Genomic DNA, 114,411 nt, shown 5'->3' on the forward strand with positions numbered 1-114,411 from the left:
GTCGTTGGCGACGACCATGACGTGCCGCCCGGCGACGAGCCCGATCCCCGCGACGACCCCGGCGGCGGGCGCGTCGTCGTCGTAGACCCCGTGCGCGGCGAGCGGCGCGACCTCGAGGAACGGGCTGCCCTCGTCGAGCAGGACGTCGATCCGCTCGCGCGTGAGGAGCTTGCCGCGCGCGACGTGCCGCTCCCGCGCGGCGGGGGGTCCGCCGAGCGCCGCGGTGGCGAGCCGGTCGCGCAGGTCGTCGACGAGCGCGCGCTGCGCGGCGGCGTTGGCCGCGTGGTCGGGAGCGCTCGGGTCGGCCGCCGTCCGGAGGGTCTCCATCGACGCTCCTTGAGTTAACGATCGCTAACTGAAATGACGCTAGTGTGCGACCAGCGACTTGTCCACGACAGGAGGCCCGATGCCCGAGGGAGCCGTCGACGTCGACGTCCCCACCACCGCGCGGGGGCGGGCGAAGGCCGAGCGGCGGGACGCGCTCCTCGCCGCAGCGGCGCGGCTGTTCGCGCGGCACGGGTTCGACGGGGTGTCGCTCGACGACCTCGGTGCCGCCGTCGGCGTCCGGGGCCCGGCGGTCTACCGGCACTTCCCCAGCAAGCAGGCCGTCCTCCTCGCGCTGCTCGCGGGCACGAGCGAGCGCCTGCTCGACGGCGGCCGTGACGTCGTCGCGCGGACCCCCGACCCGCGTGACGCGCTGCGCGCGCTCGTGCGGTTCCACGCCGACTTCGCACTCACCGAGCCCGACGTCATCCGCGTCCAGGACCGCGACCTGGCCGCGCTCGCCGCACCCGACCAGGAGGCCGTCCGGGTGGTCCAGCGCCGGTACGTCGACGCGTGGGTCGACGTGCTCGCACGCCTCTCCCCGACCGCCGACCGGCCCGAGCTGCGGCTGCGCGCGCAGGCGACGTTCGGCCTGCTCAACTCGACCCCGCACAGTGCGCGCGGCCTCTCGCCGGCCCGCACCCGGACGCTCCTGGAGGGCATGGCCCTCGCCGCGCTCGGTCACCCCGAGGACCACCCGTCCGGCTGACCGGCGGCACGCGCGCCGAGCGCGGGTGATAGGCGAAAGGTCCCTTGCGGATCTAGCCTGGCGGGACATCAGGCAATGGGGCCACCGCTTCACAAGAGCACGGCTCCGCCGACGACGGAGCGGAACATGTTGCGTTCAGATGTGTCAGCCGGGCATGCCCGGGAGGGTGCGGAGCAGCGGACGACGGGGTCCTCGAACGACCCCGCACGGGTCGGGAGCAGCGACGGCAGCGACGCCGACGACGGTCTCGTCCGGCTCGTCACGACCACCGGCGAACGGGTCGAGGACCCGGAGCACGACCCCTGGGTCGCCGACGTGGACGACGACGCGCTCGTCGCGCTGTACGAGGACATGGTCGTCGTGCGGCGGTTCGACGTGGAGGCGACCGCCCTGCAGCGGCAGGGGCAGCTCGGGCTGTGGCCGCCGCTCATCGGGCAGGAGGCCGCGCAGGTCGGCTCGGCTCGCGCGATGCGCCCCGACGACTTCGTGTTCAGCTCGTACCGCGAGAACGGCGTCGCGTACTGCCGCGGCGCCGACCCGACCGACCTGGTGCGCGTCTGGCGCGGCACCGCGCTCTCGGGCTGGGACCCGTGGTCGCTGCACATGGCGACGCCCCAGATCGTGGTCGCGTCGCAGGCCGTGCACGCGACGGGCTACGCGCTCGGCTGCCGCATGGACGGCTCCGACACCGCCGCGATCGCCTACTTCGGCGACGGCGCGACGAGCAAGGGCGACGTGCACGAGGCGATGGTGTTCGCCGCGAGCGGCGACGCGCCCGTCGTCTTCTTCTGCCAGAACAACCAGTTCGCGATCTCCGAGCCCGTGGACCTCGTGGCCCGCCGGCCGCTCGCCGACCGCGCCCCCGGGTACGGCATCCCGAGCGTGCGCGTCGACGGCAACGACGTGCTCGCGGTCCTCGCCGTCACGCGCGCGGCGCTCGACCGCGCCCGCCGCGGCGACGGCCCGACGTTCGTCGAGGCGGTCACCTACCGCCAGGGCCCGCACACGACGTCGGACGACCCGACGCGGTACGTCGACACGGCCGTGCACGCCCGGTGGGCCGAGCGGGACCCGATCCTGCGCGTCGAGCGCCTCCTGCACCAGCGCGGCGCGCTGACCGAGGAGCGCACGCACGAGGTCAAGGAGAAGGCGGAGGAGTTCGCGCACCGGATGCGCGAGGGCTGCCTGGGGCTCGAGGTGCCACCGCCGCTGAGCCTGTTCGACCACGTGCTCGTCGAGCCCACCGCGACCCTGCGCCGGCAGCGCGACGAGTACGCCGCGTACCTCGGGATGTTCGACGACGAGGCGGTCCGATGAGCACCCTGACGCTGGCCGGGGCGCTCAACGCGGGGCTGCGCCGGGCGCTCGCCGACGACGACCGCGTCGTCGTGCTGGGCGAGGACGTCGGGCGCCTCGGCGGCGTCTTCCGCGTGACCGACGGGCTGCAGCGCGACTTCGGCGTCGACCGCGTGCGCGACACCCCGCTCGCCGAGTCCGGGATCCTCGGCGTCGCCGTCGGGCTCGCGTACCGCGGCTACCGGCCGGTCGTCGAGATCCAGTTCGACGGGTTCATGTACCCCGCGTTCGACCAGGTCGTCACGCAGGTCGCACGCCTCCACTACCGGACCGGCGGCGCCGTGCGCATGCCGATCACCGTGCGCATCCCGTACGGCGGCGGCATCGGCGCGGTCGAGCACCACTCCGAGTCGCCCGAGGCGTACTTCGCGCACACCCCGGGCCTGCGCGTCGTCTCGCCCGGCGGCCCGCAGGACGCGTACGCGATGGTCCGGCAGGCGGTCGCGTGCGACGACCCCGTCGTGCTGCTCGAGCCCAAGCGCCGGTACTGGGTCAAGGGCGACGTCGACGAGCAGCTCGACGACGCGCTGCCGCTCGACCGCGCGCGCGTGGTCCTGTCGGGCGACGACGTGACCGTCGCCGCGTACGGCCCGCTCGTCCTCACGGCCCGCGACGCCGCGCTCGCCGCGCGCGACGACGGCCTGTCGGTCGAGGTCGTCGACCTGCGGTCGCTCTCGCCGCTCGACCTCGACACCCTGGAGGCGTCGGTCCGGCACACCCGGCGGCTCGTCGTCGCGCACGAGGCGCAGCGCAGCGGCGGGCTCGGCGCGGAGATCGCCGCGTCGGTCACCGAGCGCTGCTTCGACGTGCTCACCGCGCCCGTCGCGCGCGTCACCGGGTTCGACGTCCCCTACCCGCCCGCCAAGGTCGAGGAGCACTTCCTGCCCGACCTCGACCGGATCCTCGACGCCGTCGACCGCGTCCTGGGCCGGCCGCACTCGCTGAGCGGCTTCACGCCCACCGTGCACGCGGTCGACGACCCACCGGGCGCCGCGGTCGACGGCGCCGCCGAGCACGCCCGTGCCGCGACCGTCGGGAGCGCGTCGTGAGCGCCGACGTGACGGTCCGGACCGTCACGCTGCCGGACCTCGGCGAGGGCCTGACGGAGTCCGACCTGGTCGAGTGGCTCGTCGCCGTCGGCGACACCGTCACGCTCAACCAGGTCGTCGCCGAGGTCGAGACCGCGAAGGCGCTCGTGCAGCTGCCCTCCCCGTGGGCGGGCGTCGTCGAGGCGCTGCTCGTCGAGCCGGGCACGACCGTCCCCGTCGGCGGCCCGCTCCTGACGATCGCCGTGCCTGACACCGCCGGGACCGCCGGCCGGTCGCCGTCGGCCGCCCCGGCCGAGGCGGCACCCGACCTCGCCCCCGTGCCCGATGCGCGCGTGCCCGATGCGCGCGTGCCCGAGGCCGCGGCCGACGTCGTGCCCGCCGGGCCGACCGCACCACGCGCCTCGGTCACGGCTGCGCGCGTCGAGGCGCCCGCGACGGAGTCCGCGGAGGTCGTCGAGCCCGCCGCGCAGGCCGTCCCCGAGCGGACGTCGGTGCTCGTCGGGTACGGCCCGCTCGTCGAGGCGTCGGCCCGGCCGCACCGCCGGCCGCGCTCGGCGGCCTGGCTCGCGGCGCACCCGACGGCGAACGGCCACGGACCCGGTCACGGCCGGTCGCACGCCCACCCCGCGGACGACGTCGGCGCCGGCGAGCCCGGCGGCACCGTCGCCGCTCCCCCGCGACCGACCCCGCCCGTCCGCAAGCTCGCGCACGACCTCGGCGTGCACCTCGAGCGCGTCCAGGGGACGGGCCCGTCGGGTCAGATCACGCGCGACGACGTGCTCCACGCGCTCGCGCCGACCGGCACCACGCCTCCCCGCGGGACACCCGCGGTGTCGACAGCACCGCCCTCCGCCACGACGACGTCCGCGGCTGCACCGCCGACGACGAGTCCGTCGGCGGCCCCGGCGACACCCGCACCCCGGACCGCGAGCACGACGGCGTCGCGCGACGACGTCCGCATCCCCGTCTCGGGGGTCCGACGGCAGACCGCGGCCGCGATGGTCGCGAGCGCGTTCACCGCCCCGCACGCGTCGGTCTTCCTCAAGGTCGACGTCACGCCGACGACCGCGCTGCTCGCCGACCTGCGCGCGGACCGGTCGATGGACGGCCACCGGCTCACGCTCCTCGCGCTCGTCGCGAAGGCCGTGACGCTCTCCGTCCGGGACCACCCGGACCTCAACGCGCGCTGGGACGAGCCCGCGGGCGAGATCGTGCGGCACGCCCACGTCGGCCTCGGCATCGCCGCCGCGACGCCGCGCGGGCTGCTCGTCCCGGTCGTGCACGACGCCGACACGCTGCGTCTGCCGCAGCTCGCCGACGCGCTGCGCGATCTCACCGACGCTGCGCGCACCGGCACGACGACACCCGCGGACCTGTCGGGCGGCACGCTCACGATCACGAACGTCGGCGTCTTCGGCGTCGACGGCGGCACGCCGATCCTCGTGCCGGGGCAGTCGGCGATCGTGGCCGTGGGCGCGGCACGCCGGCAGCCGTGGGAGCACGACGGCGCGGTCGCGCTGCGCGACGTCCTCACGCTCACCGTCTCGTTCGACCACCGCGTGGTCGACGGCGAGCAGGCGTCGCGCTTCCTCGCGGACGTGGGTCGCGTCCTCGCCCGGCCCGCCTCGGTGCTCGCGATGGTCTGACCGCACGGGCAGCACGGACCTCGGGAAGGAAGGGGCACGATGGACAAGGTCGTCCGCTCGGCGGCCGACGCGGTCGCCGACATCCCCGACGGCGCGACGCTGGCCGTCGGCGGGTTCGGGCTGTGCGGCATCCCGAGCGTGCTGATCCGGGCGCTGCTCGACGCCGGCACGCAGGACCTGGAGGTCGTGAGCAACAACTGCGGCGTCGACGACTGGGGCCTGGGGCTGCTGCTCCAGGAGCGCCGGCTCCGCCGGGTCGTCGCGTCGTACGTCGGCGAGAACAAGGAGTTCGCGCGGCAGTACCTCGCGGGCGAGCTCGAGGTCGAGCTCACGCCGCAGGGCACGCTCGCCGAGCGGCTGCGCGCGGGCGGCAGCGGGATCGCCGCGTTCTACACGCGCACCGGCGTCGGCACGCAGGTCGCGGAGGGCGGTCTGCCGTGGCGGTACGACGCCGACGGCGCGGTCGCGGTCGCTTCACCCCCGAAGCCGGTCGAGACGTTCACGGTGCGCGGCGAGGCGCACGAGTACGTGCGCGAGGAGGCGATCACCGCGGACTTCGCGCTGGTCCGGGCGGCCGTCGGCGACGCGGCGGGCAACCTCGTCTTCCACCGGTCGGCCCGCAACTTCAACCCGCTGTGCGCGGCGGCGGGACGGGTCACGATCGCCGAGGTCGAGCACCTGGTGCCCGTGGGCGCGCTCGACCCCGACGCGATCCACCTGCCCGGCATCTTCGTCGACCGCGTCGTCCCCCTCACGCAGGCGGAGGCCGCGGACAAGCGCATCGAGCGGCGCACGCTGCGGGACGGGGGCGCGTCGTGACCCTGACCCGCGAGCAGATGGCGACCCGGGCCGCGCGCGAGCTCCCCGACGGCGCCTACGTCAACCTCGGCATCGGCCTGCCCACGCTCGTCCCGAACCACCTGCCACCCGGCGTCGAGGTCGTGCTGCAGTCCGAGAACGGCGTGCTCGGCGTCGGCCCGTACCCGACCGAGGACGGGGTCGACCCCGATCTCATCAACGCCGGCAAGGAGACCATCACGCTGTCGCGCGGGGCGTCGTTCTTCGACTCCGCGACGTCGTTCGGGATGATCCGCGGCGGCAAGGTCGACGTCGCGGTCCTCGGCGCGATGCAGGTGTCGGCCGCCGGCGACATCGCCAACTGGATGATCCCCGGGAAGATGGTCAAGGGCATGGGCGGCGCGATGGACCTCGTGCACGGCGCCCGCCGGATCGTCGTCCTCATGGAGCACGTCGCACGCGACGGCTCCGCGAAGATCCTGCCGTCGTGCACCCTGCCGCTCACGGGCGTGGGGGTCGTCGACCGGATCATCACCGACCTCGCCGTCCTCGACGTGACCCCGGACGGCCTGGTGCTGCGCGAGTGCGCGCCCGGCGTCAGCGTGTCCGACGTCGTGGCAGCGACCTCCGCGGTCCCCTTGCTGACGAGCGACGACGTGCGGGAGATGGTGCTGGTATGACCGGTCGCGACGCGGTGCTCGTGTCGTTCGCGCGCACCCCGATGACACGCCTGGGCGGGGCGCAGTCCACCCTGACGGCCGCGACGCTCGGCGCCGCCGCGATCCGCGGTGCCGTCGAGCGGGCCGGGATCCGCCCCACCGCCGTCGACGCGGTGATCATGGGCCAGGTCGTGCTGGCCGGAGCCGGGCAGAACCCCGCCCGGCAGGCCGCGCACCTCGCCGGCCTGCCGTGGACCGTGCCCGCGACGACGGTCGACAAGGTCTGCCTGTCGGGCCTCACCGCGATCATCGACGCCGCCCGGCTCGTCGCGTGCGACGAGGCCGACGTCGTCGTCGCCGGCGGCCAGGAGTCCATGAGCCTCGCGCCGCACCTGCTCCCCGGCTCGCGTCGCGGCTGGACCTACGGTGACGTCACCGCCGTCGACTCCCTCGCCTGGGACGGGCTCACCGACGCGTTCGACCACGAGTCGATGGGCGCGTCCACCGAGCGGGGCAACACCGCCCTCGGGATCACGCGCGCCGCGCAGGACGAGGTGGCCCTCGCGAGCCACCTGCGCGCCGCCGCTGCGGTCGCTTCGGGGGTGTTCGCCGAGGAGATCGTCCCCGTCCAGGTCCCGCAGCGCCGCGGCGACCCCGTCATCGTCGACGCCGACGAGGGCATCCGGCCGACCACCACGCTGGAGTCGCTCGGCGCGCTCCGCCCCGCCTTCGCGCCCGACGGCACCATCACCGCCGGCAACGCGTCGCCGCTGACCGACGGCGCGGCGGCCGTCGTCGTCGCCGCCGGGGACGTCGCCCGGTCCCGCGGCTGGCCGGTCCTGTGCACGGTCGGTGCGTGGGGCCAGGTCGCCGGACCCGACACGTCCCTGCACTCCCAGCCCGCGCGCGCGATCGAGTCGGCCGTCAAGCGCGCCGGCTGGGACGTCGGCCACCTCGACTTCGTCGAGATCAACGAGGCGTTCGGATCCGTCGTCGCGCAGTCCCTCCGGGACCTGGACTACCCGCTCGAACGCACCAACCTGCACGGCGGCGCCATCGCCCTCGGCCACCCCATCGGCGCGTCCGGCGCCCGGCTCGCGGGCCACGCGGCCCTCGAGCTCGCCCGCCGCGGCGGCGGCCGTGCCGCCGTCGCGCTGTGCGGGGGCGGCGGACAGGGCGAGGCGCTCCTGCTGTCCCGCGACCGCGACTGACGCGACCCCATCCGGTCCCCGGCTGGACGGTCGCCTCCCCCAGCGGCCGTCCAGCCCGGCCGTCGGGCCCGGTTGCGACGCGTCCCGGACGGCAGTCCAATGCCAGGACGGGTATCCGTTCGAGGAGGAACTGCCATGGACACCACCGGCTGGATCATCGTCGCCGTCGTCGTCGTGCTCCTCGTCGTCGTCCTGGCCGTCGTGCTGGGCCGCCGCCGTGGTGCGCACCGGGTCGAGGCCGACCGCGCCCGCGCCCAGCAGATCCGCGAGGAGGCCGCCGCGCACGAGGTCGAGGTGCAGCGCCGGCAGGCCGAGGCGGCCCGCCTCGACGCCCAGGCCCGGCTCGCGCAGGCCGAGGCTGACGCGCGTGCCGCCGACGCCGCCGCGATGCAGAACGAGGCGCGCGCCCGCGCGAGCGAGGCGACGGAGGCCCGCACCGAGCTCGACGAGCGTCTGGGCACCGCGGACCGCATCGACCCGGACGTCCGGACGGACCCGAGCACCCGCCGCACCGACCCGGCCTGACGCGCGGGACGCTCAGCGTGCCGCCGGCCCGCCCGGAGCGGGCGTCTGCCGTCGTCGCGCACTGGTCAGCCCACCTTTCACCCGACCGCCGCTGACGGTCAGGCCCGGCCTGCGCTAGACAGGCGACATGGCCCGCACGTTCCCGGCCGAACCACCCGTCCGCGACGACGGCGTCGCCGAGCGGACGGTCTGGGAGTCGCTCGTGCGGCAGCTCCCGGACGACGCCGTCGTGTTCGCGGGCGTCGGGCTCCAGGACGGCGCGACGGAGCGCGAGATCGACCTGCTCGTCGCGTGGCCGCACGTCGGGCTCGCCGCGATCGAGGTCAAGGGCGGCCACGTGACGCGCCGCGACGGCCGGTGGTGGCAGGGCTCGGGCGACCACCGCCACCCCATCGACCCGGTGCACCAGGTCCAGCACGCGCGGCACGTGCTGTCGGGACTCCTGCGCGACCGCGGCGAGCCGGCACAGCACGCCCGGATCACCCACCTCGTCGCGCTCCCGCACACACCGGTGCCCCGCGACCTGGACGCTCCGGACCTGCCACGGACGATGCTGGTCGACCGCGACGACCTGCCGCACGTCGCCTCGATCGTCAAGCGCGCCATCGACGAGCACGGCACGGGGCGGGCGGGGCTCGAGCCTGAGGCGCTCGACCGTCTGGTCGACTACCTCACGGGCGCCTTCCCGTCGCAGGTGGACGCGCTGGGCCGCGCCGCGGAGCAGGAGGACCGTCTGGACCAGCTGACCCGGGACCAGGCGCACCTGCTGGACGCGCTGCGGAGCTTCACCCGCCTGCAGGTCGTCGGCGGCGCCGGGACCGGCAAGACGTGGCTCGCGCTCGAGCAGGCCCGGCGGCGCGCGAAGGACGGCGACCGCGTGGCGCTGCTCTGCTACTCGCGCGGCCTGGCCCGGTACCTCACCCGCGTGACGCAGACCTGGCGCCCGGCGGAGCGACCCGCGTTCGTCGGGCTCTTCCACGACCTGCCGGTGCGGTGGGGGGCGCCGGCGGGCTCGGACGACGACAGCGCGTACTGGGAGTCCGAGCTGCCCGCGCACCTCGGACGCCTTGCCGCCGGACGGTCGCCCGACGAGCTGTTCGACACGGTCGTCGTGGACGAGGCCCAGGACTTCGGGGTCGCCTGGTGGCCGCCGCTGCTCCAGTGCCTGCGCGACCCGCTCCGTGGCCGGCTGTACGTCTTCCTGGACGAGGCGCAGCGGGTGTTCGCCCGGGACGGCGTGGCGCCCCTCGACGTCGCCCCCGTGGTGCTCGACGAGAACCTGCGCTCGACGAAGCAGATCGCCCAGCTGTGCGGCTCGCTGCGCGACGGCGTGACGCGCCCGCGGGGCTCGGACGGTGCTCCCGTCCGGGTCGTCGACGTCCCCGCGGACGCCGCGATCGGGGCGGCGGACGACATGGTCGACACGCTCCTGGCGGAGGGCTGGCCCGCGGGGTCGGTCGCGCTCCTGGCCACGGGCCGTCGGCACCCGCTGCAGATCGAGCTCACCGGCTCGGGGCACGACGCGTACTGGGACGCGTTCTTCGCGGGGGACGACGTGTTCTACGGGCACGTGCTGGGCTTCAAGGGCCTGGAGCGGAGCGCGGTCGTGCTCGCGGTCAACGGCTTCCGCGACCCGGCCCGGGCGAGGTCCCTGCTGTACACGGGCATGTCGCGGGCGCGGTCGCTGCTCGTCGTCGTCGGCCCCCGCGCGGAGGTCGAGCGGCTGGGCGGCGAGCCGACGCGGCGCCGGCTGGCGACCGCGGAACCCTGGACGACCGGCTGAGCCCCTCACGCACGCCCGCGCCGTCACCCGCGGCGCGGCCACCCGGGTGACAGTTCCGGGGAAACGGGTGACGCGCGCGCGAACCACCCGGAACCGGACAGATCGGTCGTTAGCGTCGCGGCTGCTCCTCCCCCGGCGAAAGGCCCCCCATGCGTCCGCGACGCCCCCTCCTCCACCGCGCCACGGCCGCGGCCACCCTGGCCGCGGTCGCGGCCTCCCTCCTGGTCGCCGTCGGGCTCGCACCCGCGCAGGCGGCGCCGCCGTCGGGCGACGCGATCAAGGTGGTGCAGATCGGCGACTCCTACTCGGCGGGCAACGGCGCAGGCGCCTACTACGGGCCGGCGGACTGCTATCGGTCGCACGACAGCTGGGCGGCGGAGTTCAGCGAGTGGCTCGCGGACGAGGGCAACCACGTCACCTTCGTGACCCGCGCGTGCTCGGGGGCCGTGTCGCAGAACGTCCTGACCGACCGGAAGATGGACTCGCGTCTGGCGTACGTGCCGGGCGGGACGATCGGCCGGACGCAGGAGGAGGGGCTCGCCGCGGCGAAGGCCGCGAAGGTGTGCTCGACGAAGTACGTCGACGAGGAGTACTTCGAGTACTCGGTCGCGATCTGGGACACGGTCCGCGGCACCTTCGCGGTGGACTGCCAGCGGTACCTGCGCGCGCAGATCGAGGCGGTCGGGCGTGACACCGACGTCGTGGTCTTCACGATGGGTGGCAACGACCTCGGGTTCGCGGACATCGTCAAGCAGTGCTTCGCGGTCGGCTTCCGCGACCCGGGCGACTGCCGCGAGAAGGTCACGGACGCGCGCGCCGGGATCGGCCAGCTCGAGGACGACCTCACGGACCTGCTGGGTCGCCTGCGCGCGCGCATGCGTCCCGACGCGAAGGTCGTGCTGCTGTCGTACCCGTACCTGTCGAACACGGACTCGTTCGTGCTGCGCAGCCTCAAGGACCGCCTCCCGTTCGTGTCGGGCGACACCTACGACATCGGTCACGAGGTGCGGGCGCTGGGCGACGAGGGCGACGCGGCGCAGCGCGCCGCGGTGGCGCGCGCGAACGCGGCCGCGGGCACGTCGTTCGTCTCGTACGTCGACACGGTCAAGGAGCACTTCGCGGGGCACGAGCCCGACCCGTCGGCGACGAACCGCAACGACGACCGGTGGATCCACGAGTTCGACTCGTTCACGATGGCCGAGTGGTACCACCCGACGACGAAGGGCCACTACGAGGAGTCGACGCTGCTGCGGTCGTCGAGCATCCCCGGACGGGTGCCGTCGGCGTCGGCCGGGAGCATCGACCTGGTCTTCGCGATCGACACGACGGGGTCGATGGACTGGGTGCTGCAGTCCGTGAAGGACACCGCGACACGCATGGTCGACCACCTCGCGGCGAGCTCCGGCTCGTACCGGTTCGCGCTCGTCACGTTCCGCGACGACCCGGTCTACACGGGCTGGGACGGCGACTACGCGGCGCGCGTCGACCTGCCGTTCACCTCGGACGCCGACGCGATCCGCACGGCCCTGGCCGGCATGCAGGCCGACGGCGGCGGCGACTGGCCCGAGACGGCGCTGTCGGGCATGCAGGCCGCGATCGACCTGCCGTGGCGGCCGGGCGTCAAGAAGGTGCTCATCCCGATCAGCGACGCGCCCGCGCACGACCCGGAGCCGTTCAGCGGCCTCACGTCGGCCACGGTGATCGCGAACGCGCTGGCGGTCGACCCGGTCGAGGTGTTCCCGATCGACGTGGGTGGGGGCTCGTTCGCGTCGACCGTCGAGGGCGTCGCGGCCGGGACCGGCGGGTCGGGGACGACGTCGCTCGACGTCGCGGAGACCCTGCTCGACACGATCTCGGGGGCGATGGACAAGCCGTACGCGTGGGTCCAGGGCCCGTACGTGGCCCGCGTCGGCGACACGCTGCACCTGGACGCGCGCGGCTCGTACGCGACCACCGGTGACCTCGTGTCGTTCGAGTGGGACCTCGACGGCGACGGCACGTACGACATGACGACGTCGACCCCGACGCTGGAGCACACGTTCGGCACGCTCGTCGACGCGTACCTCGCGGTGCGCGTCACGGACTCCGCGGGGCGTGCGAGCATCGCGACGACCCCGCTCGCGATCACCGACGACGGCGACGAGACGCCCGCGGACGTGGACGTGTGCCCGACGGTCGCGGACCCGGGCCAGGAGGACCACGACGCCGACGGTGTCGGGGACGCGTGCGACCCCACGCCGTACGCGCTCGAGACCGACCCGGACGTCGTGGTGTTCGAGGCGGACGCCCCCGGCGTGGTCGCGTCCTCGACGGTCTCGGGCGTGGTGTTCGAGGACGCCGACGCGGACGGCGCCCCGGAGGCGGGCGACGCACCGGTGGCCGGCGTCACCGTCACGCTGACGGGCACCGACGCGGGGGGTCTGCCCGTGACCGCGAGCGCGGTGAGCGCGGCGGACGGCTCGTGGTCGGTCACGGGACTCCTGCCCGGCACGTATTCGCTGCACGCGGCCGGTGCCGTCGCCGCCCGGCCGGGCACGGCCGTCGCGGGGTCGGGCGCCGGCACCGCGGGGGGCACGGTCGTCGGGACGTCGGTCGAGTCGGTCGTGCTGTCCGGCGTGGGTGCGGGCGTCACCGGCCTGGGCTTCGGGGTGCGACCGGCCGCCGGCCCGGGGACCCCGACGGGTCAGCCCACGACGGGTGCGACCACCGCGCCGTCGGGCCCCACCGCGGGCGGCGAGCCGGACTCGCAGGTGCTGTCCGCTGGACCGTCCGGGTCGTCCCCGCTCGCCACGACGGGTTCCGACACCGGTGCGGTCCTCCGCTGGGCCATGCTGGCGGTGGTCGTGGGTGCTCTGACCGTGCTCGGGGCGGCCGTCGCGACCCGCCGGACCCGTCGTCAGGAGGACTGAGTGCACGCCACGTGGCGCCGCGTCACCGCGACGGTCGTCGCCGTCCTCGCGCTCGCGGCGCTCGTGGCGTGCTCGTCCGGCGACGGGACGTTGTCCCGGCTCCAGGCGGAACCGGTGTGGACGCTCGAGGTGCCGGGCACGACCGTCGAGGACGTCGTGACGCGCGACGGCGGGTCGTCGCTGGGCCAGCGCGTCGTGGCGAAGGCCGCGAAGACGGTGGTCCCGGCGGACGGCACGACCACGGCCGAGGTGGTCGCCGCGCTGACGGCGGCCGCGCAGGACTCCGGCTGGGAGGACCCGAGCGCGACGGACGGGTCGGTGACGTGGACGAAGGTCGTCGATGGCGTGACGTGGACGCTGTACGTCGCCGAGGAGGACGACGGGGTCCGCGTCTCGCTCGACGCGAGCTGACGGCCCGCCGCTCCCGCTAGATGTACTGACCACGACCGTTGTTGACGTAGCGAGAGACCTCCGGGTCGAGGGGGAACTGCTCAAGGAACCCGCTTCGACCAACGGAGGTCTCTCGTGTCTCACGCTCATGCCCGGCTGACCCCGGCCGGCAGGTTCGTGATGGTGCAGCGCATCGCGGCCGGGCGCCCGGTCGCTCATGTCGCCCGGAGATGGGCGTCTCACGCACCACAGCGTGGCGGTGGTGGCGCCGGTTCCAGGACGAAGGCCGGGCGGGATTGGTCGACCGCTCGAGCGTGGCCCGCACCCACCCGCGGCGCACCTCGCCCTGCGTCGAGACGCGGGTGCGGATCGCGCGGATGCTCGCACGGCGCGGTCCGGTCTGGATCGGGCACAACCTGGGCTTGCCGGCCTCGACCGTGGGGCGGGTCCTGGCCCGCCACCGCACCGCGCTGCTGCGCGAGTGCGACCCGTTGACCGGCGCGCTGATCCGCGCGACGCGACGCTCGGCGAACCGTTACGAGCACCCGCACCCGGGCTCGTTGGGCATATCGACGTCAAGAAGCTCGGCCGTATCCCCGACGGCGGTGGCTAGCGCGTGCACGGGCGAGCCGAGCGCGCCCCAACGACAAGCGCGGGCTGGGCGACGACTTCGTGCACACCGCGATCGACGACCACTCCCGGCTGGCCTACGCCGAGATCCACGACGACGAGAAGGGCACCACCTGCGCCGGCTTCCTGGCCCGGGCAGCCGCGTTCTATGCCGCCCATGGCATCCGCGTCGGACGCGTGATCAGCGACAACGCGAAGAACTACCGGCTCTCACGGGTGTTTCACGACGCCGCAGACCAGCTCGGCATCACCTTGAAGCTCATCCGACCGCACTGCCCCTGGACCAACGGGAAAGCCGAACGCCTCAACCGCACCCTCGCCACCGAGTGGGGCCTACTCACGCGTCTTCGACACCAACGCCGAACGCGCCGCCCTCCTGCCCGCCTGGCTCGAGCACGACAACCTGGACCGACCCCACCTCCGCATCGGCGGCCAACGACCCATCGACCGCGTCAACAACGCTGCGGGTCAGTACACCTAGCTCCGGCGATCAAGTGACGACTATGGCGCGAAGACGTGCTCTCGGTGCCAGTCGATGAATCGGCGCGCACGGGGTCCGCGAGTGCCGTTCGCAAAGTCGACGCATCCGAGCAGCTTTCCGAGGTCATCGACGTCTGGCAGTAGCCCGCAAGCCCACGAGTGCGACGACAGCGGTGCCGCCACTTCGACTTGTGGCGGCACCGCTGTCGACGTGCGTTCGCGGCGCTTATGCGCGAACCGCGAGATGCCGTCGGCGGTATGCCACGCCAGCGGCTGCGGCGTAGCCAAGGACGCCTCCCACCGCGAAACTGCCGGAGAGGCTGCCGGGGACGTCAGGGTGCAGCAGACCGACCACAACGAGCGCGGCCCATGCGAGCATCAGCGCGATGCTTGCGAGCTGTCGCCCGGTCCATGCGGCGGTAAAGCCGATACCGGCACCCAGGACTAGCCCGACGGCGACAAGGAGCAGGTCCATCGTCTGATTCCTCTCAGCCTCAGCGGCAGTTGCCAACCCCGGAGCTCAGGTACAGCGGCGCGAGCCGGCCCCAGGTGGTCACGATAGTGCGGCTCGAGCACGACAACCTCGACCGACCCCACCTCCGCATCGGCGGCCAACGACCCATCGACCGCGTCAACAACGCTGCGGGTCAGTACACCTAGAGCGCCGCCGCGTCCAGGACGGGCGTGAGGTCGACGACGCGCGCCCCGAGCCGGACGGCGTCGGCGAGGTCGTGCGTGATGAGCACGACGGTGCGGCCGTGGCACGCGGCCGCGACCCACGCGAGGACCTCGGGGCGGCCCTCGGCGTCGATGCCGGTGAACGGCTCGTCGAGCACGACGAGCGTGGCCTCGGCGAGCAGCGCACGCGCGATCGCGACGCGGCGTCGCTGCCCCCCGGACAGCTCGCGGACAGGCCGGTGGAGGGCGTCGTCGGGCAGCCCGAGGGCGCGCAGCTCGGCGGCGACGCGGCACGCGGGGACGTCGCGTCGCAGTACGAGCCGGACGTTGGCGACGGCGTCGAGGTGCTCGCACAGCCGGTCCTCCTGGAACACGGCGGCGCACCGGCGGTCGGCGCGGTCGACGGTGCCGGCGGTCGGCTCGAGCAGCCCGAGCAGGGCGCGACCCAGCGTCGTCTTGCCGCTGCCGTTGGGGCCCATGACGGCGACGACGCCGTCGTCGGGCAGGTCGAGGTCGAGGTCGTCGAGGACGGTGCGTCCCCCGAGCTCGACGTGCAGGTCGCGGACGGCGATCACGGTGCCACCTCCGGGTGGTCGGGCTGTGCGGACGGGAGCCGCCGCAGCGTCGCGGCGACGAGGCGTTCGGCGGCGAGGCTCAGGGCGACGACGACGGCGGTCCAGACGAAGACGTCGGCGATGAGCAGGAGCAGCTTCGCGTCGTAGAGGCGTTCGCCGACGGTCCCGGCGGGCAGCCCGATGACCTCGGCGGCGATGCCGCTCTTCCAGGCGAGGCCGACGCCGACGCGGCAGGCGGCGGCGAAGAACGGCAGGACGGCGGGGACGTCGATCGCGAGCAGCCGTCGGCGACGCGGGACCCGGAAGACGACGGCGACCTCGAGCATCGCGGGGTCGCGCTGCCCGATCCCCTCGAGCACGGCCGCGTAGGTGACGGGCAGGACCATCAGGGCGCTGACGACGACCGCGAGGCGGTCGGTGTCGACCCAGACCAGCACGAGGATGATGAAGCTGACGACGGGCGCGGCCCGCACGGCCCCGACGACGGGTGACGCGAGCGTGCGGACGGTCCGCCAGGTGGCTGCCGCGACGGCCAGCAGGGTCCCGAGCAGCGTCCCGGCGACGAACCCCGCAGCGACCCGGACGAGCGAGCGCGCGACGGTCGTCCAGAACGACGGCTCGACGACGAGCTCGACGAACCGCCCCCCGACCTCGGCGGGTGCGGGCAGCAGCAGCCGCTGCCCGACGGCGAGCGCCGCGACCTGCCAGACGGCCAGCCAGAACGCGACGACGAGCACGGGCCGCGCGGCGCGACGCCACGCCCGGCGGGTGTCGGCACCGGCCCGTCGGCGGCGCGCTGCGAGGGACCGGCCGGTGCGGGTGCCGGTCGTCCGTCGTCCGGAGCGGTCAGTCGTCCGCGCCGTAGTAGAAGTCGTCATCGGGCAGTGCCCCTCCCACGGCGGCCGGGTCCGCGTCGCGCAGCACGCCGTAGTACCCGGCGAGCGCGGTCCGCATCGCGGGGCCGTCGACGTAGGTGACGTGCGACCCGGGGATGGCGGCGGTCGCGACGGCCGCGGCGGGCACGATGCCGGCCGCGGCGACGAGCTCGCCCGCGTCGTCGGGGTGCTCGTTGGTGAACGCGGTGGAGTCGGCGTAGTCGGCGAGGAACTCGTCGAACGCGGCCGCGTGGTCCTCGGCGAACTGCGTGCGCACGACGACGACGCCGGTGACGAGCTGCGACGACGGCTCGGCGTCGGCCCACACGTCGGTGAGGTCGAGCGCGGCGCGCGCACCGGGGACCTGCGACGTGACGACGGTGACGTACGGCTGGGGCAGCACGGCGACGGCCCCGGGCTCGGCGGCGAGGCGTGCCGCGACCTCGGTCGGCTCGCTGAGGTACTGGACGGTGAGGTCGGTGGTGGGGTCGAGGCCGTGCGCGGCGAGCAGGTGCTCGAGCACCCATTGGGGCGTGGTGCCCTTGCCGGTGCTGTAGACCGTGCGTCCGCGCAGGTCGGCGAGCGTGCTCACGGTGTCCCCGACCTCGACCACGTGCAGCACACCGAGCGTGTTGATCGCGGCGACCTGCACGGCGGCGGGCGTGCCGACGGTCCGCGCGCGCAGCACGGCGGCGAGGTTCGCGGGCAGCAGCGCGACGTCGACCTGCCCCTGGAGGATCTGCGGCAGCACCTCGTCGGCGGTGCCGTGCACGGTGACCTGGTAGTCGTGCCGGGCGCGGCCGTGCGCGGCGTCGTCCATGAGCCCGACGAGGCCCATCGTGGTCGGCCCCCGCAGCGAGGCGATGCGGATCGTCGTGCGCTCCGCGGCGACGGGCTGCGGGTCGGCGGCCGGGGTCGCGGTGGTCGGGGACGCCGCGGGCTCCGCGGCCGGGCCGCACCCGGTGAGCAGCCCGGTGAGCGCTCCGGCGAGCAGCCCGACGACCGCGGCGACCGCGGTCCGGCGGGGCGCGCGCCGGGTCACGAGACGCCTTCCGGTCCGGCGTGCGCCGGGGCCGGCGCGTCCGTCGCTGCGCGGGACGGCCGGAACGGCGCGTACGACGTGTGGAGGAGCTCGTGCGCGAGCTCCGACCCGGGCGAGCCGTAGCACTCGTCGTAGAGCCGCAGCACGTCGGGGTTGGCCTGCGAGCGCCGCAGCGGCGACGTGCGGTCGATGTCGACGAGCACCTGCTGCCGGGAGCGCGTCTCGGCGGCGTCGCGCGGCGCGGGGTGACCGGCGCCGTTGACGCACCCGCCGGGGCAGGCCATGACCTCGATCAGGTCGTACCCGACGTCCTCGCCGTCGCGGATGCGCCGCGCGAGCGCGTCGACGTTCCCCAGACCGCTGATGACGGCGACGCGCACGGCGGTGCCGGCGGCGTCGACGGTGACCTCCTTGATCCCGTCGAGGCCGCGGACCTCGTGCACGTCGAGGTCGGCGAGCGGAGCGCCGGTCAGCTTCTCGACGGCCATCCGGAGCGCGGCCTCGGCCACGCCGCCCGACGCGCCGAACAGGACGCCGGCCCCGGACACGCGCGCGTAGGGCTCGTCGAAGTCGGACGGCTCGACGTCGTCCGGCCCGAGGCGCAGCATCTCGACCATCTCGAGCAGCTCGGTCGTCGTGAGCACGGCGTCGACGTCCCGCACACCGTCGTGGGCGAACTCGGGCCGCGCGGCCTCGTACTTCTTGGCGAGGCACGGCACGACGGACACCGTGTAGAGGCGCTCGACGGGGATGCCGGTGCGCTGCGCGAAGTGGTGCTTCACGGTCGCGCCCATCATCTGCTGCGGCGACCGGCACGAGGACAGGTGAGGGATCAGCTCGGGGAAGCGCCGTTCGACGAGGTTGACCCACCCCGGGCAGCAGGACGTGAGCTGCGGCAGCCGGTCGCCGCTGCCGACGCGCTCGAGGAACTCGGTGGTCTCCTCGAGGATCGTGAGGTCGGCCGCGAACGCGAAGTCGAACACCTTGTCGAACCCGACGCGACGCATGAGCCCCGCCAGGAACGGCGACGCCTCCTCGGCCGTGAGGCCGTAGTGCGCGGCGACCGCGCTGCGCACCGCGGGGGCGACGAAACCGACGACGACCTTGTCGGGGTCGTGCATCGCGGAGAACACGCCGCCGCGCTCACGCACGTAGTCGAGCGCACCGCACGGGCACGCCCGCACGCACTGGCCGCACGACACGCAGTCGGTGAGCCCGAGCGGCTGGTCGTCGCGCGTCCCGACGGTGAGACGGCCGGCGTCGAACTGGAACGCGAGCACGTCGACACCCTCGACCTGCGCGCACGCGGCGACGCACAGCCCGCACGAGATGCACTTGTTGTGGTCGCGCACGATGAACGGGTGGTCCTGCACGACGGGCGTGTACGGCCGCACGTGCAGCGGCGTCGCGAACTCGACGTGGTGCGCGGTCGCCGCGTCGCGGAGGTCGCACCGGTTCTGCTTGGAGCAGCCGCACTCGAGGCACCGCGCCGCCTCGGCCCGCGCCTGCGCCTCGGTCAGCCCGAGCTCGACCTCGACGAAGCTGCCGGTGCGCTCGGCGGGCGGCAGCTCGGGCATCTCGACCCGGCGGGCGCGGGGCACGACCTCGAACTCGTCGCGCGGCAGGTCCTCCAGGGTGCCGCGGGAGCACGTGAAGTCCTCCTGCGACGGCCGGACGAACCCCTCGCGGAGCAGCCCGTCCATCGCCTGCGCGGCCCGTCGGCCCGCGGCGACCGCCTGGATCACCGTCGCGGGGCCGGTGACGCAGTCGCCGCCCGCGAAGACGTTCCGCTCGGAGCTCTGCAACGTGCGGCCGTCGACGTCGACGTCGCCCCACTCGTTGAGCCGCACCGGCAGGTCGTCCCACAGGAAGCCGGTGTCCGTGGTCTGGCCGATGGCGCCGATCACGGTGTCCGCGTCGACGACGAAGTCCGACCCCTCGACGCGCACCGGGCGGCGGCGACCCGAGCGGTCCGGCTCCCCCAGCTCCATCCGGACGAGACCGACGCGCAGCCGCCCGTCGACGGACGTGATGCCGGTCGGCGCGGCGAGGAACACCATCTCGACGCCCTCGCGCAGCGCCTCCTCGACCTCGAACGGCTCGGCGGGCATCTCGTCACGCGTGCGCCGGTACACGAGCTTGACGTCGCGCGCGCCCTTGCGCAGCGCCGTCCGGACGCAGTCGATCGCCGTGTTGCCGCCGCCGATGACGACGACCGTCTCGCCGACCGGGTCGTCCACGCCCTGCACGACGCCGCGCAACCAGTCGATCCCCAGGTGCACGCCCGGCAGGTGCTCGCCGTCGAGCTGCAACGGCGTCGCGCGCCACGACCCGACCGCCAGGTAGACGGCGTCGTGGTCGCGCCGCAGGTCGTCGAGCCGCACGTGCGTGCCGAGCGCCGTCCCGGTGACGATCTCGACGCCGATCGCCTGCATGAAGGCGATCTCCTCGTCGAGCGTCGCCTTCGGCAGCCGGTACTCCGGGATGCCGTAGCGCATCATCCCCCCGGGCCGGTCCTGCTTCTCGTACACCGTGACCCGGTGCCCGGCGATCGCCGCGTAGTACGCCGCCGACAGCCCCGACGGACCCGCACCGACGACCGCGATCCGCTTGCCGCTCGGCTCCGCGAGCCGCGGCGTCCACGGCTCCTCCCGGTTGCGGTCCCAGTCCGCGACGAAGCGCTTGACGTGGTTGATCGCGACGGGCTCGTCGACGAGGTTGCGCCGGCACTCCGCCTCGCACGGGTGCGGGCACACCCGGCCGCACGCCGACGGGAACGGGTTGCGGTCCTTGATGACCTTGATCGCGGCCTCGAAGTTCCCCGTCGCGACGTGGTGCAGGTACGTCTGGATGTCGATGTTCGCCGGGCACGTCTGCACGCACGGCGCGACGCAGTCGGCGTTGTGGTCGCACAGCAGCTGTTCCAGGCGCACCGCCCGGTACTCGCGCAGCCGTGGGTTCACCGTCGTGACGACCATGCCCTCGACGACCGGCGTGATGCACGCCTTCACGTCGCGAGCCCCGTGCCCGGCGGCGTCCGCGCCGACCTCGACGACGCACAGCCCGCAGCTGCCGTTCGCCCGTTCCAGGCGCCCGTCGTGGCAGAGCGACGGGACGTCGATCCCCTCCGCCTGCAACGCGCGCAGGAGTGTCGTCCCCGCGCGCAGCCGCACCTGCCGCCCGTCCACCGTGACGGTGACGCGCCCCGACTCGCCGACCTCGTGCACACGACCTCCCGCGGTCCGTGGCCAGGCTGCGCGCGGGCGGCCCGGACGGGACGCTGCGCGAAGACAGCCGCCGTTGGCTCTCGACGCCGACGCTAGGGGGCGTGACGCGGGTCACCTAGGGACCTCCGGCCCAGGCCCGCAGGTCAGGACGCCGGGGCGCCGACCCGTGGTCTCAGACCTGTCGCGGGACCCGCCGCGTCAGGGTCATCAGCCGGCACATCACGCGGTGCGCGCGGTCCGACGCCTGCCCGTACATCAGCGGGCACCCGCCGTCGATCACGGTCAGCCCGTGCTCGCGCCCGAGCCGCGTCGCCTCGTCGTCGACGCTCCCCCGGTCCACCGAGCGGTGCATCCACACCTGGTGCACCCCGAGGTCGACCGCCTCCTGCACCGTCGCCCGCGCGTGGTCCGGCCGGGTCGCGACGACGACCGCGTCCACCCCGCCCGGGATCGCGGCGAGGTCCCGGTACGCCCGGTCGCCCTCGACCGTGTCCGCGTGCGGGTTGACCGCGAACACCTCGTACCCCACCTCGCGCAGCCGCCGGTAGACGACGTTCGCGCCGTGGCTCTCCGGTGTCCGCGAGACGCCCGTGACGGCGATCCGCCGGGACTCCAGGAACGTGTCCGCTGCTTCCTTGATGCTGGTCATGGCCACTCCACCCCGAGTCGTCCTCTCGACGCTAGTGACGACGGGGGTGCCGCGGTCGGGACCATCGACCCGACCTCGCGACGGGCCGCCGATCGGCTTCGCGACGCCCCGGTCACTCCTCGCCGGCCGACTTGACCGACATCGGCGACCACGTCGTCGAGCGACGCGCCACGCCGTAGATCTCCTCGACGTCGCCGAGCCGGAGCGTCACCGCGCCCCCGGACAGGCGACGTCGCACCTGGCTGTGCGGGACGACGACGACGTCGCGAGGCTGCGCCTTGAGCGTCAGGCGCCCGGGCCGCACGACGACGATGACAGCAGTGACGTCAACACGTCTGCCGCATGCGGTGGACAGCAGGCGCGCGGCCCGCTGCGCCTCGTGTCGTGAGTTGCGCACGTACGGATGACGCGTGCCGTTGACGAGAAAGGCGTCGTGCGCCACGAACACGTTGGCGCCCCGGTGATGCTTCGTGTTGAGCGTGTAGACCCCGGTCGGCCCGATCAGCACGTGATCGATGTCAGAGCCGAGGGTGCCGACGGGGACACCATGAAGGACGTGCCATCGCGGGTCGTCCCGAACCAGCTCGTCGAGCACGCGCCCGACAAGGATCTCGCCCTCGAGACCGACCGCCCAGGACTCCCTCTCGGACCACAGCCCGCACAACTGCCCATCGGCCACCGCGCGCGTCATGTTCAGTTCGGCCCTGGTCGCCCGGAGCCTCTCCCGAAGCGCGCGTCGCTCGACAGTCCGCCGTCCGAACAGTGTCAGAAGCAGGTGCTTGACGGGCGCCTCCGCACGGATGCGCCGGTCCTCCGCACGTAGCGCCTGCTCGATCTCGATCAGTCGATGTTCCGGGGCGCGTGCTGCCGCGATCGCCTCCTCGAACTCGGCTACCTTCGCGCGCGGCCCGCTTCCCGGCGGTCGCCCTTCCAGGTCGACGGCGGCGGGCTCGGCGGGCCGCGGCGCTTCGGTCGGGTCGACGGTGGCTCCGGCAGCAGTGGCGTGCGACATCCCGTTCGTCGTCCGCCAGGTCGCCACGGCGCGCGCGAGTTCGTCCGCTCGCTCGGGGCGGTCGCAGTGCGTGGCGCCGGACACGAGGTCGTGCCACCCCAGCTGCACGCCGTCACGAGCGGTGACGTAGAGCCGGTCCTTCCCGTACCGCTGCCAGCGGTTCACGGCTACCTCGATCACCCCAGAGCCTTCGGCACCGGCGATCGTGATCTGAAGGCGTCATCCGCGTCGGGGCGACCGACCTGCACCGAGGTGTAGAGCGGCGGCGCGCGAGGCGTCAGTCCTCGATCGCCTCGACGCCCTGCCGGGCGAGCTCGTCGAGGTGCGCGCGCATCGTCGCGAGCTGCTCCGGCGGGTGACCGACCCAGTCGGTGATCTCGCCGACGACGCGCACCGGCTCGCGCGTCCGGTATGAGCGCGTCGGGTTCCCGGGGAAGCGCTGGTCGGTGACGTTCGGGTCGTCCTCGAGGGTGCCCGTCGGCTCGACGACGTAGATCCGCCCGCGCCCCTCGCCCGCGGCGAGCTCGGCGCCCCACGTCGCGGCGTCGAGGGTCTGCGTGACGTAGACGAAGCCGGCGGCGCGGCCGGCGCCGTAGTTCGACCGTCGACCGGCCTCGATCAGCGACCCGACCGCCAGGTCGGCTTTCGTGCCGTGCAGGTAGGCCCCGGACTCGTGGACCTGGAACGGGACGGGTGCGTCTGCCATCGGGCCTCCTCGTCGACGTCGCACTCTCTGCACCTTGCCACTCGTCGCAGCGAGCGCGCCCGCCGCCGGCACGGCACGACGCGTCCTGGCCACCTGTGGCGCTCGCCACGTCACCGCGCACCGGGCGTCACGACGTGCCTATAGTGGACAGCGTGTCCAGTAATACGACGCCTCCCCGAGCGGGCCGTCCCCGCTCGGAGCGCACCCGCCACGCGATCCTCGACGCCGCCACGGACCTCGCGCTCGCAGGCGGCCGGGTGCCGACGATCGACGCCGTCGCGTCGCGCGCCGGCGTCTCCCGGACGACGATCTACAAGTGGTGGCCGTCACCGGCCGCGGTGCTCGCCGAGGGACTGCTCGACCGGTTCCACGAGAGCATCGAGTTCGACGACACGCTGCCCGTCCGCGAGGCGCTGACGCTCCAGGTCGACGCCCTCGTCACGCTGCTGCGGGACACCCCCGCCGGGCAGCTCGTCCGTCAGCTCCTCGCGGCGGCCGCGAGCGACCGCGCGGTCGGCGTCGCGATGCTCGAACGCTGGCTCGAACCGCGTCGCGCGACCGCGGCCCACCACCTGGAGCGCGGCGTCCAGCAGGGGCGCGTCCGCCCCGACGTCGACACCACCCTCGTGGTCGACGTCCTCTTCGCCCCCGTCTACCACCGGCTCGTCTGGGGCCACGCCCCGCTCGACGACGACCTCGCCCGCCAGGTCTGCGACCTCGTCTGGCCCGCCGTCGCCCCACCGACCACCGCACCCCCCGCCGCGTCCTGACTTCGCGACGACACCACCACCCGAGAGAAGGACCATGACCACCGTCGCCAAGACCATCGTCGACACCCTCGTCGCCACCGGCGTGAAGCGCGTCTACGGCATCCCCGGGGACTCGCTCAACGGCTTCACCGACGCGCTGCGCGGCTCGGGCATCGACTGGGTGCACGTCCGCCACGAGGAGGCCGCCGCGTTCGCCGCGGGCGCCGAGGCCGCCCTGACCGGCGAGCTCGCCGTCGCCGTCGGCAGCGCCGGACCGGGCAACCTGCACCTCATCAACGGCCTCTACGACGCGCAGCGCTCACGCGTGCCCGTCCTCGCGATCGCCGCGCACATCCCCACCGAGGAGATCGGCAGCGGCTACTTCCAGGAGACGCACCCGCAGGAGCTGTTCCGCGAGGCGTCCGTCTACTCCGAGTACGTCTCGTCGCCGACCCAGATGCCGCGCATCCTGCGCACCGCGATCCAGACCGCGCTCGAGAAGCGCGGCGTCGCCGTCGTCGTCATCCCCGGCGACATCGCCCTCGCCGAGGCGCTCGACACCACCGCCACCCCGGTCCGCGCGACGCGTCCGCGCGTGCTGCCGTCATCGTCCGAGCTCGACGAGGCGGCCGCGCTCCTGAGCGACGCCAAGCGCGTGACGATCCTCGCGGGAGCCGGGGCCGAGCACGCCCACGACCAGGTCGTCGCGCTCGCCGGGAAGCTCGCCGCGCCCGTCGTCCACACGCTGCGGTCCAAGCAGTTCGTCGAGCACGACAACCCCTACGACGTCGGCATGACCGGCCTGCTCGGCTTCGCGTCCGGCTACAAGGCGATGGAGGCCGCCGACACCCTGATCATGCTCGGCACCGACTTCCCCTACCGCGCCTTCATCCCCGAGAAGGCGAAGGTCGTCCAGATCGACCTGCGCGGCGAGCACCTCGGCCGCCGCACCCCGCTCGCGCTCGGCCTCGTCGGCGACGTCGCCGAGACCGTCGACGCCCTGCTCCCGCTCCTCCCGCAGCAGGCCGACCGCGAGCACCTCGACGAGGCCCTCGGCCACTACGCCAAGACGCGCACCAAGCTCGACGACCTCGCCACCCCGCGCAAGGGCACCCAGCCGCTGCACCCGCAGTACGTCGCTCGCGTGATCGACGAGCTCGCCGCCGACGACGCCGTCTTCATCCCCGACGTCGGCTCTCCCGTCATCTGGGCCGCCCGCTACCTGCGCATGAACGGCCGCCGCTCGCTCATCGGCTCGTTCATCCACGGCTCGATGGCGAACGCGCTCCCCCAGGCCGTCGGCGCCGCCGCCGCGACCGGCCGCCAGGTCGTCGCGCTGTCCGGCGACGGCGGCGTCGCGATGCTCCTCGGCGAGCTCCTGACCCTCACCCAGAACCGCCTGCCCGTGAAGGTCGTCGTGTTCAACAACGCGTCGCTCAACTTCGTCGAGCTCGAGATGAAGGCCGCGGGCTTCGTCACCAACGCCACCGGCCTGGAGAACCCGAGCTTCGCCGCCATCGCCGAGGCCGCCGGGCTGAAGGCGTTCCGCGTCGACGCGTCCGCCGACCTGCACGGTGCGCTGGCCGAGGCATTCGCCTACGACGGCCCCGCGCTCATCGACGTCGTCACCGAGCGTCAGGAGCTCACCATCCCGCCGTCGGTCAAGCTCGACCAGGCCAAGGGCTTCGCGCTCTACGCCCTGCGCACGCTGCTGTCCGGCCGCGGCGACGAGCTCCTCGACCTCACCCGCGCCAACCTCCGCCAGGTGTTCTGACCGACGCCGGACTCGGGGTCACGACGTCGCGGCGTCCAGCCAGGCCGCCGCGCGTCGGGCGGCCTCACGGAACCGCTCAGGGAGGGTCACGAGCCGCGTCGTGACGACGGCGCGATCGACGAGGCCCGCCTCCAGCAGGGCGTCGACGAAGTTCCGGTCCTTCTCCCGGAAAGCGACGAGCTTCGCGACGCAGAGGTCCTCCTTGTCGAGACACCAGCCGGTGAACCTCGGCTCACCGCTCGGAGCCGCCGTGTTGGCGTTCTGCACCTTCACGAGACGTCCGCGCCAGCCCTCCGGCAGGACCGTGGTCTCCAGATCGACGCCGTCGATGCTGAATCCGTGCAGCTGCTCGAAGGGCGAGAACTCGCCCGCGACCCCTTCGATGAGGTCGGCGAGGCGTGCCGTCTCGTCGTTGCCGTCGGCGATCGGGAGGATGTCGACCTCGACCGACATCGTCGCCCCTGCCGGGAGAGCGTCGTCTCGGAAGGTCCCCAGGATCGACTGCGATCCCACCACGATGACCTCCGGCCGGCCGATGATCTGGCACGAGGCGCGGATGGCGTGCTCGAGCTGGTCGCGGCGCATCAGGCGGCACCGGCGAGGGCCGCCCGACGTGCCGCGTCCGAGAGCAGCCCGCTGAGCGGCGACACCTCCCGCATCTCGATGGAGAGTCGATCCAGCCCAGTCATCACGCGATGCAGCCCGTTCACGTCGTGCTCGCGCACGAGTTCCGACCACCGCGTCAGGTTCCGCTCGTGCGGCTCGCCTGTCACGCTCTGACGAAGGCGCCGCAGGTTCCCCTCGATCGTCGGAGTCCACTCGCCCAGGCTTTGGGACGTCAGCTCTCCGGAGAGGGTGCGGTGCAGCAGCCAGGAGCGCCGCTCTGAGCGCGTGAGCACGGGCGGTACCGGTCGGCGGACGACCTCGAGCCGATACCCCATGCACGACAGCAGCCGATCGAGCATCTCGTCGCTGAGCTCGATCTTGCCGGAGACGAAGTTGCTGATGCTCGGCTGACGCACACCGCTGACCCGAGACAGCTCCGACTGAGTCGTCCCGGACCCGACCATGACGTCCCGCAACAGGTTCCCGCGCTCGCCCATGCGGTCGAGTATAGCACTGGGGGCTATAGTCTCCAGGTGATACGCAGGTTCTACTGTCGACTTGCCGGTGGGGCCGTCAACCGTCCCCTTCCCGCCGACTCGGACATCCCGCTCGCCGAGCTGCCGCCCACGCGACATGCCGCGCCGGTCAGTCCAGGTACCCGGTCTCGGGGTCGACCTCCGCGAGGAACCCGGCGATCGCCGTCCGCATGGCGGCCTCGTCGAACGCGGTGCCGTTCGACGAGCCCATCGAGAACCCGTAGCCGTCTGGCCCGGTGAGCCAGTCGAAGTCGTAGGCACCGGGAGCGCCCGAGCGGTCCCGGACGAGCCACTCGTGCCCGTCGACCGACAGCCGCCACGTCGTCATCGGCCCACAGTCACACACGAACGCCGAGGTCGGGCGCGAGGAGGTGGAAGTACGGCGTGCGGGTGGTCGGCCGGAACCCCACCGAGCAGGCCAGACGGTACGAGCCGACATTGCCGTCCCGGCACGACCACACCGGCGTCACCCCGTCGGCCAGCGTCGACCCGATCATCGCTGCCGCGGCAGCCACCGCCAGACCCCGGCGCCGCCACGGGTCCGCCGTCTCGATCCCGATCTCCAGCCGGTCACCGCGGCGGTACGACGCGAACGCCATCGCCCCGATGCCGTCCCCACTCTCGAGCACGACCCCTCCGCCGGCGGCGAGGAAGGTGGTCGCGTCCGGCCAGAACAGGCTCGGCACGACCGAGCCCGGCCACCCGAAGTCCGCCGCCGTCGCACGTCGCGCCTCCCAGCCCTCCGGCGACACGAGCACGTCTCGACGGGCCGCGAACGCGCCGGCGTCGAACACGAAGCCCACCCGCGCGTGCCGCGCCACGGTGACTGTTCGCGCCGGTCCCGCATCGCCGCAGCCCGCTTGCGCGCCCACCGCGCCCTCCCAGTCGAGCCCCGACCAGCGCGGCTCGACCTGCAACCACTCCTCACCCGAGCGCCGAGCCGCGAGGTGGGCCACGACGAGCGAGAACGCGTCGCCGACCGCCGGGCCCCAGACGAACGACATCCCGTAGCGGTGCACGACGTGGAACGCTTGCGCGCCGACCGCCCGGTCCGCCCAGAGCGGCGCACCGGCGTCGAGCGCCGCCGCCGCGAACATCGTGTTGAGCGGGACCGTGTCGAGCGCGTCGAGCGCCTCGTCACGCAGCGCGTCCATAGCGTGAGCCTCCGGGAGCGGGCGTCGGTCAGGGGCGAGCGCCGGTGCGCCGCACCGCTCCACCACCGCCGCGTCGACGCTACTGACCGGCACCGCCTCGCGAGCCGGGACGAAAGGCCGGACCTCGCGATCACCGGCGCCCCGTCTGCGGGCCCCCGGAACGCACGAAGGCAGCCGTCGCGATCGACGGCTGCCTTCGTGGGAGACCTGCGTGCGCAGGTCCCGAGAGTGGAGGTGGCGGGAATCGAACCCGCGTCCGATGACGTGGAACCAGGGATTCTCCGGGTGCAGTCCGTGATGGATTTTCTCGGCCTCCACCACTCCCACGGACGAGAAGGTGGACAGGCCCAGTCAGCTAGAAGTCCCGATCCTCACACTGACGATGAGGATCAGCAGTGGCTCTCTAGATGACGCCGGGAACTAAGTCGAGAGCGTACTTAGGCCGACGGACTTCGAGGCTCGCTCAGGCGGCGAGGGCGAAGTCGGTGCGCTTGTTATCGGCACCTATGATTTGCACGGAGCGTTGACGAGATAACCGTGCGTCCTCGACCCGCTTCTCCTGGCTCGACGATCACCGTCGAAACCGATCACCCCCATGTTCAGTTTTCAAGCTGCCGACCCGAGGCTCACCTGCGGAGCGGCACGGTCCAGCCTACTGCCCCAACACCGCCCTCGTCGCACTGATTCCCGTCCCCAGCCCCGCCGACGACACTGCGGCGCGATGATGCCCGGGCTGTGGATGACGACGACGCCGGTATGTCCGATTCGACTACGTTCGGCCCCATGTCGAACCGCGCAAGGGGGCACGGCCGCACCAGCACGGCCGTCTGGGCCGCGATCGCCTTACTCGCCACCCTCGGCCTGGCCGGCTGCACGCCTGGGGCTGCGCAAGCCGACCCGTCCGGCAGTCCGAGCCCGTCGACGACGCCGACCGACACGCCGGCGCCCACCACCCCCACCCCGTCTCCGGCAAGGCCGAGCACGATCCCCGCACTCGCGGACGGCGTGAAGCCCGATCGCCCGGCCGCACTCGACGGCTCGCCGAGTGTCGAGTCGGCGCAAGCGGTCTTGACGTACTGGCTGCAGCTGCTCCCCTATTCGCAGCAGGCTGGCGACGTCTCCGAGGCGAAGGCGATGAGCCACCCGGAGTGCGTGTTCTGCGAGAGCATGACTTCCGGAATCGAAGAGCTCACGTCCAGGGGCGACCGGTCGGTCGGTGGGGGATACACGATTTCCGACCAGTCCGGGTCCGAGGTCGTCGTGGGCAACTGGTACGCGCTGCGTCTCACGCTGGTCGAGGCACCGTCGTCCGAGGTCGACAAGTTTGGCGTCACCCTCAAGACCTACCCCGGTCACACCTACACGATCGACGCCGTGGTCCTTCACGAAGGCGGAGCCTGGACGGTTCGTGAGGTGTCGTACGAGGTCATCGCGTGACTCGTACCGCAGCCGCTTCAGTGGCGGTGGCCGCGATCCTGGTCGTCGCGTCGTGTCCTTCGGCGGGCGCCCTCGAGATCGACGACCGCGCCGAAGGCTCGAGCCTCATCATGAATGCGTTCGAGGCCGCACAAGAGATGCAGCGCGCTCGTTCCGGCAACCCTGCCGTGGCGACCACAAGATATGTGCGCGCACCGATGTGCAACATGGCGACGGGCGGCGACCTGGAAATGGGCGACGCCGACGACGTGTTCGGAGAAGGCGACACTGATGGCGACGGCAGAGTCGCTTGCGGGCCGTCGAACACAACGGTTCCGATCCCGGCATGCGTCGACGGGCCGCCGGTGCTACCCCTCTGGCGTCAGACTCGGCAGGAGCCCACGGACCCGTGGCCAGCCGCGTGGACCTTCGCGTACGGGTATTCGTGTCCTGAGGATGCCGTGCCGACGATGACGGCGGCGGACTTCCGGCGGTTGCCGTTGGCGGCGCCGGTGCTGCGGTTGCAGCCAGATCGGGGGTGGGTGCTGGTCAACAAGGAGACGATCGTCATGACCGATCCCGCGGAGCAGACGTTGCGCACCGACCTGCTCGGGTACGGGGTCGACGTCATCGCGAGCCCGGCGACCTACCGGTACGACTTCGGCGACGGATCGACGGACCTCGTCACCACCAGTCCCGGGCACGAGTGGCCGAACCACGACACCTACCACTTCTACGAGCGGCTCGGCACGGTCCAGGTCACGCTGACCACGACGTGGAAGGGCCGCTACCGGGTCGACGGAACGACGGTGTGGCGCGACGTCAACGGCACGGCGACGACCTCGACCACGAGCGCCCCGTTCACCGTCGAGGAGCGCCGGTCCCGACTGGTCGACGACCTGTGCACCGACATCCCCAAACCCGACGACTGCTGACGCGCGACCCCGGCCGGCGTCGGACATGCGAGCCCGGCGGTCAGACGAGGTCGGCGAGGAGGTCGGCGGCGCGGGCGGCGCCGTCGGTCTCGACCGGGCGGTAGGCCACCTCGCGACGGGCTTCCTTGGCGATCGCCTCGGCGAGCCCGTCAGGGTCGACGGCCTCCGCGTAGGGCAGGTGGCGGCCGGCCTCGTAGCGGTCGAGTCGCGCGCGGACGTGGAAGGTCTGCTCGAAGTGGTGGCGGAGCGGGACGTAGACGAAGGGCTTGCGCAGCGCGGTGAGCTCCATGCAGGTCGTGAGCCCGCCCTGCACGACGGCGACGTCGCACGCGGCGGACAGCCGGTACAGGTCGGGGACGTACCCGAGGACGGTCGCTCCGGACGGCACGGGCAACGACGACGGGTCGATCCGCGGTCCGGCGACCACCACGAAGCGCAGGTCGGGGGCGAGCGACCGGGCGGCAGGGACTGCGTCGAGCACACGCTGCAGCATCGGCCCGCCGACGCCCGAGCCGCCGACGGTGACGACGCACAGCCGCTCGTCGGGGGCGACACCGAGCGACGCGCGTACGGCGGGCGCCTCGGCAGCGGCCGCGACCGGGTCGAAGCCCGTCACGTAGCCCGCGAAGGAGAAGTTGTCGGCGGTCCAGGAGCGGATCGACGGGAGGTCCGGGCCGAAGGGCTGGTCGACGACGTCGTCGAGCGAGCCGACGAACACCGACCTGTCACGTACCCGCCTGAAGCGAGCACGTTGCTCGATCATCTCGGCGTTGTAGTCGGCGGTGAGCGCGGCCTCGTGGGCTCCCCCGTCGGGCATCGGCAGCCAGCCGACGAAGTCGGTCATCCACGCGAACGCGAAGCGCTTGAGCTCCGGGTTCTCGTGGAGGAAGTAGTCGACGTCCCACGCCTCGTCGCCCACGACGAGGTCGTAGTCGCCGGACTCGACGACGTCGGAGAACACCATGAAGTTGTGCACGAGGATCTCGTCCATGCGGCGGATCGCCTGGAAGGCGTGCAGGTCGTGCTCGCCGGCCTCGTGCTCGACGTGCCCGGACTCGTTGCGCAGCCACGCGGATGCGGGGTGCACACGCTCGCCGTGCTGCTGGAGGACCCGGGTGACGGGGTGCTGCGCGAGCCAGTCGACCTGGAGGTCGGGCCGTCGTTCGCGCAGGGCGGCGGCGATCGCGACGTCGCGCTGCGCGTGCCCGAGGCCGATGGGCGACGACAGGTAGAGCGCACGCTTCGGACGGTTGCGCGCACGCGTCCAGGTGCGGCGCGACACGGTGCCGGCCGCGGGCAGCGGCGTGGGCCCGTCGACGGGCGGCGCACCGGACGGGCCCGCCACGCGCTCGACGAACGAGCGGATCAGGTGGTTGGTCCGGACGGGGTCGCGCGCGGGAGGCCCGTGACCGGCACCGTCGAGGACGACGAGCGAACCGCGGGTCAGCTCGGCGAGCCGCTCGCCGAACGCGAGCGGCCGGATCCGGTCGTCGGACCCGTGCACGACGAGCACCGGGCAGGTCACGGCGGCCGTGAGCGGCACGAGCGACTCGCACACGGCACCGTCGCAACCGAGCCGCCCGGCGGTGGTGTCGGCGAGCACCTGCGGCGTGATCTCGTGCGCCCACCCGACGCAGTCCTCGATCTGCTTCGTCGAGTGGGGCTCGGGGAACATGCGGCGGAAGAAGAAGTCGACGAAGTCGTCGTACCCGCCGCCGAGCCAGTAGTGCTTGTTGTACTTCGCCCAGCCGTCCGTCGTGTCGAGCGGCTCGTGCCACGGCACGTGGTCGCGGTCGGGAGTGCGGACGTCGAGCCCGCACGACGGGGCGATCGCGACGATGCCACTGACCCGCGACGGGTGCCGGGCGGCGTGGTGGACGGCCCACGCGGCGCCGCACGACAAGGTCACCAGCACGGGCGCGGACGTCGAGGTCGCGTCGAGGACGGCGAGCAGGTCGGCGGCGTACTCGGCGTCGGTGTAGGCGGCGGCGCCGACGGGTCGCGAGGACGCGCCGCTCCCTCGCCCGTCGAAGGTGACGACGCGGAAGTGCCGGGCGAGGTAGCCGACCTGCAGCTTCCAGAACCGCGACGGCACGATCGACCACGTCGGCACGAGCACCACGGTCGGGACGGACGCGTCGTGGTGGTCGCCGTACACGGCCCACGAGATCCGCACGTCGCCGCGCGTCGCGACGCCCTCGACGTCCGGGTCGGCCGACCGGCTCGGGTGGTGAACCCGCGGCAGGGTCGCATCGCCGGGCGCAGGACGCGACGCCGACGACGAGGGCTCGGGCGTGGCCCGGGAGCCGTGGCTCACAGACGCAGTCTGCGCCGCCACGGCCCCCAGGTCACCCCCTCGCCCCGGACCGACCGCACCCGCGGCCCGGGGCGCACGCGACGCGCGCGAGGCTCGCGGACTGCTCACGGCCGGATCTCGAACACGTTGTTGAACGGCGTCGCGGCCGCGGTCCGGAACGAGCCGCTGAACCCGCCCGCGGTCGCGACGTCGCGGATCTTCGCGGGACCCGCCTGCGTGCCGAGCGCGAGGCCGACGTCCTGCGACAGCGACGCGGGCGTGCACAGCAGCGTCGAGAAGCCGTAGTAGGTGCGCCCGACGGGGTTGAGGTTGTCCTCGACGCGGTCGCCGGCCTTGGGCTCGACGACCATCCAGGTGCCGTCGTCGGCGAGCGCCTGGCGGACGTAGCGCGCGGCGCCGACGGGGTCGCCCATGTCGTGCAGGCAGTCGAACATCGCCACGAGGTCGAACCCCTGCCCGGTGAACTCGGTCGCCGACGCGACCTCGAACGTCACGCGGTCAGCCACCCCGGCCTCCTCGGCCCGCGCCCGCGCGACGGCGATGGACGCCGCGTGGTAGTCCGACCCGACGAACGTCGAGCGCGGGAACGCCAGCGCCATGAGGATCGTCGAGGCGCCGTGCCCGCAGCCGACGTCCGCGACGCGCGCCCCCGCCGTCAGCTTCTCGACGACGCCGTCGAGCGCGGGCAGCCACTCGTTCAGCAGGTGCCCGTTGTACATCGTCCGGAAGAACCGCTCGCACCCGTGGTGCACGTCGCCGTTGTGCGCGTGCCACCCGAGCCCGTCGCCGTCGGTCGCGGCGGTGAGGATGTCGGGCGCGTCGCGGACGGTGCCTGCGGCGAGCTGGAAGAACCCGGGCAGGTACGCGGGGCTCGTCGGGTCGGCGAGCGCGGCGGCGTGCTCGGCGGGCAGGGTGTAGCGGCGCGTCGCCGGGTCGTACTCGACGTAGCCGCCGGCGGCCTGCGCGGACAGCCACTCCCGCGCGTACGGCTCGGCTGTCGCGGTGCGCTCGGCGAGCGACGCCGGGGTGATCGGCTCGCCGTCGGCCATCGTGCGGTAGTAGCCGAGCTTGTCGCCCATGACGACGAGCGCGGTGTTGAGGGTCGCACCGACCTCGTCGACGGCACGGAACACGAAGGACATGAGCTTGTCGGGGTCGAGGGTGCGCTGCGGCGCATCGGCCTGGAGGGTCACGGTGGTACTCCTTGATCGGGACGTCGTGGACGGAATGTCCGAGTCCGAGACTCGCGGGGCGCACGACCGCGTCGCATCAGGGGGTCCCCCTGGGGCCTCCCTAGAGTGGGACGGTGCTGGTCGGCCGCGAGCACGAGCGCCAGGTGATCCGTTCCCTGGCGGCCGGCGCGCGCGTCGGGCAGGGCGGCACGCTCGTCGTCGTCGGTGAGGCCGGGATCGGCAAGTCGGCGCTGCTGCACGACGCCGCCGAGGACGCGGCCGCGCACGGCATGACGACGCTGCGCGCGCAGGGGGTCGTCGGCGAGCGTGACGTCCCGTTCGGCGGGCTCCTGCAGCTCCTGCGGCCGGTCCTCGACCATCTCGACGGGCTGCCCGCGCCGCAGGCGGACGCGCTCGGCGCGGCGCTCGCGCTACGACCGGGGTCGGCCGGCGAGCGGTTCGCCGTCGGCGCGGGCGTGCTGGGGCTGCTGAGCCGGGCGGCGGAGGACGCACCGCTGGCGCTCGTCGTGGACGACGCGCACCTGCTGGACCCGCCGACGGCGCACGCCCTGACGTTCGCGGCCCGCCGGCTGACCGCCGACCCGGTCGTCGTCCTGCTGGCGGTCCGCGCCGGGCAACCGTCGACCGTCGTCGAGGCGGGTCTTCCGACGCTGACGCTCGCCGGTCTTCCCGACGACGACGCCGACGCGCTCCTGCGCAGCGCGGGGCGTCGCCTCTCGGCACCCGACCGCTCCCGGTTGCTCGCGGCCACGGGCGGGAACCCGCTCGCGCTGCTCGAGCTGCCCGACGACGGCACGCTCGGTGCGCTGCCCGACGGCGCCCCGATCCCCGTGCCCGCGTCGCTGGCCCGCGCGTTCGCGGCCCGCGCCGACGCCCTGTCGACCCGGGCGCGGACCGCGCTGCTCGTCGCCTCGGCGGCGGCGGGCGACCCGGCGGCGACGGCGGCCGCGTGCACCTTGCTCGGCGTCGACGCGTCCGACCTCGACGAGGCCGCGGCGAAGGGGCTCGTCTCCGTCGACGCCGGGCGCGTGACGTTCCGGCACGACCTCGTGCGCTCGGCGGTCTGGACGGAGGCGACGCCCGCGGAGCGTCGTGAGGTGCACCGCGCGCTGGCGGCGGTCGTCCCGCCCGGCGCGCTGGACCGGCGCGCGTGGCACCTGGGCGAGGCGACGACGGCTCCCGACGAGGACGTCGCGACGACCCTCGACGCTGCGGCGACGGCGGCGCGGGACCGCGGGGCGCACGCGGTCGCCGCCGCGGGGTTCGAGCGCGCCGCGACCCTGACACCCGACGTCGCCGATCGTGCACGACGGCTCGTCACCGCCGCCGAGTCCGCGTGGCGGGCCGGACAGGCGGAGACCGCGCTCGACCTGCTCGCGGCGTCCTCGTCCTTCCCCCGCACCCCTGACCTGGTCCTGCGCGCCGCGGCGCTCGAGGGCGCGGTGACCGCGCGGACGGGGTCGGTCGAGCGGGCGCGGGACGTGCTCGTCGCGGCCGGGTCGAGCGCCGACGACCCCGACACGGCCGTCCCCCTGCTCGCGGAGGGTGTGCTCGCCGCGCAGTTCGCCGGGGACATGGCGACCGCGGCGGACGTCGGCCGGCACGTCGAGCGCCTCCTGCCCGACCTGCGCACGGACCGCGCGCGCTGGCTCGGGTCGATGGCGGTCGGCGTCGCGGACATCCTCACGGGTGCGGGCGGTCCGGACCGCCTGCACGACGCGACGGCCCACGTCGCCGACGACCCCGCGCTGCTCGAGGACCCGGCGCTCGCGCCGTGGCTCGTCATCGGACCGCTCTACCTGCGCGAGGAGGGCACCGCGCGGGCCGTCATCCCGGCGGTCGTCGCGCACCTGCGTCGCCGGGCCGACCTCGGCGTGCTGCCGATGCTGCTGTTCTACGTCGCGCGCGACCAGGCCACGACGGACCGCTGGAGCGACGCCGCCGCCACCTACACGGAGGGCGTCGGGCTCGCGCGCGAGGCGGGGCAGTCGTCGGACCTCGCTGCCGGGCTCGCCGGCCTCGCCTGGTTGGAGGCCCGGCAGGGCGAGGCCGACGCGTGCCGCGCGCACGCGACCGAGGCGCTCGACCTCGCGACGACACTGCACCTCGGGTTCTTCCGCGCCTGGGCGATGGCGGCGCTCGGCGACCTCGCGCTCGGGGCCGGCGACGCGCAGGAGGCGCTCGACCGCTACCTCCGGCTCGTCGAGCTGCTCGTCGAGCTCGGTTTCGGCGACGTCGACGTCTCGCCCGCGGCCGACATGGTCGACGCTCTCGTCCGGCTGGACCGCACCGACGACGCGGTGCCGCTCGTCGACGACCTGACCCGGCGCGCGCAGGAGAAGGGCCAGCCGTGGTCGGTCGCGCGCGCCGCCCGGGCGCGCGGGCTCGTCGCCGCCGACTCCGAGATCGACACCTGGTTCGGCGCCGCGCTCGCCGCGAACGCCCGCACGCCCGACGTCTTCGAGACCGCGCGCACGCAGCTGGCGTACGGGTCACGGCTGCGACGCGCCCGTCGTCGGACCGACGCCCGCACGCACCTGCGCGAGGCGCTCACCACCTTCGACGCGCTCGGCGCCGCCCCCTGGGCGGACCAGGCCGTGGCCGAGCTGCGCGCGACCGGTGCGACCGCCCACCGGCGCGACGTCACGGGCCTCGACCACCTCACCCCGCAGGAGCTGCAGGTCGCCCGCACGCTCGCTGCCGGCCGCACGACGCGCGAGGCCGCCGCGGCGCTGTTCCTCAGTCCGAAGACGATCGAGTACCACCTGCGCAACGTCTACACGAAGCTCGGCGTGCGGACGCGCGCGGACCTCGCGACGGCCCTCGTCGACCGGTCGTGACGCCGCCCGCTCGCCGCGCGCGACTCGCGCCTCACAGCTCGCGACGGACGACGACGCGCGGCCGGTGCCCGGACCGTCCCGTCGTCGGCGCGACGACCTCGAAGCCGCCCGCCTCGAACAGCTCGACGCTCCCCACGTACCCGGAGATGACGTCGACCCGGCTGCCGCCCGCCTCGATCGGATAGCCCTCGACGACCTGCGCACCGTGCGCCCGCGCGTGCTCGACCGCCCCCGCGAGCAGGACGTGCATGAGGCCCCGCTTGCGGAACGGCGGCCGCACGACGAAGCACACGACGCTCCACGGGTCGCGGTCGTCGACGAACGGGATCGTCCGCGAGCGCATCAGCCGCTGGTACGTCGAGCGCGGCGCGACCGAGCACCACCCCGCGGGCTCGTCGTCGACGTACAGCAGGACGCCGGGGCCGGGCTCCGTCTCGCACTGCTGCCGCATGTAGTCGGCCCGCTGGTCGTTCGGAACCGACGAGTCGCGGTACGCCGTGCACCAGCAGCCGCCCGCCGTCGGGCTCTTGGTGCCGACGACGAGCCGGAAGTCGTCGAAGCGACCGTGCGCGGGCCGGACGTCGGTCGTCATCGCCCCAGGCTAGGGACCCGATCCGACACGCGCGGGGTGCCGACCAGGCCCGTCGTCGTCGGGGTGCGGGTCGGGACACGGCGACGGGCGGTGCCGTCCCCTCCGGCGGCACCGCCCGTCGTCCCCCGTCGCGCTCCCGTCGACCCTGGTCGGCTCCGGTCAGCCGACCGGGCCCTGCGTCAGCGTGACCGCGGCCTGCGTCGAGGCACCCGTCGCGGCCGCCGTCCACGTGAGCGTCACCGTGTCGCCGGGCTCGTGCCCGGCGAGCGCCTGCGCGAGCGCGTCGGCGCTGGTCACGGGCGTGCCGTCGACCGCGGTGATGACGTCGCCGGCCGCCAGCCCGGCGGTCGCCGCCGGGGTCCCGTCGAGGACGCCCGCGACACGCGCGCCCGACCCGTCGTCGGCTCCGAGACCGATCCCGAGGAACGCCGGGTAGCCGACGACGACGCCGCCGGTCGTGTCGCCGGCCTCGATCTGCTGCACGACCGCGACCGCGTCCACGATGTCGATCGCGTACGCGACCGTCGCCGTGCGGCCCACGGAGGCGGCCGTCGTCATGCCGACGACCTCGCCCTCGTCGTCCAGCACCGGACCGCCCGAGTCGCCGCCGACCACCGCCGCGGAGAACTCCAGGAGCCCGCTCAACGTCTCGGAGCCGCCTGACGACGACGTCGCCGCCGTCATCGTCTCGTCCGTCCCGCTGACCGTGCCCGCCGCGGCGACGAGGTCGCCCGTGCCCTCGGCGTTGCCGACGGCGGTCACCGCGTCGCCGACCCCGGCGCCACCGTCGTCGTCGAGCGTGACCGTGTCCAGCCCCGACGCGCCGGTGAGCTGCAGCAGCGCGACGTCCGCGGACGCGTCGTACCCGACGACCGTCGCGTCGTACGCCTGCCCCGTCGACTCGACCGTGACAGTGATGGCCGTCGCGCCCTCGACGACGTGGTGGTTCGTGAGCACCAGCCCGTCGCTCGTCAGGACCATGCCCGTCCCGGCCGACTCGCCGCCCTGGTACCCGAGGGTGCTGGCGATCGTCACGACGCCGACCTGCTGCGCGTCGGTCGCGGCCGTCGCCGTCTGCGCGCTCGTCGTGCCCGCGCCGTCACCGTCACCGTCGCCGTCCGCCGACCCCGGGCCGACCCGCCCGTCCGGCGCCTGCCCGTCCGGCAGGCCCGGCATCGTGGGCCGATCGCCGTCCGACCACGGTCGCGCGGGCCACTCCGCGTCCGAGACGTGCGTGCGCTCGTTCCCGTCGAGCACGCTCGAGATGCCCCACCCGGCGCCGCCGCCGACGAGCAGCCCCAGCACCAGGGTGCCGCCGACGACCCCGGCGGCCGCACCGCGCCGCACGCTCAGCGGCGGCCTCGGGATCCGCGGCCCCGCGGGTGCCGCTGCGACCGGCTGCGCCCGGAACGGCCCGAAGCTCGCACCCGGTGGGTACGGGCCGGTCGGGCCGGCCGCGGTCGCCGTCGGGTAGCCCGGTCCGGGGCCGTACGGCGGCGCGGAGGGCGCGGGGGTCGGTGCGCCGGCCGGGTGCGTCGACGGGAGCGCCTCGGTCGACCTCGCGTCGGGTGTGGTCGCCGGCTCGACCGACGCGGGCGTCATCTCCGGGTGCGCGGGCGTGTCGGCACCCCCGGTCGTCGCCTCTGGTCGGGTGCGGGGCGTCTCGTCCTCGGGCGTGCCGCCGGTGCGCGTCGTGTCGTCCATCGTGTCCTCCTCGGCTCACGCGTCGTTCGTCGTCGAGGTCCACACAACGCCGCCAACCCGGACGGGCACTGGAGCGGACCCGTGCACCACCTGTGAGTCGCGGACCTGTGCACAACTTCCACGCGAGGTGGCGCAGGTCGGGCACGCTCGGCGCTCGACAGGAGGTCATCGCCGGTCCCCCAGCGGGTCGGTGACCGCCCGAGGACCGACGCAGGGGGACGCGATGCGCACGACGCGAGGCACGACGAGCGCTGCCGGAGCGGCACGGCGGCGCGACCGGTGACCGGCTGGCGGATCGACCCGGCAGGCGTCGCGGGCGTGCTCGAGCGCGTCGACACCGCGTCCGCGGACCTCGCGGTCGCCGCGGGCCACGCGACCGACACGTGCGTCGGGATCATGGAGGCAGCGCAGGAGATGGTCGTCGCGACCGAGCTCGTCGCCTTCGTCGAGACGTACACCGCGCTCACCGCGACGCACCTCGCCCGCCTCGCGGCCGTCGCCACCGCGGCCGCCGAGGCGTCCGCCCTCTACCAGGCGGGCGACGAGCAGATGGCCCGCGACATCCTCACCGCCGCCCGGACGACGTGGGGGTGGACGTCGTGACGACCTACCCCGGGATCGACCCCGAGGTGATCCCCGGCCGCGACCTGCGCCCCGACACCCTCGACCGGCTCGCCACCGAGCTCCTCGGGACCTCCCACGGCGTCCGATCGGGCGGTGCCGACGTCGTCGACCGCTGGCGCGGCCTGTCCACCGTCTACGAGACCCCGGAGGCGCCCGCGCTCCTCGACGACGTCCTCCCCGTCGAGCCCTCGACCGCGCGCTACGCCGACGCGCTCGGCCAGGTCGCGGCGGCCGTGCGCGACTACGCCGACACCATCCGGCCGGTCCAGCGCGACCTCGCCCGTCTCCGCGACGACGCCTACTCCTTCCGCGCCCGAGCCGTGCTGCGGGAGCGGTGGGACGGCGACCAAGACCTCGTCGACGAGAACACCCGCCTCGTGCACGCCGTCGGCGTCCAGCAGTCGCTCCTCGACGAGGCGGCGCGCGTCTGCGCCCTCCGCATCCGCGCCGCCACGCGCGGCGACACCGCCCTCCGCGAGTGCACCCCCGACGGCCTGCACGTCTCCCGGGCCACCACGCTCCCGGCGGACGACCAGCCGTGGGGCCAGGTCGTCCGCCGCCACGACCCCTGCCCCAAGGCCGCCGCCGTCCAGATCAAGCACTTCCTCTGGGACGGCATCGCCGTCGACAACGTCTGGGGCGGCGTGGTGGGTGCCGCCGGTCTGGTCGGCTTCGACGAGTCGTGGCACCACGACTGGTCCTACGCAGCAACATCGTGGTCCCTCGTCGGCGACCTGTTCCGGGCGGACGCCCGGGGCTCGGACGCTCGCTTCGAGGCAGCCAAGTCCCTGGTCGCGTGGGATGACTGGCAGGACGACCCTGCGCGCGCCGCCGCGTCCGTCGCGCTGTTCCTCCTCCCCGGCGTCGGCGGCGCAGGCGCGCTGCTCAAGGGCGCCCGGACCGCCTCGACGACCGGTCGTGTCGGCGCAGTGCTGCATGACGCGACGATCACCCCACGGCTGCTCCCGGCCAGCACCACGAGCATCGTCGTGGACGACCTCACATCTGCGTCAGGAGCCGTCGCCGATGCGGAGCGCGCCCGCAGCAGCTTCGGTCTCGAGGTGCTTCCCGATGGGCGCTTCCGGTCGCCCGCAGGCCTCCTCTACGGATCAGATCCGGACGCGCGTTTCGACTCGCGAGTCGATCACGTTCTCAACCATGCTTCCGACATCCCGAACCGGCCCGGCGCTCATGGCGTCTTCACGGTCGATGCTCTTCCAGCGACGGACGAGGCATGGGTAGCGGTCCGGCGAGGGGCCGCCGTCGCGCAGCCCCAAGGGCCCCGTACGGTCTACTTCGTGAACATGCATCGAGAGGTGGGTTTCGTCGGCGGCCAAAGCGGTGTCGCGTCAGGAAACCCCTCGGTGACCTACGTCAAACTCGTGCTGCAGGGGGACAACGTGATCTCTTCGTACCCGGTCGCCGGCATCCCGATGGGGATGTGACGGTGTTCTGGCTGACCGAGTGCCCCAACGATGACCAGGGACTGGTCTGTCCCCTTGTCACCGCGACGGGCGACGTCATCTTGTTCTGCGACAGCGGCGGCGAGGCATGGCTCGACCCCTCCACGGTGTCCGCAGAATCCGCGATCTATCCCTGGACGCCGGACTGGCGCGTCGCGGACGGCATCAGCGTCGCGCCGGGAACGGCCCGATGGGCCGATCGGGCCGAGCTGCCACCTGCATGGAGCACCTTCACCTGGCACGAGACCTGATCTGCTCGTGCGCGCGCGACGTGGACGCGGTGGCCCTGCACCCCTGATTCACGAGGTGGCCGCGTGCCGACGAGCGACTCGCGTCATGGGCGTGGGCACTCCGGCACAACGGCTCCGACACCTCATCGCCTAGGCACGGGGAGTCGACATGGGTTGGGGAACGATCGACGGCCGCAACGACACATGGTGGGAGGCCCGCAACGGCCTGTTCGTCTGGCTGCTGGAGAAGATCGCCGAGTCGTCTGGCAGCGAGAACGTCCGACACCTCGCGCGTGAGCACGCCGACGCCGGAGTGTCCTGGCTCGACCTCGGGGAGTTCTCGCCGTCCGAGCAGGACGACCTCGTCGCGCTCCTCCAGGACATGGTCGAGGTGAGCCGGAAGGAGCTCCCGGCGGAGTACCACCACCTCACGCTCCCCAAGCTCGAGGAGCTCAAACACCTGGAATGACGAGCGCAGCGCGCGACGTGTCGTGCCGCACACCCCCTGCATGACGGGCATCTGCGGTGCGAGGGTCTAGGTTCCGGGTGCCAGTGCTCCCGCGTCCTCCGGAGATCCTCGTGCTCGACCGCACCTTCGACAGCCGCACCGACGCGCTCGTCGCCGCCGTCCGGGCCCACCCGACCGCGGTCGGGCTGGTGCTGCTCGGCTCGGCGGCGCGGTCCGAGGCCGCCCGGCGCGACGAGTGGTCGGACCACGACTTCTTCGTCGTCGCGGCGGAGGGCAAAGGCGACGAGGTGCGCGACGTGCGCGCGTGGCTGCCGGACGCCGACAGGGTCGTGTCGGTCGCGCGTGAAGGGGCGATCGGGTTCGCGGTGCTCTACGACGACGGGCACCTCATGGAGTTCGCCGCCGCCTCGGGCTCCGAGCTGGGCGGTGCGGTGCTCGTGCACCACGACGTGGTCCTCGACGGCGACGGCACGTTGGCGGCGTTGGTCGACGCGTCGAGCCGCCGCGCGGCCGCGGAGCCGCACCTCGACCCGGCGAACGACGCGGCGCTCGCGCTGGTGAAGCTCATGGTCGGGGTCGGTCGCGCCCGGCGCGGCGAGGTGCTGAGCGGCGGTGAGATGGTGCGCCAGTGGGCCGTGAAGCACCTCGTCCTGGCGATCCGCGCCCGCGTCCCGTCGGTGGTGACCGACCGCGAGTCCATCGACCCGGCCCGCCGGTTCGAGATCGCGTACCCGCTGATCGCGGCGCGCCTCGCGTCGGCGCTGGCGGCACCCGTCGAGGACGCGGCGCGCGCGCTCCACGCGCTGGCGAGGGACGTGCTCGAGCCCGGCTGGGACGAGTTCCCGTCGTCGACGGCCGACGTCGTGGCGGCACGCCTGGGGTGGGACACCGTCCGGTAGAGCAGGACGGCACCGACCGCGCCGCCGGGTCGTCCGTCGACGACGTCCCGGCGGCGCGGCTGGTGCGTCAGCTCATCTGGGGTGCGCCCGGGATCGCGGCGCGGCTCGGCAGCGAACCGCCCTTGTTCTCGTAGACCCACGTGCTGCCGCCGGAGTCGACGCCGAGGATGTCGGCCCGCCCGTCGCCGCTCCAGTCGGACGCCATGACCTCCTTGAAGGTGCTCCAGCCCGCACCGATCTGGACCGGCGCGGAGAGCCCCGCCCCGTTGTGGGGGTAGTACCAGAGCTTGCCGCCGGAGTCGACCCCGACGACGTCGGCGTGCCCGTCACCGCTGTAGTCGGCGCCCAGGACGTACGTGAACGATCCCCAGCCGCTGCCGATCTGCACCCGCGCGGGCAGGCTGAGCCCGACGTTCGTGTACACCCACAGCAGCCCGTTGGCGTCCACGCCGAGGATGTCGGCCTTGCCGTCCCTGTTCCAGTCGTCGGCCGTGACGTGCTTGAACGACTGCCAGCCGGACCCGATCTGCACCGGCGCCGAGAGGGCGTTGCCGTTGTGCGGGTAGTACCAGAGCTTCCCCGCGCCGTCGACGCCCACGACGTCGGCCTTGCCGTCGCCGCTGTAGTCGGCCGCCATCACGTGCGTGAAGGACGCCAGACCGCTGCCGATCTTGACGCGCGCGGACAGGCCGTTGCCGTTGTGCGGGTAGTACCAGACGTCGCCCCGGACGTCGACGCCGATCACGTCGGCGTGCGCGTCACCGCTCCAGTCGCCGGCCGCGAGGGTCGTGAGCAGCGGAGGGATCTGCTGGTCGATCCAGGCACCGAGGTTGTCGAGCCGAGTCTCCGTGGCGTCCTGCCGGGTGGTGGTCGCTCCGAGGCACCCACCCTGGTAGGCGGTGCTGTGGATCGCGACGAGCTCGACGCCGGTCGCCGTGGTCCGCAGCGCGGGGCCGCCGGCGTCGCCCTTGCAGATCGTGGAGCCGGTCCCCTGCGCCTGGATGGCGAGCGTCGCGGTGGTGAGGCCGCCGACGGTGTACGTCGCGGCGTGCGCGGTGTCGGGCACGAGCTGTGTCGTGGTGCGCCCGTACCCGGTCACCGTCAGCGACTCGCCGGCGACGGGCGCCGTCGTCGCGACCTTCACCGGCGTCACGTCGGTGACGGCGGTGGCCAGCCGGACCAGCACGGCGTCACGCTCGGCGTGCGGCACGAGGAGGTCGGCGTTCACGACCCGGCCGGCGGTGCCCGTGAGGTCCACCCGCCCGACCGTGACCTTCGTCGTGACCTTCGGTGCGCCCTGCGCGACCGCACCGCTCGCGTCGGCGAAGCACGACTTGGCGGTCACGACCCACGTCGGCGCGATGAGCGCCCCGGAGCACGCCCGCTCGGCACCGATCTCCAGCCGCACGGTGGCCGCCGCGGTGGCGCCGGTCGGCGTGGTGCCCTGGACCGCGGAGGCCGCCGGTACGCCGACGCCCACGACGAGCAGCGCCGCCGCTCCGAGCCGCGCCGTCCACCGGGTGGCCGTCGTAGATCCGTGACGCGCGCGGCGCTCACCCACGGCGCGCAGGCCGATCCGCGCGCTCACCAGGCACCGAACCGGAGCTCGACGAGGATCGCCTGCGGCATCGCCGACCCCTCACCCGGGTCCACCGCGACCGACGTGTTCGGCGCGACCTCGTACGTCTCCTCAGCCCCGCTCGCGAGCTCGGCCGTCGCCTCCACCGGCTTGTCACCACCGCGCAGCAGGAACGTGTGCGGCACCTCCAGCGTCAGGAACCCCCGCGTGCCCGACGTGCGGAAGCAGTAGTACGCGCCGTACGGCTCCTCCTCGACCATCGTCTCCACCTGGATGAGCCCTGGCGCACACGTCCCCGACCCGAACTCCCCCGACGACACCGGCACGACGTGCCCGTCACCGGTGAACACCTTCAACCCGTGCTCCGCCAGGATCGCGTCCGCACCCGGGTAGGCGAAGTCCTCCACCAACGAGGACTGCACCTCCACCGGCGCGTCCGCAGCCCCCGCACCGCTCGCCCACACCACCGCGCCGCCGGCGACCACGGCCGCCGCTCCCAGCGCACCTACGACTCGTCTCACGTCCACGCTCCGATCACGTCATCCATCCGGACCCACCACTGCACGTCGTGCACCCGCTGCCGGGCGTCGGGCCGTCGCCGCCGGTTCGCTGCCACCCGGCTCCCGTCAGCGACCGACCCCGATCCCGAGCCGCTCCCGCGCGTCGGCGAGGGAGAGGACGAGAACCCCCGGCGGCGCGACGGCCGGGTTGCGGACCAGGACGCTCGGCCCCGGGTAGAAGTCCTCGTCGAACGGCCGCAGGCCCAGCGCGGCGGCGTACTCGACGAGCATCGACGCGGTGAACCGCTCCGCGATGCGACGCCGCTGGTACGCGTCGAGGTCCTCGAAGTCCTGGACGATGCCGTTGGCGTCGAACCGCCACCTGCTGCCGTCCTGCACGACGGAGACGGTGCGCACGTAGTTCAGGAAGTCGGTCGGCGCCGGTCCGAACATCTCGAGCTTCCGCGCACCGAACGGTGCGGGGCCGTCCGGTCGGGACGACCCCGGGATCGAGGTGATCGCGACGCCGTGCAGCTGCAAGGACCGCGCGAGGTGGCCGATCGTCGAGACCGGGTCGCCGTGCGGGTAGCCGCAGTCCAGCACCGCGGTCCACTCCGGGTTCGCGGTCGCCACGACCAGCTCGCGCGGGCGGACACCGGCCGTCAGCGGTGCGAGGGCGGTCACGTGGTCGCGCAGGCCGCCCGAGAGCCGTTCCGCCTCCGCCGAGCCGTGGATCGCACGACGCCACTGGGTGAGGCCGTCGGCCACCACCTCGATCGGTGCCCGGAGGAACCCGATGGCGGAGGTCAGGGGAGCGACGGCGTCGTCCCAGAGGGTTGCGGTCAGGTCGTGCTCGGTCACGCTCAGTCCACCTCGAACAGCTCGACGGCCCCGTGGGGATCGTTGGACAGGATCCTGGCCTCGTGCTCCGGACCGCGCGTCGACGCGCTGGTGTCGAACTCCTCGTACCGGCGCTGGCCGTTCAGCGTGTACTGCAGGTCGGGCCTGTTGATCCCCACCCGGACGCCGTTGACGTCGACCTGCTGCTGGTTCACCCGGACGTTGGTCGCGCCCTGCGCCTGCAGGTCCTGGATCCGGCTCTGCACGAACGCGTTCTGGGTCGTGCTCTGCCCGACGGGCCGGTTGAGCGGCAGGGCGGCGGGCGGCTTGGGGTTGACCGCCGCGTCCCGCGGGTTGCGCGCGACGAGGTTCTGGGCGGCGCGGGTGTCGAGCGCGTCGAGGATCTCGTCGATGCTGCCGCGCAGGCGGTCGACCTGCTTGGTCACCTTCGCGATGCCGACTCCCGCGCCGACGGCGGGCACCATCGCGAAGAGCGACAGCGCGGCCCCACCCCAGTCGCCGCGGTAGGCGGAGATGGCCATGTCGAGGCCGTCGCAGACCTCGCCGACGCCGGGGATGAGGCCGCAGAGGCCGAGAGCGAGCTGGGCGACGTCCCACATGAGGTCGCCGTTGTCGCCGACGAACTGCTGGAACTCGTCGTACATCTGGCAGCCGAGGGAGTCGCGGGCGGCCGGCGTGTCGCACTTCGCCGGGTTGAGCATGACCTCGCCGAACGCGGTGAAGCCCTCCATGCACATGGCCGGTGAGCCGAGCGCGGAGTCGATCGACGTCAGGCAACTCCAGTACCGGTGGGTGTCGTTCGCCGTGCCCGTGCCCCCCGGACCGCTCCCGGCCGCGGTGCTGCGCTGGTCCACCTGCTGCTGCGCGAGCCGCGTCTCGTACGTGGCGACGGCCTCGTCGGCGGCGTCCTGCGCGGCGGCCGCGTCGAGGCCTGCCGCGTCGGCCGACGCGCGAGCCGACTGCTTCGCCTCCTGCGCGGCTGCCGCGTCCTTGCCCGCCTGGCTGGCGGCGGCCGACGCCGTGACCGCGGAGCGCGCGGCGTTGTCCGCGGACGTCTGCGCGCGTGCGGCGGCGTCCTTCGCGGTCTGCGCCGAGGCGGCCGCCTGGTCCGCGGACGCCTTGGCCGCGGTCGCGGACTGTGTCGCCTGCGCCGCGTAGGTCGCGGCCTGCTGGGCGGCGGCGGACGCCTGGTTCGCGGCAGCGGCCGCCTCCGCGGCAGCGCCCTTCGCGACGGCGGCGACGCGACGCGCCTCGGCGGCGTCCGCGAGCGACTTCTGCGCGTACTGCTGGGCCTGCTGGACGAGGCCCTGCACCGCCTGGACGTGCGCGGCCTGCTCCTTGTCGCGCTGCGCGGCCTGGAACTGCCCGACGCCCAGGAAGTAGGACGCGTACGTGGCGGGGCCGGCGAGCGCGACCTGCGCGGCGGCCTTCACCTCGGGCCCGCCGGCGTCCATGACGCGGGCGATCTCCACCCGCTGGTCCGCCGCGCGCGCGACGTGCTGGCCGGTGCGGAGGAACTCGTGCGCCTCCTGCGCGGTGCCCGCGAGGGCCTTCTGCGTCGCCGCGTAGAGGGCGGGCCCGGGGTTGGACGCGAGGATCCGCGACATCGCCAGCCGGTCGTCGACGATCTTGCGCGGGTACGCGCGGGTCTGCAGGAACGTCGCGACGGCGGCGTCGTCACCGTTCAGCGCCGTGCGGGCCGCCGTCTTCTCCTGCCCGTCCGGCAGGGTGTCGACGAGGTGCCACACCCGCGCGCGGTCGTCCTGCCCCGCCGCGGACTCCCGACCGTCGGCGAGCCAGGACCGCAGCGCGAGCTCGTCGCCGCCCACCGCCTCCTCGGCCGCGGCCTTCGTCCACTCGCCGCCCGTCGCCATGAGCGCGAGGGCCGCGCGGCGGCCCTTGTCGAGCACGACCTGCGTCGAGGCGCCGTCGGCGGTCGCCGCGACGAGGAGCGCACGCGTCGACGCCGGGATGCGGGCGTCCTCCGAGGTGTCCCACCGCACGCCCCGGTCCCAGCCGACGGCCTCGCCGGCGGCCTTCGCGGTCTGCTCGTCGGCGAGTGCTTCCTGCGCCTGTGCGACGCCCGTCTCGGTGGCCTCGGCCAACCGCGCCGCGTCCGCCTCACGGGCGAGCTTCTCGACGGTCACCGCCTGGGCGGCTGCCGCGACCGCGAGCTCCGAGGCGGCCGTCGCCTGCGACGCGTGCTCCGCGGACTTCGCCGCGGCCTGCGCGGCGATCCCCGCCTGGGCCGCGGCCTCGTCGGCGGCCGCCGCCGCGCGGGTCGCGTGCTGACCGGCCTGCCGCGCGAACTCGAACGCCTGGTCCGACGCCGCCGCCGCGTCCTCGGCGAACCGGAGGCTGCGCTGCGCGGCCTGTGCGGCGACGGCCGCCTGGGACTTGGCCGCGGCCGCGGCCGCCTGCGTGCGCTTCGCCTGCTCGGACGACACGCCGGCCTGGCGCGACGCCTCGTCGGCGGCGGCCGCTGCGGCGTCGGCGTTCCGGCTCGCGCCCGCCGCGGCCGTGGCCGCCGTGCGCGCCTGCGCGAGGGCCGCGTCGCGCTGGGCCTTCACCTGGTCGAGCGCCGCCGCCTGGGCCGCCGCGTCACGGGCCGCCTGCGCCGCCGTCCGCGCCGCTGCGGCCTTCCCCGCGTCGGTACGCGCTGCCGCGGCCGCCGACTGCGCCGCCGCCGCCGCGCGTGCGGTCAGCGACGCGGCAGCCGTCGCCTGGCGGGCGCCGTCGGCGGCCGTCTGGGCCGCACGGAGCGCGGCCGCCGACGCGGTCGTGGCCTCGGCCGCCGCACCGCGCGCCGCCGCGGCGGCGTCGGCCGCCCTCCCGGCCGCCGCCGACGCACCCTGCGCGGCACCGCCCGCCGCCCGCGCCTCGGCGAGCGCCTCCTCCGCGGCCGCCTTGGCCCGCTCGGCCGCGCCGACCGCCCGGGCGGAGGCCTCGGCCGCCGCGGCTGCCTCGGTGGCGGTGACCTGTCCCGCCTGCTTCGCCTGCTCGGTGAGGCCGCGGATCGACGCCATCTCGGCGTCACGCGCCCGCGCGACGAGCTGCCCGTTGGTCAGGAACTCGTGCAGCTCCTCGGCGGAGCCCGCGAGGGCCGCCTGCGCCGCGGAGTTCAGCGCGGGGCCGCTGTTGTTCGCCGCCCCGGTCAGCATCGTCGCGGCCATGAGCCGCTCGTCGGCGTAGCGCGCCGCGGGCAGGCCCGACGCCAGGAACTCCGACCACGCCGCGGCTTCCCCGGCGAGCGCCTGCTGCGCACCCGCCCGCGTCGCGGGGCCGCCGCTGTCCAGCGCGCGCACCACCCGCAGCCGCTCGTCGGCGGTCCACGCCGTCCGGAAGCCGCCGTCGACGAAGGCACGCACCTGCGCGTCCGTGCCCGCCAGCGCCGTCGTCGCCGCCGACCTCAGGGCGGGGCCGTCGGTGCTGCCCAGCGTCTGGGCCGAGGCACGGTAGTCGGCTGCGAGCGCGGCGTCGAAGCCGGTGTCGACGAACGCGGCCAGCTGCGCGTCGGAGCCCAGCAGCGCCGCCTCGGCCGCGCGACGGACGGACGGCGTGCCGGTCGTGAGCAGTGCCGCGGCCCACGACCTGTCGTCGCCGTCGTCGAGGGGTTCGTCGGCTGCGGCGGGGGCTCCGCCCACTGTCAGCCCCAGCACCACCGCGACGACACCCGCCACCAACGACCGCATACCGATGCGTGCCACAGCTCCCCCTCCGTGACGCGTCGTCGGGCGCGCCGTTGCGCCCACGACCGCCCTCGCCACCTGCTGACGACGTCCGACCCCGCACCCCTCGCCCCGCGCGCCCGACCCGACGCACGAGGCCGTCGGCTGGACGCTGGGACGTGGGCGACGGGTACGTCCGGCGACGCGTCACGGCCGTGGCCGAGACCTGCGGAGAACGAGACATACCCCTCGGCGTGGGATGTTAATGCCCCGATGACTGATTCCGGGGCGATTCGCCGCGGAGGCGGGTCGTCGGCGCGTCGCCGCTCGCACCAGTGCCGACGCGCCGCCACCCGCCGCGGCGCGGGCGCGCCTGTCGCGGTCGGGTGCGAGCACCCCCCGACATCGACGTCGCCGGGCGGGCGTCCCCCACCCGGCGACGTCGGGGCGTCACCAGCTCGGGATCGACCCGAGCCAGCCCGCCGGGACCTCGACGTAGGCCTGGTCGTCGAGGGCCTGCCACTGCGCGAACGTCAGCTTCCGCTTGGCGCCGCCGACGACCTGGAAGATCTCCCCCGCCGGGTTCCGCATCAGCACGTACCGCGTCGGGACCGACTTCGTGACCTGCGCCAGGATCGCGGGCGCCACCTCCGTGTACGGCCGCGACCCGAGCGCCTGCCACTCCGCGAGCGAGAGCCGGTACTTCGCGCCTCCCGCGAGCTGGTAGATGCCGCCGTCGGTGCGGTCGCGCACCAGGGCGGGCTCGTTCGGCGCACCCGTCGGGATGCGCGCGATCAGCCCCGCGGGCGCCGGCTGGAAGGCCGGCGACCCGAGCGCCTGCCACTGCGCGAGCGACAGCCCGTACCGCGAGCAGCCGACGACCTGGTAGATCGACCCGTTCGCGGGGTCACGCAGGAGGGCCGGTCCGCCGGCGGCGACGTCGGGCGCCCGGTTGATGAACTCGACCGGCACGTCGGTGTAGCCCGGCGAACCGAGCGACTGCCACTCCGCCGCGGACAGCCGGTACCGGGTGCCACTGACGATCTTGTGGATGCCCCCGTCGGCCGGGTTGCGCAGGAACGTGCCGTCGCGCGGCACGTCGACCAGCGTGGCGGCGGTCGCGTCGGACACGTCCGTGTAGCCACGCAGCCCCATCGCCGCCCACTGCGCGTACGACAGCGGGAACTTCGCGCCGCCGGCGACGATGAAGATCGTCCCGTTCGGGACGCGGATCAGCTGGCCGTCGCCGACGACCTGCTGGGACGGCGCGGCGACCGGCGTCGGCGCGCAGGCCTTCACCGTGTTCTGCGTGATCCACCCGACGAGCGCGTCCGCGCGCGTCTCGGTCGCCCCCTGCCGGGTCGTGGTCGACCCGAGGCAGCCGCCCTGGTAGGCGGTGTGATGGATCCCGACGAGCTCCACGCCCGACGTGGTCGTCCGCAGCGTGGGGCCGCCCGCGTCGCCCTTGCAGATCGTCGCGCCCGTGCTCTGCGCCTGGACGTCGACGGTCCCTGCGGCGACGGCTGCGACGGTGAACGTCGCGGCGTGCGCGGTGTCGGGCACGAGCTGCGTCCCCGTGCGGCCGTACCCGGTCACCGTGAGCGTCTCGCCCACGACGGGCGGGGTGCTCGCGACCCTGACCGCGGCGATGTCGCGCACCGGAGCCGACAGCCGGGCCAGCACGACGTCGCTGTCGGGGTGCGGGACGAGCAGGTCCACACCGAGCACGTGGCCGGCCGCACCGGTGAGGTCGACGCGTCCGACCGTCGCCTTCGTGGCGAGCCTGGGTGCGCCCTCGACGACGGCACCCCCTGCTGGGTCCGTGAAGCACGACTTGGCCGTCAGGACCCACCAGGGCCCGACGAGCGCACCGGAGCACGCGCGCTCCCCGCCGATCTCGAGCCGCACCGTCGCCGCGGCCGTCGCGCCTGTGGGGGTGGTGCCCTGCACCGCGATCGCGGCGGGCACGCCGACGCACGCCAGCGCAAGAGCAGCGACGACGGTCCGGACCGCGCCGCGTCGGATCCGCCGGTCGCCCCGGCGCTCCCCCGCCCGCGTCATCGGGTCACCGTCACGAGGTCGAGCGCGGCGACCGGACCCGAGGTCCCGACGCCGGAGCTGAGGTTCTTCCAGCCGTTGTTCGACGCGGCCTCCCAGACCTGGCCGCCGTTGACCGTGTAGACGTACTTGACGCCGTCGTACGCGATCGCGGCGACCGGACCCGAGGTGCCGACGCCCGAGCTCAGGCTCTTCCAGCCGTTGTTCGACGCGGCCTCCCACACCGTGCCGCCGTTGACGGTGTACACGTACTTCACGCCGTCCATCGCCGTGACGGCGAGCGGTCCGGAGGTCACGATCCCCGAGTTCAGGCTGCGCCACCCGTTGTTCGACGCCGCCTCCCACACCGTGCCGCCGTTGACGGTGTACACGTACTTCACGCCGCCGAACGCCGTGACGGCGAGCGGCCCGGACGTCGAGATCCCCGAGTTCAGGCTGCGCCACCCGTTGTTCGACGCCGCCTCCCACACCGTGCCGCCGTTGACGGTGTACACGTACTTCACGCCGTCCATCGCCACGACGGCCAAGGGGCCGGACGTGGTGATCCCGGTGTCGAGGCTCTTCCAGCCGTTGTTCGACGCCGCCTCGAAGACCCGGCCGCCGTTCACCGTGTAGACGAACTTGACGCCGTCCACCGCGAGGACCGCGACGGGGCCAGACGTCGTGATCGCCGAGTTCAGGCTCTTCCAGCCGTTGTTCGACGCCGCCTCCCACACCTGGCCGCCGTTGACGGAGTAGATGTGCTTGACGTGCGTGATCACCGGCGGCGGGTTCGTGATCCCCGTGATCCAGGTGCGCAGGACGTCGAGACGTGTCTCGGTCGCCCCCTGCCGCGTGGTCGTCGCGCCGAGGCAGCCGCCCTGGTAGGCCGTGCGGTGGATCGCGACCAGCTCGACGCCCGTGCTCGTGGTCCGCAGCGCGGGCCCGCCCGCGTCGCCCTTGCAGATCGTCGCGCCCGAGCCCTGCGCCTGGATGTCGACGCTGCCCGCGGCGACCGTCGCGACCGTGTACGTCGCGGCGTGCGCCGTGTCCGGCACCAGCTGGGTCGACGTCCGCCCGTAGCCCGTCACGGTCACCTCCTGGCCGACGACCGGCGCCGCGGACGCGATCGTCACCGGCGTGACGCCCGCGACGGGAGTCGCGAGCCGCGCCAGCACGACGTCCTCGCTCGCGTGAGGGACCAGGAGGTCGACCGCGACCACGCGCCCCGCGGTACCGGTGAGGTCGACCCGGCCGACCGTCGCCTTCGTGGCGACCTTCGGGGCACCCTGCACGACGGCGGCGCCGCCCGCCGAGAAGCACGACTTCGCGGTCACCACCCACGCCGGAGCGACCAGCGCGCCGGAGCACGAGCGGTCGGTGCCGACCTCGACCTTGACCGTCGCCTGCGCGACCGCGCCCGCCGGGGTGCCGCCCTGGACGGCGACCGCGGCGGGCACGCCCACGCAGGCCAGCACGGCCGCGACGACACCCGTGCGCAGCGCCCGCGTACGCAGACCCGCGCTCACCAGGTACCGAACCGGAGCTCGACGAGGATCGCCTGCGGCATGTCAGAGCCTTCACCCGGGTCGACCGCGACCGACGTGTTCGGCGCGACCTCGTACGTCTCCTCGGCCCCGCTCGCGAGCTCGGCCGTCGCCTCGACCGGCTTGTCACCACCGCGCAGCAGGAACGTGTGCGGCACCTCCAGCGTCAGGAACCCCCGCGTGCCCGACGTGCGGAAGCAGTAGTACGCGCCGTACGGCTCCTCCTCGACCAACGTCTCCACCTGGATCAGACCCGGAGCGCACGACCCGCCCACAGCCCCCGAGGACACCGGCACGACGTGCCCGTCACCGGTGAACACCTTCAACCCGTGCTCCGCCAGGATCGCGTCCGCACCCGGGTAGGCGAAGTCCTCCACCAACGAGGACTGCACCTCCACCGGCGCGTCCGCAGCCCCCGCACCGCTCGCCCACACCACCGCCGCCGCAGCCACCACGGCTGCCGCGCCGACCACACCCGTCACACGCCTCACAACATGCTCCGATCTCTTCAGCTTCTCCTGGTCCGGGCTTCCGGCCCAGCCACGCGGACGCAATGGGACGACCCGGTGCTCGACACGGCGGCTGCGGCAGCAGCGCGTCTCGTCTCCACGCGCTCAGTCCCCGACGATCCACACGTATCCGCGGATGCGGACGACCTTCTCGAACACCTCGCTCAGCGCTCGCACGTCTTCTTCCAGCTCGGGATGGCGCCGGGAGACGAGTTCGAGCTCGGCCTGGACGTGAGACAGCTGGAAGGGGTTGAACATCGTGTCCGCATACTTCTCGACGCCTGACAGGAGGCCCTCAGTTCCGGCCTTCTCGAGGACCCTGTCCAGCGCGACGCTGAGGTTCGTGTCGGTGAAGACTCTGCGGTGGTTGATGTCTTCGAAGTGGAGGTCGCGACCCATGACGCCGCCTCAGTCGGGTGCGGGTACGGGATGCATCGACATGACGGTGCCCCACTTGTCCTGCGCGACGACGTACCAGGTCGTCGGCCCTCCGCCGTACCTCGGCGCGAGTTCGCCGATCGGGGTCCCAGCATCCTGGATGCGCTCGTAGTTGCCATATTCGTTGGGCCCCCTGCACGCGCACGCGTTGGCGCGCTCGACAAGGTCGTCCAGGTCGACGTCTGCGTTGAACACGCTCTTCTCGCTGGTCACGAGCGAACCGCCGGGCATGTGCGTCTCGCGGATCTTGAGCTCGGACCTGTCGTCGAGCGCGGCAGGAAGGCAGTCGTCGTTGTGGACGAGCACGGGCGCGCCAGCGGCCACCACGTAGAACGTGTGGAGGTCGGCAACCGTCAGGTTGTACGCGAGCGTCGTCGAAGTGCGGACACTCACGGACTCGACGACCGGCGCTGCAGCGGACGCTCCGGACGTCGCGAGCACGAGGCCAGCGGTCAGCGCGATCGCCGGGACCCAGCGACCGAGCTGCGGCGCCCAGAACCGGTGCCCGCTCGTCGCCGTCAGCGTCGCCGCGGGTGTAGCCGGATTCGCATCGTGGTCGATCTGGATGTCGACCAGCTGCTTGGCACCCGAACCGCTGATGACCGCCGTCACCCTCTTCGGGTGCGGCGCTCCCCCGAGCGAGTCGCCGGCGAGAACGAGGTCGCCAGCACGCACCGACTCGATCGGGACCGCACGACCGTCGCCCAGCAGGACCTCGGTGCCAGGCACGAAGCTGTTCTTCGACCTGCAGGACTTCTTCAGTCCGTCGAGGATCGTGTCCACATAACCGCGCAGGCGGTCTGTCAGCCTCGCCACTTTGGCACCGCCAGCGGCGGCCCCGACCGCCGGCGCCATGGCCAGGAGGGAGAGTGCTGCGCCCGCCCAGTCCCCACGCACGGCGGAGACGGCCCCGTCGAGAGCGTCGCAGACTTCGCCGACCGCTGGAATCAGCCCGCACACTCCGAGTGCGAGCTGCGCGACGTCCCACATCAGATCGTCGTTCTCGCCCAAGAACTTTCGGAACTCGTCGTGCATCTGGCACCCGAGCGAGTCGCGCGCACTCGGCGAGTCGCACTTGGCCGGGTTCAGCATGACCTCGCCGAAGGCCTTGAACCCCTCGACGCACAGCTCGGGCGAGCCGAGCGCGGTGTCGACCGACGTCAGGCAGTTCCAGTAGCGATGGGTGTCAATCGCTGTGCCGGCGCCGCCTGCCCCCGTCCCGGGCTCAGCGCTCCGGTCGACCGCCTGCTGGCGCGTGAGCCAGTCGTCGTACATCGCGGCGGTTTGCTCGGCCGCGTCGTTTGCGGCCGCGGCGTCCAGCCCAGCAGAGAGCGCGGCCTCCCGCGCAGACTGCTTCTCGTACTGCGCGGACGCGGCGTCCGTGGCAGCACGCTTCGATGCGGCGGACGCGGTCAGGGCTGACCGTGCGGCGCTGTTCGCACTCGACTGCGCCTGAGCCGCAGCAGTCCTGGCGACCTGCGCCGACTGCGCCGCCTGGTCCGCCGACGCCTTTGCGGCGGTCGCGGACTGGGCGGCCTGCGCCGCGTATGTCGAAGCCTGTGCGGCCGCGGCGGCGGCCTGGTTGGCGGCGGCTGCCGCGTCGGTCGCGGCGTTGCGCGCGACGGCTGCGACCCGCCGCGCTTCGGCGGCGTCGGCGAGCGCCTTCTGCGCGTACTGCCGCGCCTGCTGGACGAGTGCCTCGACCGCCTGGACGTGCGCGGCCTGCTCCTTGTCGCGCTGCGCGGCCTGGAACTGCCCGACGGTCAGGAAGTACGACCCGTACGACGCCGGACCGGCGAGGGCGACCTGCGCCGCCGCCTTCACCTCGGGTCCGCCGGCATCCATCACTCGAGCGATCTCCACGCGAGCGTCGGCCGCTCGCGCGACGTACTGGCCGTCGCGCAGGAACTCGTGCGCCTCCTGCGCGGTGCCCGCGAGCGCCTTCTGGGTGGCGGCGTAGAGCGCCGGGCCGGGGTTGGACGCGAGGATCCGCGACATCGCCAGGCGGTCGTCGACGATCTTGCGCGGGTACGCGCGGGTCCGGAGGAAGGTCGCCACGGCGGCGTCGGCACCGTCGAGGGACGCGCGCGCCGCGGTCTTCTCCTGCCCGTCGGGCAGGGTGTCGACGAGGTGCCACACGCGTGCGCGGTTGTCCTGCCCGGCCGCGAGCGTGCGGCCTTCGGAGAGCCAGGAGCGGAGCACGACCTCGTCGCCGGCGAGCGCCTCGGCGGCTGCCGCCTTGGTCCACTCGCCGCCGGTGGTGGTGAGGGCGAGCGCGGCCCGGCGTCCCTTGTCGAGGACGACCTGCGTGGAGGCGCCGGGGGCGGTCGCCGCGTCGAGGAGCGCCCGCGTGGCGGCGGGGATCCGTGCCTCCTCCTCGGTGTCCCAGCGCACGTTGCGGTCCCACCCGGCCGCTTCCCCGCCGGTGGCCTTGGCCTCCGTCTCGGCGGCGGCAGCCTCCTGCGCGGCTGCGATGCCAGCCTCGGTCGCCTCGGCCAGACGGGCGGCGTCGGCGTCGCGGGCGAGCTTCTCGACCTTGACCGCCTGTTCGGAGGCGTCGACGGCGAGCTGCGAGGCGGCGGTCGCCTCAGCGGCGTGGGCGGTCGACTCGGCGGCCGCCTGCGCGGCCTCACCGGCGTGGGCGGCGGCCTCGTCGGCCGCGACGGCGGCTCGGGTGGCGTGCTCTCCGGCACGTCGCGCGAACGCGAACGCCTCGTCGGACGCGGCGGCCGCGTCCTCGGCAAACTTCAGGCTGCGCTGGGCGGCGTTCGCCGCGACGGCGGCCTGCGTCTTGGCAGCGGCCGCGGCGGCCTGGGTGCGCTTCGCCTGGGCGGCGGACACGCCGGCCTGGCGCGACGCCTCGTCGGCCGCGACGGCGGCGAGGTCGGCGTTCCTGCTGGCGCTGACGGCGGCGGACGCCGCGGTGCGCGCCTGCGCGAGTGCGGCGTCGCGCTGCGCCTTGACCGCGTCGAGCGCAGCCGCCTGTGCGGCGGCGTCTCGCGCGGCCTGCGCCGCGGTCCGGGCCGCCGCCGCCTTGCCCGCGTCGGTGCGGGCGGCCGCGGCGGCGGACTGCGCGGACGCGGCGGCCTGCGCGGTGAGGGACGCGGCCGCGGTCGCCTTGCGTGCGCCGTCCGCGGCGGTCTGGGCTGCCCGGAGCGCCGCGCTCGACGCCGCGGTGGCCTCGGACGCGGCTCCCTGCGCGGCCGCGGCGGCGTCCGCCGCACGGCCGGCTGCCGCCGACGCTCCCTGTGCCGCTCCCCCGGCGGCTCGTGCCTCGTCGAGGGCGCGCTGGGCGGCGGCCTTCGCCTGCTCGGCGGCGCTGACGGCGCGCGCCGACGCCTCGGACGCGGCGGCGGCCTCGGTCGCGGTGACCTGCCCCGCCTGCCGGGCCTGCTCGGTGAGCCCGCGGATCGACGCCATCTCCGCGTCGCGTGCCCGCGCCACGGCCTGGCCGTTGACCAGGAACTCGTGCAGCTCCTCCGCGGTCCCGGCCAGGGCGGCCTGGGCGGCCGCGTCGAGCGCCGGGCCGCTGTTGTTCGGGGCCCCGTTCAGCATGGTCGCGGCCATGAGCCGCTCGTCGGCGTACTGCGCGGTCGGCAGCCCGGACGAGAGGAACTCGGACCACGCGCCCGCGTCGCCGGCGAGGGCCTTCTGCGCCGCGGCCTTGGTCGCCGGACCGCCCGCGTCGAGCGCGCGCACGACGCGCAGCCGCTCGTCGGCGTTCCAGGCGGTCCGGAAGCCCCCGTCGACGAACTCGCGCAGCGCGTCGTCGGACCCGGCGAGCGCCGCCTGCGCGGCGACCTTGAGCGCGGGACCGTCCGTGCTCGCGAGCACCTGGGCGGAGGCCCGGTAGTCGGCGCCGAGCGCCTGCTCGAAGCCGGAGTCGACGAAGGCCCTCAGGTCGGTGTCCGAGCCCAGGAGCGCCGCTTCGGCCGCACGCCGCACGGACGGGGTGCCGGCTCCGAGCAGCGACACGACCCACGACCGGTCCCCGGCGGCGTCGGGCGGGTCCGCTGCGGCCGCTGGAGCGCCGCCGAGCGTGAACCCGAGCACCACGGTCACCACTCCGGCGACCGACGACCTCAACCCCGTACGCGCCACAGACTCCCCCTCTGGCGCGACCTCTGTGACAAGTGCAGTCACAGCGATCGCGATCGCCACGCCCCGACAGCAGTTCTCGAACCGGTGCTGCTCTCGGCACGCCGAGGCGAGCCGACCGAGCGGTCGTGCCTCTGACGTGCGACGAAGGCGCGCAGGAACGAACGACGGGCGGGTCCGGCGAAACGACGACGCGCTGACCGGCCGCCGTGCCGCACTCGAGAGACACACCCCTCGGCGTCGGATGTTAACCGCTTCATGACTCCCGTCGGGCGCGTTTGGCGAGGCGAGTTCCCGCGCGTCGCCCAGCCCAGGAGGTCCAAGGCTCGATGCCGGACGACGACGCGCGACGCGTTCGACCGGCCCGTGTCGGCGGGGACGGGCACGATGGGCGCATGCGCCTGCCCGTGATGCCACCCGTCGCGCCGATGCTCGCGAAGTCCGTGCCGACGATCCCCGACGTGGGGCACGTGGAGCCGAAGTGGGACGGGTTCCGGACGATCGTGTTCCGCGACGGCGACGAGGTCGAGCTCGGCAGCCGCAACGAGAAGCCGATGACCCGCTACTTCCCTGAGCTCGTCGAGGCGATCAAGGCGAACACCCCGGAGCGCTGCGTGCTCGACGGCGAGATCGTCGTCGTCACGGGCGACCGGCTGGACTTCGACGCGCTGCAGCAGCGCATCCACCCCGCAGCGAGCCGCGTGAAGCTCCTGAGCGGCACGACGCCCGCGAGCTTCGTGGCGTTCGACCTGCTCGCGCTCGGTGACGAGGACTACACGCAGCGCCCCTTCCGCGACAGGCGCGCGGCGCTCGTCGACGCGCTGAAGGACGCGCGCGACCCGGTGTTCGTGACGCCCGCGACGGGTGACCTCGCGGAGGCGCAGGACTGGTTCACGCGGTTCGAGGGCGCGGGGCTCGACGGGGTCGTCGCGAAGCCGCTCGACGGCACGTACCAGCCGGACAAGCGGACGATGTTCAAGATCAAGCACGAGCGGACCGCGGACTGCGTCGTCGCGGGGTTCCGCTGGCACAAGTCGGGCGACGTCGTCGGCTCGCTGCTGCTGGGCCTGTTCAACGAGGCGGGCGACCTGCAGCACGTCGGCGTGAGCGCGTCGTTCCCGATGGCGCGCCGCAAGACGCTCCTCGACGACCTCGCCCCGTACCGCGACGTCGCGCTCGCGGAGCACCCCTGGGGCCGTTGGGCGGAGGCCGAGGCGCACGCCGGCAACCGGCTGCCGGGAGCGGTGAGCCGGTGGAACGCGACGAAGGACCTGTCGTTCGTGCCGCTCTCGCCCGAGCTCGTGGTCGAGGTCGCCTACGACCACATGGAGGGCGACCGGTTCCGGCACACCGCGCAGTTCCGCCGCTGGCGTCCGGACCGCGACCCGGAGTCGTGCACGTACGCGCAGCTGGAGAAGCCGGTGACGTTCGACCTCGCGGACATCCTCGGGACCCACTGACGCCGGCCGTCGGCCCGCGGGCGCGTCGCCGCGCGGTTCAGCGGGCGAGGCGGCGGACCGCGTCGAGGACCGCGTCGGGCAGGTGCGGGTCGGCGAGGACGCGGAAGTGGCCGGGGGTCGCCAGCTCGACGTTCTGGGCACCGGCGAGCATCGACCCCTCGGGCACGTGCGGATCCCAGCGCGAGAAGACGGACACGATGCGCTCGTCGACGTCGACGACGCGCGCGAGCCCGACGATGTCGGGGTGGTCGGGCCGGAAGATGCGGATGGACCGCAGCGGGAGCAGCCGCGCGAGCCGCGACCCGGCGAAGGGCGTCGCGACGGCGACGACCCCGCAGACCCGCTCCGCGACGGCGGGTTCGCTGAGCAGCCGCTTGCCGACCAGGCCGCCCTTGGAGTGCGCGACGACGACGACGTCGCGCAGGTCGCGGTCGAGGATCAGCTCGGCGACGACCCGGGCCGCCTCCGCGAGGTCCTGCACGTGGTAGCCGAGCCCGGGGACCACGTGCACGGGGTGCCCCGCGTCGAAGAGCCGGCGGGCGAGCGGCTGGAGGAACGGCCACGGCTCCATGACGCCGGGCACGAGGACGACCTCCGGGGTCGTCGGCCGCGCGGGCTGCAGGTAGCGGTCGGGTTCGCCGGGCCTGAGCACGCCGAGGACCTGGTACCACCCGGCGTACGCGTAGTCGGCGACGCGCCACCAGGTGCGTCGCACCACGTCGCCGGGCACCGCGCGGCCGACGGCGTCGCGCCCCCGCCCCTCGTCCGGCGTCGGCGACGTGGTCACGGCAGGATGTCCCGGGCGTCGCTCGACGTCCCGCCGCGGCAGAGCTCGGCGACGACCGCGGCACGGGCGTACTGCACGACGTGCGCGGCACCCGGCACCACGAGGGCCCGACCGTCGGGGGCGGTGTCGGCGAGCCGGCGGACCCACGCGTCGGGCGCGATCGGGTCCCGCTCGCCGCGCACGACGAGCACCGGGCAGCGGATCGCGGCGACGGCCGCGTCGGTCGCGAAGTCGAGCATGTGCGGCAGCTGCCGCGCGTACCAGCGCACGCCCGCGCGGACGTAGTCGCTGAAGACGATCGCGTTCGCGCGGAGCGGCTCGTGCACGGAGTCCCGTGCGAGGCGCAGGGCCTGCGCGACGGCGGTGGCGGCGGTCGGGTCGACGACCGGCCCGAGCAGCACGACGCGCTCCGCGACGTCGGGGTGCCGACGCGCGGCCTCGGCCACGACCTGCGCCCCCATCGAGTGACCGGTGAGGACGGCGCGCCGGACGCCGCGGGCGGCGAGCTGCTCGACGAGCCCGTCGGCGAGCTCGGTGATGCTGGGGGCCTCGTCGGGCCGGGGCGAGCGCCCGAACCCGGGCAGCTCGGGCACGAGGACGTGCGCGTCGGTGGCCAGGGCGCGGGCGAGCGGGCGGTAGTAGCGGGCAGACACCCCGATGCCGTGCACGAGGACCTGCGTCGTCGTCCCCCGGGGGGTGCCGTGCTGCTCGATCGCCCACGAGAGCGCCGGGGTGGTGCGGGCGGCGCTCGTGGTCATGCCCCGATCGTCGTCGCGCTGGCGTGCGGCCGCACGGCGAGCGCGACGTCCGGACGGGTGAGAAGGCCCACGTCTCAGCGGTCGCGGAGCTCCCGCATGGCGCGCTGCGCCTCCATGTTGTCCTGACGCTCGCGGAGCGCCTGCCGCTTGTCCCAGTCCTTCTTGCCGCGCGCGAGCGCGATCTCGACCTTCGCGCGGCCGTCGAGGAAGTAGAGCGCGAGCGGCACGATCGTGTGGCCCTTCTCGCGCGTGCGGGACTCGAGCCGGTCGATCTCCTCGCGGTGCAGGAGGAGCTTGCGCTTGCGGCGCGGCGCGTGGTTGGTCCAGGTGCCCTGCGAGTACTCGGGGATGTGGACGCCGTGCAGGTAGGCCTCCCCGCCCTCGACCTCGCACCAGCCGTCGACGAGCGAGGCGCGTCCGGCGCGGAGCGCCTTGACCTCGGTGCCGGTGAGGACGACGCCGGCCTCGAACACGTCCTCGATGGTGTAGTCGTGCCGGGCCTTGCGGTTCGCGGCCACGAGCTTGCGCCCTGTCTCCTTGGCCACGTCCCGGCCTCCGTCCGTCGTTCGTGGAGCGGACGAGGCGGGACCGCCCCGCCGCTCAGCAGTGCCGCAGCAGCCTACCCGTCGCCCCTGCGTCGACCACCGCTTTACGCCGCGGGCGCAGCGCGAGGGCCTGACGCCTCAGAGGCCGAGCAGCGGCCGGGGGTTGGTCGTGGAGCCGTTGACGTAGACCTCGAAGTGCAGGTGGCACGCCGCGGAGGTACCCGTGTTGCCGGAGTAGCCGATGAGCTGCCCGCGCTCGACGCGCTGCCCGGTCGCCACCGCGAAGGACGTGAGGTGGTTGTACGACGCCGACACCGCGTTGCCGTTGACGAACCCGCTGTCGATCATCACCTGGTTGCCGAAGCCGTAGCGCGTCTTCGCCCAGGTCACGGTGCCGGCGCGGCCCGCGTACACCTTGGTGTTGCAGTACGTGCGCAGGTCGATGCCGGCGTGCAGGCGGACGTACCCGAGCGTCGGGTGCAGACGCATGCCGTACTCGGACGTCACGTAGATCGGGCTGATGCTCGTCGGGTTGGAGAACAGGCCCCCGCCGACGGGACCGGGCGCGGGCTGCGGCTTTCCGGCGGCGGCGTCGCGGGCGCGCTGCGCCTCGATCGCGGCGCGCAGCTCGTTCTCGATGGCCTTGGCCTCGGCATCCATCTGCGCGAGCGCGGCGGCGAGCGCGGACTTCTGCGACTCGAGCGACGCCTGCTGCGCCTGCTGCTCGGCGACGAGCGAGTCGAGGGTGGCCTTCGCGTCGGCGGCGGCCTGCCGTGCCTGGTCGGCCTCGACGACCTTCTGGTCCGCCTCGGCCTTGAGCTCGGTGATCCGGTCCTCGACCGCGTCGAGCCGCGCCTGCGCGTTGCGGTTGCTGGCCTCGGCGGCCTTGAGGGCGTCGAGCACCTGGGCCTGCGTCCGCAGCGCGGTCGAGACGAGCCCGTACTTCTGGACGAAGTCCTCGGTGCTCTCGGCGTCGAGGATGACGCTGACGCCCGAGACCTCTCCCCCGCCGCGGTACGCCTCGCGGGCCATCTGGCCGATCGCGGCGCGCATCCTCGCGGCCTCGTCGGTGTCCGTCTGGATCTTGGCGGACAGGGTGACCTGCTGCTCCTGGGCGTCGACGAGGCGTGCCGCGATGAGCGCGGCCTCGCGCTGCGCCTTCTCCAGGGCGGCCTTCGCCTCGTCGAGCTTCGCCTGCGCCGCGGGGATCTGCGCCTGCAGCTCCAGCAGACGTGCCGCGGTGACCTGGAGGTTCGCGTCGAGACCCTCCATCGCCGCCTCGGCGTCGGCCTGCGCCTTCGCGTTCGCGGCGGCCCGCTGCTCGGCGGCCTTGCGGCGGTCGTCGATCGGGTCGGCCAGCGCGGGCGAGGCGACGGCGACGCCCGCCACCAGCGCGAGGGCGGCGAGCACGGCGGTCAGGCGACGGCGACGGGCCACGGTCACACCTTCGTGTAGCGGCTGAGGGTCACGAGCGACGAGATCGCCGCGAGCAGGATCGCGACGCCGACCAGCGCGGGCGCGACCGCGAGGACGTCGGCGGTGCTGACGTACGGGATCCATCCGACGGACGCGCCGAGCCAGTCCGTCACGAGGTACTCGACGCCCAGCCACAACCCGCCGACGGCGAGCAGCGCCCCCACGGTCGCCGCGATGGCGCCCTCGAGCATGAACGGCAGCTGGATGAAGATCGTGGACGCGCCGACGAGCTTCATGATCCCCGTCTCGCGGCGGCGGCTGAGCGCGGACAGCCGGATCGTCGTGGTGATGAGCAGGACCGCGGCGAGCAGCATGACGGCGGCGAGACCACCCGCGAGCAGCGTCGCGCGGTTGAGGACGAGGAACAGCTTGTCGAACAGCCGTCGCTGGTCCTGCACCTCCTCGACGCCGGGCCGGCCGGACACGACGTCGGCGACCACCTGGTACTTCTGCGGGTCGGTGAGCTTGATCCGGTACGACGAGTTCATGTCGTCGGCGGTCGCCGCGGACGCCCAGAACTGGTCGGCGAACTGCTCCTGGAACGCGGCGAACGCCTGCTCCTTCGTCTCCTCGTACACGGTCTCGACGTACGGGGCGATCTCCGGGGCGTCGAGCGCGGACCGGATGTCGGCCCGCTGCTCGTCCGTGACCTCGCCGGACGCGCACGTCGGCTCGGACGAGTTCTGCGGGCACAGGAAGACGGAGACCTCGACCTTGTCGTACCAGTCGTCCTTCATCTTGCCGATCTGGAGCTGCAGGAGCGCCGCGGACCCGACGAACGTGAGCGAGACGAAGGTGACGAGGACGACCGAGACCGTCATCGACAGGTTGCGCCGCAGGCCCTGCCCGATCTCGGAGAGGATGAACTGGAGTCGCACGCCGGCCCCCTCAGCGGTCCGAGCCGTAGACGCCGCGCGACTGGTCGCGCACCATCTGGCCGGTCGAGAGCTCGATGACGCGCTTGCGCATCTGGTCGACGATCTCGTCGTCGTGCGTCGCCATGACGACGGTCGTGCCGGTGCGGTTGATGCGGTCGAGCAGGCGCATGATCCCCAGGGAGGTCGTCGGGTCGAGGTTCCCCGTGGGCTCGTCGCACAGCAGGATGCTGGGCCGGTTGACGAACGCGCGCGCGATCGCGACGCGCTGCTGCTCACCGCCGGACAGCTCGTGCGGCCGACGCTTCTCCTTGCCGGACAGGCCGACCATCTCGAGCACGTCGGGGACGGTCGTGAGGATGTGGTGCCGTGGCTTGCCGATGACCTGGAGCGCGAACGCGACATTCTCGAACACGGTCTTGTTGGGCAGCAGCCGGAAGTCCTGGAAGACGGCGCCGATCTGGCGGCGCAGGTGCGGCACGCGCCACGACGACAGCGTGCCGAGCTCCTTGCCGGCGACGAAGACCCGACCGGCCGACGCCCGCTCCTCGCGCAGCACGAGGCGCAGGAACGTGGACTTGCCGGAGCCGGACGCGCCGACGAGGAAGACGAACTCGCCGCGCTCGACGTCCAGGGACACGCGGTCCAGCGCGGGCCGGGCGCCGCGCGCGTAGACCTTGGTGACGTTCTCGAATCGGATCACTGCACCGGTGCGGCCAGGGTCGGGGAACGGGGTGCTGCTGCTGGCCTCGTCGAGCGTAGGCAGCGGCGCGGGGACACCCCCCGTGTGACACGCCGCACGCCTCCTGTGAGTTCGTCGCCCCGGACGACGGCGCGCGGGACGAGCCGGACGAACGGCTCGAACCGGGCGGGATCAGCGGCGCAGCAGCGTGGACAGCGGCCCGGACGCCATCTCCGACTCGGTGGCGCCCGTGATCGCGGCGAGGATCACCTCGTGGCTGACGGTCGCCGCGTCGAACTCCCCGTTGTTGCGCCCGTGGCGCAGCACGACGATCCGGTCGGCCACGGCACGGACGTCGTTCATGTTGTGCGAGATCAGCACGACGCCCAGGCCGAGGTCGCGCAGCCGCTCGATGTGCACGAGCACCTCGGCCGTGTGCCCGACCGACAGCGACGCCGTGGGCTCGTCGAGCACCACCAGCCGGGGACTGCCGATCAGGGTGCGCGCGATCGCGACCGACTGCCGCTGCCCCTTCGACAGCGTGGACAGCGGCGAGCGGACGGACGGGATGCGGCTGTTGAGGTCGCGCAGGACCTGCCGCGCGATGAGCTCCATGCGGCCGTCGTCGCGCGCGGGACCGCTGCGCAGCTCGCGGCCGAGGAACAGGTTGGACGTCACGTCGAGGTTCTCGCACAGCGCGAGGTCCTGGAACACCGTCGCGATCCCGAGCTCGCGCGCCGCGGTCGCCGACGGGATGGTGACCTGCTCGCCGTCGATCTCGATGAGGCCCGTGTCGGGAGCGAGCACCCCGGAGATCATCTTCGCGAGCGTGGACTTGCCGGCGCCGTTGTCACCCACCAGGGCCACGATCTCGTGCGTGTGCACGTCGATGTCGACGTCGACGAGCGCCTCGACCGCGCTGAACCTCTTGGTGATGCCCCGCATCGAGAGCAGGGGGACGTCGCCGCTCATCTGTTCACCTGCTCCCCGTCGAGCACGCCCTGCGTGCAGTGAATGGCGCGCCTCGCCGCTCCGTCAAGTGTGCGCCCGGTCATGCCGGTCCCGTCGCGGTGCCGACGTCCTCGTCGGCGTCGACCCGCAACGGTACGTCGGTCGAGCGCAGCGCGAGGGCGAGTGCGCCGATCACCTCCGCGCGTGACCCGAGCGCCGCGGCGACGACCTCGAGCGGGACGAACGGGTTGAGACGGACCTTGCGACGTGCGGCCTCGCGCAGCGGGCGCAGCAGCACCTCCCCCGTGTCGGCGAGCTCGCCGCCGACGACGACGATCTGCGGGTTGACGGCCACCCCGAGCCCGGCGACGACGCGGCCGATCGCGGTGCCGGCGTCGGCGACGACCTGTGCGCAGCGCTGGTCGCCGTCGTTGGTGCGCTGGACGACGTCGCGCAGCGCGAGCGCCCCGTGGCTGTTCCGGAGGCGTCCGAGCAGGGCCTGCGCGCCGACGACCGTGTCGAGGCACCCGTCGTTGCCGCAGCGGCACGGCTCACCGGGGAACTCGACGGGGATGTGGCCGATCGCGCCGGCCGTGCCGCCCGCCCCGCGGTGCACGTGCCCGCCGATGACGATGCCGGCGCCGACCCCGTGCGACACGCGTACGTAGAGGGAGTCGCCGGCCTGCCGGGCGGCGCCGAGCGTGGACTCGGCGATCGCGCCGAGGTTGGCGTCGTTGTCGACGTAGACGGGGAGCCCGAGGCGCTTCGACAGCACCTGGCCGACGTGGACGTCGTCCCAGCCCGGCATGAGCCCGGCCACGGAGACCATGCCGGTCGACGAGTCGACCGGCACCGGCACGCCGACCCCGAGCCCGACGACGTCGTCGAGCGTCGCGCCGACCCGCTCGAGCAGGTCCACGACGAGGAGCGCCACGCGGTCGAGGCTCGTGTCGGCGCGGTGCCCTGCGGGCAGCGGGAGCGACTGCTCGGCGATGACCTCGTGCGTGAAGTCGCCCAGCACGACGCGCATGCTGCGGTGGCCGACCTGGACGCCGACCGCGAGACCCACGCGGCGGGCGAGCGTGACCATCTGGGCACGCCGCCCGCTGCGGGTGGTGTTGGCGGTGTCGACGACGCCCGCGGCGAGGAGCTCGCGGACGATCGTCGACACCGTGGCCTGCGACAGGCCGGTCGCGGTGGCGAGCTCGACCTGGGTGAGCCCGCCGTACCGCTTGACGGTCTCGACGACGAGGACGCGGTTGGCCTCGCGCAGGGACGACTGCGAGCCGGCTGCCGCTGCTCGCCTGCTCACGGGGCCAGAACCTACCGCGCCGTCGGGACCGTCAGGACGCTACTGCGTCCCGGCACGCCGCTTGTTGATCAGGTCGAAGGCCACCGCAAGCAGCAGCACGAGGCCCTTGATCGCCATCTGCCAGGACGGGTCGACCGACATGATCGACAGGCCCATGTTGAGCACGCCCATGATGAGCGCGCCGACGATCGCGCCGGAGATCCGGCCGATGCCGCCGGTGACCGCCGCGCCGCCGATGAAGCAGGCGGCGATCGCGTCGAGCTCGTAGTTCTGGCCGGCCGCAGCGATGGCCGCACCGGCACGGGCGGTCGTCACGACGGCCGCCGCACCGGCGAGCAGGCCCATGTTGACGAAGATCCAGAAGTCGACGCGCCGGGTGTTGACGCCCGAGAGGCCCGCCGCGAGACGGTTGCCGCCGATCGCGTAGATGTGCCGGCCGAACACCGTGCGTCCCATGAGGAACGTGTAGGCGACGACGAGGACACCGACGATGACGAGCACGATCGGGGTGCCGCCCGCGGAGAACGACAGGATCACCGTGAGGATGCCGATGCCGATCGCGACGAGCGCGAGCTTGGCGACGAACGCGCCCATCGGCTCGACGTACAGCTCGTGCTTGCGCAGCGACGACCGGGCCCGCAGCTGCGAGATGACGATCGCCACGATCGCGAGCGCCCCGATGACGAGCGTCACGACGTCCATGTTGTTGACGAACCCGAGGAAGTTCGGCAGCGAGCCCTTCGAGATCGCGATGAACTGCGAGGGCAGACCGGCGACGGTCTCACCGACGACGACGAGCGCGAGGCCGCGGAAGACGAGCATGCCCGCGAGGGTGACGATGAACGCGGGGATGCCGACGTACGCGACCCAGAACCCCTGCCAGACGCCGACGAGGCCACCGACCGCGAGGCCGATGAGGATCGCGACGACCCACGGCATGTCGAAGTCGCGCATGGTGACCGCGACGATGCCGCCGACGAACGCGACCACCGACCCGACGGACAGGTCGATGTGCCCGGCGACGATCACCATGACCATGCCGATGGCGAGGATCATGACGTACGCGTTCTGCTGGAACAGCGCCGCGACGTTGTTGGCGAGCAGCAGCTTGCCGTCGGTGAGCACCTGGAACAGCAGGACGATCACGACGAGCGCGCCGAAGATGCCGTACTGGCGAGCGTTCCCACCGAGGCCCTGCATGCGCTGCGACAGCGGCACGCGCGGCTGCGACCCGGGAGGGGCCGCCGGTGCGAGGTTGGTGTCCGTGGTCATCGGGCCGTCACGTCCTTCTCCATGGTCATGTACTGCATGAGGCGCTCCTGCGTGGCCTCGTCGCGGGCGACCTCACCCGTGACCCGGCCCTGGCTGAGCGCGTAGATGCGGTCGCAGATCCCGATCAGCTCCGGCAGCTCGGAGGAGATGACGATGACGCCCTTCCCCGCGTCCGCGAGCCGGTTGATGATCCCGTAGATCTCGTACTTCGCGCCCACGTCGATGCCGCGCGTGGGCTCGTCGAGGATGAGCACGTCCGGATCCGCGTAGATCCACTTGCTCAGCACGACCTTCTGCTGGTTGCCGCCGGACAGCTTGCCGACGAGCGCCGACACGGTCGGCGTCTTGATGTTGAGCTCCTTGCGGTACCGCTCGGCGACCTTCTCCTCCTGCCGACGGTCCACCACGCCGAGCCGCGCGAGCTTGCCGAGCGCGGACGCGGACACGTTGTGCTGGATCGTGTCGATGAGGTTGAGGCCGAACCGCTTGCGGTCCTCGGTCGCGTAGGCGATGCCGTGGCGGATCGCCGCGCCGACGTTCCGGAGGTCGATCTCCTTGCCGTCCTTGAAGACGCGGCCGCTGACGCGCGAGCCGTAGGAGCGACCGAAGAGGCTCATCGCGAGCTCGGTGCGTCCCGCGCCCATGAGGCCCGCGACGCCGACGATCTCGCCGCGGCGCACGGTGAGCGACGCGCTGTCGACGACCCGGCGGCTCTGGTCGATGGGGTGGTGGACGGTCCAGTCCTCGATGCGCAGGACCTCCTCGCCGATGTTCGGCGTGTGGTCCGGGAACCGGTTGTCGAGCGACCGCCCGACCATGCCCCGGATGATGCGCTCCTCGCTGACCTTCTCCTCGCCACGCATCTCGAGCGTCTCGATGGTCTTGCCGTCGCGGATGATCGTCGTGGTGTCGGCGATGGCCTCGATCTCGTTCAGCTTGTGGCTGATGATGATCGAGGTGATGCCGTGCTCACGGAGCCCGTCGATGAGGCCGAGCAGGTGCGCGGAGTCCTCGTCGTTCAGGGCGGCCGTCGGCTCGTCGAGGATGAGCAGCTTGACCTCCTTGGAGAGCGCCTTGGCGATCTCCACGAGCTGCTGCTTGCCGACGCCGATGTCGACGATCTTGGTGTCGGGACGCTCGTCGAGGCCCACGCGGGCGAGCAGCTTCGCGGCCTCGGAGTTGGTCTTGTTCCAGTCGACGACGCCGCGCTCCGCCTGCTCGTTGCCGAGGAAGATGTTCTCGGCGATCGACAGGAAGGGGCTCAGCGCGAGCTCCTGGTGGATGATGACGATGCCGTGGTGCTCGGAGTCCCGGATGCCCTTGAACTCCACGACCTCGCCGTCGAAGACGATGTCGCCCTCGTAGGTGCCGTGCGGGTAGACGCCCGAGAGCACCTTCATCAGCGTCGACTTGCCGGCGCCGTTCTCTCCGCAGATCGCGTGCACCTCGCCGCGGCTCACCGAGAGGTTCACGTCCTGCAGCGCGATCACGCCGGGGAACTTCTTGGTGATGCTCCGCATCTCGAGGATGTGGTCGGTGGTCATGTGCCCCTCGCTGGATGGTCCGTCACGGCCGTGCGGGCCGCCGGCGCGCGCGGTGCGCGCCGGCGGCCCGGCGGAGGGTCAGAGACCCAGGTCCTCGGCCTTGTAGAAGCCGGAGTCCACGAGCACCGACTCGACGGTGTCGGGCGTCACGACCTGCGGGTCGAGCAGGTAGGTCGGGACGACCTTCACGCCGTTGTCGTACGTCTCCTCGTCGTTGACGTCGACGGTCTCGCCCTCGACGATCTGGCCGACCATCTTGGCGACCTGGTCACCCAGCGCGCGGGTGTCCTTCCAGACCGTCATCGACTGCTTGTCGGCGAGCATGTTGAGCACGTTCGCCTGGTCGGCGTCCTGGCCGGTCAGCACGGGCCAGTCGGTGCCGGGCACGTAGCCGGCGCCCTCGAGGGCCTGGGCGATGCCCAGCGCGAGCGAGTCGTTCGGCGACAGGACGACGTTGACCTTCTGGCCGCCGCCGTAGAACGAGTTGAGGCGGTTCTCCATCTCGGCCTGGGCGGTGTCGGAGCCCCAGCCCTGGATGCCGATGGAGGCCCAGTCGTCGTTCGAGGCCGGCGCCTTGCCCGACGGGACGACGAGCTTGCCCTCCTCGACGTACGGGAGCAGGACGTCCCACGCGCCGGAGAAGAAGAACTTGGCGTTGTTGTCGTCCGGCGAGCCCGCGAACGGCTCGAGGTTGAACGGCCCCGCGGCGTTCTTGAGGTCGAGGGCCTCCTCGATGAACTGGCCCTGGAGCGTGCCGACCTTCTCGTTGTCGAACGTCGCGTAGTAGTCGACGTTCGGCGTGTCGTTGATGAGGCGGTCGTACGCGATGACGGTGATGTCCGCCGCCGCCGCGTCCTCGAGGACCGGCGCGAGGGCCGTGCCGTCGATCGACGCGATGACCAGGACGTCGGCGCCCTGGTTGATCATGTTCTGGATCTGCGTGATCTGCTGGTCGACCTTGTTGTCGGCGTACTGCAGCGTCGTCTCGTAGCCGGCGTCCTGCAGCAGCTCCTCGAGGTGCGAGCCGTCACGGTTCCACCGCTCGAGGCTCTTCGTCGGCATCGCGATGCCGATGAGGGTGTCCTCGGCGCTGCCGCCCGTCTCCTCGCCGCCCGACTCACGCTCCTGGCTGCAGGCCGAGAGTCCGACGATCAGGCCGGCCGTGGCGACGCCGACGGCCACCTTCCTCCATGCAAAAGACATCGTTGTCCGCTCCCTGGTTGCACCGTCCGGCCGCGTCGTCCGGGGCGTCTCTGCCCGTCGACACCCACGCGGACCACTGCTTGGCCCGCGCCGGTCGCGCGTCCGGTCATGTCGTTTGAATTCAAGACCCGAAGCCAAGCCTGGTGCAAGTTCCGTTACCAACCTGTGTCTTCCGGACACGTGGTTGCGCTCCCACGTACTCCGGGCGGGTTAACTTTGCGATGCGAAGGCATCGGGTGACCCGGGAAACCACGCCGGGACGAACGTCCCGGCGCACGAACGGGCAAGCGCTCACCGCGGACGCTCCCCTCGCGGGGCACGTTCTCGCGGTGAGCGCGAGCAGGTACGAAGGGGGCCCGGGGGCGGCGGGGTGACGCCGCGTCACGCCTCCACGGACTGCGAGCGGCGCCACCGGATGCCGGCCTCGACGAAGTCGTCGATGTCGCCGTCGAACACCGCGGCGGGGTTGCCGACCTCGTGCTCCGTCCGCAGGTCCTTGACCATCTGGTACGGCTGGAGGACGTACGAGCGCATCTGGTCGCCCCACGACGCCTTGATGTCGCCCGCGAGCTCCTTCTTCTTCGCATCCTCCTCGGCCTTGCGGACGAGCAGCAGGCGCGACTGGAGCACGCGCAGGGCCGCGGCGCGGTTCTGGATCTGCGACTTCTCGTTCTGCATCGACACGACGATGCCCGTCGGGATGTGGGTCATGCGCACCGCCGAGTCCGTCGTGTTGACCGACTGACCGCCCGGGCCCGACGAGCGGAACACGTCGACCTTGATCTCCGACTCGGGGATCTCGACCGAGTCCGTCCCCTCGATCAGCGGGATCACCTCGACCGCCGCGAACGACGTCTGGCGGCGCCCCTGGTTGTCGAACGGCGAGATGCGCACCAGGCGGTGCGTGCCCGCCTCGACCGACAGGTGCCCGAACGCGTACGGCGCCTTGACCTCGAACGTCGCCGACTTCAGGCCCGCCTCCTCGGCGTAGCTCGTGTCGAGGACCGTCGTCGGGTAGCCGTGCCGCTCCGCCCAGCGCAGGTACATCCGCAGCAGCATCTCCGCGAAGTCCGCCGCGTCGACACCACCGGCGCCCGCGCGGATCGTCACGACCGCCTCGCGCTGGTCGTACTCGCCGTTGAGCAGCGTGCGGACCTCGAGCTCCCCCAGGTCCTTGCGGATCGACGCGAGCTCGACCTCGGCCTCCGCGAGGCTGTCCGCGTCCTCCATCTCGACGCCGAGCTCCACGAGCGTCTCGAGGTCGTCGATCCGGCCGCCCAGCTTCGCGACGCGGTCGAGCTCGGCCTGCGCCGCGGACAGCGCGCTCGTCACCTTCTGCGCCGCGTCCGGGTCGTCCCACAGGTTCGGCGCGCTGGCCTGGTCCGACAGGTCGGCGATCTTCGCCTTGAGCGCGGTCGGGTCGCTCACCGCCTGGATGGACTCCAGCGTGGTGCGCAGCTCGCGGATCTCGGCGGGGAAGTCGGTGGTGGCCACGACCGTCCAGGCTACCCGGTGTCGTCCCCTAGCCTCGGACGGTGGCCATCAGGGTGAGCGCGTACGCCGTCGTCGTCGACCCGCGCGGGATGCTCCTGTCCCGGCTCTCCCCCATGGTCGGCGTCGGCCCGAAGTGGACCCTGCCCGGCGGCGGGATCGACCCGTACGAGGACCCCGCCGACGCCGCCGTCCGCGAGGTGCACGAGGAGACGGGGTACGAGATCGCGCTCGACGGGCTGCTCGGCCTCTCGTCGCTCGTCGTCGACCCGGCGCTCGCCCCCACGAACCTCCCCGTCAAGACGCACCTGCTGCGGGTCGTCTACCGCGCGCACGTCGTGGGCGGCGACCTGCGGCACGAGGTCGACGGGTCGACCGACCTCGCCGCGTGGCAGCCGCTCGACGCCGTCGACGACCTCTACCGCGTCGAGCTCGTCGACAAGGCCCGCCGCTTCGCCGGGCTCCTGCCCGACCCGGCCTGACGCCGAACGCCCGGGCGGCGCACCGCCGGCGGCGGCGCGCTCGACGTCACCCGTCCGCGCGCGCGTGTGGGTGGTCGGTTCGAACATGTGTTCGTGAGCGAGTCCACCGTCCGTCGCGCGGCGATCCTGCACGCCGACCTCGACGCCTTCTACGCGTCGGTCGAGCAGCGCGACGACCCGCGGCTGCGCGGCCACCCCGTCGCCGTGGGCGGCGGCGTCGTGCTCGCCTGCTCGTACGAGGCGAAGCGGCGTGGCGTGAAGACCGCGATGAGCGGCCGCCAGGCCCGTGCGCTGTGCCCCGACCTCATCGAGGTGCGGCCCCGCTTCGACGCCTATGTCGAGGCCAGCCGCGCGGTCTTCGAGCTCTTCCACGCGACGACCCCGCAAGTACAGGGCGTGTCGATCGACGAGGCCTTCCTCGACGTCGCCGGCCTGCACCGCATCGACGTCCCGCCCGTCGACATCGCCGCACGGCTGCGCCGTCAGGTGCGCGACGAGGTCGGCCTCCCGATCACCGTCGGCGTCGCGCGCACCCCGTTCCTCGCGAAGGTCGCGTCGCGCGTCGGCAAGCCCGACGGGCTCGTGCACGTCCCGCCCGACGGCGAGGACGCCTTCCTGCACCCGCTCCCCCTCGAGCTGCTCTGGGGCGTCGGCGAGGTCACCGCGGCGAAGCTGCACGGCTACGGCCTGCGGACCGCCGGTGACGTCGCGATGCTGCCCGAGTCCGTGCTCGTCGGCGCGCTCGGACCCGCCGCCGGGCGGCACCTGCACGCCGTCGTGCACGGCCGCACGCCCGCGCGCGTCGAGACCGGCCGTCGGCGCGGCTCCATCGGCGCTCAGCGCGCCCTCAGCCGCGGCCCGCACGACCCGGCGTTCGTGCACGCCGCGCTGCTCGGGCTCGTCGACCGCGTCGGTCGGCGGATGCGGGCCGCGCACCGCACCGCCCGCACCGTCGTCCTGCGGCTGCGGTTCGACGACTACACGCGCGCGACCCGCTCCCGCTCGTTCCCGCACGCGACCGCGTCCGGCACCGACCTCGCCGCCGCGGCGGTCGCGCTGCTCGACTCCGTCGCCCCGCTCGTCCGCGAACGCGGGCTCACCCTCGTCGGCGTGGCGCTGACCAACCTCGGGCCCGACGACGTCGTGCAGCCGCAGCTCCCGCTCGACGGGCCCGACCTCGGCACGCTGGACACGACGCTCGACGAGGTCGCCGACCGCTTCGGCAAGCGCACCGTGACGCGCGCGAGCCTGCTGCGCACCGGCGACGGCATCGCCGTCCCGCTCCTGCCCGACTGACCGGGGCCCGGACGTGGGACCGGGCGGTCACGCTGCACAGGCACGACCGTCCGGTCCGGACGCGGCAGGCGGGTCAGCTGGGCATGCTGCCGTCGGGCGTGCAGGTGATGACGAAGGAGATGTCCTTGTCGAAGTCGTGCACGGTGTCGTACGGGTCGGCGTCGACGACCGTGGAGGTCGTCCCCGTCTTCACGACGGCGAAGGCGGCTCCGTCCCCGACCGTCCGCGTCTTCGTGCCGTCGGAGAGCTCGACCTTGGTGCAGGTGTCGACGCCGTTCTCCCACGTGTCGGGGTGGTTCCACGACGGGTCGACCGGCTCTTCGCGGAGGCCGGCGAGGCGAGCAGGGCGAACGCGGTGCCGGCGAGCGCGGTGGCGGCCAGCGTGGTGGCGATGCGTGACATCTGCGTCTCCTTGTGGGTGTGCATGCCGAGGACCGCCGGGCTCTCCCCCTGCTCTTCTCGTCCGACTCGTCCGTTCGTGACGCTAGGCCGCGCTCCGAGGCGCGGGTAGCCGACGGAGGCGAGATCTCCCACTTCGCACCACGGTCGTCGGTCCCGACGGGCGCCCGTCACTCCGCGCGGGCGGACGACTCGGCCTCGACCCTCACACCGTCGGACCACGTCGACAGGACCCCGCCCACGACGGGCACCCGGACGACCGCGCCGAGCCGGACGTGCGCCGACCGCCCGTCCGGGCTCGTCGCCTCCAGCACACGCACCGTGGCGAACGGCTCCGTGGCCGACGGGTTCTCGCGCAGGTAGTCCTCGACCGCGGCGCGCACGCTCGCGTCCGACAGGTCGATCCCGCCGCGCGCGGGCTCGCCCTGACCCGCGCCGGGAGCGAAGTAGCCGGGGCTCGCGAGGGCGTCGGCCGCGTCGAGCGCGACGACGTCGGCGAGCGCGACGAGCCGCTTGCGGTCGAGGTGGACCGCGGTCGCTGCCGACACGACCAGCACGAGCAGGAGGGCGACGACGACGAAGCCCAGGGTCAGCAGGAGGACCTGCCCCTCGTCCTGCCCACCGGTGCGCCCCCGGGCCGCGACGCGCCCGGCGACGCGCGCCACGCCGCGCCGGACGGGCGCGCGCCGCGCGCGCCGTGGACCGACGCCGCGCCCGAGCTGCCCGTGCCACCGGTCCACGTCCTCCGCGCGAGCGCGGGTCGAGCGACCCCGCCCGCCCCGGGCGACCGCGGGTCCGCCCGCGTCGCCCGTCATCCGCGAGCCCGGTACGTGTCGACCGGCGCGACGCGCTCCGCGCTGACCGGGACCTCCAGCGGCACGACGTCCCGGACGACCGACGGCACGAACGGCAGGGGCACGACGACCTCGACGCGCGCCGTGACGCGCGAGCCCGGCTCCAGGCACGGGGTCGACGTGCACGTCAGCCGCAGCGCGTCCGCCGGGTCGTCGTCGAACCCCTGGTCCCGCAGCGCGACGCCCGCGGCGGCCGCCGCACGCGCGCCCGACTGCCGCGGGTCCTCCGCCGCGACCGCGGTCCTCGCCGCCTCGCGTGCGGCGCCCTCGACCGCGAAGGTCGCGGCCTGCAGCCGTCCGAGCACCAGCACCAGGTAGACGGTCGGCAGGAGCAGGACGAGCGCGACCCCGAGGAACTCGAGCACAGCGTTCCCGTCGTCCCGTCCACCGCCGCTCCGCAGCCGGGCCGCAATCCTGACTCGCGCGGCGGTGATCATCCGTCGACCCGCGCCCGCGCGTCGGCCCTCGGGCGGCGCGACCGTCGGCGGCCCTGTCACTGGTCCTCCGCGTACGCGTGGCCGCGGACGGTGAGCGCGCCGCCCGGCCCGACCAGCCCGACGACAGGGAGCGGCGCCGTGACGGTCACCTCGACGACCTCGACACCGTCGACGGTGGTGCGAGCCGCCTGCACGTCGCCCGCGTAGGCCGCGGACAGCGACTGGGTCACGAGGTCCCGGGTCCGCGCGACGGCATCGGCCGGCCGGTGGCCGTCGAGCGCGCCGTACCGCGCCCCCTCGGCGGCGCAGTCGACCAGCGTGTTCCGCACGTGCTGCACGAGCGCGAGCTGCACCACGGCGACGAACAGCACGGTCACGAGCGCCCCGACGAGGACGAAGTCGACCACCGCCGACCCTGCGTCCTCGCGCCCGGGCGGCGTGCCGACGGTCAGTCGCCCGTCACGCTCTTGAGCGCGTCGTCGAAGACCTGGCTCAGCGCGGGCTCGGCGACGAGCCACAACGCGGTCACGAGCCCCGCGGTCATCAGCGTGACCAGCACCCACCCCGGCACGTCGCCCCGGTCGTGGCCGGTCGCCACCGCGTCGGTCCAGCGCCGGACCACGCGCGCGGCGACGGCGCCCGGGAGCCGTCTGACCGCACCGCTCGCTCGCCGCGGCCGCGGGGTCGTCGTGCTCGGGTCGGTGTCCATGGGTGGTGTCTCCTCGGTGCTTCTCGTCGGGTCGGTGCTTCTCGTCGCGTCGGTGCTTCGCGGCGGGTCCGTGCTTCGCGGCGGGTCGGTGCTTCGCGGCGGGTCCGTGCTTCGCGGCGGGTCGGTGCTTCGCGGCGGATTGGTGCTCCTCGGCGGGCGGTCGCACGGACCACCCGGGGTCGGTGCCGGGGCGGCGTGCGGTCACAGCCCGACCCGCAGGACGAGCAGGGACGGGAAGACGGCGAACGCGACGGTGACGGGCAGGATGAGGAAGACGACCGGCACCATCATGGCGACCTCCTTGCGGCCGCCCGTCTCCATGAGGTCGCGACGGACCTCTTCGCGGACGTCCTGCGCCTGCGCGCGGAGCACCTCGGCGAGCGGGGTGCCGCGCTCAACGGCGACCGCGACCCCCTCGGCGAACCTCGCGAGCGCCGGCAGCCCGGTCCGGTCGGCGAGCCCGTCGAGCGCGGTGGTGAGGGGCGCGCCGGCCCGCGCGTCGGCGAGCGTGCGCTCGAGCTCGACGCTCAGCTCGCCGCGGGTGCTGCGGACGACGCGTTCGAGCGCGCCGGTCGCCCCCTCGCCTGCCCCGACCGCGAGCGCGAGGAGCTCGGCGATCGTCGGCATCTCCTGCAGCATGCGGCTCTCCCGCTCGGCGACCTGGCGCGACAGCATCCAGTCGCGGCCGAGCACGCCCGTCGCTCCGCAGAGGGCGACGAGGACGACGAGCACCACGACCGACGTGCCGCGGGTCGCCGCGAGCAGGAGCGCGAGACCCAGGCCGGCGGCGACACCCAGCACGCCCCAGACGACCTGGCCGGCGCGGAACTGCTCGACGGACTCGTCCCGGCCGGCGCGCGCGAGCCGACGCCTGAGGTCGGCCGTGGGCGAGCCGACCCGCGCCACGAGCCGGACGGCGTCGTGCATGAGCGGGGCCGCGATCCGCTCGAGCGTGGCGGCCGCACCGCCCGGTGCGGGGTTGCGCAGCAGCAGCGCCGACGAGGACCGCTGCGGTCGCAGGTACGGCGCGAGCCGCTGGTCGAGGCGGATCCGGCGGGCACGCAGCCGCGCGACGACGAGCAGCACGCCGACGCTCGCGAGGAGCCCGGCGAGCCCGCCGGCGGCGACCGGGCTCACCGCAGCACCCGCGGGTCGTCGGGCAGCCGCGCGATGCGCAGCATGAGGCCGTACGCGACGACCGTGCTCGCGGCGCCCGCCGCGAGCACGAGCAGCCCGGCGGTCGAGTCGTAGGCCCGGGCGGCCTCGGTGCGGGTCGCGAGCAGCGCGAGCACGAGCCAGGGGGCGGCCGCCGCCAGCCGGGCGGCGTTGATGGTCCAGCTCTGCCGCGCCTCGAGCTCGCCGCGCGTGCGGACGTCCTCCCGCAGGAACGCGGACAGGGTGCGGAGCAGGCGCCCGAGGTCGGTGCCGCCGACGTCGCGTGTCATGCGCAGGGCCTCGACGATCCGGTCGGCGACGGGGTCGGCGAGCCGCGCCTTGAGGGCGTCGAGGCTCTCGCCGAACCGCCCGGTCGCGCGGTAGTCCTCCGCGAACGCCGCGAACGGCGTGCGCAGCTCGACGGGTCCGCGCTCGCCCAGCTGGGCGACGGCCTCCGGCAGGGCGAGCCCGGCGCGGATGCCCGACGCGAGGTGGTCGACGACCTCGGGCCACAGCGCGCGCAGCCGCGCGCGTCGTCTCCGCGCGCGTCCGCGGACCACGGCGGACGGCGCGAGCGCGAGGAACACGCCGAGGCACAGCGCCATCGACGGCACTCGCGTCAGCGCGAGACCGAGGAGCAGCCCGACGACGCCGACGACCCCGCTCGTGAGCAGGAGTCCCGCGGGCGTCACGCCCGGCATCCCCGCCTGGACGAGCGCGTCCTGCGTGCGCGCGCTCCACCCGTCGACGCGCGACGTGGCACCCGGGGAGGGTGCCCAGCACGACCACCAGAGGCACGCCAGGCCCGCCCCCAGCAGGAGCCCGACCACCACACCCATCGCGCGTCACCCCACCCCGGGGTCCGACGTCCGGACCCGTGCGAGGGCGGCTGACGACGACGTCTCACGTCCGGTCGCCACGCGGCCCCCTGCCCGATTGGTCCGATTCGCGGTGAACGTAGGGCACGCCCGCGACGCGCGGCTGCGGCCGTCCACAGTCCAGACGCCTCAGGCCCGGACGCGCAGGAGCGCGGCCAGGTCGACGCCGAGCCGCGCGAACCGCTCGGGGTGGGGCGGGAAGCCGTCGGCCCGCACGAGGTGGCCGCCGCGCGAGGTGAACACGTCGGCGGTCTCGACGACGCCCTGCTCGACGCGACCAGGCACCGCGACGACCTCGCGCACGCCACGGCGCCCGGCCGCGTCGAGGTCGAGGTGCACGACGAGGTCGACCGCGGAGGCGACCGTCGGCACGACGAACCGGTCGGACACGTTCTCCCCCGCGAGGAGCGGCAGCGTGCACAGCTTCACGAGCGCCTCGCGCGCGGAGCTGGCGTGGATCGTGCACATCGCGGGCACGCCCGCGTTGAGCGCGATGAGCAGGTCCAGCGCCTCGGCCTCCCGCACCTCGCCCACGATCAGCCGGCTCGGCCGCATGCGCAGCGCCTCCTTGACGAGACGCCGCAACGGGATCTCGCCCGTCCCCTCGAGGCTGGGCTGGCGGCACTGCATCGCCACCCAGTCGCGCGCCGACAGGCGGAGCTCGAAGACCTCCTCGCACGTCACGACGCGCTCGCGCGCCGGGATCGCACCCGCCAGCGCGTTGAGCATCGTCGTCTTGCCGGCTTGGGTCGCGCCGGAGACGAGCACGTTGAGGCCGGCCCGCACCGCCGCGTGCAGGAACGCGGCCGCGTGCGGTGTGAGGGCCCCGAGCCCGACGAGGTCGTCGAGCGTCCCGGCGCGGACGACGTGCTTGCGGATGTTGACCGCCCAGTGGCGCCGGGTGACGTCGGGGATCACGGCGTGCAGCCGCTCCCCGCCGGGCAGCGACGCGTCGACGAAGGGGCTCGACAGGTCGAGCCGACGGCCGGAGACCTTGAGCATCTGCTCCACGAGGTCCCGGACCTGGCCGTCGGTGAGGATCGTCGTGGTGAGCTCCGGCTCGCCGCGCCGCGCGACGAACACCTGCGTCGGCGAGTTGACCCAGATCTCCTCGACCTCGGGGTCGTCGAGGTACTTCTGCAGCGGGCCGAGCCCCGCAACCGCGTCGACGACGGCCTTGTGCGCGGCCGCGGCGTCGGCCAGCGGCGGCACGGCCCCGCGCAGCGACCGCTCGTCGTAGTCCGCGATGACGTCGGCGACGAGCGTGGCGACGCCGCCCGGGTCGCGCACCGGGTCGATCCCGCGCCGGCGCACGAGCTCGCGGACCTCCCGCTCGAGGATCACCACACCGTCCACGCCGCACCCCTGCCCGATTCGTCCGTTCTCGGCCGGGTCAGACCGTAGGGCACGGCGTCACGTCCCCGCGCGCGTCGTCCACAGCCCGCGGGAACCGTCCGCCCCTCGCACGACCGCACCGCGACAGCCGGGCACGGCGACGGGACAATCGCGTCATGCCGGGACCGCGGACGACGTTCGAGGACGACTTCGACGGGCACGACCTCGACAGGACCGTCTGGACGCCGCACTACCTGCCGGCGTGGAGCTCGCGCGAGCAGAGCGCGGCGACGTACGCGGTGCGGGACTCGTGCCTGCACCTGAGGATCCCGCCCGGCCAGCCGCTCTGGTGCGCGGGCGACCACCAGCCGCCGCTGCGGGTGTCGGCCGTGCAGTCCGCGAACCGCTCGGGCCCCGTCGGCAGCACCGACGGCCAGCAGCCGTACCGCGAGGGCCTGGTCGTGCGAGAGGCGCAGACGGAGCTGCTCGGGTGGACGCCCGGGCCCGGGTACGTCGAGATGCGGGCGCGGGCGGTGCTGTCGCCGCGGTCGATGGTGTCGCTCTGGATGGTCGGGCTCGAGGACGTGCCCGAGCGGTGCGCGGAGATCTGCGTCATGGAGGTGTTCGGCGACGCGGTCGTGCCGGGCGAGTCGGCGGCGGTCGGCATGGGGCTGCACGCGTTCCGCGACCCGGCGGTGCGGGAGGACTTCGAGACGCCGCGACTGCCGATCGACGTCGCCCGCCCGCACACGTACGCGGTCCGCTGGACGCCGGAGCACGCGACCTTCAGCGTCGACGGTGCCGTCGTGCGACGGGCCGTGCGCCCGCCGGCCTACCCGCTGCAGCTCATGCTCGCGGTGTTCGACTTCCCCGACCGCGCGACGCCCGGCGACGACGTCGTGCCCGAGCTCGTGGTCGACCACGTGCGCGGGTGGTCGGGGTGACGCCCGACCACCCGCGCACGGCCGGCGTCAGGACCGGATGAACTCCAGGATGTCCGCGTTGATGACGTCGGCGTGCGTCGTCGGCATGCCGTGCGGGAAGCCCTCGTAGGTCTTGAGCGTGCCGTTCTGCACGAGCTCGGCGCTGAGCGGCCCGGAGTTGGCGTAGGGCACGATCTGGTCGTCGTCGCCGTGCTGCACGAGGACGGGCACGGTGATGGTCTTGAGGTCGTCGGTGAAGTCGGTCTGCGAGAACGCGACGATGCCGTCGTAGTGCGCCTTCGCGCTGCCCATCATCCCCTGCCGCCACCAGTTCGCGATGACCGCCTCCGACGGCTCGGCCCCCGGCCGGTTGTACCCGTAGAACGGTCCGGACGGCAGTGCGCGGTAGAAGTCGGAGCGGTGTGCGGCGACCTCGGCCTGGAGCCCGTCGAAGACGGCCTTCGGCAGCCCGCCGGGGTTCGTGTCGGTCTGGACCATGAGCGGCGGCACGGCCGCGATGAGCACGGCCTTCGCGACGCGGCTCTCGCCGTGCCGGCCGAGGTAGCGGACCACCTCGCCGCCACCCGTCGAGTGGCCGATGTGCACCGCGTCGTGCAGGTCCAGGTGCGCGGTGAGAGCCGCGAGGTCGTCGGCGTAGTGGTCCATGTCGTGCCCGTCGGCGACCTGCGACGACCGGCCGTGGCCCCGCCGGTCGTGCGCGATGACGCGGTACCCCTCGTTCAGGAAGAACAGGAGCTGCGTGTCCCAGTCGTCGGCCGACAGCGGCCAGCCGTGGCTGAACACGATCGGCTGCCCCGAGCCCCAGTCCTTGTAGAAGATCTCGACGCCGTCGGTCGTGGTGATCGTGCCCATCCGAAGCCTCCCCCGAGCGTGTCCGGTGCGTCCGGCCAGCATCGCCGCCCGCACGGCTCCCGGGCTAGGTGCGACGTGTGAACTCCGCGCGTCGACGGCGTGTCCGCCCCGACGCGCCGGTCGCAGGTCCGCCGGGCTGCGCTGTCGCAGGCACGGCGACGCGGGTCGCGGCTGCGTATCGTCGGACCCGAGCCGGGCGACGACGCGGGCCACGCAGGTCCGTCGCGTCCACGAGCACCCCGGCGTCGCCGACGAGAGGACCCGCCCGTGACGACAGCCAGGACCGCCCTCGTGACCGGCGCCGCGCGCGGGATCGGGGCGGCGACCGCCCTCCGCCTCGCGCGCGACGGCTACCGGGTCGCGGTGCTCGACCTCTCCGGCCAGGACGCCGAGACGACGGCCGCGGCGATCCGCGAGGCGGGGGGCGAGTCGGTCGCGGTCGGCGCCGACGTGTCCGACGAGGACGCCGTCACCGCGGCCGTCGCCCAGGTCGCCGACACGCTCGGCCCGCCGACGGTGCTCGTGAACAACGCCGGGATCCTGCGGGACAACCTGCTGTTCCGGATGTCGGCCACGGACTTCGACGACGTCGTGCGCGTGCACCTGCGCGGCGCGTTCCTCGTCAGCCGCGCGGTGCAGGCGTACCAGGTGGAGGCGCGGTGGGGTCGCGTCGTGAACCTGTCGAGCACGTCGGCGCTCGGCCACCGCGGGCAGGCGAACTACGCGGCGGCCAAGGCCGGCATCCAGGGGTTCACGCGCACGCTCGCGATCGAGCTGGGTCCGTTCGGCGTCACGGTCAACGCGGTCGCACCGGGGTTCGTCGAGACCGAGATGACGCGCGCGGTCGCCGACCGGCTCGGTGTGCCGTTCGCGGAGCTGGTCGAGTCCGAGGCGAAGGCCGTCCCGGTGCGCCGGGTGGGCCGGCCCGAGGACGTCGCCGCGGCGGTCTCGTTCTTCGCCTCGCAGGAGGCGGGCTTCGTGTCGGGCCAGGTCCTCTACGTCGCGGGCGGGCCGCGCGCGTGACGACCGGCTCCGGACGCGGCCGCCCGGCGCCGACGCCGTACCCGCACCGCGCACCGTTCCCGACCCGGTGGCAGGACAACGACCAGTACGGGCACGTCAACAACGCCGTCTACTACGAGGCGATGGACACCACGATCAACGCCTGGCTGCTGCGGGCCGGACTCGACCCGCTCGGCGGCGACCGCATCGCGGTGTGCGTCGCGTCGTCGTGCGAGTTCCGCGAGCCCTCGTCGTTCCCCGACCCGTGGGAGGTCGGCCTGCGCGCGGGCGCGGTGGGCACGACGAGCGTCACGTGGGAGCTCGGCATCCTGCGCCCGGGCGCGGACGACGCGCTCGCGACGGGCCGGTTCGTGCACGTCTGGGTCGACCGCGGCACACGGCGCCCGGTCCCCGTCCCCGACGGCATCCGCGCCGCGATCGAGCGCGACCTGCTGACCTGACGGCCGGACCGCGCCGGACCTGCCTCGGCGCGACGCTCGGGCGACCGACCACGGGACCCTCGGGCCGAGCGCGGCGCCCCGCGACCACTACCGTGTGAGCGTGAACACGAGCACCGCCGCGCCCCGGGCCGTCCGCGCCCTGCCGACCGGCACCCAGCACACCCTGACCCGCGGCGACGCCGAGGCGGTGGTCGCCGCCGTCGGCGCCAGCCTGCGCACCTACACGGTCGGCGGCGTGGACGTCGTCCTGCCGTTCGCCGAGACCGAGTCGGCGCCCGCCTTCTCGGGCGCGGTTCTCGCGCCGTGGCCGAACCGCCTCACCGACGGCGAGTACACGTTCGACGGGACCGCCTACGAGGTGCCCGTCACCGAGCACGCGCGCCGCACGGCGCTGCACGGTCTCGTCGCGTACGTCGCCTTCACGGCGACAGAGCAGAGCGACGAGCGGCTCGTCCTCGAGCACACGATCGTCCCGACGCCGGGCTACCCGTGGTCGGTGCACCTGGCCGTCACCTACACGCTCGACGACGACGGCCTGCGGGTCGAGGTCACGGCGACCAACCTCGACGACACCGCGGCGCCCTACGGCGTGGGCTTCCACCCGTGGCTCTCCCCCGGCGACGCGGCCGTCGACGAGTGCACGCTGCAGGTCGACGCCGATGCGCACGTGACGGTCGACGGCCGCCTGCTGCCGACCGGGACCGAGCCGGTGAGCGGCACGTTCGACCTGCGGGCCGCGACCTCGCTGCGTGGCGTCGCGCTCGACGACGCCTGGGTCGGCATCACGCGCGACGCGGAGCGCCGGTCGTGGATCCGGCTGGGCCGCCCGGACGGTCGGACGGTCGCGATGTGGGCCGACGAGACGTTCGCCGCGTGGCAGGTCTGCACGGGCGACGGGATCCCGCGCATCGACCGCCGCGGCGTCGCCGCGGAGCCCATGACGTGCGTCGCGGACGCGTTCCGGACGGGCACCGACCTGGTCCGCCTCGAGCCGGGCGCGCGGCACCACGTGACGTGGGGTCTGCAGCTGCGCTGACAGCGGTGCACGCGAGGGCGTCCGGGCCACCGCTCGGGCGCCCTCGTCGCGTCCACGCACGAGCGGGTCCGGGGCTCCGGCGGGGGTGGCTGCGACGGATCGTGCCGAGGGTTCAGCGGGACGGACGGACCGGGCGGTCAGCGCCCGTAGTACTCGCCGTCCTCCTGGACGCCCTTCGCGTACTCCCAGTGCCACGGCTCGTACGGGCCGCTGCCGCCGCGCTTGGCCCAGGCCGGGTTCTCCCAGCCGAACGCGGGCCCGTTGTCGAGGATCCACGCCCACTTGGCACCGGACGTCTGGCTCTGGCAGAGGTCGACGGCGAGGCCCCAGCCGTGGTTGCTCTTGCCGGGTGCGGCGGCGAGGCCGCCCTTCTGCGCCTTGACCACGCGCTGCTGCGCGAGGGAGCGGTAGCCGGAGCTGAGGCACAGGTCGCCGCCGAACCGCGCGACGAACGCCTGGTTGAACTCGGCGAGCGACACGGCCGCGTCGGCGCGCAGCTGCGTGTGGCCGTCCCACAGCGTGCACAGGTCGGCGGTCCGCAGCAGGCCGTTCTCGCCCGCGGGGCGGTCCGTGCCGTCGCAGCCGGGGAGCGCCGAGCGCACCTCGGTCCGACTGCTGCCCGCGGCCTCGCGGGCGGCGAGCGCGCCGTCCGCCGACACGAGCGACGACGGCGGGAGGATCGACAGCGACGACGCGGTGAGCGCCGAGACGGTGTCCGGGAGCGACGCCTCGGCGGCGCGCGCGTCCGTGCCCGGCACGCCGACGCCCTCGAGCGCGCCCTGGCTGACCGTGGGGATGACGACGGTCACGCCGGCCAGCGCTCCCAGCACGCCGAGGCGCACCGCGAGCCGCGGCATCCGGGCCTGGTGCCGGTTCGTCGGGCGGGTGGAGTCGGTGCGGGACCGCGTGGCCGCGCGCTCGACGTCGGGAGTGCGGGCCGTGGTGGTGGTGCGGGCGGCGACCGGGGCCGGCTCGGGCTCGTCGTCGAGCGGGAGGGGCGCCATGACGGTCGTCTCGACGGCCGACCGGGCGGCGGGCGCGGCGGTGGCGGTCGCTGTGAGCGAGGACCACGACGGCGCAGGCGCGGGGCGCGGGTGCGCGGCGGTGGCACCGGGCTCGGTGGCGTGCGGTGCACGGTCGGCCGGGGCCTCGTCGCGTGCGGGCGGCCGGGGCGCGGAGCCCGCGGTCCACGAGGGGCCGAGGTTCGCGGCGGGCTGCAGAGCCGAGGCGCGGGGGCCGGAGACGGACGGCGCAGCTGCGCCGGCGCGGGCGCCGGGCGCCGGCAGCGTCGTGCGGGCGTCGGGCCTCGGGAGCGCCGTGCGGGCACCGGGCGCGGGCAGCGTCGTGCGGGCGTCGGGCCTCGGGAGCGTCGTCCGGGCGCCGGGCGTCGGCAGCGTCGTCCGGGCACCCGGGGCCGGGAGCGTCGTGCGGGGCGCGTTCGGCGGCGGCGTCGTGCGGGCCGTCGCGGCCGCGCCGTACGACGCGCGGGGGACGGGCTGCGCGGACCCGCCGTCGGGGCGCGGCTGGCTCCACGACGGGAGGGCGGGGCCGACGGGCTGCGGGGCGGACGTCACGGGCACGCCCGGGGGCGTGAGCACGGCGCTCGACGTCTGACCGGCCGCCCTGCGCTCGGCCTCACGGAGGCTGCGACGGGTCGGCCGGGGGGTCGCCTCGTTGTGCTCGGGCCCCACGACACCTCCACTCGCTCCGGTCCACGCTGGCGGACGTCCGCGGCCGGGGAGGCGTCCCTCTCGGGGCGGCTCCGGCGACCGCGGTCACGAAACCATAACGGGTCGCGGTCGCGCTTCCAAGCCCCTGGACGGGCGTCCAGGGGCCGCGCGGGACGACACGCGGTGCACATCGGGCACGTTCGCGCCACCGGACCGGCGGACGCCCAGGTCATCGCCGTGCCCGGCCGGGCCCGCGATTCCCGCGCGCCTCAGAACGTCTGACCGCGCTGCATCGCGTCGCGCACCTCGCCGACGAGCTCCTCGAGGATGTCCTCCAGGAACACGACGCCGACGGTCCGCCCGCCGTCGTCGACCCGCGCGAGGTGCGCGCCGGAACGCTGCATCGCGGCGAGCGCGTCCTCGACCTCGTCCCCCGGCGCGACGACCGCGAGCGCGCGCACCCGCCACGTCGGCACGGGCAGCTTCCGGGCGTCCGCGTCGGCGTACAGCACGTCCTTGAGGTGGAGGTAGCCCGCCGGGCTGCCGTCGTCGTCGAGGACGGGGAACCGGCTGTACCCGGTCCGTGCGACGAGGCGCTCGACCTCCTCCGGGGTGCCGCCCGGGCCGACCGTGACGAGCGCGTCGACGGGGACCATGACGTCCCCCGCCGTGCGGTCCGAGAACTCCAGGGCGCCGGTGAGCAGGCCCTGCTCGTCCTCCAGCAGCCCCTCGGCCTGCGACCGCTCGACGATCGAGTGGACCTCCTGCGCCGTGAACGCGGACGACACCTCGTCCTTCGGCTCGACGCCGACGAGCCGCAGCGCGTGGTTCGCGAGCCAGTTGAGCGCCGCGATCACGGGCCGGACCATGCGCGCGATCCAGACGAGCGGCGGCCCGAACATCAGCACGGCGCGCTCGGGCCCGGCGACCGCGAGGTTCTTCGGCACCATCTCGCCGAGCACGACGTGCAGGTAGACGACGATCGCGAGCGCGAGCACGAACGCGATGGGGTGCGTGAGGTCGCTGCTGACGCCCAGCGCGTGCAGCGGGTCCTCGATGAGGTGCGCGATCGCGGGCTCGGCGACGACGCCGAGGCTCGTCGAGCACACGGTGATGCCGAGCTGCGCGCACGCGAGCATGAGGGACACGTGCTCCATCGCCCACAGCACCGTGCGGGCGCGACGGTCGCCGGCCTCGGCGAGCGGCTCGATCTGGCTGCGGCGCGCGGAGATGATCGCGAACTCCGCGCCGACGAAGAAGGCGTTGCCGGCGAGCAGGAGCACACCGACCAGCAGGGCGACGTTGCTGCTCACGCGTCGTCCTCCTCGTCCTCGTCAGCGGCGACGGCCTGCACGCGGACGCGCTCGACGCGCCGCCCGGCCATGCGATCGACGACCAGGCGCACCCGGTCGACGACGACCTCGTCGCCCTGCTCGGGGATCCGGCCGAGCACGTACATGAGGAGGCCGCCGAGCGTCTCGTAGGGGCCGTCCTCGGGCACGCGCAGGCCCGTGACCTCCGCGAGCTCGTCGGGCCGCAGGACGCCCGCGAGCAGCCACGAGCCGTCGGCGGACTGCGCGGCGGACTGGCGGCGGCGGTCGTGCTCGTCGGCGACGTCCCCGACGAGCTCCTCGACGACGTCCTCGAGCGTGACGACGCCCGACGTGCCGCCGTACTCGTCGACGACGACGGCGAGCTGTCCGCCCTGCCGCAGCTCGACGAGCAGCGGGCCGAGGTGGACCGTCTCGGGCACACGCGGCACGTCGACCATGAGCGCGGCGGCCGGGACCTCGGCGCGCTTCTCGTACGGCACGGCGACGGCGCGGCGCAGGTGCACGAGCCCGACGACGTCGTCCGCGGAGTCGCCGATGACGAGGAACCGCGAGTGGCCGCTGGTGCGCGCGAGGGCGATCACGTCGGCGGCGGAGTCCTCGTCGCGGCGCACGAGCACGAGCCGTCCGCGGTCCGTCATCACGTCGACGGCGGTGAGCTCGGAGAACTCGACGGAGTTGATGAGCAGCGTCGCGGTCGACTCGTCGAGCGTGCCGACCTCCGCCGACCGCCGGACGAGCGCGGCGAGCTCCTGCGGCGAGCGCCCGCCGGCGAGCTCCTCGCGCGGCTCGACGCCGACACGCCGCAGGATCGCGTTCGCGCTGCCGTTGAACAGGGAGATCAGCGGCCGCAGCGTGGTGGTGAAGCCGCGCTGCAGCGGTGCGACGGTACGCGCGGTGCCGAGCGGCCGGCTGATCGCGAAGTTCTTCGGGATGAGCTCGCCGACGACCATCGAGAAGCCGTTGACGAGCACGATCGCGAGCAGGCCCGCGACCGCGCCGCCGATGACGCGGCCCAGCGGCGACGCCTCCAGCGGGCCGCCGAGCAGGCGCACGACCGCGGGCTGCGTCGTGTAGCCGAGAAGGATCGTGGTGATCGTGATGCCGACCTGGGCACCCGACAGCTCGGTCGACAGCCGTCGCAGCGCCTTCACGACGGACTGCCCGCGGCGGTCGTCGGGGGCGGTCTGCTTGTCGACGACGCCCGGGTCGAGCGTGACGAGCGAGAACTCCGCGGCGACGAACACGGCGGTGCCGAGCGTGAGGAGCACGCCGAGGCCGACGAGGAGCCACTCGGTCAGCACAGGTCACCGCCCGGGGGTGCGACGGACGGAGGGTCGACGGGCGGGCGGGAGGGGACGGGGAGGCCGGCGTCGCCGCCACCGGGCTGGTCGGCCCGCTGGGGTCGCCGGCAGCTACTTGAGCCGCTCATGGTGGCGACATCCTACGGTCCGGCCCGCCGCCGCGCCGGGTGCGCGCGGCGACCCGTCCTGCACCGGTCCGACACGTCTTCCCCCCGCCTCCCCCGCCGAGGTTCCGGGTGCGGGAGGGGTGGCTGTGCCACGCTGACCTCATGATGAACAGCAGCGGTGCGCAGCCGCCCGCGCCGTCCGGAGGTGCCGCGACGACCGTCCTCGTGGTCGAGGACGAGCCGGCGATCGCGCAGGCGATCGCGCACCGTTTCACCGCCGAGGGCTGGCGGGTCGAGGCCGCCGCCGACGGTCCGTCGGGGGTCGCCGCGGCGACGCGCGTGCGGCCCGACGTGGTCGTCCTCGACATCATGCTGCCGGGCATCGACGGGCTCGAGGTGTGCCGCCAGATCCAGGCCGAGCGCCCCGTCCCGGTCCTCATGCTCACGGCGCGCGACGACGAGACCGACATGCTCGTCGGCCTCGGCGTGGGCGCCGACGACTACATGACGAAGCCGTTCTCGATGCGCGAGCTCGTCGCCCGCACGAAGGCGCTGCTGCGCCGTCAGGAGCGCGCCGCCCGCGCCGCCGAGATCGCCGTGGCGACGACGCCGGACCCGCCGCTCGTCATCGGCGACGTGTCGATCGACCGCGCGCAGCGCCGGGTGCAGCGGGGTGACCAGGAGGTCCACCTCACGCCCACCGAGTTCGACCTGCTGGTCGCGCTCGCGGGCTCGTCGCGGACGGTGCTCACGCGTGAGCGGCTGCTCGCGGAGGTGTGGGACTGGGTCGACGCGAGCGGCACGCGGACGGTCGACTCGCACGTGAAGGCGCTGCGCCGCAAGCTCGGCGCGGACCTCATCCGCACGGTGCACGGCGTCGGCTACGCGTTCGAGCCCGCGGACGAGAGCTCGGCGACGCGGTCCGAGGGGTCGTGACGGCACCGCGTCACGTGCGCGGCGAGGGGCGGTCACGGTTGCCGGACGTCCGCCCGCTGGACCGGTTCCGCTCGATCAAGATCAAGCTCGGCGTGCTCGTCGCGGCGTCGGTCGCGCTGGCGTCGTTCATCACGTGGGTGGGGCTGTCGCAGTTCCACCTGGGCCCGAGCCGCACGCTGCCGATCGCGATCGCCCTGTCGCTCGTCGTGACGCAGCTGCTGGCGCGCGGCATGACGTCGCCGCTGCGGGAGATGACGCACGCGGCGGGCCGGATGGCCGACGGCGACTACAGCCAGCGGGTGCGCGCGACGAGCAACGACGAGGTCGGTCAGCTCGCCGAGGCGTTCAACACGATGTCCGACGACCTGGAGCAGGCGGACACGTTCCGGCGCGAGCTGGTCGCGAACGTCGCGCACGAGCTGCGCACGCCGGTGACGGCGCTCCAGGCGCAGCTGGAGAACATCGTCGACGGCGTGAGCGAGCCGGACCCGGTGACGATGCAGGCCGCGCTCGCGCAGACCGAGCGGCTCGGCCGGCTCGTGACCTACCTGCTCGACCTGTCCCGTCTGGAGGCGGGCGACGTGCCGCTGCAGATCGAGGAGGTCCGGCTCGACGACTTCCTGCACGAGGCGGCGGACGGCGCGGCGCTCGTCGGGTCGTCGAAGCGGCTGACGTTCCCGGTGCGCGTCGAGCCCGCGGACCTCACGGTGGCCGCGGACCCGGAGCGCCTGCACCAGGTCGTCGCGAACCTCCTGCACAACGCCGTGCGGCACTCCCCGCCCGACGACGAGGTGCTGCTGGTCGCGTCGCGGGTGGGGACGGACGTGCGGATCGACGTGGTCGACCACGGGCCGGGCATCGCGCCGGAGCAGCGCGCGCACGTGTTCGAGCGGTTCGTGCGCGGCAACACCCCCGCGATCACCGGGCAGGGGTCGACGGGTGGCACGGGGCTGGGTCTGGCGATCGTGCGCTGGGCCGTCGACCTGCACGGCGGCCGGATCGAGGTCGCCGACGAGGGCCCGGGCTGCACCATGCGGGTGACGCTCCCCGGGCGCCCGACGACGGCCCGGACGCGCACGCCGTGAATCGCATTGTTCTAGTCGCGCTAGAACAGTAAGGTCACGGGCATGGCCACGACGACACCACTGCCGAGCCACGACCGCGTCATCGCGGTCTCCCACCTGTCGAAGTCCTTCGGACCCGTCCGAGCGGTCGACGACCTGACCTTCGAGGTGCACCCCGGTCGCGTGACCGGCTTCCTCGGCCCGAACGGCGCCGGCAAGACGACGACGCTGCGCATGCTCCTCGGGCTCGTGCGACCCACGTCCGGCACCGCCACCATCGGCGGCCGCCCGTACCACCGCCTCCCCCGCCCGCTGCGCACCGTCGGCGCGGCCCTGGAGGCGTCGAGCTTCCATCCCGGCCGCACCGCGCTCGACCACCTCCGGACGTACGCGCCCCAGGTCGGCGTGCCGGACGCGCGCGCGAGCGAGGTCCTCGACCTCGTCGGGCTCGGCGGCGCGGCCGACCGGCGGGTCGGCGGGTTCTCCCTCGGCATGCGGCAGCGGCTCGCGCTCGCCACGACGCTCCTCGGCGACCCGCCCGTCCTGCTGCTCGACGAGCCCGCGAACGGCCTCGACCCCGAGGGCATCCGCTGGCTGCGCGTGTTCCTCCGGGCGCTCGCCGCCGAGGGGCGCACGGTCCTCGTGTCGAGCCACGTGCTGTCCGAGGTCGAGCAGACGGTCGACGACGTCGTGATCATCGCGCGCGGCCGCCTCGTGCACGCGTCCCCGCTCGACGACCTCGTCCGGCTCGCGCGACCGCAGGTCCGGGTCGTGTCCCCCGACGCGGCCGGTCTGACCACGCTGCTCGCGCGCGGCGGCTGGACCCGCGCCGGCGACCCCGACACGACCGGTCACGCCGTGGACCTCGTCGACGTCGACGCCGCGACCGTGGGTGCCGCGGCGTTCGCGGCGGGGCTCGAGCTGCACGAGCTGAGCACCCGGAACCCGGGCCTGGAAGGGCTGTTCCTCGACATGGTCGCGACGCCGGCCGCCACCAAGAACCCGGAGGTGGCGGCCTGATGGGCGCGGCACTGAGGACCGAGTACCGCAAGCTCGTCACGACCCGCCTGTGGTGGGTCCTGCTGCTCGCGATGGTCGGCTACATGGCGTTCATCGCCCCCGTCATGGCGTTCGTCGTCACGCAGGGCGGCGACATGGGCACCGTCCCGGGCGGCGAGGGCGGCGGCCCCCTGCCGGCCGACGCGATCGTCCGCACCGTCTACACGATCGCGGTCACGCTCGGCTACACGTTCCCGCTCGTCGTGGGGACCCTCGCGGTCACGACGGAGTTCCGGCACCAGACGATCACGCCGACCCTGCTGGCCGAGCCGCGCCGCAGCGTCGTGCTCGGCGCCAAGCTCCTCGCGGGCGCGGTGCTCGGCCTCGTCTTCGGCGTCGTGGGCACGGCGACCGTCGCGGGCGCCGGTGCGCTGGTCGTGTCCCTCGCGGGCCAGCCGACGTACCTCGACCTCGCGTCGACATGGCGGGTGCTGGCGCTGTCCGCGGTGGCGCTGGCCCTGTGGGCCGTCGTGGGCGTCGGGTTCGGCAGCGTCCTGACCAACCAGGTCGCGGCGATCGTCGTGATCCTCGCGTTCACGCAGTTCCTCGAGCCGCTGCTGCGGTTCGGGCTCGCCGCGACGTCATGGGGTGACGGCATCGCGCGGTTCTTCCCCGGGGCCGCGGCCGAGGCGCTGTCCGGCGGGAGCCTGTACGCCGAGATGGGGGCGACCCAGCTGCTCAGCCCCGTGCAGGGTGCGGCCGTCCTGATCGGGTACGCGCTGCTCTTCGCGGCGATCGGGCGGTTCACGACGTTCCGCCGCGATATCACCTGACGGACCGGGCCCGTCTCGCATGCTGTCGGCCGCGGGCCAAGCCATGACCTCCGGAGGTCTCGGAGCGACCTCGGCTTGAGCCCGCGCCGACGGCGGCGTTGCCCGCCGTTGACCCTGGTGTGCCGACCAGGTGAAGACGGTCGGCAGATCGTCCGACGTGCCGCTCCCCCGCCGGGCTGACTCCCCGACAGGCCGTAATGTTGTCATCAACAGATCCGGCGACGACGCGGTCACGAACCGCAGCGGAAGTGGGCGATCCCAGCGTGACCCAGAAGGCGGAGCCTGACTCGACCCGTGCCGACTTCGGCGCGAACGAGTGGCTCGTGGACGAGCTGTACGAGCAGTTCAAGCAGGACCGGAACGCGGTGGACCCCGCGTGGTGGGACTTCTTCGAGGGCTACAAGCCCGGCGAGGCCGAGGCCCCGAGCGGGTCCAACGGGTCGCCGGCCCCGGCGGACGCGCCGCCGGCTCCCGCCCCGCAGCCGTCCCAGCCGTCCCCGGCCCCCGCCGGCGCTCCCGCGGCGAGCACCCCCGCGGCGCCCGCGCCGGCGCCGACGGCCGAGCCTCCCGCCATCACGTCGCCCATCGCGACCGCCCAGCCGGCCACCGCCCCCTACGCGCAGGTCGCGCAGCGCCCGACGCGCATCGAGGCCGCCGAGTCCGGCGACGACGTGCAGAAGCTCCGCGGCCCCGCCGCGCGCGTCGTCACCAACATGGCGGCGTCGCTCGAGGTCCCGACCGCGACGTCGGTCCGCGCGGTGCCGGCCAAGCTCATGGTCGACAACCGCATCGTCATCAACAACCACCTGGCCCGCGGTCGCGGCGGCAAGGTGTCGTTCACGCACCTCATCGGCTACGCCCTCGTCGAGGCCCTCGCCGACATGCCCGCGATGAACGCGGCGTACACGCTCGTCGACGGCAAGCCCGGCGTCCTGCAGCCCGCGCACGTCGCGCTCGGCATCGCGATCGACCTCGCGAAGCCCGACGGCACCCGCCAGCTCCTCGTGCCGTCGATCAAGAAGGCCGACACGCTCGACTTCGCGCAGTTCTGGACGGCCTACGAGGACGTCGTGCGCCGGGCGCGCGGCAACAAGCTCACGGTCGACGACTTCGCCGGCACGACGATCTCGCTCACCAACCCGGGCACGATCGGCACGGTCCACTCGGTCCCGCGCCTCATGCAGGGCCAGGGCACGATCGTCGGCGTCGGCGCGATGGACTACCCCGCCGAGTTCGCGGGCACGTCCGAGGACCGCCTCAACGCGATGGGCGTCTCGAAGGTCCTCACGCTCACGAGCACGTACGACCACCGCATCATCCAGGGCGCGCAGTCCGGCGACTTCCTGCGCATCCTCGGCCTCAAGCTGCTCGGCGAGGACGGCTTCTACGACCGCGTGTTCGCGGCGCTGCGCGTCCCCTACGAGCCGGTGCGCTGGGTCCGCGACACGTCGAACGACCCCGACGACGAGGCGATGAAGCCCGCCCGCATCGGCGAGCTCATCCACGCGTACCGCTCGCGCGGGCACCTCATGGCGGACACCGACCCGCTCGCCTACCGCCAGCGCAAGCACCCCGACCTCGACGTGCAGAACCACGGCCTCACGCTGTGGGACCTCGACCGCACGTTCCCGACGGGCGGGTTCACCGGCAAGCCGCGTGCGCGCCTGCGCGACGTGCTCGGCCTGCTCCGCGACTCGTACTGCCGGTCCATCGGCGTCGAGTACATGCACCTGCAGGACCCGCGCCAGCGCCGCTGGCTCCAGGAGCGCCTGGAGTCCGGCTACGCCCGCACGCCGCGCGAGGACCAGCTGCGCATCCTGCGCCGCCTCAACGCCGCCGAGGCGTTCGAGACGTTCCTGCAGACGAAGTACGTCGGCCAGAAGCGCTTCTCGCTCGAGGGCGGCGAGTCCGTGATCGCGCTGCTCGACGCGATCCTGTCGCGTGCCGCGGACAGCGGCCTCGACGAGGTCGGCATCGGCATGGCGCACCGCGGGCGGCTCAACGTGCTCGCGAACATCGCCGGCAAGTCGTACGCGCAGATCTTCAGCGAGTTCGAGGGCAACCAGGACCCGAAGTCGGTCCAGGGCTCGGGCGACGTCAAGTACCACCTCGGCACCGAGGGCACGTTCACCGCCGAGTCCGGCGCGACGACGCAGGTGTACCTCGCGGCGAACCCGTCGCACCTGGAGGCCGTCGACCCGGTGCTCGAGGGCATCGTGCGCGCCAAGCAGGACCGGATCGACCTCGGCGGCGACGGGTTCTCCGTGCTGCCGATCCTCGTGCACGGCGACGCGGCCTTCGCGGGCCAGGGCGTCGTGTTCGAGACGCTCAACCTCGCGCAGCTGCGCGGGTACCGGACGGGCGGCACGATCCACGTCATCATCAACAACCAGGTCGGCTTCACCACCGGCCCGTCGTCGTCGCGCTCGTCGCAGTACGCGACCGACGTGGTCAAGGGCCTGCAGGTGCCGGTGTTCCACGTCAACGGGGACGACCCCGAGGCGTGCGTGCGCGTCGCCGAGCTCGCGTTCGAGTACCGCGAGCAGTTCGACCGCGACGTCGTGATCGACATGCTGTGCTACCGCCGCCGCGGCCACAACGAGGGCGACGACCCGTCGATGACGCAGCCGCTCATGTACAACCTCATCGAGGCGAAGCGCTCGGTCCGCAAGATCTACACCGAGACGCTCGTCGCGCGCGGCGACATCTCCCTGACCGAGGCCGAGCAGGCGCTGCAGGACTACCAGCAGCAGCTCGAGCGCGTGTTCGCGGAGACCCGTGAGGACGGCTGGACGCCGCCGCCGGCCGAGGCCGAGGCCGTCGCCGGCCTGGAGCGCCCCGAGTCGCAGCTCGAGGACGCCGGCATCATGGTCGGCTGGAAGACCGCGGTCGACAAGGGCACGCTCGAGCGCATCGGCAAGGCGCACGTGCGTCCGCCGGAGGGCTTCACGGTCCACCCGAAGCTGCAGCAGCTCCTCGCCAAGCGCGAGCAGATGTCGCGCGACGGCGGCATCGACTGGGGCTTCGGCGAGCTCCTCGCGTTCGGCTCGCTCCTCATCGAGGGCACTCCCGTGCGTCTCGCCGGGCAGGACTCGCGACGCGGGACGTTCGTGCAGCGGCACGCGGTGTTCCACGACCGCGAGACCGGCGCCGAGTGGACGCCGCTGCTGTACCTGTCGGCCGACCAGGCGAAGTTCTGGGTCTACGACTCGTCGCTCTCGGAGTACGCGGCCCTGGGGTTCGAGTACGGCTACTCCGTCGAGCGCCCCGACGCGCTCGTGCTGTGGGAGGCGCAGTTCGGCGACTTCGTCAACGGCGCGCAGACCGTCATCGACGAGTTCATCTCCTCCGCCGAGCAGAAGTGGGGCCAGCGCTCGTCCGTCGTGCTGCTGCTCCCCCACGGCTACGAGGGCCAGGGGCCGGACCACTCGTCGGCGCGCATCGAGCGGTTCCTCCAGCTCGCCGCGGAGGACAACATGGTCATCGCGCAGCCGTCGACGCCCGCGTCGCACTTCCACCTGCTGCGGCGGCAGGCGTACCACCGGCCGCGCAAGCCGCTCGTGGTGTTCACGCCGAAGTCGATGCTGCGCCTCAAGGCGGCGTCGTCGGCAGTCGAGGACTTCACGACCGGCACCTTCCGCCCGGTGATCGGCGACGACCTCGCCGCCGCCAAGGCCGGCCAGGTGAACCGCGTCGTCCTGTGCTCCGGCAAGGTCTACTGGGACCTGCTCGCCGAGCGCGTCAAGATCGGCGACGAGCACACCGCGATCGTGCGGTTCGAGCAGCTGTACCCGCTCGACGAGGAGTCGATCCGCGAGGCGCTCGCGCCCTACGGCGACGCCGAGCTCGTGTGGGTGCAGGACGAGCCCCGCAACCAGGGTCCGTGGACGTACCTGTCGACGCACCTGCCGCAGCTGATCGGCCGCGAGCTGCAGGTCGTGTCCCGCCCCGAGTCGGCGTCGCCGGCCGCCGGGTCCGCCAAGCAGCACCAGGCGCAGCAGGCGCGGCTCCTCGAGCAGGCGTACGCGCGCTGACGCCCGACGCGAACCCCTCGGCCCTCCTCGTGAGGTGCCGGGGGGTTCGTCGTCTCTCGGGCCCGCTCAGGGCGTCGTGACGGACTCGGGTTCGCCTGCGGGGCCGAGCTTCCCGAGGCGGAGCCGCGCGAGGTCGTAGCCACCGGCCGCGGCGATGCCCGCGAGGCCGGCGGCCAGCAGCACGCGCAGGACGACGTCGTCCTCGACGACGAGCGCCGCACCGGCGAGGAGCGCGTAGCCCACGGCCAGGGCCACGCGTCCACGCGGCGACTTCTGCGCCTTCATGCCGGCGAGCACGAGCGCGAGGGCCGCGTAGGGGTACCAGGAGAGATCCATGGGCCTTCCCGTCGATGGACGGCATCGGTGCGTCGATGACGCGTGTCCCGACCGTGCCGGCGCGCCGAGCATGCCAGGTCGCCGCGTGCGCCGTGGGCCGTTCGGCCGTGCCGTCGCCGGGACGGGACGGGCGGCGGGGTGTCAGCCGACGGGGACGTCGACGGCGAACGTCCGGCGGTACGCCTGCGGGCTCGTGCCGAGAGTGCGGGCGAAGTGGTGCCGCAGGACGGCGGCGGTGCCGAAGCCGCACAGACGGGCGATCTCCTCGACGGTCGCGTCGGAGCGCTCGAGCATCTCCTGCGCGCGCACGAGCCGCTGGCGCGTGATCCACGCGGCGGGCGTCGTGCCGGTCTCGGACTTGAACCGCCGTGCGAAGGTGCGCTCGGAGACGAACGCGCGCGCGGCGAGGTCGGGGACGGTGAGCTCCTGGTCGAGGTTCTCGACCATCCACGCGAGCAGCGGGGCGAGCGTGTCGGCGTCGCACGGGAGCGGCGTGTCGACGTACTGCGCCTGACCGCCGTCGCGGTGGGGCGGCACGACCATGCGGCGGGCGACGGCCGAGGCCATCGCGGCACCGAGCTCGCGCCGGACCAGGTGGAGGGCCGCGTCGATGCCCGCGGCGGTGCCCGCGCTCGTGATGACGCGGTCGTCGTCGACGTAGAGCACGGCCGGGTCGATCACGGCGGCCGGGAAGCGGCGCGCGAGCTCGGTCGTGTACATCCAGTGCGTCGTGCAGCGGCGGCCGTCGAGCAGACCCGCCTCGCCGAGGGCGAAGGCACCGCTGCAGATGCTCATGACCCAGGCGCCGCGGGCGTGCGCCCGGCGCAGGGTGTCGAGGACGGCGTCGGGGACGCGCGTGGGCTCGCCGTAGGCGGTCATGACGACGAGGTCGACGTCCTCGGCGGCCTCGAGGCCGTGCTCGACGAGCAGCGAGAAGCCGGCCTTCGTCGTGACGGGTCCGGGCTCCGGGGCGCACACCGCGAAGTCGAAGCGGGGCCCGCCCGTGTCGGTGCGGTCGATCCCGAACACCTCGCACGTGACGCCGAGCTCGAAGGGCGCGGTGTTCGGCAGGACGATCGCGGCGACGGAGCGGAGCATGCCGTCAGTATCGCCGCACCAGTGGCAGAAACTCAACGGTCAGCGTCGGTTCTGCCACTCGTGGCGCTTGATCGATGGTCGCAGACTTTCTGCCATGACCACTTTCTGGATCCTCGTCGCACTCGCCGCCGCGGCCTGGTGGGTCGCCCGCCTCGTCACGACCCTCCGCGGCGACGGTCTCGGCACCACGCCGCCCCCGTCGTCCCACGCCGACTGGACCGACGCCACGTCGGACCTGCCCTCCGAGCCGTTCCGCGTCGCCGGCTGAGCGCGGGGCGCCACCCGCGTCCGCACCGCACCACGGTCGGGCGACAGGCCCACCGATGAGCCGCGTCCCGCGCCCCCGCCCTGCGACACTGGTCCGCAGGACGGTGCCGCGGGCACCGCACGACGGCGAAGGTGAGGGCAGGGTGGGCGAGCTGCGGCTGGCCGTGGTCGGCGACGAGCTGGCCGCCGGCGTCGGCGACCCGAAGGGACTCGGGTGGGTCGGACGCGTCGTCGCCCGCACCCCCACGCCGGACCCGCTGACCGCCCTCACGCTCGCCGTCCCCGGGGAGACGACGTCCGGGCTCGGCGCCCGGTGGGAGGACGAGGTGGGCCGTCGCCTCTCCGCCGACGCCGACAACCGCCTCGTGGTGGCTCTCGGCCGCGCCGACGTCGACGCGAACCTGTCGCTCGCGCGCAGCCGCCTCAACCTCGCCAACATCCTCGACGTCGCCGAGCAGCGCCGGATCCCCGCGTTCGTCGTCGGCCCTCCCCCCGGCTCGACCGCGGACTCCGAGAAGCTCGCCGACCTGTCGGCCGCGTTCGCCGACGTCGCGACGCGCCGACGCGTCCCCTACGTCGACACGTTCACGCCGCTGGCCGCGCACGACCAGTGGCTCGGCGACCTCGCCGCCGGCAACGGGCTCCTGCCGGGCCAGGCGGGCTACGGCCTCATCGCGTGGCTGGTCCTGCACACCGGCTGGCACGCCTGGCTGGGCCTGCCGGACGACGCCGCCTGACCTGCCCGCGCGCACGGACGCACGACGACGCCCGCACCCTCCCGTCGGGTGCGGGCGTCGTCCCGCCTCAGCGCAGGGTCTGGCGGACGGCGGCGAGCGCCGTGTCGAGCACGGTCCGCAGCGTGTCGACCGTGAGCTGCTCGACCTTGCCCTGCGCGTCGGCGCGGCGCAGGTCGGCGCGCAGCTCGTCGCGGAACCGGCCGAGCATCGCCTCGGCGTCGGTGCGCCGGACGTGCGAGGCGGCGTGCTCGTCGGTCGGGGCGGGCGGCTGGTGCTGGACGGCGGTGGCGCGCGCCTGCTGCGCGGCCGCGGCGAGGTCGGCACGGAGGCCGCGCATCTCGCCACGCACGTCGGCGCGGACGGACGCGGCGCGGTCACGCACGGTCTCGGCGATGCCCTCCTCCAGGTCGGCCAGGTCGGCCTCGCGGGCGGCGAGCTCGGCGCGGCCGGCGTCGGTGAGCGAGTACGTGCTCTTGCGCTCCTCGTCGACCCGGACGACGAGCCCCTCCTCCTCCAGCCGGGCGAGGCGCGGGTAGATCGTGCCGGCGCTCGGACGGTAGGTGCCGCCGAACCGGTCGGACAGCGCGGTGATGAGCTCGTAGCCGTGCTTGGGGCCGGACTCCAGCAGGGACAGCAGGTAGAGCCGCAGCTGCCCGTGCGCGAACACCGGTGCCATCATCGTGCGGCTCCGCGCAGCACCGTGATGTGGCCCGACACCGAGTTGGCCTGGACGAAGCACGCGCCGTCGCCCGTGCGCAGGTCGATCTTGCGCTGGCCCGGCATCGAGCCCTTGTACTCCTCGTCGTCGACGACCAGGCGGCCGGACACGGACTGCGCGCGCACCTGCACCCCCTTGCCGTAGGGCAGCCGCACGGTCACGTCGCCCGACACGGTCGACGCGGTGAGCGACGACGTCCCGGACGTGACGTCGAGCGTGAGCGCACCGGACACGGTGTTGGCCTGGACGAGGGTCAGCTCGCCCGACGCCGCGAGCTCGCCGGACACGGAGTTGAGCTTGAGGTCCCCCGCGTGGTCGCGGACGACGACCTCGCCGGAGACGGTGTTCGCCGACAGCCGCCCGCGGGTGCCGTCGACGACGAGCGACCCGGAGACCGTCGACACCGACGAGTCGGACACGGTGCCGGCGAGCAGCCCCTCGGCGCTCACGGTGCCGACCTTCGCGTAGACCTCGCGCGGGACGGCGATGTGCACGTCGGCACGGTCCTTGTCGCGGAAGTTGCGGACCTTCTCGAGCCAGCCCTCCCACCCGGTGAGGGTGAACGAGTAGCCGACACGGAGCTCGCCGTCGACGAGCGTGATCTCCAGCGGGCGGCCCTCGACGTCGTGCACCTCGATGCGCGCGCCGGGCTCGTCGCGGGCGACGACGTCGACGCGACCGCCGACGAGCTGGACGCGCAGGGCGGCGACCTGCTCGACCTCGATGATCTGGGGGTGGGCGACGACCCACGTCTCGGTGGCCATGCTCTGCTCCTCTTCGCGATATATCTCGTCTCGCAGAACACGTTATATCGCGTCTGTCGCGACGTGCAAGCCCCGGGGACGACGAAGGCGCGCGCCCGCCGGTCGGCCGGGCGCGCGCCTTCGTCGGGGCACGCAGGTGGTGGAGGGCTCAGGACACGAGGCCCGCCTGCCGCAGCTCCACCGTGAGGTCGTGCGGGTTCGTCGAGGTCGCCATGGCCTCCTCGTACGTGATGACGTCGTCCCGGACCAGCTGGAACAGGTGCTGGTCGAACGTCTGCATCTTGTAGAAGTCGCCCTCCTTGATGAGGTCGATCAGCGGCGGGCCGCTCATCGGGTCGAGGATCACCTCGGCCGTGCGGCCGGTGTTGACCATGACCTCGACGGCCGCGCGCCGGCCCGTGCCGTCCGCACGCCTGACCAGACGCTGCGACACGATGCCGCGCAGCGCCTGCGCGAGCGCGACGCGCACCTGCTTCTGCTCGTGCGGCGGGAAGAAGTCGACGACGCGGTTGATGGACTCCGCCGCGTCGATCGTGTGCAGCGTCGAGAGCACCAGGTGGCCCGTCTCCGCGGCGGACAGCGCCGCGCGGACCGTCTCGACGTCACGCATCTCGCCGACGAGGATCACGTCCGGGTCCTGCCGCATCGCGGCACGCAGCGCGACCGTGAAGTCGGCCGTGTCCTGGCGGACCTCGCGCTGCGAGACGATCGCCTTCTTGTCGTGGTGCAGGATCTCGATCGGGTCCTCGATCGTGACGATGTTGACCTCGCGGTACGTGTTGATGAGGTCGACCATCGACGCGAGCGTCGTCGTCTTGCCCGACCCCGTCGGGCCGGTCACGAGCACCAGACCGCGCGGCTCGAGCGCGAGCTCCCCCACGACCTCCGGCAGCCCCAGCGTGCCGAGCGACTCCGCGCCCACGGCGACCCGCCGGAACACCAGCCCGTACGTGCCGCGCGCCTGGTAGGCGTTCACGCGGAACCGCCCCACGCCCGAGAGCGAGTACGCGAAGTCCGCCTCGTGCGTCGTGCGGAACTTCTCGACGAGGTCGTCGGGCAGGACCTCCTCGAGCATCCGCTCGGTGTCCGCCGGGCGCAGGTCCGGCACCTGGAGCTTGCGCAGCCGCCCGTCGACGCGCACGCGCGGGGCCGACCCCACCTTGCAGTGCAGGTCGGAGCCGCCCGTGCTGGCGAGGGCGTGCAGGAACGGGATGACGGACTGCGTGCTCTGGGTCACGCAGCCCTTATCGGCCGGATTGCCCACCGACTTGAGCGGGCGTCAGGGGTCCTCGTCCGATGTGGGACGATGGAGGGCAACCAGCACAGACGTCGAGGAGACGATCCATGAGCAAGCGCGGCCGCAAGCGTCGTTCCCGAGCGGGCAACGGCGCCAACCACGGCAAGCGTCCCAACGCCTGAGCACAGGCCGGGACACTCCCGCACGCACGAAGGCCCGGACCCCCACGCGGGGACCGGGCCTTCGGCACGTCAGGGCTGCGACGAGCGCAGCTGCACCGTCAGCTGCTCGTGGATGCGCACCCGCAGCGTGTCGGGTGCCACCTCCTGGCAGCCGCGCCGCACGAGGTGCTTCACGACGACGTCGACGTCGTACTCCTCCAGGCAGCCCTGGCACTCGGCCAGGTGCGCCCGGACCGTCTGCGCGTCGACGTCCGCGAGCTCGGCGTCCAGGTACTCCCAGAGCCGGTCCAGCGCGTCCTCGCAGTTGTTGCCGCACCCGCCGGTCATCTGCTTGACCGACTCGTCCATCTCGCTCATCGAGCACCCTCCGGCGCACTCGGTGCCGCCGCCACCAGGCCGCGCTCGCGCGCGTAGTCCGTGAGCAGCTCCCGCAGCTGCGCACGCCCCCGGTGGAGCCGGGACATCACCGTCCCGATCGGCGTCCCCATGATCTCCGCGATCTCCTTGTACGCGAACCCCTCGACGTCGGCGAGGTACACCGCGATCCGGAACTCCTCCGGGATGCGCTGCAGCGCGTCCTTCACGTCGGAGTCCGGGAGGTGGTCCAGCGCCTCCGCCTCGGCGGAACGCAGGCCGCTCGACGTGTGCGACTCCGCGCGCGCGAGCTGCCAGTCCTCGATCTCCTCCGACCGCGACTGCTGCGGCTCGCGCTGCTTCTTGCGGTAGGAGTTGATGTACGTGTTCGTCAGGATCCGGTAGAGCCACGCCTTGAGGTTCGTGCCCGGCCGGTACTGGTGGAACGCCGCGAACGCCTTGGTGAAGGTCTCCTGCACCAGGTCCTCGGCGTCCGCCGGGTTGCGCGTCATGCGCAGGGCGGCGCCGTACAGCTGGTCCAGGTAGACCAGCGCCTCGGCCTCGAACCGCTCGGTCCGGGCGCCCTCGTCCTCGGCGTCGGGTGCGCGGTGGGTGTCCTCGCTCATCGCCCACGAGCCTAGCCCCGCGGACGGGGTGGCACCGGCGGGGGCGGTGTCCGTGGACGGGACACCCGCCCAGCCGATGAGGACGCCGGGCACGACGGGGGCGGGCGCACGGGTGGGCGCCTGGACGGTCGGGCTCATGCGGTCCACAACGACACGTACGCGCGACGCATTCCCGCCGTCGCGGCACGTCGCCCTCGCGCGCACTAGCGTGGCTCGCATGACGACACCGTCGACCGGTTCGGAGTTCCTCCGGCTGCTGCGCGAGCAGATCGGGCACGAGTTCGACGCGCACCAGCAGTACGTCGCGATCGCGGTGTGGTGCGACGGCCAGGACCTGCCGCAGCTCGCGCGGCACTACTACCGGCAGGCGCTCGAGGAGCGCAACCACGCGATGATGCTGGTCCAGTACCTGCTCGACCGGGACCTCGACGTCGAGATCCCGGCCGGCAGCGCGGTCCGCAACCACTTCTCCACCGTCGTCGAGCCGATCGCCCTCGCGCTGACGCAGGAGCAGCAGGTCACCGAGCAGATCGAGGCGATCTTCCGGGCGGCCCGCACCGAGGGCGACGCGCTCGGCGAGCAGTTCCTCCTGTGGTTCCTCAAGGAGCAGGTCGAGGAGGTCGCCTCCGCCCGCACCCTGCTGACCGTCGCGACGCGTGCGGGCGACAACCTGTTCGACCTCGAGAACTTCGTCGCCCGCGAGACCATCGGCGACGGCGGCGAGTCACCCGACGCCCCGGCCGCCGCCGGCGGCGCGCTGTAAGGAGGAGCCCCCGTGCTGCTGCGCCGTATCGCCCGTCCCCTGTTCGCCACGTGGTTCGTCGTCGAGGGGCTCGACGTCGTCCGCCACCCCGCCGTGCACGCGAGCCACGCCCGCGCCGCGCTCGACACCGTCGACGCGCGCGTCCCCGCGGCCGTGCGCGGCGCCGGCGCGACCCGCGGGGTCCTCGGCCTCGAGCTCACCGAGCGCCAGCTGCGGTCCGCGGTCCAGGCGCACGGCGCCGCGCTCGCGATCGCCGGCGGGCTGCTCGCGATCGGGAAGGCGCCACGGATCGCCGCGCTCGCGCTCGCCGCGCTCACCGCGCCGCTCGTCGTCGTCAACCTCCCCGACAAGGGGCTCGACCGGGACCCCGTGGTCAAGGCCGAGCGCCGCACGCGCCTTGTCCGCGCCGTGTCGGCGCTCGGTGGTGCGCTGCTCGCCGCGGCGGACTACGAGGGCCGTCCGGGCCTGTCGTGGCGCGTCCAGCACCACCGCGCTCAGCACGCGTCCGCGGACTGAACGGTCCGTGCGCGAGGCGACCCGGGTCGGGCTACCGCTCGGCGGCCGTCCGCGGTACCCGGACCCGGGTCGGCGCACGTCGCGGGGTGCCCGGCGGGTGGGCGACGCGGCGGGCGGGCAGGTCGGGCTCGGTAGCCTGGCGCCATGACCGCCCTCGACGCGCACCCGCACCCGACCGCCGCGCTCTGGGCCGCCCCGCAGGCGGCCGGGCCGCTCGACGCGCTCGTCGAGGTGCCGGGGTCGAAGTCGCTGAGCAACCGTTACCTGGTGCTCGCGGCGCTCGCCGACGGCCCCAGCCGCCTGCGCGCCGTCCTGTCGTCGCGCGACACGCGGCTCATGGGCACCGCGCTCGAGACGCTGGGGGTCGGGGTCGAGACGGGCGCCGACTGGGTCGTCACGCCGCAGCCGCTGCGGGGCCACGTGACGATCGACTGCGGGCTCGCCGGGACGGTCATGCGGTTCCTGCCCGCGGTCGCGGCGCTCGCGGACGGCCCGGTGCACTTCAAGGGCGACCCCGAGGCGCTCGTGCGGCCCATGGGGCCGGTCATCCAGGCGCTGCGCGCGCTCGGCGTGCGCGTCGACGAGGACGGCGAGCCGGGTCACCTGCCGATCACGGTCCACGGGCACGGCGCGGTGCGGGGCGGCCAGGTGGACGTCGACGCGTCGGGGTCCAGCCAGTTCGTGTCGGGTCTGCTCCTCGCGGGCGCACGGTTCGACCAGGGGCTGACGGTCCGACACACGGGCCGCACGCTGCCGAGCCTCCCCCACATCGAGATGACCGTCGACGTGCTGCGCGCGGCGGGTGTCGAGGTCGACGACTCGCGCCCCGACATCTGGCGCGTCGAGCCGGGTCCCGTCGTCGGCCGCGACGTGCGGGTCGAGCCTGACCTCTCGAACGCCGGTGCGTTCCTCGTCGCCGCGCTCGCCGTGGGCGGGACCGTGCGCGTGCCCGGTTGGCCCGCGACCACCACGCAGCCCGGCGGGTTGCTCCCCGGCATCCTCGAGCAGATGGGGGCGACCACGCGCCTCGACGGCGACGTGCTGTCCGTGACGGGCACCGGGACGGTCCGCGGCGTCGACCTCGACCTCAAGCCCGCGGGTGAGCTGGCGCCCACCATCGCGGCGCTCGCGGTCTTCGGCGACTCCCCCACCCGGCTGCGCGGCATCGCGCACCTGCGCGGGCACGAGACCGACCGGCTCGCGGCGCTCGCGAACGAGATCACCCGGCTCGGCGGGCAGGCCGAGCAGACCGCCGACGGCCTCGTCATCACGCCGCGACCGCTCACGGGCGGCGTCTGGCGGACGTACGCGGACCACCGCATGGCGACCGCGGGCGCGCTCGTCGGGCTGCGTGTCCCTGGGGTGCAGGTCGAGGACGTCGCGACGACCGGCAAGACGCTGCCGGACTTCGTCGGGATGTGGCAGCGCATGCTCCAGGGCGCCGACGCGGGGACCCGGGCGTCCTGATGCCGACGCGCCGCTACGACGAACGGGACGTGCGCATCCGTCCCGGACGCGGGACGCGGCCGCGCACCAAGATCCGGCCCGAGCACGCGGACGCCGAGACCGCGCTGGTCACGGGCGTCGACCGCGGCCGCTACGCGGTGCTCGTCGACCCGGACGGTCCCGGCGAGCGGCGGGCCACCGCGATGAAGGCGCGCGAGCTCGGGCGCGAGCGGGTCGTGCCGGGCGACCGGGTCGACGTCGTGGGCGACACGTCGGGCGACGAGGGCTCGCTCGCCCGCATCGTGCGGATCACCGAGCGCCGGACGGTCCTGCGCCGCACGGCCGACGACACCGACCCCGTCGAGCGCGTGATCGTCGCGAACGCCGACCAGCTCGTCATCGTCACGGCGCTCGCCGATCCCGAGCCGCGCACGCGCATGATCGACCGGTGCGTCGCCGCCGCGTACGACGCGGGCATGGACGTGCTCCTCGCGCTCACGAAGGCCGACCTCGCGGACCCGTCGGAGCTGGTCGCGATGTACGCGCCGATCGGCGTGCGCGTCGTGGTCACGCGCACCGAGGGGCCGCGCGACGAGCGCGTGATCCACGGCTTCGGCGACCTGCGCTCGGCGTTGGACGGCCGCACGTCGGTCCTCGTGGGCCACTCCGGGGTCGGCAAGTCGACGCTCGTGAACGCGCTCGTCCCCGACGCGGCGCGCGCGACGGGCGCGGTCAATGACGTGACCGGCCGCGGGCGGCACACGTCGACGTCCGCCGTCGCGCTGCGGGTGCCCGGGACGGACGAGCCGACGTGGGTCATCGACACCCCCGGCGTGCGGTCGTTCGGGCTCGCGCACGTGGACCCGGCGCACCTCCTGCACGCGTTCGCGGACCTGTCCGAGGTGGCCGAGGAGTGCCCGCGCGGCTGCACGCACGCGGCCGACGCGCCCGACTGCGCGCTCGACGACTGGGTCGCGGACGCGCCGGACGACGAGACCCGCGACGCCCGGGCGGCGCGCGTCGAGTCGTTCCGCCGCCTCCTGGCGAGCCGGCTGGGCTCCGCGGAGAACGACCCGCGCGAGTCGCGCGAGACCGCACGCCCCTGACCTGGGGGGCGGCGCTACGGTGTCCGCCATGAGCCTGCGCCCCGGGTACGACGACGACCTGCGCCTCGCCCACGTGATGGCCGACCAGGTCGACTCCCTCACGATGTCGCGGTTCAAGGCCCAGGACCTGCGCGTCGAGACCAAGCCGGACCTGACGCCGGTCTCCGATGCCGACCGCGCGGCCGAGGAGCTCATCCGCGGTCAGCTCGCGCGCGCCCGGTCGCGGGACGCCGTGCAGGGCGAGGAGATGCCCGACACCGGGCACGGTCCGCGGCGCTGGGTGGTCGACCCGATCGACGGGACCAAGAACTTCGTGCGCGGCGTGCCCGTGTGGGCGACGCTCATCGCGCTCCTCGACGGCGACGAGGTGGTCGTCGGGCTCGTCAGCGCCCCGGCGCTGGGCCGCCGCTGGTGGGCCGCGCAGGGCTCGGGCGCGTGGACGGGCCGGTCGCTCGCGTCGGCGTCGCGCATGCACGTCTCCGGCGTCGACCGCCTGGAGGACGCGTCCCTCTCCTACTCGAGCCTCAGCGGCTGGGAGGAGGAGGGGCAGCTCGACGGATTCCTCGCCCTCACCCGGCGGGTGTGGCGCACGCGCGCGTACGGGGACTTCTGGAGCCACGTGCTCGTCGCCGAGGGGGCGGTCGACCTGTCGACGGAGCCCGAGCTCAAGCTGCACGACATGGCGGCGCTCGTCCCGATCGTCACGGAGGCGGGCGGGCGGTTCACGTCGGTGCGTGGAGTGCCGGGGCCGTTCGGCGGGTCCGCGCTCGTGAGCAACGGGCTCCTGCACGACCAGGCGCTGGAGCTGCTCGACCCACTGCCCTGAGTCGCCGTCACGCGCTCGTGACGCCGCGGCGCGCCCGGCGCGCCGGACAGCGCAGACCGGACATCTCGGACTCCGTTACCGTGCCTCCGCCGCACCTGCGGTGGACGACGACGGACGGGAGGCCACATGAGGATCGGGCATCGACGGGCGGCGGCGGTAGCGGTGCTGGTGCTACCGCTCGCGGCGTGTGCACCCGGGAACGCGGCACCGTCCGGGGGTGGACCGGTCGTCGAGGCATCCGTACCCGGGACGCAGGCCGAGCCGAGCGCGGACCCGACCGCCCACCTCGAAGCGCTCCTCCCGGAGGTGCACGACCTCCCGACCGGCGGCTGGCGGCTCGAGCCGTCGACCGACGACACGGATGACGAGGTCTCGAGCGACCAGCAGAGCCTCGGCCCGTGCTTCCTCGAGCTGCAGGACGTCCTGCCCGAGCTGGAGGTGTCCCCGACCGCCGGCCGCCAGTTCACGCGCGAGGCGACGGACTCCCTGCTCGTCGTCGGCGTGATCGACACGGACGACCCGCCGGGCGTCCTCGCCCGGGTCGAGTCCGCGATGGCACCGTGCTCCGGACCTCAGACCGGGACGAGCAGCGGGCAGCAGACGACGGTCGAGTCGGAGCCGGCGGACCTCCCGGGCCTGCCCGACGACACGCTGTGCCGTCACTACGCGATGTCGGTGGGCTACCGGTCGATGTCCGGCCACCTCTGCTTCGGCGCGGTGGACGACCTGCTCGTGACGCAGATGACGATCTCGACCTACGCGTTCCAGGAGGTCCCCGGTGACGAGGTGGTCGGTCTGCTGACGACCGCCCTCGAGAAGGCGCGGGGCTAGCGCCCGTCGAGGTACGAGCCACCGCGCCGGGCAGGTGAGGTCCGGCGACACGTCGTACCGTCGGTCCCGGGGAGCGACTGCGGCCCGGCCCGTGGCCGGGCCGCGGAGCAGGAGGTGCCGGGTGGACGAGCGGGCACGGCGGGCGGCGTCGTTCGAGCACGGCGTCGCCGCCTACCAGACGGCGCGGCCGGGCTACCCCGACGACGTGGTCCGCTGGTGCGTGCCGCACGACGCGTGCGACGTGCTCGACCTGGCCGCCGGCACGGGCAAGCTCACCGCGCGGCTCGTCGCGTTCGGGTACGACGTCGTCGCCGTCGAGCCGTCGGACGCGATGCGCGCCGAGCTCGAGAGGACCGTGCCCGACGCGGACGCCCGCCCCGGCACCGCCGAGGCCACCGGCCTGCCCGACGCGTGCGTCGATGCCGTGACGGTCGCGCAGGCGTGGCACTGGTTCGACGAGCGCGCCGCCGCGGCCGAGGTCGAGCGCGTCCTGCGTCCGGGCGGCCGGGTCGCGGTCGTGTGGAACGTGCGCGACGCGCGCACCGACTGGGTCGCCCGCTGGACGGAGATCGTGCACACCGGCGACCCGCTCGACACGAGTGCGCGCGAGCCCGACCTCGGGCCCGCGTTCACGCCGCCCGAGCACCGCGAGACGTCCTGGTCGTCGCGCATGCGCACCGCCGACCTGCGGGTGCTCGCCGCGAGCCGCAGCCACCTCCTGACGCTGCCCGCCGACGAGCGGGACGTGCTGCTCGACCGTGTCGATGACCTCGTCGCGCACCACCCCGACCTGCGCGGCCGCGAGGAGGTCGACGTGCCGTACGTGACGCGCGCCTGGCGCGCGACCCTGCGCTGACGCCGCACCGGCGGGTCGGCGTCGGGACGGTGTTGTGTCCGAGCGACCCCCGCCGGGTCGCCGGTGGGGGTCGCTCGGGCGTCGGGCTCAGGTGCCGGCTCTGATGCTGTCGACGACCTCGGTCAGGCCGTCGCGCGCGAGGACCAGCATCGCGTGCCGGTCGGCGGCGACCTCGGTCTGCCGGGCGACGGCGAGGGCCGCGTCGACGAGGTGCAGCAGCGCGTACTGCTCGACGGCGGCCGGTGTCGGCGGACCCGGCTCCGCCTCCATGTACGCCAGGGCCCGGCCGGCGAGCGCGGCGGCGTCGGCGAGGTGGTCGTGGAACGTCATGGGCGCCTCCCTCCCCGTCAGCCGGGCACGTCGGCGACGCGAGCCGCGGTCACCGGTGCCCGCTGCGGCGTCGGCTCGGCCGTGCGGCCCGTCGCGACGGCGACGACGAAGAGCGCGAGCAGGAACACCGCGAGGACCAGTGCGGCCCAGCCGATGACCGGGGCCATCACGGCCGTCAGGGTGAGAGCGGTCAGCAGGGTGAACATGAGGGCTCCCTTCGGGGCTCGGTGCGGTCAGGCGCTCAGGGCGGGCACACGGGCGTCGACGGCTGCGACGGTCGCGCCGGACGAGCACGGGGCGGGCTGCGGCACGGTGGCCTCCCTCCGCATGCTGCGGGCGGGGGTCAGGTCGACACGCCGTCGAGGATCGCTTGGCGCCTTCTTTACCTGGTCTTTATTATGCCATACCCCGCACGCGGGTCCCGGCTCGGACGACCCTGCCGGCGGTGGGACGTCAGAGGCCGAGCAGCGCGGGCAGGTCCGCCAGGGAGCGGATGGTGCGGACGTCGGCCGCGGTGATCTGCTCGTCCGAGATCGGGTGCCGCCGACCGCCGGGCCGGTCCAGCCACACGCCCACGAGCCCGGCCTCCCGAGCAGCGGCCGCGTCGACGTCGAGCTCGTCGCCCACGTAGGCCGTGCGGGCCGGGTCGGTGCCGAGCAGCCGGCACGCCTCCACGAACACGCGCGGGTCCGGCTTGCCGAAGCCGAGGGTGTCGACGCCGACGAGCATCGGCACCCGGTCGACGAGACCCACGCGCTCGAGCTTGGACGTCTGGTAGGCGACCGACGCGTTCGAGAGCGCACCGACGGCGACGCCCGCGGCGAGCAGCGCGTCCACGACCGCCTCGGCGTCGGCGTGCGCGGACCAGGCGCTGCTGAACCCGTCCTGGAAGACCGCGTCCCAGCGCGCGAAGCCGTCCTCGTCGAGCGTCCGGCCGCCGAACCGCGCGTGCAGCTCGTTGGCACGCGCCATGCGCTGCTCCTCGTAGCCGGCCGCGCCGCGCGTGTAGCGCGCGTAGTGCCCGTTGACGTCCGCGCGCCACATCGTGAGGAGCTCGTGGTGGCGCTCGGGGGGCACGTCGGGCAGGTAGTGGCGCGCGATCGCGGCGAGCGCCGACCCGAACGCGCCGCGCGTGTCGACCAGCGTGTCGTCGATGTCGAACAGCACGCCGTCGACGAGGGCGCCGCCCACCGCGGGCGTCACAGCGTCGCGCGCAGCCGGTCGATCCGCGCGAGGGTCGCGTCGCGTCCCAGGATCTCCATGGACTCGAACAGCGGCGGCGACACGCGACGGCCCGACAGCGCGACGCGCAGCGGCGTGAACGCGAACCGCGGCTTGATGCCGAGTCCGCCCTCGTCGACGAGCGCGGCCTGGAGGACCTCCTGCGTCGCGGCCGTCGTGAAGCCGTCGGCGGGCAGCGCCTCGAGCGCGGCGCGGGACGCGTCGAGCACGGTCGCGGCGTCGTCACGCAGGGCGCCGCGCGCGTCCTCGGCGACCTCGAGCGCGTCGTCGGCGACGAACAGGAACCCGAGCATCCCGACGGCCTCGCCGAGCAGCGTGACGCGCGTCTGGATGAGCGGCGCACCCGCGTCGAGCAGCGCGCGGTGCTCGGCCGACAGGTCGGCGTACGAGTCGGCGGGGACGAGCCCGCCCGCGTGCAGGTACGGCACGAGCCGGTCGCGGAAGTCGTCGGGCGCGAGCAGGCGCACGTGCTCGGCGTTGATCGCCTCGGCCTTCTTCAGGTCGAAGCGCGCGGGGTTCGGGTTGACGTCGGCGACGTCGAACGCGTGCGCGAGCTCGTCGAGCGTGAACACGTCCCGGTCGGGCGCGATGCCCCAGCCGAGCAGCGCGAGGTAGTTGAGCAGGCCCTCGGGCGTGAAGCCGCGCTCACGGTGCAGGAAGAGGTTCGACTCGGGGTCACGCTTCGACAGCTTCCGGTTGCCCTCGCCCATGACGTACGGGAGGTGGCCGAACTGCGGCACGACGGACGCGACACCGAGCTCGACGAGCGCGCGGTACAGCACGACCTGGCGCGGCGTCGACGACAGCAGGTCCTCGCCGCGCAGCACGTGCGTGATGCCCATGAACGCGTCGTCGACCGGGTTGACGAGCGTGTACAGCGGGTGGCCGTTGGCGCGCACGATGACGTAGTCCGGCACCGAGCCGGCCTTGAACGTGATCTCGCCGCGCACGAGGTCCGTGAAGGTGACGTCCTCGTCGGGCATCCGCACGCGCAGCACGGGCGAGCGGCCCTCGGCCCGGTACGCCGCCTTCTGCTCGTCGGTCAGGTCGCGGTCGAACCCGTCGTACCCGAGCTTCGGGTCGCGGCCGGCCGCGCGGTGCCGGGCCTCGATCTCCTCCGGCGTCGAGAACGACTCGTACGCGTACCCGCCCTCGACGAGCCGGCGCACGACGTCGTCGTACAGGTCGTACCGCTGCGACTGCCGGTAGGGCGCGTGCGGGCCGCCGACCTCGACGCCCTCGTCCCAGTCCAGCCCGAGCCAGCGCAGCGCGTCGAGCAGCTGCTGGTAGCTCTCCTCCGAGTCCCGCTCCGCGTCCGTGTCCTCGATCCGGAACACGAACGTCCCGCCCGTCTTCCGGGCGTACGCCCAGTTGAACAGCGCGGTACGGATGAGACCGACGTGCGGGGTGCCGGTCGGCGACGGGCAGAAGCGGACGCGCACGGCGGAGCCGGCAGAGGCGGGGGTGGTCACGGGTACAGGGTAGTTGCGGCGGCGGAGGGCTTGCGTGCGCGCGTGGTGCGTGCTGCTCTTCGAGGAGACGGTGTGCGTCGACTTCCCGGGGGGCGGAGATGCGTCAGCACGAGAACAGCACCCAGGCGGACATGGACCGCGCGCGCTCGGTCGCCCGGAGGGCGCCGTCGGCGGTCGACGCCCCCCTGCTGAGCCTGCAGCGCTCGGCCGGCAACCGCGCCGTCGCGGGTGCGGTCGCGGTGCAGCGGGCGAACCTGCTCGACCTGCCCGACGACGTCCTGCGGATCATCGCCGAGCAGACGTCGCGCGGGCCCGGTGGCGCCGGCGCACTCGCTCGGGCGAACCGGCGTACCTACCGCGCCGTCGGCGGGCGAGGTCCGGCCGCGAGCGTCTACCCGCTCCCGCCCACCCCCGACGGAAGGCAGCCCCCCGGCGTCGGGGAGCGCCGTCACCAGCGGATCATGGCGCTGCTCCGCGAGCGCGTGCCCCGGCTCAAGCGCATGGTCGACGACCCCGTGGGTGTCCCCTCCCCGGAGGCCCTCGGGCGGTGGCGGGCGCTGCACCGCCAGCTGCAGCTCGTCGTCGGGCTCCGGCTGAGGGCCGACCTCCGGCCCGAGGAAGCCCTGGAGGTGAAAGGCTTCCGCGACGACGTCGCGCGCATCGGCCAGGCTCTGCTCGCTCTCGAGAAGCTGTCGTCGACCATGCAGGAGCTCACCACGCCCAGGAACGAGTGGAAGCGCCGGGCGTTCGGGGGCCCGGACTCCGACTCCGACTCCGACGACCTCGGCGGCTTCCTGAAGCGACCACGTCCGGGCGGCGCGGTGTAGCGCCGTCGGCACCGCTGCTCCGACAGGACCCCGCACGGGCGCGGGCATCGGTGGGTGCGCCTAGCTGCGGCGCAGGACCGGGTTGCGCAGGACGCCGATGGACTCGACCTCGACCTCGACGACGTCGCGGTCGACGATCGGGCTCACGCCCGCGGGCGTGCCGGTGAGGATGACGTCGCCGGGCAGCAGCGTGAACACCTCGGAGACGTACGACACCAGGTACGCGGTGTCGAACACCATCTGCGACGTGCGGCCGTCCTGCTTGGTCGCGCCGTTGACGCGCGCGGTGACCGCGAGGTCCTCGACGTCGAGGCCGGGGACGATCCACGGGCCGATGGGGCACGAGCCGTCGAAGCCCTTGGCGCGGGTCCACTGCAGGTCGCTGCGCTGGATGTCGCGCGCCGTCACGTCGTTGGCGACGGTGAAGCCGAAGACGTGGTCGAGCGCGCGCTCGGGGCTGACGTCCTTGGTGACCTTGCCGATGACGACCGCGAGCTCGGCCTCGTGCTCGACGAGCTCCGTCCAGTCGGGCAGGACGATCGGGTCGTCGGGGCCGATCACGGACGTGTTCGGCTTGAGGAACAGCAGCGGCGACGTCGGGACCTCGTTGCCGTGCTCGGCGGCGTGGTCGGCGTAGTTGCGGCCGACGCCGACGATCTTTGACCGCGGGATGACGGGCGCGAGCAGGCGGACGCCGTCGTCGTCGAGGCGGCGCCGCTCCCCCGTCGGCTGGATCGGCGTGTAGATCGGGTCGCCGGTGAGGACGACGAGCTCCTCCGCGCCGGGCTCGCCCTCGACGACGGCGTAGCGCGGGTCCTGACCTGTGGTGAAGCGGGCGATGCGCACGTGACCAGCCTACGGGTCAGGCGCGCGCGACGACCTCGCCGTGCAGGACGGCGAACCAGCCGTCCGGCTCGGCGCCCCACTCGTGCCAGGCGTCGGCGAGCAGCTCGAGCCCGACCTCGTCGGCGAGATGGTGGTCGATGGCCTGCGCGGCGAAGTTCGACTTGGTGCAGCGGTCGGCCCACAGGTCGGCCCACCAGGTGCGGTCCTCGGGCGTGGCGTAGCACCAGACGCCCGCGGACGGCGCGATGCCGGCGGGGTCGAAGCCGGCGGCGCGCACCCACGACAGCAGGCGGCGGCCCGCGTCGGCCTCGGCGCGGTTGGCCTCGGTGACCTCCTGGTAGAGCGCCTGCCACTCGTCGAGGCCGGGCGACGGCGGGTACCACGTCATGCCGGAGTAGTCGGCGTCGCGGACGGCGACGATGCCGCCGGGCTTGGCGACACGACGCATCTCGCGCAGCGCGGCGACCGGGTCGGACAGGTGCTGGAGGACCTGGTGGGCGTGCACGACGTCGAACGACCCGTCCGGGAACGGCAGCTCGTAGGCGTCGGCCACGTCGAACGTGACGTCGATCCCGGCGTCGGCGGC

Annotated in this window: 106 protein-coding genes, 1 other RNA gene and 1 pseudogene (2 of these 108 cut by a window edge); 45 read left to right on the plus strand and 63 right to left on the minus strand. The window is 73.9% G+C overall.

Translation table 11 applies throughout. The annotated features are described in order from the left end of the window. Positions 1–327, minus strand: partial view of a carboxyl transferase domain-containing protein gene (locus OOT42_RS13720; RefSeq protein ID WP_273651748.1) — the beginning only. It extends 1,281 nt beyond the left edge of the window; only the first 327 of its 1,608 coding nucleotides appear in the window; its start codon is at positions 325–327; its stop codon lies off the left edge, out of view. Between the two features lie 79 nt (positions 328–406). On the opposite strand from OOT42_RS13720, the gene OOT42_RS13725 reads away from it, so the two are divergent. From OOT42_RS13725 to OOT42_RS13780, 12 genes and pseudogenes are all read left to right on the plus strand, one after another. Further along, positions 407–1,033 (plus strand): TetR/AcrR family transcriptional regulator, encoded by a 627-nt coding sequence (locus tag OOT42_RS13725; protein WP_273651749.1) that lies wholly within the window; start codon positions 407–409, stop codon positions 1,031–1,033. A 126-nt stretch (positions 1,034–1,159) separates the two neighbouring features. Then, positions 1,160–2,350, plus strand: a complete 1,191-nt coding sequence (gene pdhA / locus OOT42_RS13730; protein ID WP_273651750.1) for a pyruvate dehydrogenase (acetyl-transferring) E1 component subunit alpha — start codon at positions 1,160–1,162, stop codon at positions 2,348–2,350. Beyond that, positions 2,347–3,438: an alpha-ketoacid dehydrogenase subunit beta gene (locus tag OOT42_RS13735; RefSeq protein WP_273651751.1), complete on the plus strand. Its 1,092-nt coding sequence runs from the start codon at positions 2,347–2,349 to the stop codon at positions 3,436–3,438. The genes pdhA and OOT42_RS13735 overlap by 4 nt, the downstream gene beginning before the upstream one ends. Next, entirely contained in the window at positions 3,435–5,084 is a 1,650-nt protein-coding gene (locus OOT42_RS13740; RefSeq protein WP_273651752.1) for a dihydrolipoamide acetyltransferase family protein, read from the plus strand. The genes OOT42_RS13735 and OOT42_RS13740 overlap by 4 nt, the downstream gene beginning before the upstream one ends. Before the next feature lie 39 nt (positions 5,085–5,123). Next, the gene (locus tag OOT42_RS13745) at positions 5,124–5,903 is read left to right on the plus strand and encodes a CoA transferase subunit A (protein WP_273651753.1); all 780 of its coding nucleotides are present in this window, start codon (positions 5,124–5,126) and stop codon (positions 5,901–5,903) included. After that, positions 5,900–6,562 carry a CoA transferase subunit B gene (locus OOT42_RS13750; protein ID WP_273651754.1) on the plus strand — a complete coding sequence of 221 codons (663 nt, stop codon included), beginning with the start codon at positions 5,900–5,902 and terminating at the stop codon, positions 6,560–6,562. Before OOT42_RS13745 ends, OOT42_RS13750 begins: the two co-directional genes overlap by 4 nt. Then, positions 6,559–7,752 (plus strand): acetyl-CoA C-acetyltransferase, encoded by a 1,194-nt coding sequence (locus OOT42_RS13755; protein WP_273651755.1) that lies wholly within the window; start codon positions 6,559–6,561, stop codon positions 7,750–7,752. The genes OOT42_RS13750 and OOT42_RS13755 overlap by 4 nt, the downstream gene beginning before the upstream one ends. A 135-nt stretch (positions 7,753–7,887) precedes the next feature. Continuing rightward, positions 7,888–8,277, plus strand: a complete 390-nt coding sequence (locus tag OOT42_RS13760) for a hypothetical protein (RefSeq protein WP_273651756.1) — start codon at positions 7,888–7,890, stop codon at positions 8,275–8,277. Between the two features lie 127 nt (positions 8,278–8,404). Continuing rightward, positions 8,405–10,060 (plus strand): NERD domain-containing protein/DEAD/DEAH box helicase, encoded by a 1,656-nt coding sequence (locus OOT42_RS13765; RefSeq protein WP_273651757.1) that lies wholly within the window; start codon positions 8,405–8,407, stop codon positions 10,058–10,060. A 149-nt stretch (positions 10,061–10,209) separates the two neighbouring features. Next, positions 10,210–12,969 carry a GDSL-type esterase/lipase family protein gene (locus OOT42_RS13770; RefSeq protein ID WP_273651758.1) on the plus strand — a complete coding sequence of 920 codons (2,760 nt, stop codon included), beginning with the start codon at positions 10,210–10,212 and terminating at the stop codon, positions 12,967–12,969. Further along, complete coding sequence (locus OOT42_RS13775) at positions 12,970–13,380, plus strand: hypothetical protein (RefSeq protein ID WP_273651759.1); 411 nt, start codon at positions 12,970–12,972, stop codon at positions 13,378–13,380. 114 nt (positions 13,381–13,494) lie between these two features. Continuing rightward, positions 13,495–14,470 (plus strand): annotated as a pseudogene (locus tag OOT42_RS13780) (IS481 family transposase). A gap of 225 nt (positions 14,471–14,695) precedes the next feature. Here the strand turns inward: OOT42_RS13780 and OOT42_RS13785 are convergent. From OOT42_RS13785 to arr, 8 genes are all read right to left on the minus strand, one after another. Continuing rightward, positions 14,696–14,944 (minus strand): hypothetical protein, encoded by a 249-nt coding sequence (locus OOT42_RS13785; RefSeq protein WP_273651760.1) that lies wholly within the window; start codon positions 14,942–14,944, stop codon positions 14,696–14,698. A 181-nt stretch (positions 14,945–15,125) separates the two neighbouring features. Then, positions 15,126–15,722 (minus strand): ATP-binding cassette domain-containing protein, encoded by a 597-nt coding sequence (locus OOT42_RS13790; protein ID WP_273651761.1) that lies wholly within the window; start codon positions 15,720–15,722, stop codon positions 15,126–15,128. After that, entirely contained in the window at positions 15,719–16,459 is a 741-nt protein-coding gene (locus OOT42_RS13795) for an ABC transporter permease (RefSeq protein WP_273651762.1), read from the minus strand. The genes OOT42_RS13790 and OOT42_RS13795 overlap by 4 nt, the downstream gene beginning before the upstream one ends. A 109-nt stretch (positions 16,460–16,568) precedes the next feature. Next, the gene (locus OOT42_RS13800) at positions 16,569–17,639 is read right to left on the minus strand and encodes an ABC transporter substrate-binding protein (RefSeq protein ID WP_273651763.1); all 1,071 of its coding nucleotides are present in this window, start codon (positions 17,637–17,639) and stop codon (positions 16,569–16,571) included. Then, positions 17,636–20,866, minus strand: a complete 3,231-nt coding sequence (locus OOT42_RS13805) for a [FeFe] hydrogenase, group A (protein WP_273651764.1) — start codon at positions 20,864–20,866, stop codon at positions 17,636–17,638. The genes OOT42_RS13800 and OOT42_RS13805 overlap by 4 nt, the downstream gene beginning before the upstream one ends. Before the next feature lie 172 nt (positions 20,867–21,038). Beyond that, positions 21,039–21,515 (minus strand): CoA-binding protein, encoded by a 477-nt coding sequence (locus OOT42_RS13810; protein WP_273651765.1) that lies wholly within the window; start codon positions 21,513–21,515, stop codon positions 21,039–21,041. A 112-nt stretch (positions 21,516–21,627) separates the two neighbouring features. Next, positions 21,628–22,692, minus strand: coding sequence for a nuclease-related domain-containing protein (locus tag OOT42_RS13815; RefSeq protein ID WP_273651766.1), 1,065 nt, complete (start codon positions 22,690–22,692; stop codon positions 21,628–21,630). A gap of 112 nt (positions 22,693–22,804) precedes the next feature. Beyond that, positions 22,805–23,233, minus strand: coding sequence for an NAD(+)--rifampin ADP-ribosyltransferase (gene arr, locus OOT42_RS13820; RefSeq protein ID WP_273651767.1), 429 nt, complete (start codon positions 23,231–23,233; stop codon positions 22,805–22,807). 143 nt (positions 23,234–23,376) lie between these two features. Between arr and OOT42_RS13825 the strand changes: the two genes are divergently transcribed. After that, a complete protein-coding gene (locus OOT42_RS13825; protein WP_273651768.1) occupies positions 23,377–24,003 on the plus strand; it encodes a TetR/AcrR family transcriptional regulator in 627 nt (208 codons plus the stop codon). 34 nt (positions 24,004–24,037) lie between these two features. Then, positions 24,038–25,756, plus strand: coding sequence for a ubiquinone-dependent pyruvate dehydrogenase (gene poxB / locus OOT42_RS13830; RefSeq protein WP_273651769.1), 1,719 nt, complete (start codon positions 24,038–24,040; stop codon positions 25,754–25,756). A gap of 18 nt (positions 25,757–25,774) precedes the next feature. Here the strand turns inward: poxB and OOT42_RS13835 are convergent, their stop codons facing one another. The 5 genes from OOT42_RS13835 to ssrA form a co-directional block, all read right to left on the minus strand. Further along, positions 25,775–26,341 (minus strand): DUF6036 family nucleotidyltransferase, encoded by a 567-nt coding sequence (locus OOT42_RS13835; protein WP_273651770.1) that lies wholly within the window; start codon positions 26,339–26,341, stop codon positions 25,775–25,777. Further along, positions 26,341–26,859: a helix-turn-helix domain-containing protein gene (locus OOT42_RS13840; protein ID WP_273651771.1), complete on the minus strand. Its 519-nt coding sequence runs from the start codon at positions 26,857–26,859 to the stop codon at positions 26,341–26,343. Before OOT42_RS13840 ends, OOT42_RS13835 begins: the two co-directional genes overlap by 1 nt. A gap of 148 nt (positions 26,860–27,007) precedes the next feature. Then, the gene (locus OOT42_RS13845; RefSeq protein WP_273651772.1) at positions 27,008–27,226 is read right to left on the minus strand and encodes a hypothetical protein; all 219 of its coding nucleotides are present in this window, start codon (positions 27,224–27,226) and stop codon (positions 27,008–27,010) included. A 10-nt stretch (positions 27,227–27,236) separates the two neighbouring features. Beyond that, the gene (locus tag OOT42_RS13850; protein WP_273651773.1) at positions 27,237–28,052 is read right to left on the minus strand and encodes a GNAT family N-acetyltransferase; all 816 of its coding nucleotides are present in this window, start codon (positions 28,050–28,052) and stop codon (positions 27,237–27,239) included. Positions 28,053–28,278: 226 nt separating this feature from the next. Further along, positions 28,279–28,647: a transfer-messenger RNA gene (gene ssrA / locus OOT42_RS13855) on the minus strand. A 140-nt stretch (positions 28,648–28,787) separates the two neighbouring features. Here ssrA and OOT42_RS13860 point away from each other — a divergent pair. Beyond that, a complete protein-coding gene (locus tag OOT42_RS13860; protein ID WP_273651774.1) occupies positions 28,788–29,489 on the plus strand; it encodes a DUF6318 family protein in 702 nt (233 codons plus the stop codon). Next, positions 29,486–30,403 carry a hypothetical protein gene (locus OOT42_RS13865; protein ID WP_273651775.1) on the plus strand — a complete coding sequence of 306 codons (918 nt, stop codon included), beginning with the start codon at positions 29,486–29,488 and terminating at the stop codon, positions 30,401–30,403. Before OOT42_RS13860 ends, OOT42_RS13865 begins: the two co-directional genes overlap by 4 nt. A gap of 40 nt (positions 30,404–30,443) precedes the next feature. On the opposite strand, the gene OOT42_RS13870 is transcribed toward OOT42_RS13865, so the two are convergent. Next, complete coding sequence (locus OOT42_RS13870; RefSeq protein WP_273651776.1) at positions 30,444–32,720, minus strand: alpha/beta fold hydrolase; 2,277 nt, start codon at positions 32,718–32,720, stop codon at positions 30,444–30,446. 104 nt (positions 32,721–32,824) lie between these two features. After that, a complete protein-coding gene (locus tag OOT42_RS13875) occupies positions 32,825–33,913 on the minus strand; it encodes a class I SAM-dependent methyltransferase (RefSeq protein ID WP_273651777.1) in 1,089 nt (362 codons plus the stop codon). A 113-nt stretch (positions 33,914–34,026) separates the two neighbouring features. Here OOT42_RS13875 and OOT42_RS13880 point away from each other — a divergent pair, with 113 nt between their 5' ends. Next, positions 34,027–36,753 (plus strand): helix-turn-helix transcriptional regulator, encoded by a 2,727-nt coding sequence (locus tag OOT42_RS13880; RefSeq protein WP_273651778.1) that lies wholly within the window; start codon positions 34,027–34,029, stop codon positions 36,751–36,753. A 31-nt stretch (positions 36,754–36,784) separates the two neighbouring features. On the opposite strand, the gene OOT42_RS13885 is transcribed toward OOT42_RS13880, so the two are convergent. Both OOT42_RS13885 and OOT42_RS13890 read right to left on the minus strand, forming a co-directional pair. Then, the gene (locus tag OOT42_RS13885; protein WP_273651779.1) at positions 36,785–37,345 is read right to left on the minus strand and encodes a GNAT family N-acetyltransferase; all 561 of its coding nucleotides are present in this window, start codon (positions 37,343–37,345) and stop codon (positions 36,785–36,787) included. A 159-nt stretch (positions 37,346–37,504) separates the two neighbouring features. Further along, on the minus strand, positions 37,505–39,049 hold the full coding sequence (locus OOT42_RS13890; RefSeq protein ID WP_273651780.1) for a S1C family serine protease: 1,545 nt from the start codon (positions 39,047–39,049) through the stop codon (positions 37,505–37,507). Between the two features lie 279 nt (positions 39,050–39,328). On the opposite strand from OOT42_RS13890, the gene OOT42_RS13895 reads away from it, so the two are divergent. From OOT42_RS13895 to OOT42_RS13915, 5 genes are all read left to right on the plus strand, one after another. Then, entirely contained in the window at positions 39,329–39,652 is a 324-nt protein-coding gene (locus tag OOT42_RS13895; protein WP_273651781.1) for a DUF6507 family protein, read from the plus strand. Continuing rightward, the gene (locus OOT42_RS13900; protein ID WP_273651782.1) at positions 39,649–41,118 is read left to right on the plus strand and encodes a hypothetical protein; all 1,470 of its coding nucleotides are present in this window, start codon (positions 39,649–39,651) and stop codon (positions 41,116–41,118) included. Before OOT42_RS13895 ends, OOT42_RS13900 begins: the two co-directional genes overlap by 4 nt. Positions 41,119–41,120: 2 nt before the next feature. Beyond that, the gene (locus OOT42_RS13905; protein ID WP_273651783.1) at positions 41,121–41,387 is read left to right on the plus strand and encodes a hypothetical protein; all 267 of its coding nucleotides are present in this window, start codon (positions 41,121–41,123) and stop codon (positions 41,385–41,387) included. 148 nt (positions 41,388–41,535) lie between these two features. Beyond that, a complete protein-coding gene (locus OOT42_RS13910; RefSeq protein WP_273651784.1) occupies positions 41,536–41,835 on the plus strand; it encodes a hypothetical protein in 300 nt (99 codons plus the stop codon). A 110-nt stretch (positions 41,836–41,945) separates the two neighbouring features. Beyond that, positions 41,946–42,734 (plus strand): hypothetical protein, encoded by a 789-nt coding sequence (locus OOT42_RS13915; RefSeq protein ID WP_273651785.1) that lies wholly within the window; start codon positions 41,946–41,948, stop codon positions 42,732–42,734. Positions 42,735–42,801: 67 nt separating this feature from the next. Here OOT42_RS13915 and OOT42_RS13920 read toward each other — a convergent pair whose 3' ends face one another. The 9 genes from OOT42_RS13920 to OOT42_RS13960 all read right to left on the minus strand — a co-directional run bounded on the left by OOT42_RS13920 (position 42,802) and on the right by OOT42_RS13960 (position 57,935). Then, on the minus strand, positions 42,802–44,322 hold the full coding sequence (locus OOT42_RS13920) for an FG-GAP-like repeat-containing protein (RefSeq protein WP_273651786.1): 1,521 nt from the start codon (positions 44,320–44,322) through the stop codon (positions 42,802–42,804). After that, a complete protein-coding gene (locus OOT42_RS13925) occupies positions 44,319–44,834 on the minus strand; it encodes a hypothetical protein (RefSeq protein ID WP_273651787.1) in 516 nt (171 codons plus the stop codon). Before OOT42_RS13925 ends, OOT42_RS13920 begins: the two co-directional genes overlap by 4 nt. Before the next feature lie 105 nt (positions 44,835–44,939). Next, positions 44,940–45,674 carry a hypothetical protein gene (locus tag OOT42_RS13930; RefSeq protein ID WP_273651788.1) on the minus strand — a complete coding sequence of 245 codons (735 nt, stop codon included), beginning with the start codon at positions 45,672–45,674 and terminating at the stop codon, positions 44,940–44,942. 2 nt (positions 45,675–45,676) lie between these two features. Then, on the minus strand, positions 45,677–49,381 hold the full coding sequence (locus tag OOT42_RS13935) for an ALF repeat-containing protein (RefSeq protein ID WP_273651789.1): 3,705 nt from the start codon (positions 49,379–49,381) through the stop codon (positions 45,677–45,679). A 411-nt stretch (positions 49,382–49,792) separates the two neighbouring features. Beyond that, entirely contained in the window at positions 49,793–51,403 is a 1,611-nt protein-coding gene (locus OOT42_RS13940) for a S1 family peptidase (RefSeq protein ID WP_273651790.1), read from the minus strand. Next, on the minus strand, positions 51,400–52,908 hold the full coding sequence (locus OOT42_RS13945; RefSeq protein WP_273651791.1) for a trypsin-like serine protease: 1,509 nt from the start codon (positions 52,906–52,908) through the stop codon (positions 51,400–51,402). Before OOT42_RS13945 ends, OOT42_RS13940 begins: the two co-directional genes overlap by 4 nt. Beyond that, a complete protein-coding gene (locus OOT42_RS13950) occupies positions 52,905–53,324 on the minus strand; it encodes a hypothetical protein (protein WP_273651792.1) in 420 nt (139 codons plus the stop codon). The genes OOT42_RS13945 and OOT42_RS13950 overlap by 4 nt, the downstream gene beginning before the upstream one ends. Before the next feature lie 216 nt (positions 53,325–53,540). Next, complete coding sequence (locus OOT42_RS13955; protein WP_273651793.1) at positions 53,541–53,834, minus strand: hypothetical protein; 294 nt, start codon at positions 53,832–53,834, stop codon at positions 53,541–53,543. 9 nt (positions 53,835–53,843) lie between these two features. Further along, positions 53,844–57,935 carry a polymorphic toxin-type HINT domain-containing protein gene (locus OOT42_RS13960; protein ID WP_273651794.1) on the minus strand — a complete coding sequence of 1,364 codons (4,092 nt, stop codon included), beginning with the start codon at positions 57,933–57,935 and terminating at the stop codon, positions 53,844–53,846. Positions 57,936–58,366: 431 nt separating this feature from the next. On the opposite strand from OOT42_RS13960, the gene OOT42_RS13965 reads away from it, so the two are divergent. Further along, positions 58,367–59,431, plus strand: coding sequence for an ATP-dependent DNA ligase (locus tag OOT42_RS13965; protein WP_273651795.1), 1,065 nt, complete (start codon positions 58,367–58,369; stop codon positions 59,429–59,431). A gap of 37 nt (positions 59,432–59,468) precedes the next feature. Here OOT42_RS13965 and OOT42_RS13970 read toward each other — a convergent pair whose 3' ends face one another. The 12 genes from OOT42_RS13970 to prfB all read right to left on the minus strand — a co-directional run bounded on the left by OOT42_RS13970 (position 59,469) and on the right by prfB (position 72,330). Then, complete coding sequence (locus OOT42_RS13970) at positions 59,469–60,218, minus strand: esterase/lipase family protein (protein ID WP_273651796.1); 750 nt, start codon at positions 60,216–60,218, stop codon at positions 59,469–59,471. Further along, positions 60,215–60,976: an alpha/beta fold hydrolase gene (locus OOT42_RS13975; protein WP_273651797.1), complete on the minus strand. Its 762-nt coding sequence runs from the start codon at positions 60,974–60,976 to the stop codon at positions 60,215–60,217. The genes OOT42_RS13970 and OOT42_RS13975 overlap by 4 nt, the downstream gene beginning before the upstream one ends. A 74-nt stretch (positions 60,977–61,050) precedes the next feature. After that, positions 61,051–61,521, minus strand: a complete 471-nt coding sequence (gene smpB, locus OOT42_RS13980) for an SsrA-binding protein SmpB (protein WP_273651798.1) — start codon at positions 61,519–61,521, stop codon at positions 61,051–61,053. A 138-nt stretch (positions 61,522–61,659) separates the two neighbouring features. Next, a complete protein-coding gene (locus OOT42_RS13985) occupies positions 61,660–62,958 on the minus strand; it encodes a peptidoglycan DD-metalloendopeptidase family protein (protein WP_273651799.1) in 1,299 nt (432 codons plus the stop codon). A 2-nt stretch (positions 62,959–62,960) separates the two neighbouring features. Continuing rightward, a complete protein-coding gene (gene ftsX / locus OOT42_RS13990) occupies positions 62,961–63,875 on the minus strand; it encodes a permease-like cell division protein FtsX (RefSeq protein WP_273651800.1) in 915 nt (304 codons plus the stop codon). A 10-nt stretch (positions 63,876–63,885) separates the two neighbouring features. Beyond that, the gene (gene ftsE / locus OOT42_RS13995) at positions 63,886–64,575 is read right to left on the minus strand and encodes a cell division ATP-binding protein FtsE (RefSeq protein ID WP_272726202.1); all 690 of its coding nucleotides are present in this window, start codon (positions 64,573–64,575) and stop codon (positions 63,886–63,888) included. A gap of 171 nt (positions 64,576–64,746) precedes the next feature. After that, positions 64,747–65,526 carry an ATP-binding cassette domain-containing protein gene (locus tag OOT42_RS14000; RefSeq protein ID WP_273651801.1) on the minus strand — a complete coding sequence of 260 codons (780 nt, stop codon included), beginning with the start codon at positions 65,524–65,526 and terminating at the stop codon, positions 64,747–64,749. A gap of 79 nt (positions 65,527–65,605) precedes the next feature. After that, on the minus strand, positions 65,606–66,817 hold the full coding sequence (locus tag OOT42_RS14005; protein ID WP_273651802.1) for an ROK family transcriptional regulator: 1,212 nt from the start codon (positions 66,815–66,817) through the stop codon (positions 65,606–65,608). Positions 66,818–66,856: 39 nt separating this feature from the next. Then, complete coding sequence (gene mmsB, locus OOT42_RS14010; RefSeq protein ID WP_273651803.1) at positions 66,857–68,089, minus strand: multiple monosaccharide ABC transporter permease; 1,233 nt, start codon at positions 68,087–68,089, stop codon at positions 66,857–66,859. Next, positions 68,086–69,633: a multiple monosaccharide ABC transporter ATP-binding protein gene (gene mmsA / locus OOT42_RS14015; RefSeq protein WP_273651804.1), complete on the minus strand. Its 1,548-nt coding sequence runs from the start codon at positions 69,631–69,633 to the stop codon at positions 68,086–68,088. The genes mmsB and mmsA overlap by 4 nt, the downstream gene beginning before the upstream one ends. Positions 69,634–69,711: 78 nt before the next feature. Further along, positions 69,712–70,836 carry a multiple monosaccharide ABC transporter substrate-binding protein gene (chvE, locus tag OOT42_RS14020; protein ID WP_273651805.1) on the minus strand — a complete coding sequence of 375 codons (1,125 nt, stop codon included), beginning with the start codon at positions 70,834–70,836 and terminating at the stop codon, positions 69,712–69,714. 381 nt (positions 70,837–71,217) lie between these two features. Next, on the minus strand, positions 71,218–72,330 hold the full coding sequence (prfB, locus tag OOT42_RS14025; RefSeq protein WP_273651806.1) for a peptide chain release factor 2: 1,113 nt from the start codon (positions 72,328–72,330) through the stop codon (positions 71,218–71,220). A 41-nt stretch (positions 72,331–72,371) separates the two neighbouring features. Here prfB and OOT42_RS14030 point away from each other — a divergent pair, with 41 nt between their 5' ends. Both OOT42_RS14030 and dinB read left to right on the plus strand, forming a co-directional pair. Beyond that, positions 72,372–72,809, plus strand: coding sequence for an NUDIX hydrolase (locus OOT42_RS14030; RefSeq protein ID WP_273651807.1), 438 nt, complete (start codon positions 72,372–72,374; stop codon positions 72,807–72,809). Between the two features lie 93 nt (positions 72,810–72,902). After that, the gene (gene dinB, locus OOT42_RS14035) at positions 72,903–74,105 is read left to right on the plus strand and encodes a DNA polymerase IV (protein WP_273651808.1); all 1,203 of its coding nucleotides are present in this window, start codon (positions 72,903–72,905) and stop codon (positions 74,103–74,105) included. 569 nt (positions 74,106–74,674) lie between these two features. On the opposite strand, the gene OOT42_RS14040 is transcribed toward dinB, so the two are convergent. From OOT42_RS14040 to OOT42_RS14070, 7 genes are all read right to left on the minus strand, one after another. After that, entirely contained in the window at positions 74,675–75,244 is a 570-nt protein-coding gene (locus tag OOT42_RS14040; RefSeq protein ID WP_273651809.1) for a pilus assembly protein TadG-related protein, read from the minus strand. A 71-nt stretch (positions 75,245–75,315) separates the two neighbouring features. Further along, on the minus strand, positions 75,316–75,723 hold the full coding sequence (locus OOT42_RS14045; RefSeq protein ID WP_337251874.1) for a pilus assembly protein: 408 nt from the start codon (positions 75,721–75,723) through the stop codon (positions 75,316–75,318). Between the two features lie 128 nt (positions 75,724–75,851). Continuing rightward, positions 75,852–76,202 carry a TadE family protein gene (locus tag OOT42_RS14050; protein ID WP_273651811.1) on the minus strand — a complete coding sequence of 117 codons (351 nt, stop codon included), beginning with the start codon at positions 76,200–76,202 and terminating at the stop codon, positions 75,852–75,854. A gap of 41 nt (positions 76,203–76,243) precedes the next feature. Next, positions 76,244–76,504: a hypothetical protein gene (locus OOT42_RS14055; protein WP_273654895.1), complete on the minus strand. Its 261-nt coding sequence runs from the start codon at positions 76,502–76,504 to the stop codon at positions 76,244–76,246. A gap of 201 nt (positions 76,505–76,705) precedes the next feature. Continuing rightward, entirely contained in the window at positions 76,706–77,641 is a 936-nt protein-coding gene (locus OOT42_RS14060; RefSeq protein WP_273651812.1) for a type II secretion system F family protein, read from the minus strand. Beyond that, complete coding sequence (locus tag OOT42_RS14065) at positions 77,638–78,498, minus strand: type II secretion system F family protein (RefSeq protein ID WP_273651813.1); 861 nt, start codon at positions 78,496–78,498, stop codon at positions 77,638–77,640. Before OOT42_RS14065 ends, OOT42_RS14060 begins: the two co-directional genes overlap by 4 nt. 168 nt (positions 78,499–78,666) lie before the next feature. Continuing rightward, the gene (locus tag OOT42_RS14070) at positions 78,667–79,893 is read right to left on the minus strand and encodes a CpaF family protein (RefSeq protein WP_273651814.1); all 1,227 of its coding nucleotides are present in this window, start codon (positions 79,891–79,893) and stop codon (positions 78,667–78,669) included. A gap of 155 nt (positions 79,894–80,048) precedes the next feature. Between OOT42_RS14070 and OOT42_RS14075 the strand changes: the two genes are divergently transcribed. Beyond that, the gene (locus OOT42_RS14075; protein ID WP_273651815.1) at positions 80,049–80,816 is read left to right on the plus strand and encodes a glycoside hydrolase family 16 protein; all 768 of its coding nucleotides are present in this window, start codon (positions 80,049–80,051) and stop codon (positions 80,814–80,816) included. A gap of 27 nt (positions 80,817–80,843) precedes the next feature. Here OOT42_RS14075 and OOT42_RS14080 read toward each other — a convergent pair whose 3' ends face one another. Further along, positions 80,844–81,668, minus strand: coding sequence for an alpha/beta fold hydrolase (locus OOT42_RS14080; protein ID WP_273651816.1), 825 nt, complete (start codon positions 81,666–81,668; stop codon positions 80,844–80,846). A 267-nt stretch (positions 81,669–81,935) separates the two neighbouring features. Between OOT42_RS14080 and fabG the strand changes: the two genes are divergently transcribed. From fabG to OOT42_RS14095, 3 genes are all read left to right on the plus strand, one after another. Beyond that, the gene (fabG, locus tag OOT42_RS14085) at positions 81,936–82,691 is read left to right on the plus strand and encodes a 3-oxoacyl-ACP reductase FabG (RefSeq protein WP_273651817.1); all 756 of its coding nucleotides are present in this window, start codon (positions 81,936–81,938) and stop codon (positions 82,689–82,691) included. Further along, on the plus strand, positions 82,688–83,131 hold the full coding sequence (locus OOT42_RS14090) for an acyl-CoA thioesterase (protein WP_273651818.1): 444 nt from the start codon (positions 82,688–82,690) through the stop codon (positions 83,129–83,131). The genes fabG and OOT42_RS14090 overlap by 4 nt, the downstream gene beginning before the upstream one ends. Before the next feature lie 100 nt (positions 83,132–83,231). After that, positions 83,232–84,167 (plus strand): aldose 1-epimerase family protein, encoded by a 936-nt coding sequence (locus OOT42_RS14095; RefSeq protein WP_273651819.1) that lies wholly within the window; start codon positions 83,232–83,234, stop codon positions 84,165–84,167. A 137-nt stretch (positions 84,168–84,304) separates the two neighbouring features. Here OOT42_RS14095 and OOT42_RS14100 read toward each other — a convergent pair whose 3' ends face one another. From OOT42_RS14100 to OOT42_RS14110, 3 genes are all read right to left on the minus strand, one after another. Then, the gene (locus OOT42_RS14100) at positions 84,305–85,858 is read right to left on the minus strand and encodes a M15 family metallopeptidase (RefSeq protein ID WP_273651820.1); all 1,554 of its coding nucleotides are present in this window, start codon (positions 85,856–85,858) and stop codon (positions 84,305–84,307) included. Positions 85,859–86,106: 248 nt separating this feature from the next. Next, entirely contained in the window at positions 86,107–87,150 is a 1,044-nt protein-coding gene (locus tag OOT42_RS14105) for a hemolysin family protein (protein ID WP_273651821.1), read from the minus strand. Further along, positions 87,147–88,472, minus strand: a complete 1,326-nt coding sequence (locus OOT42_RS14110) for a hemolysin family protein (protein WP_273651822.1) — start codon at positions 88,470–88,472, stop codon at positions 87,147–87,149. Before OOT42_RS14110 ends, OOT42_RS14105 begins: the two co-directional genes overlap by 4 nt. Positions 88,473–88,744: 272 nt before the next feature. Between OOT42_RS14110 and OOT42_RS14115 the strand changes: the two genes are divergently transcribed. From OOT42_RS14115 to OOT42_RS14135, 5 genes are all read left to right on the plus strand, one after another. After that, the gene (locus tag OOT42_RS14115) at positions 88,745–89,515 is read left to right on the plus strand and encodes a response regulator transcription factor (RefSeq protein WP_273654847.1); all 771 of its coding nucleotides are present in this window, start codon (positions 88,745–88,747) and stop codon (positions 89,513–89,515) included. Further along, the gene (locus tag OOT42_RS14120) at positions 89,512–90,600 is read left to right on the plus strand and encodes a HAMP domain-containing sensor histidine kinase (RefSeq protein ID WP_273651823.1); all 1,089 of its coding nucleotides are present in this window, start codon (positions 89,512–89,514) and stop codon (positions 90,598–90,600) included. The genes OOT42_RS14115 and OOT42_RS14120 overlap by 4 nt, the downstream gene beginning before the upstream one ends. A 42-nt stretch (positions 90,601–90,642) precedes the next feature. Next, a complete protein-coding gene (locus OOT42_RS14125) occupies positions 90,643–91,599 on the plus strand; it encodes an ABC transporter ATP-binding protein (protein WP_273651824.1) in 957 nt (318 codons plus the stop codon). Beyond that, positions 91,599–92,411 (plus strand): ABC transporter permease, encoded by an 813-nt coding sequence (locus OOT42_RS14130; protein ID WP_273651825.1) that lies wholly within the window; start codon positions 91,599–91,601, stop codon positions 92,409–92,411. The genes OOT42_RS14125 and OOT42_RS14130 overlap by 1 nt, the downstream gene beginning before the upstream one ends. Positions 92,412–92,674: 263 nt before the next feature. Continuing rightward, positions 92,675–96,445, plus strand: coding sequence for a multifunctional oxoglutarate decarboxylase/oxoglutarate dehydrogenase thiamine pyrophosphate-binding subunit/dihydrolipoyllysine-residue succinyltransferase subunit (locus OOT42_RS14135; RefSeq protein ID WP_273651826.1), 3,771 nt, complete (start codon positions 92,675–92,677; stop codon positions 96,443–96,445). Positions 96,446–96,511: 66 nt separating this feature from the next. On the opposite strand, the gene OOT42_RS14140 is transcribed toward OOT42_RS14135, so the two are convergent. Together OOT42_RS14140 and OOT42_RS14145 are read right to left on the minus strand one after the other, a co-directional pair. After that, the gene (locus OOT42_RS14140; protein WP_273651827.1) at positions 96,512–96,781 is read right to left on the minus strand and encodes a hypothetical protein; all 270 of its coding nucleotides are present in this window, start codon (positions 96,779–96,781) and stop codon (positions 96,512–96,514) included. 141 nt (positions 96,782–96,922) lie between these two features. Then, the gene (locus OOT42_RS14145; protein WP_273651828.1) at positions 96,923–97,879 is read right to left on the minus strand and encodes a GlxA family transcriptional regulator; all 957 of its coding nucleotides are present in this window, start codon (positions 97,877–97,879) and stop codon (positions 96,923–96,925) included. 94 nt (positions 97,880–97,973) lie between these two features. Here OOT42_RS14145 and OOT42_RS14150 point away from each other — a divergent pair, with 94 nt between their 5' ends. Together OOT42_RS14150 and OOT42_RS14155 are read left to right on the plus strand one after the other, a co-directional pair. Continuing rightward, positions 97,974–98,147: a hypothetical protein gene (locus OOT42_RS14150; protein WP_273651829.1), complete on the plus strand. Its 174-nt coding sequence runs from the start codon at positions 97,974–97,976 to the stop codon at positions 98,145–98,147. A 142-nt stretch (positions 98,148–98,289) separates the two neighbouring features. Then, positions 98,290–98,883 (plus strand): GDSL-type esterase/lipase family protein, encoded by a 594-nt coding sequence (locus tag OOT42_RS14155; protein ID WP_273651830.1) that lies wholly within the window; start codon positions 98,290–98,292, stop codon positions 98,881–98,883. A gap of 67 nt (positions 98,884–98,950) precedes the next feature. Here OOT42_RS14155 and OOT42_RS14160 read toward each other — a convergent pair whose 3' ends face one another. From OOT42_RS14160 to OOT42_RS14170, 3 genes are all read right to left on the minus strand, one after another. Then, positions 98,951–99,559: a PadR family transcriptional regulator gene (locus tag OOT42_RS14160; protein WP_273654848.1), complete on the minus strand. Its 609-nt coding sequence runs from the start codon at positions 99,557–99,559 to the stop codon at positions 98,951–98,953. Continuing rightward, positions 99,559–100,365 (minus strand): DUF4097 family beta strand repeat-containing protein, encoded by an 807-nt coding sequence (locus OOT42_RS14165; protein ID WP_273651831.1) that lies wholly within the window; start codon positions 100,363–100,365, stop codon positions 99,559–99,561. The genes OOT42_RS14160 and OOT42_RS14165 overlap by 1 nt, the downstream gene beginning before the upstream one ends. A gap of 148 nt (positions 100,366–100,513) precedes the next feature. Then, positions 100,514–101,602, minus strand: a complete 1,089-nt coding sequence (locus tag OOT42_RS14170; RefSeq protein WP_273651832.1) for a type IV pilus twitching motility protein PilT — start codon at positions 101,600–101,602, stop codon at positions 100,514–100,516. A 107-nt stretch (positions 101,603–101,709) separates the two neighbouring features. Between OOT42_RS14170 and OOT42_RS20320 the strand changes: the two genes are divergently transcribed. After that, positions 101,710–101,784 (plus strand): 50S ribosomal protein bL37, encoded by a 75-nt coding sequence (locus tag OOT42_RS20320; RefSeq protein ID WP_370521008.1) that lies wholly within the window; start codon positions 101,710–101,712, stop codon positions 101,782–101,784. Positions 101,785–101,853: 69 nt separating this feature from the next. On the opposite strand, the gene rsrA is transcribed toward OOT42_RS20320, so the two are convergent. Next, on the minus strand, positions 101,854–102,141 hold the full coding sequence (rsrA, locus tag OOT42_RS14175; protein ID WP_273651833.1) for a mycothiol system anti-sigma-R factor: 288 nt from the start codon (positions 102,139–102,141) through the stop codon (positions 101,854–101,856). Further along, on the minus strand, positions 102,138–102,902 hold the full coding sequence (locus OOT42_RS14180) for a sigma-70 family RNA polymerase sigma factor (RefSeq protein WP_273651834.1): 765 nt from the start codon (positions 102,900–102,902) through the stop codon (positions 102,138–102,140). The genes rsrA and OOT42_RS14180 overlap by 4 nt, the downstream gene beginning before the upstream one ends. Positions 102,903–102,981: 79 nt before the next feature. Here OOT42_RS14180 and OOT42_RS14185 point away from each other — a divergent pair, with 79 nt between their 5' ends. The 7 genes from OOT42_RS14185 to OOT42_RS14215 all read left to right on the plus strand — a co-directional run bounded on the left by OOT42_RS14185 (position 102,982) and on the right by OOT42_RS14215 (position 109,108). Beyond that, positions 102,982–103,527, plus strand: coding sequence for a ferritin (locus tag OOT42_RS14185; RefSeq protein ID WP_273651835.1), 546 nt, complete (start codon positions 102,982–102,984; stop codon positions 103,525–103,527). 12 nt (positions 103,528–103,539) lie between these two features. Continuing rightward, entirely contained in the window at positions 103,540–104,043 is a 504-nt protein-coding gene (locus OOT42_RS14190) for a DoxX family protein (protein ID WP_273651836.1), read from the plus strand. 144 nt (positions 104,044–104,187) lie between these two features. Next, positions 104,188–105,510, plus strand: coding sequence for a 3-phosphoshikimate 1-carboxyvinyltransferase (aroA, locus tag OOT42_RS14195; protein ID WP_273651837.1), 1,323 nt, complete (start codon positions 104,188–104,190; stop codon positions 105,508–105,510). After that, positions 105,510–106,595, plus strand: coding sequence for a ribosome small subunit-dependent GTPase A (gene rsgA / locus OOT42_RS14200; protein ID WP_273651838.1), 1,086 nt, complete (start codon positions 105,510–105,512; stop codon positions 106,593–106,595). The genes aroA and rsgA overlap by 1 nt, the downstream gene beginning before the upstream one ends. A 28-nt stretch (positions 106,596–106,623) precedes the next feature. Then, positions 106,624–107,421, plus strand: coding sequence for an inositol monophosphatase family protein (locus tag OOT42_RS14205; RefSeq protein WP_273651839.1), 798 nt, complete (start codon positions 106,624–106,626; stop codon positions 107,419–107,421). A 306-nt stretch (positions 107,422–107,727) separates the two neighbouring features. Continuing rightward, a complete protein-coding gene (locus tag OOT42_RS14210; RefSeq protein WP_273651840.1) occupies positions 107,728–108,252 on the plus strand; it encodes a hypothetical protein in 525 nt (174 codons plus the stop codon). 121 nt (positions 108,253–108,373) lie between these two features. Further along, positions 108,374–109,108: a class I SAM-dependent methyltransferase gene (locus tag OOT42_RS14215; RefSeq protein ID WP_273651841.1), complete on the plus strand. Its 735-nt coding sequence runs from the start codon at positions 108,374–108,376 to the stop codon at positions 109,106–109,108. A gap of 87 nt (positions 109,109–109,195) precedes the next feature. On the opposite strand, the gene OOT42_RS14220 is transcribed toward OOT42_RS14215, so the two are convergent. From OOT42_RS14220 to gltX, 4 genes are all read right to left on the minus strand, one after another. Beyond that, positions 109,196–109,438 carry a hypothetical protein gene (locus tag OOT42_RS14220; RefSeq protein ID WP_273651842.1) on the minus strand — a complete coding sequence of 81 codons (243 nt, stop codon included), beginning with the start codon at positions 109,436–109,438 and terminating at the stop codon, positions 109,196–109,198. A 17-nt stretch (positions 109,439–109,455) separates the two neighbouring features. Next, positions 109,456–109,644, minus strand: coding sequence for a hypothetical protein (locus tag OOT42_RS14225; RefSeq protein WP_273651843.1), 189 nt, complete (start codon positions 109,642–109,644; stop codon positions 109,456–109,458). A gap of 247 nt (positions 109,645–109,891) precedes the next feature. Next, complete coding sequence (locus OOT42_RS14230; protein WP_273651844.1) at positions 109,892–110,629, minus strand: HAD family hydrolase; 738 nt, start codon at positions 110,627–110,629, stop codon at positions 109,892–109,894. Between the two features lie 8 nt (positions 110,630–110,637). Continuing rightward, entirely contained in the window at positions 110,638–112,152 is a 1,515-nt protein-coding gene (gltX, locus tag OOT42_RS14235) for a glutamate--tRNA ligase (RefSeq protein WP_273651845.1), read from the minus strand. 98 nt (positions 112,153–112,250) lie between these two features. Here gltX and OOT42_RS14240 point away from each other — a divergent pair, with 98 nt between their 5' ends. Then, on the plus strand, positions 112,251–112,979 hold the full coding sequence (locus OOT42_RS14240; RefSeq protein ID WP_273651846.1) for a hypothetical protein: 729 nt from the start codon (positions 112,251–112,253) through the stop codon (positions 112,977–112,979). Between the two features lie 60 nt (positions 112,980–113,039). Here the strand turns inward: OOT42_RS14240 and OOT42_RS14245 are convergent, their stop codons facing one another. Together OOT42_RS14245 and OOT42_RS14250 are read right to left on the minus strand one after the other, a co-directional pair. After that, the gene (locus tag OOT42_RS14245) at positions 113,040–113,825 is read right to left on the minus strand and encodes a fumarylacetoacetate hydrolase family protein (RefSeq protein WP_273651847.1); all 786 of its coding nucleotides are present in this window, start codon (positions 113,823–113,825) and stop codon (positions 113,040–113,042) included. Between the two features lie 16 nt (positions 113,826–113,841). Further along, positions 113,842–114,411, minus strand: partial view of a methyltransferase domain-containing protein gene (locus OOT42_RS14250; protein WP_273651848.1) — the 3' portion only. 249 nt of this gene lie beyond the right edge of the window; the window shows 570 of its 819 coding nt (coding positions 250–819); its start codon lies beyond the right edge, outside the window — the gene reads right to left on this strand; its stop codon occupies positions 113,842–113,844.

The organism is Cellulomonas fimi, assembly GCF_028583725.1.
GTDB lineage: Bacteria > Actinomycetota > Actinomycetes > Actinomycetales > Cellulomonadaceae > Cellulomonas > Cellulomonas fimi_B.

What these genes read in the sequence shown, in the direction of transcription:
- OOT42_RS13725 (WP_273651749.1), top strand. Translation starts at nt 407, where the DNA reads ATGCCCGAGGGAGCCGTCGACGTCGACGTCCCCACCACCGCGCGGGGG.
- pdhA (WP_273651750.1), top strand. Translation starts at nt 1,160, where the DNA reads ATGTTGCGTTCAGATGTGTCAGCCGGGCATGCCCGGGAGGGTGCGGAG.
- OOT42_RS13735 (WP_273651751.1), top strand. Translation starts at nt 2,347, where the DNA reads ATGAGCACCCTGACGCTGGCCGGGGCGCTCAACGCGGGGCTGCGCCGG.
- OOT42_RS13745 (WP_273651753.1), top strand. Translation starts at nt 5,124, where the DNA reads ATGGACAAGGTCGTCCGCTCGGCGGCCGACGCGGTCGCCGACATCCCC.
- OOT42_RS13755 (WP_273651755.1), top strand. Translation starts at nt 6,559, where the DNA reads ATGACCGGTCGCGACGCGGTGCTCGTGTCGTTCGCGCGCACCCCGATG.
- OOT42_RS13760 (WP_273651756.1), top strand. Translation starts at nt 7,888, where the DNA reads ATGGACACCACCGGCTGGATCATCGTCGCCGTCGTCGTCGTGCTCCTC.
- OOT42_RS13765 (WP_273651757.1), top strand. Translation starts at nt 8,405, where the DNA reads ATGGCCCGCACGTTCCCGGCCGAACCACCCGTCCGCGACGACGGCGTC.
- OOT42_RS13770 (WP_273651758.1), top strand. Translation starts at nt 10,210, where the DNA reads ATGCGTCCGCGACGCCCCCTCCTCCACCGCGCCACGGCCGCGGCCACC.
- OOT42_RS13785 (WP_273651760.1), bottom strand. Translation starts at nt 14,944, where the DNA reads ATGGACCTGCTCCTTGTCGCCGTCGGGCTAGTCCTGGGTGCCGGTATC.
- OOT42_RS13810 (WP_273651765.1), bottom strand. Translation starts at nt 21,515, where the DNA reads ATGACCAGCATCAAGGAAGCAGCGGACACGTTCCTGGAGTCCCGGCGG.
- arr (WP_273651767.1), bottom strand. Translation starts at nt 23,233, where the DNA reads ATGGCAGACGCACCCGTCCCGTTCCAGGTCCACGAGTCCGGGGCCTAC.
- poxB (WP_273651769.1), top strand. Translation starts at nt 24,038, where the DNA reads ATGACCACCGTCGCCAAGACCATCGTCGACACCCTCGTCGCCACCGGC.
- OOT42_RS13835 (WP_273651770.1), bottom strand. Translation starts at nt 26,341, where the DNA reads ATGCGCCGCGACCAGCTCGAGCACGCCATCCGCGCCTCGTGCCAGATC.
- OOT42_RS13840 (WP_273651771.1), bottom strand. Translation starts at nt 26,859, where the DNA reads ATGGGCGAGCGCGGGAACCTGTTGCGGGACGTCATGGTCGGGTCCGGG.
- OOT42_RS13845 (WP_273651772.1), bottom strand. Translation starts at nt 27,226, where the DNA reads ATGACGACGTGGCGGCTGTCGGTCGACGGGCACGAGTGGCTCGTCCGG.
- OOT42_RS13850 (WP_273651773.1), bottom strand. Translation starts at nt 28,052, where the DNA reads ATGGACGCGCTGCGTGACGAGGCGCTCGACGCGCTCGACACGGTCCCG.
- OOT42_RS13885 (WP_273651779.1), bottom strand. Translation starts at nt 37,345, where the DNA reads ATGACGACCGACGTCCGGCCCGCGCACGGTCGCTTCGACGACTTCCGG.
- OOT42_RS13890 (WP_273651780.1), bottom strand. Translation starts at nt 39,049, where the DNA reads ATGGACGACACGACGCGCACCGGCGGCACGCCCGAGGACGAGACGCCC.
- OOT42_RS13910 (WP_273651784.1), top strand. Translation starts at nt 41,536, where the DNA reads ATGGGTTGGGGAACGATCGACGGCCGCAACGACACATGGTGGGAGGCC.
- OOT42_RS13940 (WP_273651790.1), bottom strand. Translation starts at nt 51,403, where the DNA reads ATGACGCGGGCGGGGGAGCGCCGGGGCGACCGGCGGATCCGACGCGGC.
- OOT42_RS13955 (WP_273651793.1), bottom strand. Translation starts at nt 53,834, where the DNA reads ATGGGTCGCGACCTCCACTTCGAAGACATCAACCACCGCAGAGTCTTC.
- OOT42_RS13965 (WP_273651795.1), top strand. Translation starts at nt 58,367, where the DNA reads ATGCGCCTGCCCGTGATGCCACCCGTCGCGCCGATGCTCGCGAAGTCC.
- OOT42_RS13975 (WP_273651797.1), bottom strand. Translation starts at nt 60,976, where the DNA reads ATGACCACGAGCGCCGCCCGCACCACCCCGGCGCTCTCGTGGGCGATC.
- OOT42_RS14000 (WP_273651801.1), bottom strand. Translation starts at nt 65,526, where the DNA reads ATGAGCGGCGACGTCCCCCTGCTCTCGATGCGGGGCATCACCAAGAGG.
- mmsB (WP_273651803.1), bottom strand. Translation starts at nt 68,089, where the DNA reads ATGACCACGGACACCAACCTCGCACCGGCGGCCCCTCCCGGGTCGCAG.
- mmsA (WP_273651804.1), bottom strand. Translation starts at nt 69,633, where the DNA reads ATGACCACCGACCACATCCTCGAGATGCGGAGCATCACCAAGAAGTTC.
- chvE (WP_273651805.1), bottom strand. Translation starts at nt 70,836, where the DNA reads ATGTCTTTTGCATGGAGGAAGGTGGCCGTCGGCGTCGCCACGGCCGGC.
- OOT42_RS14055 (WP_273654895.1), bottom strand. Translation starts at nt 76,504, where the DNA reads ATGGACACCGACCCGAGCACGACGACCCCGCGGCCGCGGCGAGCGAGC.
- OOT42_RS14065 (WP_273651813.1), bottom strand. Translation starts at nt 78,498, where the DNA reads ATGGGTGTGGTGGTCGGGCTCCTGCTGGGGGCGGGCCTGGCGTGCCTC.
- OOT42_RS14075 (WP_273651815.1), top strand. Translation starts at nt 80,049, where the DNA reads ATGCCGGGACCGCGGACGACGTTCGAGGACGACTTCGACGGGCACGAC.
- OOT42_RS14080 (WP_273651816.1), bottom strand. Translation starts at nt 81,668, where the DNA reads ATGGGCACGATCACCACGACCGACGGCGTCGAGATCTTCTACAAGGAC.
- OOT42_RS14115 (WP_273654847.1), top strand. Translation starts at nt 88,745, where the DNA reads ATGAACAGCAGCGGTGCGCAGCCGCCCGCGCCGTCCGGAGGTGCCGCG.
- OOT42_RS14125 (WP_273651824.1), top strand. Translation starts at nt 90,643, where the DNA reads ATGGCCACGACGACACCACTGCCGAGCCACGACCGCGTCATCGCGGTC.
- OOT42_RS14130 (WP_273651825.1), top strand. Translation starts at nt 91,599, where the DNA reads ATGGGCGCGGCACTGAGGACCGAGTACCGCAAGCTCGTCACGACCCGC.
- OOT42_RS14140 (WP_273651827.1), bottom strand. Translation starts at nt 96,781, where the DNA reads ATGGATCTCTCCTGGTACCCCTACGCGGCCCTCGCGCTCGTGCTCGCC.
- OOT42_RS14145 (WP_273651828.1), bottom strand. Translation starts at nt 97,879, where the DNA reads ATGCTCCGCTCCGTCGCCGCGATCGTCCTGCCGAACACCGCGCCCTTC.
- OOT42_RS14150 (WP_273651829.1), top strand. Translation starts at nt 97,974, where the DNA reads ATGACCACTTTCTGGATCCTCGTCGCACTCGCCGCCGCGGCCTGGTGG.
- OOT42_RS14160 (WP_273654848.1), bottom strand. Translation starts at nt 99,559, where the DNA reads ATGGCACCGGTGTTCGCGCACGGGCAGCTGCGGCTCTACCTGCTGTCC.
- OOT42_RS14165 (WP_273651831.1), bottom strand. Translation starts at nt 100,365, where the DNA reads ATGGCCACCGAGACGTGGGTCGTCGCCCACCCCCAGATCATCGAGGTC.
- rsrA (WP_273651833.1), bottom strand. Translation starts at nt 102,141, where the DNA reads ATGAGCGAGATGGACGAGTCGGTCAAGCAGATGACCGGCGGGTGCGGC.
- OOT42_RS14180 (WP_273651834.1), bottom strand. Translation starts at nt 102,902, where the DNA reads ATGAGCCCGACCGTCCAGGCGCCCACCCGTGCGCCCGCCCCCGTCGTG.
- OOT42_RS14185 (WP_273651835.1), top strand. Translation starts at nt 102,982, where the DNA reads ATGACGACACCGTCGACCGGTTCGGAGTTCCTCCGGCTGCTGCGCGAG.
- aroA (WP_273651837.1), top strand. Translation starts at nt 104,188, where the DNA reads ATGACCGCCCTCGACGCGCACCCGCACCCGACCGCCGCGCTCTGGGCC.
- rsgA (WP_273651838.1), top strand. Translation starts at nt 105,510, where the DNA reads ATGCCGACGCGCCGCTACGACGAACGGGACGTGCGCATCCGTCCCGGA.
- OOT42_RS14205 (WP_273651839.1), top strand. Translation starts at nt 106,624, where the DNA reads ATGAGCCTGCGCCCCGGGTACGACGACGACCTGCGCCTCGCCCACGTG.
- OOT42_RS14220 (WP_273651842.1), bottom strand. Translation starts at nt 109,438, where the DNA reads ATGACGTTCCACGACCACCTCGCCGACGCCGCCGCGCTCGCCGGCCGG.
- OOT42_RS14225 (WP_273651843.1), bottom strand. Translation starts at nt 109,644, where the DNA reads ATGTTCACCCTGCTGACCGCTCTCACCCTGACGGCCGTGATGGCCCCG.
- OOT42_RS14240 (WP_273651846.1), top strand. Translation starts at nt 112,251, where the DNA reads ATGCGTCAGCACGAGAACAGCACCCAGGCGGACATGGACCGCGCGCGC.